Genomic DNA, 112,666 nt, shown 5'->3' with positions numbered 1-112,666 from the left:
TCGAACACGCCCATCAGGTCGGTCTTGAGGGTCTCCAGGGGTTTGCCGGCCGCCGGCACGAAGCCGAAGAACGGCAGCGAGAGCGCGCCGCCCTGCTCGATGGCGTATTCGCCCGACAGATCCACCCGCTGGTAGAAGGTCTGGATCACCGCGGCCGCGCCCGCGGCCTGTCCCTTGTCGCCGGGCGCCGGATTGGGGATCTCCATGGTCTCGTAAAAGGTAATCTTGAGCCGGTCCCCGGAGCGGAGGACAGGCCCGCCCTCGGCCCGTGCCGCCGTAGCGGACAAGAGGGTCAGGACCGCGAAGGCGACGGTTCGGCATCTCGACATGGCTTCGGCTCCTTGGAATCTCGGGTCGGACAGGATTGCGGGGCGCGCCTGGTTTCGGGGCTGGCTTCGACCGCGGGGGTCGGCCCGGCGTGCGGGGCGCCGGCGTGCGGGGCGCCGGTCACTGCATCCTCCGGGCATCGGGCTCCGCCTTCGCCTGATGGACCTGTGCCTGCTGCACCTGTGATTGCGGGGCGTGTGCCTGCGGGACGTGTGCCTGCGCCCCGATGGGCGGCCGGGCGCTCCGGCGCAGGGCGTCCAGACCCAGGCGCTGCGCCACCGCGTCGCCGAGGCGCTGGGCCAGCCGCAGCTGGACCGGGATCAGGTCCGTGGGGAGACGATCGCGGCGGAGGAGGTCGCCCAGGGCCGCCAGGGCCTTCGCATCGCCGGAGACGAGACTCACGAGCGCGACCCACTCGGCCCGGGCCGGAGCGTTCAGGGTCTCCGGCTCGACCGCCTCGAGGGCGCGGCGGGCGAGCACCGGATTGCCCTCGTGCAGCGCCAGCCGCGCGGCGAAGAGCGGCTGGCGCCGCAGGGCCGCCCAGGACAGGCGCGGCCGCAGCGGCGCGATCGCGTCGAGGCCGTAGCGCAGGGCGAGGGCCTCCACGATCGCGATCTGTGCCTCGTGCCAGCCGGGCTCGGCGAGGAGCGACGCGGCCTTGCGCCAGAGGGCCGCGAGGTCGCCGACCGCGTAGGCGGCCGCGACGTAGCCGGCGACCTCGTCGGAGGAGGGTTCCGGCCCGCCCCGGGCCCAATCCTCCAGGAGCGTCGTCGCGATGCGCCGGTTGCCGTCCTCGGCCACCACCCGCGCCAGGTAGAAGCGCGTTCCCGGGCTGAGGGCGGTCACCTGCGCGCCGAGGGCGACGGCGGCGGCCGGATCGCCCCGGGCGGCCATCCGGCGCACCACGTGGACGCCGAGCCAGGGCTTGTCGCGCCAATCCGCGATCCAGCGCCCGGCCCGCTCGAAGGCTTCGTCCCGCAGGCCCTCGGCGAGCAGGAGGTCGAACAGCACGATCCGGCCGGTCTCCTGCACGGCCGGGATCAGCGCATCGGCCCGGCGCAGGGCGGCGAGGGCCGCAGGCCGCTCGCCGGCCCAGGACAGGAGGATGCCGAGGCGCTCGACGTCCACCGGCCGCAGCATCGCCTCGTCGGCGATTCCCTTCAGGACTGCGCGCTCCTCGTCGAGACGGTCCTGTGCCCGGTAGAGATCGAGCAGTGCCCAGAGGCGCGGGCGGGTCGGGGCCAAGGCCACCAGGGTCGCCAGGGTACGGGTGGCGGCGGGCCGGTCGTCGGAGGCCTGGTAGAGGCCGGCGAGCCAGTCGAGGGCCTGGACGTCCCCCGGCCGCTCCACGAGGTAGCGCTCCAGGAGATCCTCGGCCAGCACCCGGTCGCCGGTGGATTCGAGGGCCCGGGCCGCGGCGGCGAGGAAGGCCGGGTCCCGACGCCCGAGGGCGAGGAGGCGGGCCAGCTCGCTCGCCGCCTCGCTGCTGCGCCCGTCCCGCGCCAGCATCGCGAGCTGTTCCTCGGAGCCGGGCGAGAGGGCGTAGGCGGTCGCCGCGGCCGCGAAGACCCAGACGCCGAGAAAGCGCCAGTCGATCCTCATGGCCGCCCCGCCGCCCCCGCGGATCGGGGCTCCCGACGAAGACGGACCGACAAACGGCCGTACCAGATCACCATGAGTCGTCGCCCCGGCTCGAATCTCGCCCCCATCATGAAAACAAGTAAAAATTTGGAAAACAAGTATTGAATTCGGCCAAATTGCAGCACAGGATCGTCGTCTAGAGGTAGATACCCTGAGATATACCGCAAAGGCATTAGGGAAATGCTTCCTTTTTGTTCAATTTATATTCGCGCGAATGACGCCCATCTCGCGCAACCAGGAAGAACGCGGCGGGTCCGAGCCGATGCCGAAGGCTCCGCCTCCACGAGGGACGCTCTGCCGGCCGGGACCGGACAGGAGGGAGGAAGTTCGACATGGTGATCGACGGCAATCTCAACGACTGGACCGAGGCCGACCGCCTGGACACGGTGCAGACGGGCAATCCGGCCTGGCAGGTCTTCGGCAAGGTCGATAACGGGCAGTTCCTGTTCGCCCTGCGCTCGCTGAACGGCGTCGCGATCGGTGCCGGAACCACGTTCTGGCTCAACACCGACCGCAACGCCGCGACGGGCTACCAGATCTTCGGCGCGACCGGCGGGGCCGAGTACAACGTGAACGTCTTCACCGACGGCAAGCCGTATCTCTACACGGGAGCGGACGGACAGACCTTCGTCTCGGGTCCGGTGAGCCACGCCTACGGCGCCGGCAACCAGACCCTCGAGATCTCCGTGCCCATCGCGGCGGTCGGCGCCACGGCCAATGCCACCGACGTCCTCATCGATGTGAACAACACCGTGTTCCTGCCCGGCAACTACGCCGCGGGCGGCTACACCGTCTCGGCGCCGGCCACCTCCCAGCCGAGCCCGACCGTCGGCCCGCTCACCCTCGACGGCAAGCTGTCCGACTGGACGAGCGCGGACCGGATCGACCTCCCGGGCGCCCGCCAGGCCGGCTACGAACTCTACGGCCGCTACGTCGGCGACACCTACGTGGTCGCGATCTCGTCCGCCGTGGCCATCGGCGCCGGGACCACGGTCTGGCTGAACACCGACCGCAACGCGGCGACGGGCTATCAGGTCTTCGGCAATCAGGTCGGGGCGGAATACAACATCAATTTAGGCAACAACCTGGCGCCCGCCCTCTATACGGGCGCTGCCGGCCAGAGCCTCGTCGGCCAGGTCGGCTACGGGACCTCGAGCGACCACAAGATCGTCGAGATCGCGATCCCGAAATCGGCGCTGGCGAACGCACCGCGGGCGATCGACCTGCAGCTCGACATCAACGACCAGCTCTTCCTGCCGAACGACTTCGGGTCCTACCGCTACACGATCAAGGACCCCGGCTCGCTGCCGCCCGTCGCGAATCACGGGATCAAGGTCGGCATCGTCTACTCGGCGTCGAGCGCCAAGACCTATTTCAGCGAGACGGCCTACGCGCAGCTGTTCATGGCGGCCCAGAACCAGGCCGCGATGGCCGGCGTGCCGTTCGATCTCCTGACCGAGAACGACCTGACCGACATCGCCAAGATCGCGCAATACAAGTCTCTGATCTTCCCCTCCATGAGCAGCGTCGCCCTCGACAAGCTCCCGGCGATCCAGGACACGCTCACCGATGCCGTCTACCGTTACGGCGTCGGGCTGGTCACCGCCGGCAACTTCATGACCAACGACGCGGCCGGCAACCTGCTGCCGGGCGACCCCTACGCCACCATGAAGAGCCTGCTGGGGCTGACCCGCGAGGGCGGCGCCGCCCTCGGTGCCGTCAGCGTGACGGCCGCGTCGACGACCAATCCGGTGATGGCGGGCTATACGGCCGGCGAGACGATCCGCGACTATGCCGGCCTGGCGACCTCCTGGTTCCGGGCCGTCGACGGCACCGCCACGGTCCTGGCGAACCAGACCGCCGGCGGGGCGAGCCACGGCGCGGTCCTGGCGACCCAGACGGGGGGCCGGAACGTCCACTTCGCCAACGAGAACCTGCTCGCCGACAACAACATGCTCGGCCACGCCCTCGACTGGTCGGCCGGCCTGTCGAACGGTCCCTCCGTCAGCCTGCAGATGAGCCGGCAATCGGCCCTGGTCGCATCGCGCACGGACATGGACCAGTCGCAGCAATTCTACGACGTCAGCCCCGAGGGCGGGGGCCAGGGGATCTACGACAAGCTCCTGCCCATCCTGACCCAGTGGAAGGCGGCCTACGACTTCGTCGGGTCCTACTACGTCAACATCGGCAACGCCGCGCCCGATCAGACCACGGACTGGGCCAAGTCCCTGCCGTATTACCGCCAGATCCTGGCGCTGGGGAACGAGATCGGAACGCATTCCTACACGCATCCCGAGAACACGAACCTCCTCACGCCGGCGCAGATCCAGTTCGAGTTCGAGCAGTCGAAACTCGTCCTGCAGGACAAGCTCGGCATCCCGATCACCGGTGCCGCGGTTCCGGGCGCGGCCGAGACCCTCGCGACCGCGCGGCTGATCAATCCCTACTTCTCCTACATCAGCGGAGGCGCCTCCCTGGTCGGCGCGGGCTATCCGGGCGCGATCGGCTACCTGTCGCCGGGCGACAAGAACGCGGTCTACATCGCGCCCGACACCTCCTTCGACTTCACCCTGGTGGGCTTCCAGGGCAAGACGGCGGCCGAGGCGTCGGCGGCCTGGGCCGCGGAATGGGCGGCCCTGAAATCCCATGCCGACCTGCCCGTGGTGGTCTGGCCCTGGCACGATTACGGGCCGACCGTCTGGCAGACCGACCCGCCGGCCGTGCCCGGCTACACGGCCCAGATGTTCACGACCTTCATCCAGACCGCCTATCAGGCCGGTTCGGAATTCGTGACCCTGAACGACCTCGCGCAGCGGGTGGCGGCCTTCGACGCGTCGACGCTGGACTTCGCGTTCAACGCGGCGAGCAACGTCATCACGGCGACCGTGGGGTCGGCCGCCGCCGGCAAGTTCGCCCTGGACCTCGACGGCGCCGCGGGCATCCGCAGCGTCGCCAACTGGTACGCCTACGACGCGGACAGCGTCTTCGTCGCCCGGACGGGCGGGACCTTCACCATCAACCTGGGGGCGGTGCCCGACGACGTCACCCACATCACCGCGCTGCCGTCCCGGTCCGACCTGATCTCCGTCACCGGGGACGGCACGAACCTCAAGTTCTCGGTGGTCGGGGAGGGGAAGGTCGTCATCGACCTCGTGGATCCCGCCGGGCGCACGCCACAGGTCACCGGCGCGACCGTCGTCGGCCTCGTCGGCGACAAGCTCGAACTCGCCCTCGTCGGAACCGGCACGCACGACGTCACGGTCGGCCTCGCCGGCACGGTGGCGGGCCTCGTCCTCACGGGCGGGCCCGGCGACGACGTTCTGACCGGGGGCGCGGGTCCCGATACCCTGAACGGCGGCGCGGGCAACGACACCCTCGACGGCGGCCTCGGCGCCGACAGCATGACCGGCGGCTCCGGCAACGACACGTTCCTCGTCGACGACGCGGGCGACCGGGTCATCGAGGCCGCCGGCGGCGGGACCGACCTCGTGAAGACGACCCTGGCCACGTATGTCCTGCCCGCGAACATCGAGAACCTGACCTTCACGGGACCCGGCGATGCCTCCGGAACCGGCAACGCCCTGGCCAACGCCATCACGGGGGGCGTCGGCAACGACCTCCTCGACGGCGGCCTCGGCGCCGACACCCTGACGGGCGGCGGCGGCAACGACGTCTACGTCGTCGACAATGTCGCGGACCGCGTGATCGAGGCGGCGGGCGGCGGCATCGACCTGGTGCGCAGCTCGGTCAGCTACGTGCTCCCGGCGGAGGTCGAGGCTCTGATCCTCACCGGCACCGCCAACCTGAACGGGACCGGCAACGCCCTCGACAACACGCTCACCGGCAATGCCGGGGCCAACATCCTCAACGGCGGGGCCGGAGCGGATACGATGAGCGGCGGAGCCGGCGGCGACACCTACGTCGTCGATCATCCGGGGGACATCGTCGTCGAGGCGGCCGGAGCCGGTGCCGACACGGTGCAGACGACCCTGGCGAGCTACACCCTCACGGACAACGTGGAGACCCTGACCTTCCTGGGAACGGGGTCCTTCACCGGCACCGGCAACGCCCTGGCGAACAACATCCTGGGCGGAAGCGGCAACGACCTCCTCGACGGCGGCATCGACGCTCTGGCCGACCGGCTCGTCGGAGGCCTCGGCGACGATACCTACATCGTCCGGATCGGCGATTCCGTCGTGGAGGCGGCGGGCGGCGGCACCGATACCGTGAGGACCGACCTCGCCGGCTACACCCTGCAGATCAACGTGGAGAACCTGATCTACACGGGCAGCAGTGCCTTCACCGCCGCCGGCAACGCCCTGAACAACGTCATCGTCGGCGGAGGCGGCGACGACCGCATCTCCGGCCTCGACGGCGCCGACCGCCTGGAGGGCGGCGGCGGACGCGACACCCTCACGGGCGGACTCGGCGCCGACATCTTCCTCTTCGACGCGCCGAACCGCACGAGCACCGATCGCGTGATGGATTTCTCCGCCGCGCAGGGCGACAAGCTCGCGGTCCGCGGCTCCGATTACGGGCTGAGCGCCGGTCCGCTCCCGGTGGACTGGCTCGAGACCGTCTCCACGACGGCCGGCCAGGCCACGAAGGCGCATGCGGAGTTCCTGTTCAACAGCGCGTCCCAGACGCTGTTCTGGGACCCCGACGGCGCGGGCGCGGGCGCCGCGATCTCGGTGGCGACCTTCGCCACGCGGGTGGCGCTGAACCAGACCGATTTCATGATCGTGTAGGACGCGGTCGACCGGGCCCTGCCGCGCCGATCCGGCGGGCAGGGCTTGGGCCGTGGGTCTCGGGCCGTGGGACTCGGGCCGTGGGACTCGGGCCGTGGGACTCGGGGGAATCGGGCAGAGGCCCTGGCTGCGCCCTGACAAGGTTTCGATCCGACCATCGAAGTCGGATTCCGACCCGAGACAGACGATCAATTCGAAGATTCAGGACTCCTCCAATCCAGAAAGCATACGACTTTTATCAAAAGTGAATATCCTGCTATCTATTAAGTAATCGCTTGTAATTCATTATTGCTCACGGTAATTGATCAAATTGTCGCGCTACGTGTCTTCGAGCTCCGGGGCGGCGAGCGAGTCGGGCGCACCACGATGATCGCAAGGGGAGGCTACGCAATGTCACTCGTCGCAATCGAATCCGGCATTTCAGTTGCGAGGGATGACGAATCGACCATCGTCATCATCGACCCTCGAATCCTGTTCCGGGAGAGCCTGATCTCCCAGATCCAGAAGAATGCCGGCACCGCCCAGGTTCTGGGTTTCTGCACCGTCGGCCACTGGCAGAAGGCGGCCAAGGAGCGGCCGTCGGCCTCGGCCATCGTCATCGCGGCGACCCACCGGAGCATCGCGCAGATGGAGAGCGAGCTGGACACCCTCGCCAGCGTCAGCCCGGGGGTTCCGGTCGTCCTCCTGTCGGAGATCGAGGATTACCACCAGGTCACGGAGGCCATGCGGCGCGGCCTCAGCGGCTTCATCCCGATGACGAGTTCCGTCAAGGTCGCCCAGAGCGCGATCGCGCTGGTGCTGGCGGGCGGCTGCTTCGTCCCGTCCGGGATCGTCTGCACGCCCCCCGCGCGTCCGGCCGCGGAGGCGCGGGGACGCGGGTCGGTCCGGCTGACGGAGCGGGAGGCGGCCGTGCTCGGCGTCCTGCAGATCGGCAAGCCGAACAAGGTGATCGCCTACGAGCTCAACATGTGCACCAACACGGTGAAGGTGCATGTGCGCAACATCATGAAGAAGCTGCAGGCCAAGAACCGCACCGAACTCGCCTATCTCGTCAACACCAAGGGCGTGGTGTCCTGGGCGCCCCATCTCGGCGGGGCCTGGTTCCATGCCCGGCCCTCCGCCGATCACGCGGCGGCCGCGCAGTCCCTGTCCGCCGGGCACAACGCCTGACGCACGACCTCGCGTCCCGAGAGATCCCTGACCGAAGCCGCGCCCGAAACGCCGGGCGCGGCTTCGTCCGTTCGGGCGAAGACATCTTCGGACACCAGTAATACGGAAGCATGACCGCCCGGATCTGCCGGTAATCCGAGATCGCTAGTCTCGGGGATATTCCGCGCAGACCGAATTCCTGCTCTGCTCGCGTTGTTTTACAGAGTTCGCGGCAGGCCGGCGATCCGCCTCGATGCCCCGCCGCGACGGCTTCGGGGGAGCATGCCGTGACGGCTGCAGCGGCGGATGAGAGCGGCACTTCGGACCGGGACCGGTCCGGCCCGCTGCTGGGATGGCGGCGCTACGGTCCGGAGGCGATCGGGCTTGTCCTCCTCCTGGTCCTGGCCGACCATCTCTTCTTCGACGGCAGCCGCTACGACTGGATGACGCCGCGGCCGTTCTGGATTCCCGTGGTCCTGATCTCGGCGCAGTACGGTCTCGCGGGCGGCGTCTTCGCCACGCTGGCGGCGACCCTGGCCCTCTACAGCGCCGCGCTGCCCTCGCAGCTCGCGACGCAGGATTACTACGCCTATTCGCGCCAGATCGTCGCCGAACCGACGGCGTGGCTGGCCTGCGCCCTGGTCCTCGGCGGATTGCGCAGCCTCCACATCTTCCACGCGGCCGAGTTGCGCCAGCAGCGCGACGACGCCCTCCTCGAAGCCGATGGTCTCGGCCGCGGCCTGTCCGCCGCGATGGCGGAGATCGGTCGCCTGGAGCTCCGGTTCGCCGCCGAGACCCGCACCCTCGGCGCCGTGGGCAGGGCCTTCGCCTGCCTGGACGCCCGCGACGGCGTACACCTCGTCACCAGTCTCGCGGAGGTCGGCCGCCGGATCGTGGGCGCTTCCCGGCTCACGGTCTATGCCTGCACGCCGCAGGGCCTGTCCCCCCTGGCCACGGTCGGGGAGGGCGGACCGCGCGACCGGAAGACGGCACCGGTGGTGGACGCGACCATGGCCGAGGCCGTCGCGCAGGCGCCGGACCGGATCTGGCGCCGGGACCGCGCGATCGACGCCCGCCGGCTGCCGTCCGGCGCGGTGCTCGCCGTCTCCATTCCCGGCCAGGCCGCCCCCGGCCCGCGCGGCCTCCTCCTGGTGGAGGGGCTGCTGACCAACCAGACCATCGCCGAGGCCGCACCGCGGGCTCAGGAGATGGCGGTGGCCATGGGCGGCCTGATGGCGGGGACGGACCGATGATGATCGACATCCCCGATCCCCTCGTCGCCACGGTCGCCGCGCGACCCCGGACCGGTTGGGAGGGCGGCCTGCGCCTGCGCCCGTCCCCCGCCGCGGTCACCCTCGCGGCGGCGCTCGGCGAGGTCGCCCTGGCCGGCGCACTCGTCCGGGATCTGGCCGGCCCGGCCGTCGTCCTCCTCGGCCACGTCGCCCTCTGCCTGCTCGTCGGGCTGCGCGCCGTCCAGGCCGACCAGCCGCCCGGCGAGGCGGCGCGGCTCGCCCATCTCACCCTCTGGGTCTTCGTCGCCGGCCCCTTCGGCACCCTCCTGGCGATCGGCCTGGCGCTCCCCGACCTCGCGGCGGTGCGCCTGCGACCGGTGCAGGCCTTCGGGACCTGGGTCGAGGCGGAGGGCCGGCTCGACGTTCGGACCGCCTGCAGCCGCCTCGCCGGCGACCTGCGCGACAGGCGCCTGCGGATCGGCGATGCGAGCGCGGTCGTCGCCCTGGCAGACGTCATGGCCACCGGCGGAAAGGAGGCCAAGTTCGAGGCGCTGGCGATCGTCGGCCGGCGCTTCGACCCCCGCCTCAGCCACGTGATCCGCGCCGCCCTCCAGGATTCGGATGCCTCGGTGCGCGTCCTGGCCTCGACGGTCCTCGCCAAGCTCCAGACCCGGTTCACCCGGGACCTCATCGCCCTGGAGGCCGCCGCCACCGGGGCTCCGGGAACGGCCGCCCCCTGGATCGCCCTCGCGCAGGCCAGGCTGGCCTATGCCGGATCTGGCCTGACCGAGCCGCTCCAGGCCCTCACCGAGATCGCCGCCGCCCGCGTCGCCGCGGGCCAAGCCCTGGCGGCCGAGCCGGCGAACGGCGCGGTACGGGCGCTCCTGGCCGCGATCGAGGCCGCCGGCGGCGTCCCGGGCGAGACGGCGAGCGGGGAGGGCGCGGCGTGAGCGCGCCGTCGCCCCCGGCCGCCCCGCCCCCGGCCCCGTCGGACGTCTGCCTGCTCGTGGAGGGGGGGTACCCGTATCTCCTCGGCGGCGTCTCGTCCTGGACCGACAGCTACATCCGGAGCTTGCCCGACAAGCGCTTCAGCCTCGTGGCCTTCACGATCTCAAGCCAGGACCGCACCCCGAAATTCGACCTGCCCCCGAACGTCGAGCGCATCGTCGACGTCTCGATCGATGCCTGCCCGCCGGGACGCCTGCCGCTCCTGCGCGGGCGGGACCGGATCGCGCCGATGATCCGGGACCTGCGCGCCGTTCTCACCGATGGCGGGGGGCAGGCCTGGGCCCGCTGCGTGCGGGATCTCGACCGCTGCGCGTTCGGGCAGCGCGCCCTGCTCGATTCGCGTATCGCCTGGACCGCCCTCGAGCGGATCTACGAGGCGATGCTGCCGGGGGCGCCCTTCGTCGACTTCTTCTGGACCTGGCGCTTCCTGGCCCGCAGCCTCATCGCGGTCGCCACGGCGCCGATCCCGCCGGCCCGGGTCTATCATGCCCTCTCGACGGGCTATCCGGGCCTGTTCGGGGCCCGGGCCAAGACGCTGACGGGCCGGCCCTTCGTGGTGACCGAGCACGGCATCTACACGAACGAGCGCCGGATCGAGCTCTCCATCGCCGATTGGATCCACGAGTCGGGCGCCGGGGGATTCGACGCGACCGGTGCCGCCCCCGAGTTGCGCCGGGTCTGGCTCGACGCCTTCAACGCCATGGCGCGCATCACCTACGAGTCCGCCGACCGGATCACGACGCAGTTCCGCACCAACCAGCTCTACCAGATCGAGGACGGGGCACCGGAGGCGAAGCTGTGCGCGATCCCCAACGGCATCCGCCTCGACCAGTTCGCCGACATCCCGCCCGGCCCGCAGCCGCGCCGCCCGACCGTGCTGCTCGTCGGGCGCCTCGTGCCGATCAAGGACATCCGCACCTTCATCCAGGCCGCCGGCCTGCTGCGCCGCCAGGTGCCCGACGTCGATGCGCTCATCATCGGGCCCGACGACGAGGACCCGGCCTACGCGGCCGAGTGCCGGGACCTGGTGCGCCAGCTCGGCCTGCAGGACACCGTCCGCTTCCTCGGGCGCGTCCGCGACGTGAAGGCCTTCTACGGACAGGCGGACGTCGTCGCCCTCACCAGCATCAGCGAGGCGCAGCCCCTGGCGATCCTCGAGGCCGGGGCCGCCGGCGTGCCCGCCGTGGCCACGGATGTGGGCTCCTGCCGCGAGATCCTGGAGGGGCCGGACGGCCCCGGCTCCGACACGGTGGGCGGGTTCGTGGTGCGCGCCTGCGATCCGCAGGCGACGGCCGATGCCCTGGCGCGCATCCTGCGCGACCCCGTGTTGCGGGCGCGCATGGGCCGCAGCCTCCGGGCGCGCATCCGAGCCGTGTTCGACCAGGACCGCGTGATCGGCCTCTACGACGCGCTCTACGCCTCCCTCGACCCGCCGCCCGCACCCGACCGCGTTCCGGAGACCGGGAGGATGCCATGGCCGGCCTAGGCTTCGCCCTCGAGCGCATGACGCAGGGCCGCTCCCTGACCAGCACCGCCGGCGCCTACGTCTACGCGGCCCTGCTGGTGGCCGGCCCCTGGATCTTCACCGTGCTGGCGATCGGCGGCATCGACCTCGCCGCCTGCCCCTCCGGCGACTGCCCCGGCCTGTCGCTCTTCCGCTCGGTCATCATCTACAACGCCCTGATCTCGGCGATCCTGACCGGGCCCATCGCCTTCGTCTGCACGCGCTTCGTCTCGGACCGGATCTGGCTGAAGCGCGACGAGAGCGTGACCTACGCGTTCGTGGCCGCCCAGGGGCTGTTCGCCGGCCTCGCCCTCGTCGTCGCCGGGCCGCTCTACCTGCTTGCGGCGGACCTGCCCGGCCCCGATACCCTGGCCGGCCTGCAGAACCTGATGCTGATGGGGGCGGCCTGGCTCCTGATTCCCTTCATGGGAGCGATCCGGAGCTACGTCGTCGTCGCCGTGGCCTTCGGTGCGGGCGCGGCCATCATGGTCGCCCTCATCGCGATCGACCCGAGCAGCGAGCCGCTGCGCCTCCTCACGGCCTTCAACATCGGCCTGACGGTCATCGACCTCGTCCTCGCCCGCCGCCTGCTGCAGGAATACGGGCTGGGACTGGTCCCCGACGCCGCCCTGGCGCGGACCCTGCGCACGCACTGGGACCTGCCGCTGATCGGGCTCACCTGCGCCCTCGGACTCTGGGTCGACAAGCTGATCATGTGGTTCGCCGCCCCGGTCGGCGTGACCACGGCCGGGGGCGCCTTCCGGACCATGCCGAACTACGACACGCCGATGTTCTGGGCGCAGCTCGCCTCGATCCCCATCCTGGCGGTGTTCTTCGTCCACGTGGAGACCAACTTCTTCCGCCTGAGCCGCGCCTTCTACGGCAGCCTCGCCCACGGGGTGAGCCGACGCGACCTCGCGGAGATGCAGGCGCGCCTGTCGCGCTTCGTCATGGCCAAGCTGTTCGGCCTGTTCGTCGCCCTGGCGGCCGTCGCCCTCATCGCCATCCTGGTCTCCTACGTGGCGATCGAACCGCTCGGCCTGCGCGCGAGCCAGATGGGCATCCTCCGGGCGGCCCTGGTGGGGATGGTGTTCCAGACCAGCTCCTCGTTCTGCTTCATCTTCCTCCTGTACTTCGACCTGCGCCGGCACGCCCTCGCGGTCTCGGCGACGTATTGCGTCCTGAACGGGACGCTGACCGCGGCGCTCCTGCCCCTGGGCTTCCCCTTCTTCGGCTACGGCAACCTGCTCGCCTCGGCCCTCACCTTCCTGCTCGCGGTGCTGATCCTCGCCCACGAGCTGCCCTGGCTGCACTTCCACGCCTTCATCACCAACAACACCTCCCTCGACGCCTCCCGGCGACCGGCCGAGTGCCCGGATCGCCCGGATCGCCCAGGTCGCCGGGGCTTCCGGCTCAGGAGCAGGTCGCGCGATGGCTGACATGTCCGGACGACGCCTCCTGCGCCGCAGCGTCCTGCGCCTGCTCGCCGGCCTCGGGGCCGCCGGGCTCGTCCTCGACCGGCCGGCCCGTGCGCGCGACCGGCTTCGACACCCCCACCTCGCCTGGACGCTGTTCTACGGGGAGGACCTCGACGCGGCCGAATTCGAGGGCTTCGACCTCGTCGTGCTCGATCCCGGGTTCAAGGGCCCGCTCGCGCCGATGCGAGCCCTCGGCACCGAGGTGCTGGGCTATCTCAGCCTCGGGGAGATCAAGCGGACGAGCCCGCTCTTCGCGCGGATCGACGATCCGGATCTCCTCCTCGGCGAGAACCCGAACTGGCCCGACACCCTGCTGTGCGACGTGCGCCGGCCGGCCTGGCGCTCCCTCATCCTCGACGTCGCGGTGCCGGCCCTCCTGGAGCGGGGGTTCTCCGGGCTGTTCTTCGACACCCTCGACACCCCGCCCCATCTCGAGCAGACGGACCCCGGGCGCTATGCCGGCATGCGGCTCGCCGCCATCGACCTCGTCCGCACGATCCGCCGGCGCCATCCCGACCGGATGCTGCTGATGAACCGCGGCTACGCCCTGCTGCCCGAGCTGGTCGGGGAGGTCGACGGCGTCGTCGCCGAGAGCCTGCTGACGACCTACGACGCGCCGGCGAGCGGCTACCGCTGGACGGAGCCGGGCGAGCTCGACCCGCACCTGCAGGCCCTGCGTCCCCTGGCCGAGGCGGAGCCGCCGGTGCCGATCCTCAGCCTCGACTACTGGGACGCCGAGGACAGCGCGACGATCGCCGGGATCTACGCCCGGGAGCGTGCCCTCGGCCACCGTCCCTACGTGGCGCAGGTCCTGCTCGACCGGGTGCTGCGCGAACCGCTGGCCAGCGCGCAGCGCTGATCGCCGTCCGCACCCAAGAACCGCCCGGGCCCCAAATCTTTCTAATACCTTTGTGTCGATTGCATCGACCATGACTATGCGCTGAACTACTCGAAACTGTGCTTCGAAAGAACCAGCGGGGAGCATGACATGGGTGAGCATGACATGAACGGCACATCGTGGCGGGCAAAGCGGGTCGCGGTGACCGGCGCCGGCGGATTCATCGGCAGTCACCTCGTGGACGCCCTCGTCCGGTCCGGCGCGGAGGTCACCGCGATCGTGCGCTACAATTCCGGTGCCCGGATCGGCAACCTCGAGTTCCTCGACCCCGAGGTGCGGGCGGCGATGACGGTGGCGTTCGGCAACATCGAGGACAGCGACTTCATCTACCAGACCCTCGAGGGCATGGACGTCGTCCTGCACCTCGGCGCCCTGATCGCGATCCCGTATTCCTACGAGGCGCCGCGCAGCTACGTCCGCGCCAATATCGAGGGCACCCTGAACGTGCTCCAGGCCGGTCGCCGCAGCGCCGTCGGGCGGATCGTCCACACCAGCACCTCGGAGGTCTACGGCACGGCCCTGCGCGCGCCCATCGACGAGACCCATCCGCTCCAGGGCCAGTCGCCCTATTCCGCCTCCAAGATCGCCGCCGACCAGCTCGCCGAGAGCTACGGCCGCTCCTTCGAGCTGCCGGTGGTGACCCTGCGGCCCTTCAACACCTACGGACCGCGCCAGAGCGCGCGCGCCTTCATCCCGACCATCATCTCGCAGGCCTTCGCCCGGGACGAGATCCGCCTCGGCTCGCTCACCCCGGAGCGCGACATGACCTACGTCTCCGACACGGTGGCGGGCTTCCTCGCGGCCGGCTCGCAGCCGGGGATCGAGGGCATGACGATCAATCTCGGCACCGGCGAGACCTACTCGGTCGGCTGGTTCGCCCACCGCATCCTCGAGCTGATGGGCGTCGACAAGCCGATCGTCACGGAAGCGCAGCGGATGCGGCCGGAGCAGAGCGAGGTGCTCAAGCTGATCTCCGACAACGGCCTCGCGCGCCGCGCCATGGGCTGGAGGCCCCGGATGTCCATCGACGACGGCCTCTGCCGGATGATCGATTTCGTGCGCTCGAACCCCGGCTTCTACGCCACCGACCGCTACGTCACCTGATCCGGGCGCCGGCCGCGGCGGTCGTGTCGCGTAGTGCACGCTCCGCGGCGAGGAAGGCCTCGACCGCCTCGGGCATCGGCGGCGCCTCGGCCTCGACACCGATCGCCGCGAGCATGGTCCGCACCGGCACGTAGCTGCGCCGCCGGCGGTCGTAGAGACCCGCCTGGACCAGACCGATGGCCGCCACGGCACCGGTCTCCCGGATGACCAGGCGGTGCTCGATGACGAAGCGGGCCTCGTCCCAATGGGCCAGCCGGGTCTCCAGGTCGAAGGCCTGGAACGGCCGGAGTTCGCGGCGGAAGCGGATCTGGCCGGCACTGACCACCGGGGTCCAGCGCTGGCGCAGCACGGAGCGCCACAGGCCCGAGCCGAGCATGAGGTCGGTGCGGCCGAGATCCATCAGGGTCCAGTAGCGGCCGTTGTTCATGTGCAGCGACGTGTCGAGGTCGTGGGGCCAGACCCGGAAGCCGAGGCGCGAGACGCCGAAGGGCAGGGCGAGCGGCCGCCGCCGCCACGCGGTCGCCAGGAGCCAGAGAAGGCGCAGCCAGAGATTCATGGGGATCCTGCTCGGGGCCCTGGACCGGGCGATCGGCGCCGCCCGGATTGGCAGAACCCCGGCGCCCGCGCCAGCCTCCGGCGCGACCGGATGGACGCCGCCCCCGTCGGGCCCTCCCGAGACGGGCGCTGCTATGACGCAACCGGGACGCGGCGGACGCTCTCCCCGGCCCCTCCGCCGGCCCCTATGCTCGGCCGGGGGTCGACATCGTTCCGCAGCAACGCGTTCCGGGGCATCCATGCGTCCACGCCGGTCTCGTCACATCCTCTCGCGTCACAGCCTCGCGGCGCTCGCCCTCGTCGCCGAGACGGGCGCCGCCCTCGCCATCAACGGCGGTGCCCCGGCCGGGCGCAACCGGATCAGCCGGGCCGCCGTCGGCATCGGCACCCTGGTCGGCGGCGAGGACGCGATCGGCCTGAACCGCTGCTCCGGCGTGCTCATCGCCCCGGACCTCGTCCTCACCGCGGGCCATTGCGTGCGGGGCAACCCGGTCGCCTCGGCGGTCGTCCTCTACGAGGGCGCCCGCCCGGGCACGCGGACCTACCGGGTCGCGGCCCTCGCCCGCTACGACAGCGTTCCGGACGACCTGCCCTCCGAGTATTCCGGCCTGCTGGCCCTGTCCCTCGACACCGCCGTCCTGCGCCTCGCCAACCCGGTGCGCGGGCGCGAGCCGCTCCGGCTCGGCCGGGCCACCGCCCCCCAGGCGCTGACCCTCACCGGGGCGGGGCTGTCGCGCCAGGGGGTCGGCTTTCTCAGGACGACCCGCCTCGACCCGGTGCTGCGCACCACGACGGGCCTCCTCATCGCGGTCGCCCGCGGCGGGGCGGAGGTCTGCACGGGGGATTCCGGCGGCCCCGTGGTCGCCGACGGCCCCGGCGGCCCGGTGGTCTGGGGCGTCGCCAGCGCCGTCCTGACCTCCCGGCCCCCGTGGGGCGGGTAGTCGTGGTCGCGCCGGCGATCCCGAACCTGTAGCCGTCGCCGACCCGGCGCCGAAAGCCGGCGCCGGGCTGGTCCGCTGCGTTCTCCGGCGCTGTAGTCTCGCCGGAGCCCCGGGCGCGACGCGCGCCGGTCGGGGCCGGTGAGAGGGATGGACATGCTGGCCCCGACGCTCCTGCGGCGCCTCGATCCGACGACGCTGCGCCTGTTCGTGGCGATGTGCGAGGACGGCACCCTGACCCAGGCCGCCCGGCGGGCGGCGATCGCGCCGTCCGCCGTCAGCAAGCGCCTGGTCGAGCTGGAGCAGAGCCTCGGCGTCCAGCTGATGACGCGCCAGGCCCGGGGCATGGTGATGACCCCGGCCGGGGAGACCCTGCTCCATCACGCCCGGCGCATGCTGCACGACGTCGAGCAGATCGTGGTGGAGCTCGCCGAGCACGCCAAGGGCGTGCGAGGCATCGTGCGGATGTTCGCCAACCTGTCGGCCATCGTGCAGTTCCTGCCCGAGGACCTGCGCGCCTTCCTGGCGCGGCAGGAGGCCATCAAGATCAGCCTGGAGGAGCGCCCGAGCGGCGGCGTGGTCTCCGGCGTCGAGGCGGGCCTGGCCGAGCTCGGCATCTGTTCCGGGAGCATCCCGGCCCGGGACCTGCACAGCGTGCTCTACCGCCGGGACAGCCTCGTCGTGGTGATGCGGCACGATCACCCCCTGGCGGACCGGAGCACGCTCGCCTTCCGGGAGACCCTCGACCACGACTTCGTCGGGCTCCACGCCGAGAGCTCGATCTATGCCAGCGTCCGCGGCGAGGCCCAGAGCATCGGCCGCCCCTTGCGCCTGCGCGTCCACGTGCCGGGCTTCGACGCCGTCCTGCGCATGGCCCAGGCTGATATGGGGCTCGGCGTGGTGCCCCTCGGGGTCTTCGCCCTCCTGGGGAGCGCCATGGACCTGGCGGCGATCCCCCTCACCGACCCGTGGGCGCAGCGCGAACTGCGCATCGTCACCCGCCCCGGCGAACTCTCCCCGGCGGCGAATCTCCTCGTCGCCAGCCTCACCGCCGACGCGGCCTGAACGCCGCGCAGCGTTCTCCGAACGCGAACGGTCATGGCCGAAAGACGGTTGGCCTCCCCCCGTCCCGGGCGGGTATCGAGGGGACAAGAAGACGATCCAAGAAGACCATCGCCGATCGAACACCGGAGGAATCGTTCATGGCCGGACCGCTCGCCGGAATCCGCGTTCTCGAACTCGGACAGCTGATCGCCGCCCCCTTCGCCGCCCGCCTGATGGCGGAGTTCGGCGCCGAGGTGATCAAGGTCGAGGCACCGGGGGAGGGCGATCCCCTGCGCAAGTGGCGCAAGCTGCACGAGGGCACCTCCCTCTGGTGGTATCTCCAGTCCCGCAACAAGAAGTCCATCGCCGTCGACCTGAAGTCGCCGGAAGGCGCCGCGGTCGTGCGCGCCCTGGCCACCAGCGCCGACGTGGTCATCGAGAACTTCCGGCCCGGCGGCCTGGAGAAGCTCGGGCTCGGCTGGGAGGACCTCTCCGCCCTCAACCCCAACCTCGTCATGGTCCGCATCTCCGGCTACGGCCAGACCGGGCCCTACCGGGACCGGCCGGGCTTCGGCGCCATCGGCGAGGCGATGGGCGGCCTGCGCTTCACCACCGGCCACCCGGACAGCCCGCCGGCCCGCGTCGGCGTCAGCATCGGCGACACCCTGGCCTCCCTGCACGGCGTCATCGGGGCGCTGATGTCGCTGCTCCACGTCAAGACCGCCGGCGGCAAGGGCCAGGTCATCGACGTCTCCCTGGTGGAGAGCGTCTTCAACGTGATGGAAAGCCTCGTCCCCGAATACGACCTCCTCGGCGAGGTCCGGACCCGGACGGGCGGCGCCCTGCCGGGTATCACGCCCTCGAACACCTACCCGACCCAGGATGGCGGCTACGTCGTCATCGCGGGCAACAGCGACCCGATCTTCCGGCGCCTGATGCAGGCGATCGGCCGGCCCGACCTCGCCGACGACCCGGCCCTGCGCAGCAACGACGGCCGCTCGGCCCAGGCCGCGATGCTCGACGCGGCCATCGCGGACTGGTCGGGCGCGCGCAGCATCGCCGAGGCCCTGGCGACCCTCGAGGCGGCGCAGGTCCCCGCCGGGCGGATCTACTCGGTGGCCGACATCGTCGCCGACCCGCATTACCAGGCCCGCGACATGATCCTGCCGACCGAGCTGCCCGGCGGCACGGGGGTGAAGATGCCCGGCATCGTGCCCAAGCTCTCGGGCACGCCCGGGGAGGTGCGCTGGTCCGGCCCGGCGCTCGGCGCCCATACCGACGCCGTACTGGCGGATCTCGGCTACGACGCCGCGGCGATCGCGGCCCTGCGGACCACGGGAGCGGTGGCATGAGCAGTGACTTGAGCGGCAGCGGGACCGGAACCCTGGGCGAGGAAGCGCCCCTGATCGTCCAGGAGGTCGCGCCCCGCGACGGCCTGCAGATCGAGCCCGCCTTCGTCGAGACCGCCGACAAGGTCGCGCTGATCGACGCGCTCTCGGCGGCGGGCTTCAGCCGGATCGAGGCGACCTCGTTCGTCTCGCCCAAGGCCGTCCCGGCCCTGCGCGACGCCGCCGAGGTGCTGGCCCGGATCACCCGGCGCCCGGGCACACTCTACGTCGCCCTGGTGCCGAACCTGAAGGGCGCCGAGCGGGCGCTGGCGGCCCGCGCCGACGAGCTCAACCTCGTCATGTCGGCGAGCGAGACCCACAACCGCGCCAATATGGGCCTGACCCGCGAGGCCTCCCTCGACGCCTTCGCCCGCATCGTCGCGGCGGCCGGCGGCACCGGGGTGCGCCTCAACGCGACGGTGGCCACCGCCTTCGGCTGCCCCTTCGAGGGCGGCCAGCCACCGGAGCGGGTGCTGGGGATCGTCGAGCGCTACCGCGCCCTCGGGATCGACGGCATCACGCTGGCCGACACCACCGGCATGGCCAATCCGCGCCAGGTCGGCGACCTCGTGGCCCGCGCCCTCCGGCTCGTGCCGGCGGAGGCGCTGACGCTCCATTTCCACAACACCCGCGGCCTCGGCCTCGCCAACGTCCTGGCGGCGCGGGTGGCCGGCGCCCGGCGCTTCGACGCGGCCCTCGGCGGCCTCGGCGGCTGCCCCTTCGCCCCGGGCGCCACCGGCAACATCTGCACCGAGGACCTCGTGAGCATGGCCCACGAGATGGGCATCCCCACCGGCCTCGACCTCGACGGGCTGATCGCCCTGTCGCGCCGCCTGCCCGCCCTCGTCGGCCATCCGATCCCGGGGCAGGTGGCCCAGGCCGGGCGCCCCGGCGACCTCCACCCGCCGCCGCCCGGGATCGCGGCCTGACGCACGGCATCGGCGCGGAGTCGCGTGCGCACGCAACTCCGCCTCAAACACCCGGACAGACCGAAACGCCGACACCAACCGAACGTGCGAGACCGCCCGGGCACAAGGGCGGCGCGCTCATCGAGACGCCTCCAGGGAGAGACACCATGACCCTCGCCGCCCCGGCCGCCCTCGGCGCGCCCGCAGACACCCGCGAAGCCGCCACCTACCGGAAGATCGCCTGGCGGCTGATGCCGCTGATCATGGTCTGCTACCTGTTCGCCTTCTTCGACCGCATCAACATCAGCTTCGCCAAGTTCCAGCTCCAGAGCGACCTCGGCTTCAGCAACACCGCCTACGGCCTCGGCGCGAGCCTGTTCGTGGTCGGCTACGTCATCTTCGAGGTGCCCTCGAACCTGATCCTGTACCGGGTCGGCGCCCGGCGCTGGATCGCCCGGATCATGATCTCCTGGGGGCTCGCCACCGCCGCCATGGTGTTCATCACCCAGGAATGGCACTTCTACGCCCTGCGCTTCCTCATCGGCGCCATGGAGGCGGGCTTCGCCCCCGGCATCCTCTACTACCTGACCCTGTGGTTCCCGGCCTCGCGCCGCGGGCGCATCACCTCGATGCTGTTCGTGGCCTCGGCCTTCTCGGGCATCGTCGGCGCCCCGGTCTCGGGGCTGATCCTGAGCGGCCTCAACGGCGTGGCGGGGCTGGCCGGCTGGCAATGGCTGTTCCTTGCCGGCGGCCTGCCCTGCCTGCTCCTCGGCGCCCTGGTGATGCGCCGCTTCGACGACCGCGTCACCGATGCCCGCTGGCTCACCGATTTGGAAAAGGCCCTGGTGGCGAGCCAGATCGCCGAGGCCAATCGCGGGATCGGCGACCATTCGCTCCTCGGCGCCATCCGCAGCCCCGGATTCCTCAAGGTCGGGCTGATCTACTTCCTGCTCCAGATCGGCTCCTACGGCCTCAACTTCTGGGGGCCCGACCTGATCCGGACCGCGAGCGGCGCCAGCACCGGCATGGTCGGGCTGCTGGCGGCTTTGCCCTACATCTGCGGGGCGATCAGCATGGTGGTGATCGGACGCCTCTCGGACGCCTCCGGCAACCGGCCGAAATTCGTCGCCGGCCTCGCCATCGCGGCGGCCCTGGGCTTCTTCGCCGCCGGCCTGTTCGACCGGCAGATCGTGCCGCTGATGCTGGCCCTCTGCCTCGTCGGCACCGGGATCGTCGCCTCGATCCCGACCTTCTGGACCCTGCCGCCCAAGCTCGTCACCGGGGTCGGCGCCGCCGGCGGCATCGCCCTCATCAACACCCTCGGGCAGTTCGGCGGCATCGTCAGCCCGGTGATGGTGGGCTGGGTCAAGGACCTGACCGGATCGACCACCCCGGCCATCTGGGTGATCGCCGCCCTGTGCCTGACGGCCGCCGCCATCAGCCTGTTCGCCCTGCCGGCCCAGCTGCGCCGCAGCGACCGGGTCGCCTGACCGCCGCGGCGTCCCCGCGCCGGGGGCGCCGACTCCGGCCTCAGGCGTGGGGGACGGGCAGGGGCGCCTCGTCCGTGGCGCCGACGAAGCGGCCGAAGACCCGTCCGAGGACGGCGCCGAGGCTGTCCATCAGCAGGAACACCGCCGGCACGAAGACCAGCGAGAGCAGGGTCGAGACGATCAGGCCCGCGATCACCGCCACCGCCATGGGCGCGCGGAACTCGCCGCCGACGCCGAGCGCCATGGCCGACGGCACCATGCCGGCCGCCATGGCGATGGTGGTCATCACGATGGGGCGCGCCCGCTTGCGGCCCGCATCCACGATGGCGGTGACCCGGTCGACGCCGCGGGCCATCTCCTCGACGGCGAAGTCCACCAGCATGATGGCGTTCTTGGTCACCAGTCCCATCAGCATCAGGATGCCGATCACCACCGGCATCGAGATCGGCATGTTCAGGATCAGCAGCCCGAGGATCGCCCCGCCGATGGAGAGGGGCAGCGAGAACAGGATGGTCAGCGGCTGCAGGAACGAGCCGAACAGCAGCACCAGCACGGCGTAGACCATCATGATCCCGGCCCCCATCGCCATGAGGAAGCCGGAGAACACCTCGGCCATGATCTCGGCGTCGCCGGTCTGCCGGATGGTGACGCCCGGCGGCAGGCTCTTGGCGGTCGGGGTCTCCAGCGCCTGGGCGATGAGGGATCCGAGGGCGTCGGAGCCCTCCATGTTGGCCTCCACGGCCACGCGCACCACCCGGTCGTAGCGCTCGATCGCGCCGGGGCCCTGGTCGAGCTCGATGTCGGCGACGGCCGCCAGCGGCACGGCGGCGCCGTTCTTGGCCGGCACCTTGAGGGTCTCGAGGCGCGAGACCGCGCCCCGCGCGCTCTCGGGCAGCTGCACCCGGATCGGCACCTGCCGGTCCGGCGCGTTGAACTTCGCGAGATTCAGGCCGATGTCGCCGATGGTCCCGACCCGCACGGTCTCGGCGATGGCGTCGGTGGAGACGCCGAGATCGGCCGCCGCCCCCGCCTTCGGGCGGATGCGGACCTCGGTGCGGTTGAGGGGGGCCGTCGACATCACCGAGACGAGGTGGGGGATCGCCGCCATGTCGCGCTGGAGCCGGGCGGCGACCTCCGTGACGACGTCGACGTCGGGGCCGCCGACCACGAGGGCGAGGTCGCGCTGGCCGCCGTCGCGCAGGGTCCAGGAGCGGATGTCGGGTTCCTGGGCGAGCAGGCCGGCGATCTCGGTCTCGATGGCGGCCTGCTTGCGGGCACGCTGGTTCTTCGGGGTCAGGTTGACGATGAGGGTGGCGAGGCGCGTCTCCTTCTTGCCGCCGGCCTGGCGGCCGCCGTCGACGAAGACCGAGACCACCTCGGGCAGGGCGCGGATGCGGGCCACCACCCGGTCGGAGACCGCCACGGTGTCGGGCAGGCGGGCGCCGGGGGCGAGCTCGACCATGAACAGGGTGCGGGCATTGTCCTGCTTTGGGATGAAGCCCGAGGGCAGCAGGCCGGTGGAGGCGAGGGAGCCGGCGAACAGCGCGAGGCCGACGATCAGCGTGACGACGCGGTGACGTACCGACCAGCCGACGAGGCGGCCATAGGCCCGCATCACCGGACCCTCGTGCGCCTCGGCATGGCCGTGGTCGCGCAGGAAATAGGCCGCCAGCATCGGGGTGATCAGGCGGGCCACCAGGAGCGACATGAACACCGAGACCGCGATGGTGAGGCCGAACTGCATGAAGTAGCGCCCGGCGATGCCGCCCATGAAGGAGACCGGCGCGAACACCGCGATCAGGGTCGCCGTGATGGCGATGACGGCGAGCCCGATCTCGTCGGCGCCCTCGATGGCGGCGCGGTAGGGCGACTTGCCGAGCCGCATGTGCCGGACGATGTTCTCGATCTCCACGATGGCGTCGTCGACGAGGATGCCGGTGACCAGGGTGATGGCGAGCAGGCTGATCCCGTTGAGGGTGAAGCCCATGGCGTCCATGGCCCAGAAGGTCGGGAAGACCGAGAGCGGCAGGGCGATGGCGGCGATTAGCGTCGCGCGCCAGTCCCGCAGGAACAGGAAGACCACGAGCACCGCCAGCGCCGCCCCCTCGATCAGGGTGTGCATCGCCGAATCGTAGGAGCCGATGGTGGCCGCCACCGAGGAATCGATGGTCTCGAACTGGATGTCGGGATGGGCGGTCTTGAACTCGGCGATGCGCTTCTCGACGCCGGCCGCGACCTCGGCGTCGCTGGCCCCCGAGCCCCGGGAGACCGCGAAGGCCACCACCGGCTTGCCGTTGAAGCGCGCGAAGGTGCGGGGCTCCTCGATGGAATCCTCCAGGGTCGCCAGCTCGTCGAGGCGGACCTTGCGGCCCCCGGGAAGCACGATGGAGGTGGCCTTGAGGTCGCGCAGGGAGCGCGAGGCGGCGAGCGTCCGGATCGACTGCTCGCGCCCGCCGACCTCGCCGCGCCCGCCCGCCATGTCGGCGGAGGTCAGGCGCAGCTGGCGGTTCACGTCGGCCGCCGTGATGCCGAGGGACAGCAGGCGGTCGGGAAGCAGGGTGACGCGCATCTCGCGGGCGACGCCGCCGACGCGCTCGACGCCGCCGACGCCCTTCACGCCCTGGAGGGAGCGGGCGACCTTGTCCTCCACGAACCAGGACAATTCGGCCGGCGTCATGCCGGGCGAGCGCACGCCGTAGATCAGGATCGGCAGGCCGGTGATCTCGACGCGCTGGATCACCGGCTCGTCGATGGTGCGGGGCAGGTTGATGCGGATCTTCGAGACCGCGTCCTTGACGTCGTTGACGGCCCGGTCGGTGTTCACCTCCAGGCGGAACTCCACCGTGGTGACGGAGGAGCCTTCCGTGATCGCCGAGGTGATGTGCTTGACGCCGCGCACGCCGGCGATCGAATCCTCGACCCACTTCGTCACCTGGGTCTGCAGCTCGGAGGGTGCGGCACCCGACTGCGTGATCGTCACCGAGACGATCGGCACGTCGACGTTGGGCATCCGCGTCACCGCGAGGCTGCGGAAGCTGACGAGGCCGAGCACGATCAGCACCAGGAACAGCACGAGCGGCGCGATCGGGTGGCGGATCGCCCAGGCGGAGATGTTCAGGCGCATGGGGTGGCTCGGAGGCGGTTGGGTTCAGGGTTCACGGGCGGGTCGATCGGCGCGCATCCTTCCTCCCCACAAGGGGGAGGGAAGGCGTGCGGCCCCCGCTAGGGCGTGCCCGCCTCGGCGGTCTCGCGCGGGGAGGGGGCGGCGGCCGAGGCCGGCTCCGGCACGGCCAGCGCCACCGGGCGGACCCGGTCGCCGTCGCGCAGGAAGCTGCCGGCGCGGGCCACCACGCGCTCGCCGTCGGCGAGGCCGGCGCGGATCTCGATGTCGTCGTCGTCGGACAGGCCGGTGCGGACCTCGCGGGCCTCGACCACGTCGTCGGCGACCACGAGGACAGAGCTGCGCTTAGCCCCGCCGTAGAGCACGGAGGCCTGCGGCACGGTCACGCCCCGGGTGCGGGCGAGCTCGACGGCGCCCCGCGCGAAGGTGCCGATGCGCAGGCGCGGGTCCGGCTGCAGGCGGATGCGGACCTTGCCGAGGCGGGTCGCGCGGTCGACCTCCGGGTAGACGGTCCGTACGCTGCCGGCGAGGCGGACCCCGTCGCCGAGATCGATCCAGGCCGGGGCGTTCTCGCGCAGCTGCGGCAGCTTGGTCTCGATGACCTCGCCCTCGAGTTCGATCTCGCCGCGGGCGATCAGGCGGAACAGCGGCTCGGCCGAGGCGGAGGCGGCCAGGCCCACGCGGGCGGTGCGGCGGCTGACGATGCCGGCCTCCGGCGCCCGGATCTCGGTGCGGGCCAGGCGCAGGTTCAGCTCCTCCAGGACGGCCCGGGCCTGGGCGAGGTCGGCGCGGGCGATGCGCAGGCCGTTGCGGGAAAAGGCGAGCTTGCCCTCGGCCTGGCGCAGGGCGGCGGTGCGGCCCTCCATCACGGCCGCGGTGGCGTTGCCCGTCCTGAGGAGCTGCTGGGCCCGCTCGTAGGCGAGGCGGGCCTCGGTCTCGGCGGCCTCCGCCTGCTCGATGCTGCTCTGGGCCTGGGGCACGGCGGCCTCGGCCTTCTCCACCAGGGCCGCCTGTTGGGCGAGCTGGCGGTCGATGAGGTCGCGCGAGAGGCGCGCGAGCACCTGGCCGCGGGCCACCCGGGCGCCTTCCTCGACCAGCACGTCGGTGACCCGGTAGCCCTCGATCTCGGGCGTGACCAGGATCTCGTCGCGCGGGACCAGCGTGCCGGTGACGACCACCGACTCGACGATCTCCCGCCGCTTGGCATCGACCACGCTGATGGTCGGCACGAGGGCGGGCTTCGCCGGCTGGGTAGAACCCGCCGGCGGCTGGGCCGTGCCGGCCGGCGGCTGGGCCGGCCCCGCGAGGGCGGCGGAAGCCGGCAGCGCCAGGGCGAGCAGGGCGAGGCCGAGGCGGGCGGCTTTCATGGGCGGGGTTCCGGGGCGGGGAGGGGCGCGCGACCGGCGAGCCCGGCCTCGATCAGGGCCTGGAGCTGCGCCACGGCGAGCCCGGTATCGAATTCGGGCAGGATGGCCCGGCTCAGGAGGATGCCCTTCAGCTGGGGCGCCAGCAGGGCGTAGAGGGCGACCGGATCGCAGTCCGGCGCGGTGGCGAGGTCGGCGAAGGTCTCCTCGAACCAGGCCCGGGCTTCCGCCTCGGTCTCCGCCGTCAGGGCCGCGATGGCCGGGTTGCGGGTGCCCTCGGACCAGATCTCCAGGCGCAGCACCGCCGCCTCCCGGGTCAGGGCGCCGAAATACTGCCCGAGCACGCCGAACAGGGCGCTGCGCCGGTCGCCCTCCTGCTGGAGGCGCGTCACCAGCTGGGCGCCGCTGATCCGCTCGCGCGCCACGAGGCCCAGCACCAGGGCCTCCTTGGAGCGGAAGTAGTGGTAGAAATTGCCCGCCGTCATGCCGGCCTCGCGGGCGAGGTCCTGCATCGTGGTGCGGTGGAAGCCGTTGCGCACGAAACAGGCGCAGGCGGCGTCGAGGATCTGTTCCCGGCGCGCGGCCTGGCTCGCGCGGGCGTCGATGAGGGTGCCGACCGGCGAGGCCATGGTCAGGAGACCTTGCCGTCCGCCGCCGGCGCGACCACCCGGCAGGCGGCGACCGAAGCGTCCGCATCGGCGCAGAGGCGGGCCTGCCAGCCGACCGCGCCGTTGCCGGTCCAGGCGATCAGGGCGGCCCAGCCGAGGACCAGAACGGCCCCGAGCAGCAGGTGCTCCGGCGCCAGGAGCGCCCGCCCCTTCCGCACCAGCGCCTGAAACGGGAAATCCTCGTGCGTCCGCTGCATGGCAACCTCCAACCGACCCCATCGTCGTATTGAATGTTCATTCATGGGTCAATGAGCGTTCATTCTGGGCGTGTGGAAGGGCACCGCGATGCGGCTTCCGGGCCACGGACGTGCCGGGGCCGCCGCCCGCCGTGTCAACATGAAGCAAGCCGCGCCCGGAACGGCGGAGCGTCGCGCGGGTTCGAGCAGACCCCGTGGAGGATCCCGGTCGGCCCGTTCGGACACGTGCGACGCGCATGCACAGCTCGTAGCGCCACGCCCGGCCCCGGCCGGTGTCGTCCCGTCACCATCCGAGGTCGTCCGCACCGTGCTGAAGCCTTTTCCCCGCGAGGGCGGTGCCGTCGCCCGCATCGACGGATACCTGCCGATCGAGGGCTACGCGGCCATCGGCGAGGGCCGCTCGGTGGCGCTCTCGGGCGCGGACGGCTCCATCGACTGGTGGTGCTGCCCCAACCTCGACTCGCCGCCGCTGTTCGACCGCCTGCTCAGCCCGGAGGAGGGCGGCTACTTCGCGATCACGCCCGAGGACCCGTTCACGTCCGAGATCGGCTACCGCGACGGCAGCAACGTCCACGAGACCGTCTTCACCACGAAGACCGGGCGGGCGCGCCTCACCGAGAGCCTGAACAGCGGCCCCGCCGGGCGCCTGCCCTGGGCGGAACTCGCCCGTCGGATCGAGGGCCTGGAGGGGCGGGTGCGCTTCCGGGTCTCGCTGGTGTTCGGCACGCGGGGCGACACGGCCGCCCCCTACCTCTCGGGCAACAGCAACGGCACCGCCTTCCACGTCGCCGGCATGATGGGCCTGTTCCGCACCAGCGAGGGCATCCGGATCGAGACGGAGAACGACCACGCCATCTCGGGCTTCGTCGAGGTGCGGGCGGGCCAGCGCGAGGTCGTCGCCATCGTGGCGGCGGAGGACCAGCCCCTGGTGGTGGCGCCGATCGGCGAGATCGACGGGCGCATCGACGTGTCCTGCCAGGAATGGCGGGACTGGACCGAGCGCCTCGCCTATCGGGGCCGCTATGCCGAGCAGGTCGAGCGCAGCGCCCTGGCGCTGAAGCTGCTGCTCTACTCGCCCACCGGCGCCATCGCGGCGGCGGCCACGAGCTCCCTGCCCGAGGGCATCGGCGGTTCCAAGAACTACGATTACCGCTACGCCTGGATCCGGGACGCCGGCTACGTCATCAAGGCCTTCCTGCGCCTGGGCGCGCAGGCCGAGGCCAACGCGGCCCTGTCCTGGCTGATGCGCCACATCGGCGAGCACGGCGCGCAGGTGCTCTACACCCTCGACGGCGGGTGCGTGCCCGGGGAGCGCGACATCGACCTGCCGGGCTATCGCGGCTCGCGCCCCGTGCGCACCGGCAACGCCGCCACGGGCCAGCACCAGCACGGCATCTACGGCGACATCTTCGAGACCGCCGAGCGCTTCGTGGCCGACGGCAACATGCTCGACCTGCGCACCGGCGCGCTGCTCGCACGGCTCGCCGACCAATGCGCCGAATCCTGGAAGCTCAAGGACGCGGGCATCTGGGAGCTGCCCGATGCCGAGCACTACACCGGCTCCAAGATCAGCTGCTGGCAGGCGCTGGCCCGGGCGGTGGAACTCGCCGATGGCGGCCACCTGCCCGGCAGCTGCCGCGAGCGCTGGGCCCGCGCCCGCGACCGGGTCGCGAGCTGGATCGACCGGAACTGCTGGTCGGAGGCGAAGCAATCCTATGTCATGCATCCCGGCACCGAGAAGCTCGACGCCTCCCTCGCGCTGGCCGTGCGCTTCCGGTTCGGCAACCCCGAGCGCCTCGCGGCCACCTGCCGGGCCATCGACCGGGAGCTCGGGCGCGGCCCCTACCATTACCGCTACACCGGCGCCGAGGTGGAGGAGGGCTGCTTCCTCGCCTGCACCTTCTGGCTCGTGGAGGCCAGGGCCCTGCTCGGGGAAAGGACGGAGGCGCAAGCGGCCTTCGAGGCCGTGGTGGCCGCCCTCGACCGGAATTCCGGCACCTATTCGGAGATGGCCGACCCGGTCAGCGGTGCCTATCTGGGCAACCTGCCGCAGGGCCTGACCCATCTCGCCCTGATCCAGGCCGCCGCGACCCTGTCGGGCCTCGATCTCTGACGGGCCGCCGCACCCGGCGGGAGCTTTGGTCGCAGATCCGCCCCCCGTCCTGCCGCGTTGCCGGGGACCACGACAGGAGACGGCAGCATGGCCAAGACCGCGGACAAGACCAGCACGGACGTGACCACCTACATTCTCAAGCAGGCCCTGGCCGCCCGCGTCGACGATCACGTGGAGATCGCGGTCGAGGCCGAGGACGGCACCCGGTTCAAGATCCGGGCGACCGCCGATCAGCTCGATGCCCTCACGGGCGACCTCGAGACCATTCTCGAAGCCGACGACGCGGCCGCCTGACCCTCTCCGGGGCCCGCCGCCCGGCGGGCCCCTCCCTCGGAAGACAGCCACCGAAAGCGCCCCGCCGATGACCATCGATCCCCGCGACGCCGGCCCGCGGCCGCCCTTTCCCGGCGACCAGCAGCAGGAGCGGCCGGGCCTGACCTCGCGGATGCGCCCGGCCCCCGACCACGGCGAGACGAGCTACGTCGGCAAGGGGCTGCTCGCCGGCCGCGTCGCCCTGGTCACCGGCGGCGATTCCGGCATCGGCCGGGCGGTGGCCATCGCGTATGCCCGCGAGGGGGCGGACGTGGCGATCTCGTACCTGCCGGTGGAGCAGTCCGACGCCGAGAACACCGCCGAATGGGTGCGCAAGGCGGGCCGGCGCGTCCTGCTCCTGCCCGGCGACCTGCGCGACCCGGCCCATTGCCGCGACCTCGTCGCGCGCACCGTGGCCGAACTCGGCGGCCTCGACATCCTCGTCAACAACGCCGCAGCCCAGGTGGTGAACGAGGATCTCGACGACGTCACGCCGGAGGATCTCGAGGGTTCGTTCCGCGCCAACGTCTTCGCGATGCTCTACCTGGCCCAGGCGGCCGTGCCGCACATGAAGCCGGGCGCGGCGATCGTGAACTCCACCAGCCAGCAGGCCAAGGTCGCCGACAAGACCATGCTGGTCTACGCCTCCACCAAGGGCGCCATCGCGAGCCTGACCATCGGCCTGTCCAACCTGCTGGCGCCGAAGGGGATCCGGGTGAACTGCGTCGCCCCGGGCCCGGTCTGGACCCCGATCCAGCCCATCGTGAAGAGCCCCGAGCAGATCGAATCCCTCGGCTCCGACACGCCCCTCGGCCGCGCCGGCCAGCCGGCCGAACTCGCCCCCGCCTACGTGCTCCTCGCCTCGCGGGAGGGCAGCTACATGACCGGGGCCCTGGTGCCGGTCACGGGCGGCACGCCGATGTATTGAGTGGTTCGGCACGACTTGTAGGAGTATCGCGGGCCAGCGGGGCGCGCGGCCATGATCGTCCCATGTCCGGCAGGCCGTCTCCAGCCTGTCGGCCTTCAGGCGTCTATGACGCTCGCGAGAGCGGACTCGATGAGTGCCGAGCGGGTGAGGCCGCGTGCTTCCGCCGTCTCATCGGCCTGCCGCAGCATCGCTTTGCTGATGGTGATGTTCACGCGGACACGATCGGTCGGCAGGTGGCGCGGAAAGATCAGTTGCGGAAGCCCGGCGGCGTCCTCGGGTGTTCGGCTCTCGAGAAACTGGATCATGCTGCGCCCTTCGGGCACCGGCTCGCGATCCGCGCGCAGGGCGGCCAAGTGGCCGGACAGGGCTTCGCGCGCCGCGGCCACCGCGTCCTCGAAGGTGTCGCCGCCGGTGACGCATCCGGGCACATCGGGAAAGGTGACCCCCCATTCCGAACCACCTTCCGGTGGATGGATCAGCGCGACATAGCCGTGGTTGCTGATGGCGTTCATGAGGTTCGCTCCTGCGGTGAAACGGACTTCCGGGTTCTGGACCGGGATGCACCTGCGCTAGAGTCCCGCCGCCTCCCGGATGCTCTTCACCGTTTTCGGATGCATGTCCTTCTTTGGATGGGGAATGGTGATCTTCCCCGGCCGCGTCGGATGCTTGAAGTGGCGATGACTGCCGGTCGTCGAGTGCCAGACCCAGCCAGCGGCCTCGACCGCCTTGATGAGGTCCCTGGAGTCCATCGCCGCCCCCGAGACCGACCATGATGTGTATAGCATACACACGACGGAGGGGCCCACAACCGGGTTGGATCATCCAGACCCGGCGTGGTGACCGCGCCGTTTCCTGGGCCCCGTCTAGGTTCGGATGATCACCGCCCCGCCTTCAGGAACGCCTCGGCGCTGCGCAGGCTCAGCGCCATGATCGTCAGGGCCGGGTTGGCGGCGAGCGAACTCGGGAAGGTCGAGCCGTCGCAGATCCAGAGGTTAGGAACCTCGAAGCTGCGGCCGACGGGGTCGACCACCGCGGTGTCGCCGTCGCGGCCCATGCGGCAGGTGCCGATGGTGTGGGCGACGCGCTCCAGGGTCCAGAGGTCCGTGGCCCCGGCCGCCTCCCAGACCCGGTTCAGGAACCGGGTCGCGTGGGCGTTGAGGCGCTCCTCGTTCCGGCTGTAGCCGAAGCTGATCGCAGCCTTGCGCATGCCCAGCGCATCGACCTCGTCGGAGAGCGTCAGCACGTTGGCGTCGCAGGGCAGGGTCTCGCCGTTGATGCCGATGCCGGCCATGTGGTTGTAGCGGGCGAGCTGGTCGGCCAGGGCCCGGCCCCAGAGCTTGCGGCCCCGCGCCAGGGAGTTGGCGAAGGTGAGCGGCACCACGCCGAGGCTCTGGACGAGGTAGCCGCCGGCGAAGTCCGCGTCGGCCGGGCGGATCATGTCCTCGGTGATGAGCGAGGAGGGATAGCCCTTGTTCATCCGCATCTCGGGCTCGAAGGTGCCCCAGACCTGGGTGGCGACGTGGCCCATGTAGTTGCGCCCGACCTGGCCGCTGCCGTTGGCGAGGTCGAGATGCAGGAGGAGGCGCGCGGATTCCACCGAGCCGGCGCAGAGGAAGACGTTGCGGCAGGGCTGGCGATGGTCGATCCCGCCCTGGCGGTAGATCACCGCCGTCACCCGGCCGTCCTTCGCGCGCTCGATGCCGTGGACCCGGGCCTCGGCCCGGATCTCGGCGCCGTGATGGACCGCGAGCGGCAGGTAGGTCACGTCCATGCTGGTCTTGGCGCCGGTGCGGCAGCCCTGGTGGCAGTAGCCGCAATTGATGCAGCCGGGCCGGGTCGGGCCGTGCTCCTGCGCGAAGGCGCGCGAGACCACCGCCGCCGGCGCATCGGCGTAGCGCACGCCGAGGGCCGCGCAGGCGCTCGCCATGGCCTGGGCCGGGGCGTTGCGGGCGACGGGGCCAAGGGGGTAGGCGCGGGTCTCGTCCCACGGATAGGCCGCCGGGCCGGAAACGCCGATGAAGGCCTCGACGCGCTCGTAGAACGGCACCAGTTCGGCATGGTCCAGGGGCCAGTCGACGCCCTCGCCGGTCTCGCTGTGGAGGCGCAGGTCGCGGGCATCGGCCCGGGGCGTGAAGGCGCCCCAGTGCAGGGTCGAGCCGCCGACGCCGGTGCCGCTGTTGTTGCCGCCGAAGGCCTCGGGCGTCGCGCCGCCGCTGATACGCTCCTCGGTCCAGTAGATCTCGTCGGCCAGGGTCTCGTCGAAGGCGAATCCCTTCGGGTCGAAGTTCGGCCCGGCTTCCAGGGCGACGCAGGAGAGGCCGGCCTGGGCGAGGCGCGCCAGCAGGGGCGCGCCGCCGGCGCCGGTACCGATCACCACCGCGTCGACGGTCTCGGAGGTGGCGTGGCGACGCATCGCATCGAGGTTCATCGGGCGGTCTCCAGGGGGGCGTTCGGCTCCCACGCCTCGCGCTGGCCGATGCCGACTTCATGGAAGCCGGGCAGGGGGTCGGTGTCGCCGCCGGCGCCGATGCCGCTGAAGTTCATGCGGGCCAGGGCGACGGGGTGGGCGAGATAGGTGCGGGCCACGTCCGCGCGGAGGTCCTCGAACCAGAAGCCCATCTGCTCCGCGTCGAGGTCGCCGGAGATCGCGCCATCCTCCAGGCTCCCGAGCATCGCATCCTGCGCCTCGGCATCCAGGGCGACGAAGGGCCTGTCGTGCGCGGCGCGGGCGGCAGCGTCCAGGGTGCGCAGGGCGCGCCGGTAGGCCTCCGGGTCGGGGGGGAGCCGGGCGAAGCGCCAGCCGTCCCCCGCCCCGCTCGCCAGCCGGGCGTCGATGCGGGCGGCGAAGTCGATGGTCCCCGCGCCGTCCTGCGGCAGCACCCGGGCGCAGGCCGCCCGCAGGATGGCGAGGCCGACGGGGTCGAGGGCCCGCGGCTGGTAGGCCGGATCGTCGGGCTCGGCGCGTTGCAGCAGGGCCTCGCGCAGGCGGGCGTTCACGCGGTCGGACCGGATCAGGGCCGCGTAGGCGTCCGGAATCGCCGGCGCCTCGGCTCCGGTCGAGACCGCTCCGGCCGCGAGGCTGCGCACCGCCTCGGCCACCGCCTCGGGGCGCTCCAGGGGTATGAGGTGTCCGGTCTCCGCCAGGGACACGAGGCGGTGATGGGCGAGGTGCGGCGCGGTCAGCGCAGCCTGGGCCGCGGGGCCGAGATCGGCGTCCTCCGCGCCCGCGAGGATGATCGCCGGGCTGCGCAGCACGCCGATGCGGGCGCTCCAGTCCTCGCGGCTGCCGGCGCTGAGCCAGTGCGTCCAGGCGGCGGGGCTGGCGCGCAGGACATCCGCCACCGTCCGGGCCATCCGGTCCGGATCGAGGGGCGCGGCGACGTTCGCCTCGACGAAGGCCTCGGCCTCCCGCTGCCGGGTCTCAGGGTCGGCGTCGATCCAGGCGATCATGGCGGCGCGCCTGTCCTCCGCCATGGGCTCGGGGGAGGGCGGCGAGCCCGCCATGAGCACGAGGCCCGCGAGGCCTTCGAGGCCGGGCGCCCCGTCCTCCGCCTGCCGCGCGACCGCGAGCGCGACCTTGGCGCCCATGCTGTTGCCGGCCAGCATCCAGCGGCCCGGCGCGTCGGCCCGGATCCGGGCCGCCACGCCCACGGCCATCGCGGCGACGTCCAGGCCGGGACCGGCGCCGTCCGCGCCGAAGCCCGGCAGGTCGAGGGCGACGCAGGATACTGCGCCCGCGAGGTGTTGCGCGACCGTCTCGAAGGTCCCGGCACTGCCGCCGAGGTAATGAAGGCAATATAAGACCAGATGGTCGGAGGGTTTGATTGGCATAGGCCCGAAAGAGCGCGCGCCGTCGTCCGTTCAAGTCATCGGGGACGCGGCGTTCGGCAGCAGCCCGGGCGTGGAACGAAAGCCCGCGTCGGCGGAGGGCCCTTCAGCGGGGCGCGGAGGCCTGCAGGGCCGCGAAGACGCGCAGGCTCGCCTCGAGGTCGGCGGTGCCGACCTCCCTGAAGACCTCGGCCCGCAATCGGGCGAGGTCGGCCTCCATCCGGGCGACCACGGCCGTGCCGGCGGCGGTCAGGCTGAGCACCTTGGCCCGGCGGTCGGTGGGGTCCTCGCGGCGGATCGCGAGGCCGGCCTCGCAGAGCTGGTCGAGGAGGCGCACCAGCGACGGGCCCTCGATGCCGACGGCCTCGGCCAGGGCGTTCTGACGCGGGGCGCCGTCGAGGCGGGCAATCATGATCAGCGGGACCGCGGTGGCGTCCGAGAGGCCGTGCGCCTCCATCACGGCATTGGCGGCGCGGCGCCAGTGCCGGCCCGTCAGCAGCAGCGTGTGGGTATAGGCGAGGCGGAGCTGGTCCAGGCTGCGGGCGGGCGGCCCATCGACCGGCGCCGGACCTGCAGGCGGTTTTCGGGGCGACACGCACGAGGCTCCTGTGGGCACCGACCGGCGGACGCTCCGGTTCTCTTTTCGTTTGCGTATTATTAGGATGCAAGCCGTTTGATCGCAAGCGGACATCGTCGTATCAGGGCCCCAGCCCACGTCTCGTCGCCCGGATGCGCCCGGCGGCCCGCGCCGTGGCTGGCGCCGCACCGGCCCTTGATTGATCCGACGAGACGTAAGTAAGGACTGACGATGAGCGCCCCCGACGACCTCTCCTTCACCACGCAGCCGCATGCCTCGCCCGTCTCGCCGGAGCGCCGGGCCGAGCTCCTCGTCGATCCCGGCTTCGGTCGGGTGTTCACCGACCACATGGTGACGATCCGCTACGTCGAGGGGCGCGGCTGGCACGATGCCCGCGTCGAGGCGCGTGCGCCGATCTCCCTCGATCCGGCTTCCGCCGTGCTGCACTACGCCCAGGAGATCTTCGAGGGGCTGAAGGCCTACCGCACCGCCGACGGCGGCGCCGCTCTGTTCCGGCCGGAGGCCAACGCCCTGCGCTTCCGGCGCTCGGCCGAGCGCCTGGCGATGCCGCCGCTACCCGACGCCGTCTTCGTCGAGTCGGTCAAGCAGCTCGTCAGCACCGACCGCGACTGGATTCCGTCGAGCGAGGGCGGCAGCCTGTATCTCCGCCCCTTCATGATCGCCAGCGAGGTGTTCCTCGGGGTCAAGCCGTCCTCGGAATACCTCTACCTCGTCATCGCGTCGGCGGTGGGCGCCTACTTCAAGGGCGGTTCCGAGACCGTGACGGTGTGGGTCTCGCAGGACCAGACCCGCGCGGCCCCCGGCGGCACCGGGGCGGCCAAGTGCGGCGGCAACTACGCCGCGAGCCTGCGCGCCCAGGCAGCGGCCGTGGAGCACGGCTGCGCCCAGGTGGTGTTCCTCGACGCGATCGAGCGCCGCTGGGTCGAGGAACTCGGCGGCATGAACATCTTCTTCGTCTTCGACGACGGCTCGATGGTCACCCCGGCGCTCAGCGACACCATCCTGTCGGGCATCACCCGCGACTCGATCCTGACCCTGGCGAGGGCGGACGGCATCGCGGTCGCCGAGCGGCCCTATTCCATCGACGACTGGAAGGCGGACGCCGCCAGCGGACGCCTGCGCGAGGTCTTCGCCTGCGGCACCGCCGCGGTGATCACCCCGGTCGGGACCGTGCGCAGCCCGGACGGGGAATTCTCGGTCTCGGACAACGTCGCCGGCCCGGTGACGAAGCGCCTGCGCTCGGCCCTCGTGGACATCCAGCGCGGCAACGCCCCCGATCCCCACGGCTGGGTCACGCGGGTCTACTGAGCCGCCGGCGCTGGTTCGGGCACAGCGGCACGCACGGAAATCGTCGGATCGACAATCCGTGGTTCAGGCGGGGGTCCCCTATCCTTCCAGGCAGGGTGATCGCATATCGCCCCACCACGTCATTCCGGAGCGCCGCAGGCGAGCCCGGAATCCAGATTCGCCGACAGCGTCAAACCTTGCTCGACCTGCGTGTCTGGATCCTGGGTTCCGCTGCGCGGCCCCAGGATGACGGGGTGCCGACACGAGCCATGACGAGCAGCAAACCGCCGTCCGCGTTCGCCCGACCTTCCTAGTCCGGGAGCAAGGGGGCATCTCAGGCACTTGCGTCGCGATGACGAGCCAGGCTCAGGCGAGCCAGGGCCGGGCCGCGAGGTGCCGGGCCTGGAACGCCCGGATCGCGTCCGCGTGGTCGAGGGTGGCGCCGATGGCGTCGAGGCCGCGGACGAGGTGGTCCTTGCGCCGGGCCGGGATGTCGAAGCGCTGCACCGCGCCATCGGCGGTGGTGATGGTCTGGGCCGGCAGGTCGATCGACATGTGGTTGGCCGACGGGTCGGCGGCCTGGACCGCGAGCTCGGCGACGGGGCCGGGCGCCAATTCGATCAGCAGCAGGCCGTTATTGGCGGCGTTGTCGGCGAAGATGCCGGCGAAGCTGGTGCCGACGACCGCCCGGAGGCCGCACTGGAGCAGGCCCCAGACCGCGTGCTCGCGCGACGAGCCGCAGCCGAAATTCGGACCGACCACGAGGATGCGCGCGCCTTGCCATTCGGGCCGGTTCAGCACGAAATCCGGGCGCGGCTGGCCGGGGCCGGCGAAGCGCAGGTCGTGGAAGGTGGCCGCGCCCAGGCCCGCGCGGTCGATCCCCTTCAGGAACTGCTTGGGCATGATGACGTCGGTGTCGATGTTGGCGCCGGGCAGGCCGGCCGCCGGGCCCGCGACGACGGTGAAGGGCTGCATGCTCAGGTCTCCGGAGCGAGGCGGTTTTCTTGCGCGAGGCGGCGGCTGTCGGTGAGGTGGCCCGCGATGGCCGCGGCCGCCACCATGGCGGGGCTCATCAGGTGCGTGCGCCCGCCCGCGCCCTGGCGGCCCTCGAAGTTGCGGTTCGTGCTGGAGGCGCAGCGCTCGCCCGGTGCCAGCACGTCGTCGTTCATGGCCAGGCACATCGAGCAGCCCGACTGGCGCCACTCGAAGCCGGCATCGCGAAAAATCCGGTCGAGGCCCTCGGCCTCGGCCGCCCGGCGCACGCTGGAGGAGCCGGGCACCACCATGGCCTGGACCCCGTGCGCGACCCGCCGGCCGTGCACGAGGGCGGCGGCCTCGCGCAGGTCGGAGAGCCGGGCATTGGTGCAGGAGCCGATGAAGGCGCGCTGGATCGGAATGGCCTCGAGGGGCGTGCCCGGCGCGAGATCCATGTAGGCGAGCGCCCGCACCATGTCCCGGCGCCGGGCCGGATCGGGCTCGGCCGCCGGATCGGGCACGCGGCCGTTGACCGGGCCCGCCTGGTCGGGGCTGGTGCCCCAGGTCACCATCGGCTCGATCGCGGCCGCGTCGAGGGCGACCTCGCGGTCGAACAAAGCCGCGTCGTCGCTGCGCAGGGTCAGCCAATGGGCACTGGCCGCCTCCCAGAGAGCGCCCTTCGGCGCGCGGGGCTTGTCGGCGAGGTAGTCGAGCACGGTCCGGTCGGGGGCCATGACGACGCCGCGGGCGCCGCACTCGACGGCCATGTTGCAGATCGTCATGCGGCCCTCGACGGACAGGGCCTCGACGGCGGGGCCGGCGAACTCGACGGCGTAGCCCGTCGCCCCGTCGGCGCCGATCCGGCGGATCAGGGCCATGACCACGTCCTTGGCGGTGACGCCCGGCGCCAGGATTCCCGAGACCGTGACCCGCAGGGTCTTCATCCGGCGGTACACCAGGGTCTGGGTGGCGAGGTAGTGCTCGATGTCCGAGGTGCCGATGCCGAAGCCGAGCGCGCCCAGCGCCCCGTAGGTGGTGGTGTGGCTGTCGCCCGCCGCCACGATCATGCCGGGCTGGACGAAGCCCTGCTCGGGGGCGACCACGTGCTCGATGCCCTGGAGCGGGTGCAGCACGTCGAGGAGCTCGATCCCGAATTCCCGGCAGTTCGCGTCGAAATACGCCACCTGCCGCGCCCCGCCGGGATCGGGCATGGCGGCGACGCGCTCCGCCGCCGTGGGATTCACGTGGTCGACCACCGCCAGGGCGGCCTCGGGCCGCCAGACCCGGCGCCCGGCGGCGCGCAGGCCGCTGAAGGCCTGCGGGCTGGTGTACTCGTTGAGCACCGTGCGGTCGATGTAGAGGAGGACGCTGGCCCCGGGGCCTTCGGCGTCGTCGAGGCGGCGCACGGTATGGGCGTCCACCAGCTTGTCGTAGAGGGTGCGGGCCTGCATCGTTCGGCTTTCGGTCTCCGGCGGAACTTGCACTGAGGCGGGACTGAACCCGATCCGGACCCGCGAGGCCAATGCCGATGCGGCATCGGCCGATGCCGGGTGCTCCGTCAGCCGGCCGAACGCCTCCGGACCGGTGCGGTGGGCGGGTCCGGCGGCCCAGGAGGTGGGATCAGGGCAGGGCGGCGCGCTTGCGCAGGATCAGGTCGCCCCGGAACAGGAACTTCTGGGCGCGCTTGCCGGTGTCGACCTCGGTGGTGAAGACGTTGCCGCGGCTGTCCACCGCGAGGTTGTGGACCCAGTGGAAGTCCCCCGCCATGCGGCCGTTGCGGCCGAAGGCACCGAGCACCTCCCCGGTCTCGCGGCTGAGCGTGCGGACCTCGTTGTTGGCCCCGTCCGCGTTGAGGAGGTAGCTCTGCTCGGCGTCGGGCCAGAGTGCGAGCTCCCAGACCGAGCCGTTGGCGCGGGTGTTCTTCTCGACGAAGAATTCCTTCACGAAGCTGCCGTCGCGGCGGAAGACCTGGACCCGGTCGTTGGTGCGGTCGCAGACGTAGACCAGGCCGTCGCGGGCGATCTGCACGCAGTGGACGGGATTGCGGAACTGCTGGGCCGGGGCCGCCGCCGGGTCGTAGGCCGGCAGGGTCTCGTCCGTGGGCGGGCGGCCATAGGCGCCCCACATCCGCTTGAACGCGCCGGTCTCGGCATCGAACACGATGACCCGGTGGTTGAAGTAGCCGTCGGCGACGTAGAGTTCGTTGGTCTCGGGGTCGACCTGCATCGCGGCCGGCTTGCCGAGCCGCGTGGTGTCGAGGCTGTTGGTCTGCGGACCCTGTTTGCCGATCTGCAGGACGAAGCGGCCCTCGGCGGTGAACTTCAGGATCTGTCCGTCGGTGTCGCCGTTGCCGGCGAGCCAGACGAAGCCCTTGTGGTCGATGTGGATGCCGTGCTCGTTCTGGGGCCACTGGTAGCCCTCGCCGGGGCCGCCCCAGCTGCGGATCAGGGTGCCGGCCTGGTCGAACACCAGCACCGGGGGCGCGGGCCGGCAGCACTTGGTGCGCGGCGGGTCGAGGCTGGCGGCCTTCTCGTCGTCGGTGAGGGTGCGCGGGCGCTGCACCACCCAGACGTTGTCCTGCGCGTCGACGGCGACGCCCGAGGCCTGCCCCATGATCCACTGGTTGGGCAGCGGTTTCGGCCAGGCCGGATCGACCTGGAACGTCAGTGGGTCCGCGGATGCCACACCCGCCCACGCGACCGCGAGCGCGGCCAGACCAAGCCGAAGCCTCATGCTTTCCTCCCGATGTCGTCCGGTCTTGTTGACCGCGTCTTGCACACAGTATTCGCGCCCGGAGGGAGGGCGTCCAGCCGCGGGGGGACGGAGGCGTGTCGCCGACCCGGATCTGTCACCCGGCCGGGCTTCAGGCGCCCACGCGGGGCGGGCCCTGCAGGACGCCCTCCCACAGGATCGCCGCCCGCTGCCAGGTCAGGGCCCGGCGCTGCAGGAGCGCGCCGGCGCTGAGCTCCGACCAGAGGTCGTCCCGGGTGGCGAGGTCGACGACGGCCTCGGCGAAGGCCGCATCCGTCCCGGCGATCCAGCCGTTCACGCCGTGCTGCACCCGCTCGGCGAGGGCGCCGATCCCGGCGGTCACCACGGGCAGCCCCATGGCCTGGGCCTCTGCCGCCGCGAGGCAGAAGGTCTCGTCGGGCGAGCCGGGACAGACCATGGCCCGCGCATCGCCGTAGAACGCCGCCAGGGCGGCCGCACCCCGCCGGGGGTGGAACACCACCGGACCGCGATCGTCGGGCGAGTCCGGCCGTTCCGAGCCGAAGACATGGAGCTTGGCGCCCGAGGCGATCAGTGGCGCCGAGCCGTGCCAGAGCCGCAGCATCCGGTCGAGGCCGCGCTGGGGCTGCGAGGCATAGACGAAGTCCCGGCTGCGGCCCCGCGTCGGCTCGGGTGTGCGGAAGACGGGCGAGACCCCGTGCGGAATGACGTGGCGGCGCTGGAACGGATAGAGCGGCGACATCAGCCGCGCCGCGAGGCTGCCGACGAAGACGGCCTCCGGCCGCAGGGTCAGGAAGGGCAGGAGGTAGCCCTTCCGCACGGCCTTCTCGACGTTCAGCGGATTGTGGACCCAGACGATGCCGCGCCGGCCCGGATGGGCGCGGAGCGGGCGCGGGTCGTTGCTGGTCACCACCGCATCGGCCGCGCAGGACGTCGCATCGGCCAGGGGGATGTTGCGGACGCCGTCGCGCTCCACCGTCCCGCTGCGGCGCGTGGCCAGGGTCACCGCCCAGCCGCGCTCGGCCAGCGCGCGGGCCAGGGCGATGTTGGTGCTCTCGATGCCGCCGAGGCCGATCTCGGGCGGCGTGTCGAGACCGAAGGCCACCGGCGTCGCGCAGATGAACAGGACCCGGCGCATCGACATCTCCAGGGATCGCGTATCCGGCCGCTCAGAGGCCGAGGCTCCGGGCCTGCTGACCGAGCCAGGAGTTGGCCGGCGGCGGGGCGTCGAGACCAATCGACCAGAGCTTGCCGCGCCAGGCATGCACCGAGACCGTCTCGGGTCCGATGAGCGCCCGCGCCGTCCGGTCGTCCGCCTCGGCGAGGCGGTGGGCATCGTCGTCGCCCAGAGGATAGAACACCGCCCGCGCCCGGGCATGGCCCTCCAGCCGGAGCTTGCGCACGAAGTAGGTGAGGGCGCGGGGGCCGATCGCCAGGCGCTCCGGGTGGAACGGGATGCGCTTGCCGACCAGCAGTTCCAGGCGGCGCTTCACCCGGATGTGGCCGGTCGCCCAGGGCGCGCGGATCGGCACGGTCGAGATCGCGTCCCAGTAGCGGGCGACGAGTTCGGAATCCGGCGGCGCCGACAGGATCGCGTTGTTGAGGCGGCTCGCGTTCAGCCAGCCGAACAGGTACTCCCCCGCCCCGCCCGGCGTCTCGAGGGGGCGCTGGAAGACGCAGTCGAGGTCCGACCAGATGCCCTTGCCGTCGCGGATCAGGCTAAGGCGCAGGTAGTCGGCGTAGAAGGCGAGAACGCCGCGGCTGCGATAGAGGTCCGCCATGAGGTTCGGTCCGATTCCCTCGCGGGCATCGATCACCGTTCCCGGCAGCCCCTGCGCGCGCAGGGCCGCCGCGTCGTGCGAGTAGATGTGCAGCGGATGGCCGGCCGCGACGATCGAGGCGGCGCTGAGCCGCTCGAGCCAGGTCACCGGCCCTTCCCAGTAGCTGACGATGGTCCTCAGCGGAGTCCGCTCGGGTGCGACGGGCATGGCCGCGGATCGACTCATTCCCTCTCAAGCCCCTCCCTCTCGCCGCCGCGCGGCCTCGGTTTCCCCGGGGCTGCTCTATCGCGGCGCCTCCGGCGCGACCACCGCTAAATCCGTGCGGATCAGGGCCGCGGCTCGGGAGCGGCCAGGATCCGCTCCCGCAGCGGGGCGTCGGCGTAGCCGTCCGGGGGCAGGCCGTTGGCGGCCTGATAGGCGCGGACCGCGGCCCGCGTCCTTGGGCCGATCTTGCCGTCGGCGCTCCCGGCCGCGAACCCGCGCTCGGCGAGCCGCTGCTGGAGCGACCGGACCTCGGCGGTGGTCGGCATCGCGTCGCCGCGCGGCCAGTCCCGGGTGAAGCCCGGCTCGCCGCGCAAGCGGTCCGACAGGTGCGCCACGGAGAGCGCGTAGGCGAGGGCGGTGTTGTAGCGCAGGATGATCCGGAAGTTCGGCTGCAGCAGGAAGGCCGGTCCGCGCGCGCCGGCCGGCAGGATCAGCGTCGCCGTGCCGTCCTCCGGCAAGGCCTGGACCGGGCTCACCCCGAGGGCCTTCCAGGCCGCGATGGTGCGCTCCGTGCTCTCGTCGGCCAGGGCGAGGTCGAACCCGTCCAGCAGCCGCGCCTCGCTGCCCCAGCGCGCACCGGGATGCCAGCCCATCGCCACGAGGTAGTTGGCCGTGGAGGCGAGGGCGTCCGGCACCGAGGTCCAGATGTCGCGCCGGCCGTCCCCGTCGAAATCCACGGCGTAGGCCTGGTAGACCGTCGGCATGAACTGGGTGTGGCCCATGGCCCCCGCCCAGGACCCGGTGAGCGGGCCGGGGGGCGCCTTGTCCTGGGCCTGGATCTCCAGGGCGGCGATCAGCTCGGCCCGCCAGTAGGGCGCCCGCGCCGTCTCGGTGCAGGCCAGCGTCGCCAGGGAGCGCAGGACCGGGCGGACGATCCCGGCATCGTCGAGCACGCTGCCGTAGGTCGATTCGACACCCCAGAACGCCGCCAGGACGAAGCGGTCGACGCCGTACCGGGCCTCGATCGCGTCGAAGGTCGCCGACCATTCCGCCAGCTTGCGCCGGCCCTCGGCGATCCGCGCCTCGGTCAGGTTGGCGTCGAGGTAGGACCAGATCGGCTTGACGAACTCCGCCTGGCCCTGGGGCGCCGCCGCCACCTCGACATCGGGGGAGAGGGCGCGCAGGCCGTCGGCCACCCCGGCGGGGACGCCGCGCGCCTCCGCCTCGGCGGCGATGGCCCCAGTGCAGCGCGCGAAGGCGGACAATGGTGCGTCGGGGGCGGGGGTCGACTCCGCGGAAGTCGTCTCGGCCAAGGTCGTCTCGGCCAAGGTCGTCTCGGCGAACGCGGCCTGGGGCGCGACCGGAACCGGGATCAGGGCGACGAGGACCGGAATCGCGGCGGCACGCCGCACGGGAGGGCCGAAACGTCGCTGGCGCCACCACATGCCGGTCTCCTCACTCCGTCGTCCCGCCGGGACCCTAGCGGCGCGGGCCGGCGTGCGGAAGCGGCCGGGGCCGGCTCGGGTCTCGCGAGAATCCCTGAGGAGGAGAAGCATCCCTGCCGTGAACACCGATCCCTGCGGAACACGCATTCTTGCCGAGAAAAAGCATTGCCGGGGCAAACCGCGCCGGGAATAAGCCGTGGCGCGGCGGCTGCATCGACCCCCGCGGGACCGGCGCGGCGCGAGCCGCGGCCGGGCCAGGAAGGACGACCATGCGGTGCCGCACCCTGCCCGACTGCGCGAGACGGTGCCGATGCTCGTCGCGCTGATCCTGTTCCTGAGCGGGATCGCCCTCGGCCTGACCGTCCGGGTCCTCGTCGCCCTCGGAACGTCCGTCCTCGTCTTCGCCCTCTCGGTGATGGTCTGGACCGCCCGGGGCGACGTCTCCCTCCTCGGGCTGCTCGTGCTCCTCGCCCATCTGGCCGCCCTGCAGGCGGGCTATCTCCTCGGCGCCATCCTGCGCGTGCGCGGCGGCGACGCCTGAGGACTTCCGCTCACCAGAACCAGACTGTCGTCGGGCTGAGCCGGAAGATCGGCCACCACAAGAGCAGGGCCGTGGCGCAGACAACGACGACCAGCACCAGGGGCGGGCGCCGGCTCGCGGTCGGACGGCGTGTCTTGAAGCGGAACATGAGCGGTGCGGCCCGGGACGGTTCGACGTTCGTCTTGGGCTGAACTGCAGGGACCGGGCCGCAGCGACGGCTGATCGGCGCAGAGACCGGAGCGTGCGTCCGGACATCTCTGCGTAACCAAACGCGCGGAAGTGATGGCTGCGGGCCGAATCGCAGGCAAAAATGCCGCAATGAGGCTCGACTCACAGCCGCGTTTGCCGCCTTGCTCCGCGCAAGGGGTTGTCATCGATCCGTGCGGCTCCCAGGACGGGGCTGCGCGGCCAGGGAGTTTTGACATGATCGGACGTGGGTATCGGGCGCCGTGGATCGCGGCGGCCTTCGCGGCGCTCGTCTGCACGACGGGCGGGGCGAGCGCTGCGCAATGCGGGAACAGCGCGGCCGGGTTCGAGGCATGGAAGCGGGAGTTCGCCGAGGAGGCCCGGGGCCGGGCCAGCGCCGCCAGCCTCGCCGCGCTGATGGGCACGTCCTACTCGACGGCGACGATCTCGGCCGATCGCGGCCAGAAGAGCTTCAAGCTCTCCCTCGACCAGTTCCTGGCCAAGCGCGGCGGCAACACGATCGTGTCGCGCGGCCGCGCCCTCAAGGCGCAGAACGCCGCCCTGTTCGACTCGATCGAGCAGCGCTACGGCGTGCCGCCCGGCCCCCTCCTGGCGATCTGGGGCATGGAGACGGGCTTCGGCGCGGTGAAGGGCAACGTCAACACGCTCTCGGCAGTCGCGACGCTGGCCTATGATTGCCGTCGCTCGGCCTACTTCACCGATCAGCTCTACGCCGCCCTCACCCTGGTGGATCGCGGCGTACTGACCCCGAGCACCCGGGGCGCGGCCCATGGCGAGGTCGGCCACACCCAGTTCCTGCCCAAGAACGTCCTGACCTACGGGGTCGGCGGCAGCCTCGACAGCTCGGCCAACGCCCTCAACTCCACGGCGAACTTCCTCAAGGGCCATGGCTGGCGCGCCGGTGCCGGCTACCAGCCGGGCGAGCCGAACTTCGCCGCGATCCAGGGCTGGAACGCCGCCTCGGTCTACCAGCGCGCCATCGCGCTTCTGGGCGAGCGCATCGACCGGAACTGAGCGGCGCCCCGGCCCATCCCATAGAGTTGGGTCGAGCTGAAGGGCTCGCGACCTGGTGATCCTAGCCTCATCTCGCGGACATAGGGGTTTAGCGCGCGTTCTGCTTGGTTTGCTCCGGCGTGATATCGCCGGGGCCGAGTGGATGCGCTGCTGATTGTCCTAGCCGTCATATAAGCGAACAGATCACGGCGGGCCTCGTCGCGAGTCGCCCATTATCGCGGGTGGACCACCTCCATTTTGAGGGTGTGGATACGCTGACGCTGTCCCGGACTCGACGACGGGACAGCGTTCGGTCGCTTTCAGGGCGTGACCGCCAGCCTTCATAGCCGCTGGGGGCGATGTCGTGACCTGACCGGTCTTTTGGCCCGAGCCCATTGGAAGGCTACTGCCTGGTAGCGGCCATGGGTAGCCGGAAGGCCAGATCCGGGAAGGTGACAGGCGCAGGTGGCCGGTAGCTCAAGGACGAATGCGGCCGAACGCAATTGTAGGTATTCTGCCAAATCCCGATCATGGTCTGTGCCTCCTTGAGCGAGCAGAAAATCTCTTGGCATAGGCACTCGTCCTTCAGCTTGCCCTTGAAGCTCTCACGATAGCCATTCTCCCACGGCGATCCTGATGCGATATACTGGATATGCGGACCGGTTTGGGCGACCCATTTCCGCAAAGCCTTCGCGATCATCTCGCTGCGCGGTCCTTCGGTTCCGGGCCGTTGTCGCAGCGGATGTTCTCCGGGATGCCATGCAGGCACATCGCATCGGCCAGCGCCTCGATCACACCCAGACTGTTGATGCGCCGCGCGACCTTCAGCGCCAGGCAGGCGCGACTGTGCTCGTCGATCAGCGTCAGGATACGCAGGCTTCGCCCGTCGTGGGTCTGGCCTTGCACGAAGTCGAAGCTCCAGACGTGATTGCGATGGAGCGGCCGCAGCCGCACGCAGGAGCCGTCGTTCAGCCAAAGACGGCTGCGCGGCCGATGCTTTTGCGGAACCTTGAGCCCCTCACGACGCCAGATCCGCTGAACCCGGTCTTTCCCCACCTGCCAACCCGCTGCCTGCAGCAGCGCGGTGACGCGGCGGTAGCCATAGCGTCCGTACTCGGACGCCAAGGCGACGATGGCGCGGGTCAGCGCATCCTCGTCAGCGGTACCGTGGGCACGTAGCGTTGCGTGCCCCGGTGCTGGCCGACGATCCGGCAGGCGTGGCGCTCCGAGAGGCCGTACTTCTCCTGGATCGCGTCGACTGCCTGCCGGCGTCGCTCCGGGGTTATCAGTTTCCCGCAGCGACGTCCGCCAGCACCTGACCTGTCTGGATGTGAGACCTCCTTGGCGTCTGGACCACGCTTGCGCCATCTGCGGATGGTCTCGGTGGAGACGCCGTAGCGCTTGGCCAGCGCACCGGCGCTCTCGGGCGATCTCGGCCCGAACGCCCGGACAGCTGGGGTAATCCGAGCCTGGGGATGAATGGCGAGCATCAGCGGGCCCTCCTGGCGGTACGGCGGCGCACATCCTCAGGGCGCCGGCGCCACGCATGGGCTTTGAGCGACCAACCCGCCACGCCCCGACGACGTTCCGCAACCACACACCGACCGGCGCAGCCTCGCCGTGCGATGGGAGAACGCTTAATGCAGCGTGATCTTGGAGGCTGCCACGATCAGCGTTTACGCACAGGGCTTGGCCCGCTCGAAAGCGGGCCGCGCCTCAGAGCCGAACGGAAGCCGCTCAGTTGTTGACGGTCAGCGTAGCCTTCGTCACCGGCATCTCGGGCGGCGTCGCGTCCGCGATCTGGCCCGTCGCCGGATGCGGGGTCCGGGCGTTCATCCAATCGGTGCCGATCTGAACGGACAGCATCAGCAGGAGCGCCGCCATCAGAGCGTTCGCAGCCCGCTGGAACGGACGAACGGAGAGCCGAACCGCCGCCTCGAGTCGATCCGCGTCCGTCGCCGCGGAGTTCATCCGGTCCGAGATCGGGAGAAGCCACGGCTCGCTGGGGAGTGCCTGAAGCCCTCCCATTTCGTGAGCGCCCGGCAGGTTCTGGAACAGTCCGCTGGACATATCCGTACTCCTGGTTGGTGAGTGGCAGCCGAGTGTGGGAGGCTGATCGTTCATATTCAGTTAATCTGACTTTTTGTTCATTTCAAGTTCAGGGTCGGAATGCGCGTCTCGTAGATCGTCCGATTTGTGTCCGATGGCACTCTCGAGGCCTGCTCGCGCGACGGTTCCTCCTGTCTCGCTCTGACCAACATCAAGCGGGAAGGCGACGACCGGAGGCGGTCCGATCTCCGTCCAGGCCTGCCGACGGGTTCGGTCGGCGATCAGCTGCGAAGCCCCGGCGCTTCCTGGCCCGTGCGCGCGACGTATTCGGTGTAGCCGCCGCCATACTGGTGGATGCCATCCGGGGTGAGTTCGAGGACGCGGTTCGACAGGGCGGCGAGGAAGTGCCTGTCGTGGCTCACGAACAGCATCGTCCCCTCGTAGTTGGCCAGGGCCGCGATGAGCATCTCCTTGGTGCCCATGTCGAGGTGGTTGGTGGGCTCGTCGAGGACAAGGAAATTCGGCGGGTCGTAGAGCATCCGCGCCATGACGAGGCGGGCCTTCTCGCCGCCCGACAGCACGCGACAGCGCTTCTCCACGTCATCGCCGGAAAAACCGAAGCAGCCCGCCAGCGCCCTGAGCGAGCCCTGGCCGGCCTGCGGGAAGGAATCCTCCAGAAAGCCGAAGACCGTGCGGTCGCCGTCCAGCACATCCATGGCGTGCTGCGCGAAGTAGCCGAGCCTCACACTGCCCCCCACCGCCACGCTGCCGTCGTCGGGTTCCGCGGTTCCGGTGACGAGCTTCAGCAGGGTCGACTTGCCGGCACCGTTGATGCCCATCACGCACCAGCGCTCGCGCCGGCGGATCGAGAAGTCGAGGCCCTGGTAGATCGTGCGGCTGCCGTAGCGCTTGTGTACGTTCTTGAGCATCACGACGTCGTCGCCGGAGCGCGGGGCGGGCAGGAACTCGAAGGCGACGCTCTGGCGGCGCTTGGGTGGCTCCACCCGCTCGATCTTGTCGAGCTTCTTCACCCGGCTCTGCACCTGGGCGGCATGGGAAGCCCGTGCCTTGAAGCGCTCGATGAACTTGATCTCCTTGGCGAGCATCGCCTGCTGGCGCTCGAATTGGGCCTGCTGCTGCGTCTCGTTCAGCGCGCGCTGCTGCTCGTAGAACGCGTAGTCGCCCGAGTAGGTGGTCAGCTGCCCGCCGTCGATCTCGACGATCTTCGTGACGATGCGGTTCATGAACTCGCGGTCGTGCGAAGTCATCAAGAGCGCGCCTTCGTAGCCCTTCAGGAAGGCTTCGAGCCAGATCAGGCTCTCCAGGTCGAGGTGGTTGCTCGGCTCGTCGAGGAGCATGACATCGGGGTTCATCAGGAGGATGCGGGCGAGCGCCACGCGCATCTTCCAGCCGCCCGAGAGCTTGCCGACGTCGCCGTCCATCATCTCCTGCGAAAAGCTGAGACCGGCCAGCACCTCGTAGGCACGGCCTTCGAGGGCATACCCGTCGAGTTCCTCGAAGCGGGCCTGGACCTCGCCGTAGCGCTCGATCAGCGCTTCCATCTCATCGGCCCGGTCGGGATCGGCCAAGGCCTGCTCGACCTCCTTGAGTTCCGCCCCGATCTCGCTGACCGGGCCGGCACCGTTCATGACCTCGGACACGACGGTCCGGCCGGACATCTCGCCGACATCCTGACTGAAATACCCGATGGTGATGCCGCGATCGGCGGCGACCTGGCCTTCATCCGGCTGCTCCTCGCCGGTGATCATCCGGAACAGGGTGGTCTTGCCGGCGCCGTTCGGGCCGACGAGACCGACCTTCTCGCCCCGTTGCAGGGCGGCGGAGGCCTCGATGAAGACGATCTGGCGACCGTTCTGCTTGCCGATTTTTTCGAGGCGGATCATGGGGTCACGCGAAATTGGGCGGGTGCAGCGGCCTTACGGCATGCAGGCGCCCAGCGGTAGTGCAGCGCCGCACCGGACGGGAGCCATCGGGCTCTGGCCGCCGATGGCTCTCGGCGGAGGGACCGGCTAGGGTCGCGTCTTCCTTTCCAGAACGGTCCCCCGCACCCGACGATGGTCCACACCGGCTACAATCCAGCGCTCGTCGCCCTGTCCGTCTCCATCGCGGTGTTCGCGTCCTACACAGCCCTGGACCTCGGGGGCCGCGTCGGCGGTACGGGGTCGAGGCGGCGCTGGGGCTGGATCGCGGGCGCGGCGGTCGCGATGGGCGGGGGCATCTGGTCGATGCACTTCGTGGGTATGCTGGCCTTCGAAATGGGGATGCCGGCTGCCTACGACCTGCCCACCACCCTGCTGTCTCTGGCCCTCGCGGTCATCTTCACGGGCGCGGCCTTCGCCTGGATCCGCCGCCGAAGCGCGACGAAGCGCGACCTTCTGGTGGCCGGCCCCGTGATGGGCCTCGGTGTCGCGGCGATGCACTATACCGGGATGGCGGCGATGCGGGTGCCGGGCAACCTCGCCTATCACTGGCCGGTGGTGGCGCTCTCCGTCCTGATCGCGATCACCGCCGCGACCACCGCGCTCTGGCTTACCTTCCGGCAGAACAGCGTCTGGCAAAAGCTCATCGCGGCCGTCGTCATGGGCATCGCGGTGGCGGGCATGCACTACACCGGCATGGCGGCCGCGACCTTCACCGCCGAAGAGGCGGGGGCCCACGTGGCCCATGCGGCGGTTCTCAGCCACGCTCAGCAGAATCTCGCGCTCGCAGTCTCGGGTGCGACCTTCCTGATCCTCTTCCTGGCGATGCTGGCGTCTTCCTTCGACCAGCAGCGGGTACAGACCGACCTGCGCGCCAGCGAGGCGCGCTTCCGCGCCGCGATCCAGGCCGTGCGTGGGGTGCTCTGGACGAACGATGCCGAGGGGCGAATGGTCGGCGAGCAGCCTGGCTGGTCCGCGATCACGGGCCAGACCCGCGCCGCCTACGAGGGCTACGGCTGGGCCGACGCCGTACACCCGGATGACAAGCAGGCGAGCATCGAGGCCTGGAACGAGACGGTGCGGGAGCGCCGGACATTCGTCCACGAACACCGGGTGCGCTCGGCCGACGGAAGCTGGCGCCACTATGCGATCCGGGCGGTGCCGGTGATGGATGCCCTTGGCGTGATCCAGGAATGGGTGGGCGTGCACACCGACATCACCGAGCAGCGCCTCGCGGAGGCCGAGCTGCGCGAATCCAACGAGGAGATCCAGCGCTACGCCTATATCGTCAGCCACGACCTGCGCGCGCCGCTGGTCAACGTCATGGGCTTCACCAGCGAGTTGGAGGCGACCCGCGAGGACGTCCGCGCGGCTCTCGGTCAGCATCCGCAGGCCGAACGGATCGACGCCGATCTCGGCGAGGCTCTCGGCTTCATCAAGGCGGCCGTGACCCGGATGGAGACCCTGATCGCCGCCATCCTGAAGCTGTCGCGGGAGGGGCGGCGCACCTTCTCGCCAGAGCCGATCGATATGACGGCGCTCCTCAACCGGATCGCCGACGCCCAGCGCCACCAGACCGAGCAGGCGGGCGCCCAGGTGCTCGTCGCGCCCGGCCTTCCGACGATCAAGGCGGATCGGCTCGCCCTCGAGCAGATCTTCGGGAACCTGATCGACAACGCGGTGAAATACCTCGACCCCGCCCGCCCCGGCCGGATCGATATCCGCGCCGACGCCGTCGGCGGGCGCCGGGTCCGCTTCAGCGTCGTCGACAACGGGCGCGGCATCGCCCCACGCGACCATGCCAGGGTCTTCGAACTCTTCCGCCGTTCGGGCGCCCAGGACAAACCGGGCGAGGGAATCGGGCTCGCCCACGTCAAGGCGCTGGTGCGCTCCCTCGGTGGCCGGATCGACGTCGCATCGGAACTGGGGGTCGGGACAACCTTCGGCGTGACGCTGCCGCGCGAGACCGCTACAGGTCTTGGGTCGTCCAGTCTTGGACAGGACGGGCCGCCGGTGCGGCTCGCCGCAGAATAAGGTTCCGGCCAGCGTGAACGCCGTCGAAATCGTCATGATCGAGGACGATGAGGGCCATGCCCGCCTGATCGAGCGCAACATCCGCCGCGCGGGCGTGAACAACGTCATCCTGCCCTTCCGGGACGGGACGTCGGCCCTCGAATACCTCCTCGGCGCCGATGGAACCGGCGAGGCCAGCGCCAAGCGGCATCTGCTCATCCTCCTCGACCTCAACCTGCCGGACATGACCGGCATCGACATTCTCGAGAAGGTGAAGGCGAACCCCCACACCAAGCGCTCGCCGGTCGTGGTCCTCACCACCACGGACGACCAGCGCGAGATCCAGCGCTGCTACGATCTCGGCGCGAACGTCTACATCACCAAGCCCGTGAATTATGAGGGGTTCGCCAACGCGATCCGCCAGCTCGGGCTGTTCTTCTCGGTCATGCAGGTGCCGGAAAACCCATGAAGCCCGCACGCTCATGACCGGACCCGAGCCTGCAGGCCGCGGTCGCGTCCTCTACATCGACGACGACCCCGGCCTGGGGCGGCTCGTGCAGCGCGCCCTCGCGGCGCGGGGCTATGTCGTGGAACTCGCCCTCGACGGCGATGCCGGACTCGTGCGCCTGGGGCAGGGCGGGATCGACGTCGTGGCCCTCGATCATCACATGCCGGGTCAGACCGGCCTCGACATCCTGCCCGCCATCCGCGCGCTGTCGGAGGCGCCCCCGGTGGTCTACGTCACCGGCTCGGAGGACAGCCGCGTGGCGGTGGCGGCGCTCAAGGCGGGGGCCGTGGACTACGTCTGGAAGGACCTCCAGGGCCAGTTCCGCGAGCTCCTCGGCGAGGCCGTCGATACCGCCCTGCGGCAGGAGGCGCTGCGGCGGGACAAGGAGCGGGCCGAGCAGGCGGTGCGGGAGGCGCGCGACCGGGCGGAGATCATGCTGCGGGAGGTGAATCACCGCGTCGCCAATTCGCTGGCGCTGGTGGCGGCGCTGGCGCACATGCAGACCAACGCGGTCGCGGACCCGGCCGCGAAGGCCGCGCTCCGGGAGATGCAGGCCCGGATCTCGGCGATCGCGGGCATCCACCGCCGGCTCTACACCTCCGACGACGTCGAGGCGGTCGACCTCGACGCCTACCTGGCGAGCCTCGTGGAGGAGCTCCAGGCGGCCATGAAGGCGGCCGGGCGCGACCACGCCATCCGCCTCGACGCGGCGCCGGTCCGGCTCGCCACCGACAAGGCGGTCTCGGTCGGCGTGGTCGTCACCGAGCTCGTGACCAATGCCTACAAATACGCCTATCCCCCTGAAGTACCTGGGGAAATCCGGGTCTCCGTCGCCCGCCGCGGCGCCGATGGCCTGACCCTGACGGTGGAGGATGACGGCATCGGCTGGACCGGCGAGGGCGAGCCGCGGGGCACCGGCCTCGGCTCGCGCATCATCCGGGCGATGGCGGCGAACCTGCGCTCGGCCCTGATCTACGGCGGCGGTCCGGTCGGGACCCGGGCGACGCTCTCCTTCCAGGACTGAGCATTCCTCAGACCAGGGCGCCGGCATTCATGATGCCGTCGGGGTCGAGGCTGCGCTTGACGGCCTCGATCAGGCACAGGCGGGCCGGATCGGCGTAGCGTTCGAGCAGGTCGCGCTTGAAGCGGCCGATGCCGTATTCCGCGCTGTATCCGCCCCCGTATTCCAGCGCGATCGCGTAGAGGTCGTGCGCGAAACCCGCCTCGATCTCGCGCGTGAACGCGAGCCGGTCGCGCCCCGGCGGGACGACGAGATTGTAGTGCAGGTTGCCGTCGCCGACATGGCCGTAGACCGAGAGGCGGACGTCCGGCAGGCGCTCGGCCAGCAGGGCGGCGCCGCGGTCGAGGAAATCGGTGAGCCGGGAGATCGGCACCGCGATATCGTGCTTGACCGATCCGCCGGCATGCTTCTCGCCCTCGGGAATCGTTTCGCGCACCGCCCAGAAGGCGCGGCGCTGGGTCTCGGACTGGGCGAGCACCGCGTCGACGACCCAGCCCCGTTCCATCAGGGCTTCGAGGCAGCCCAGCAGGACGTCGTCGAGGGGGATGCGGTCGGAGGAGGCGGTGAGCTCGAGGAGCACCGCACCGCCGGGGCCGGCCTTCAGCCCGGTCTCGGCGCCGCGCATGGCGGTGACGAGGCCGAGGGAGGAGGCCGAGATCAGCTCGAAGGTCGAGGCGAGGTCGGAGGTCTCCCGGCGCACCAGCGCGGCCATCTCGGGGATCGGCGCCCCTTCGGCGAGTTCGAGCCAGGCGGTCGCCCGCTGGCCCTGGGCCGGCCAGAGCTTCAGGACCACCCCGGTGATGATGCCGAGCGTGCCCTCGGCGCCGATGAAGAGCTGCTTCAGGTCGTAGCCGATGTTGTTCTTGCGCAGGGTCCGCATGTCGGAGAACAGCGACCCGTCCGGCAGCACCACCTCCAGGCCGAGGACGAGGTCGCGGGCCATGCCGTAGCGCAGCACCTGGAGGCCGCCCGCATTGGTGCCGAGGTTGCCGCCGAGGCGGCAGCTGCCTTCGGAGCCGAGGCTGAGCGGCAGGAACAGCCCGTCCGCCTCGGCCGCCGCCTGGGCGTCCGCCAGGATGGTCCCGGCATCGCAGGAGAGGGTGAAGTTCAGGGGGTCGACGGCGCGGATGCGGGTCATCCGCTCCAGGCTGACCACGCACTGGCGCCGGCCGGGCTCCGGCGTCGCCCCGCCGACATAGCCCGTATTGCCGCCCTGGGGCACGAGGCCGAAGCCGTGGGTCCGGGCGAGCCCGACGATGCCCTGGACCTCCGCGACGCTGCGCGGGCGCAGCACGGCGGGGGTCTCGCCCTGCATCAGGTCGCGCTGGTCCCGGGTGTAGCGCCCCGTCAGGGCGGGGTCGGCGAGGACCCCGCCGGGGCCGAGCAGGGCCTCGAACGGGGCGAGGGCGTCGCGGTCCGACAGGGATTCCGGCATGGGGGCTCTTCCGGCAGGGCGCTTCGTGGCTGGCCGCGCGCAGAGGTTCGGCCTTCGGGGTCGAACCATGTCGCGCGACCGCGCGGAAGGAAAGCGCTCGCTTTTCAATCGGAGGAGACGTGTCAGCCCCCGGACCGGCCCGGCAACTCAGCCGTTGCGGAAGGTATAGCTGTAGCCGTTGAGCGCCGGGGCGCCGCCGAGATGGGCGTAGAGCACCTTCGAGCCCTTGGGGAAGAAGCCCTTCTGCACGAGGTCGATCATGCCCTGCATCGACTTCCCCTCGTAGACGGGATCGGTGATCATGCCCTCCAGGCGGGCCGAGAGGCGGATGGCCTCGACGGTCTCCTTCGAGGGCACGCCGTAGACCGGGTAGGCGTAGTCCGCGTTGAGCACGATGTCGTCGGCGGTGATGGCCGGGGCACCGATGAGCGCGGCGGTGTTGCGGGCGATCTCGAGCACCTGCGCCTTGGTCTGCGCCGGGGTGCAGGAGGCGTCGATGCCGATGACGTTGCGGGCGCGCCCGTCGGCGGCGAAGCCCACCACCATGCCCGCATGGGTCGAGCCGGTGACGGTGCAGACCACGATGTAGTCGAAGTGCAGGCCCATCTCGGCCTCCTGGGCGCGGACCTCCTCGGCGAAGCCGACGAAGCCGAGGCCGCCGAACTTGTGCACCGAGGCGCCGGCCGGGATCGCGTAGGGCTTGCCGCCCCGGGCCTTCACGTCCGCGATGGCCTTGGTCCAGCTCTCGCGGATGCCGATGTCGAAGCCGTCGTCCACGAGCTGGGTCTCGGCGCCCATGATGCGGGAGAGCATGATGTTGCCGACGCGGTCGTAGACGGCGTCCTCGTGCGGCACCCAGGCCTCCTGGATCAGCCGGCACTTCATGCCGATCTTGGCCGCCACCGCCGCCACCATGCGGGTGTGGTTGGACTGGACGCCGCCGATGGTCACCAGGGTGTCGGCCCCGCTCGCGATGGCGTCGGGCACGATGTATTCGAGCTTGCGCAGCTTGTTGCCGCCATAGGCCAGGCCGGAATTGCAGTCCTCGCGCTTGGCGTAGATCAGCACGTCGCCGCCGAGATGGGCGGTCAGGCGGGGCAGGTGCTCGATCGGGGTCGGGCCGAAGGTGAGGGGATAGCGCTCGAATTTCGACAGCATGGGCGGGGTCCTTCGTGGTCGTCCCGAAAAAGCTAGCAAAGAGCCGGCGAAAGGTGCTCTCGAAATCGAGGCTCGAATTTTGCGATGTCGGCCATGAACCGGCCTTGGACGCATCGCCGTTGCGCTGCTGGCGCCTCGAACGAAAGGATCTTTCATGGACGCTGCGCTGGACCGCATGGATCTCAAGATCCTGCGCCTGCTCCAGGCGGACGGGCGGATGGGCAATGCCGAGATCGCCAAGCGGGTGAACACCAGCGCGGCCACCTGCCACCGGCGCATCCAGCGCCTGTTCGACGAGGGCTACGTCCGGGGCGTGCGGGCGCAGATCGCGCCCGAGAAGGTCGGGCGCGGCTCGCTGGTCATGGTCGGGGTGGTGCTCGACCGCTCGACGCCGGAGAGCTTCGCCGCCTTCGAGGCCGCGGCCCGGGCCATGCCGATGGTGCTCGACTGCCACCTCGTGGCCGGCGATTTCGACTACTTCCTCAAGATCCGCGTCTCCGACATGGCGGATTTCAACCGCCTCCACAGCGCGACGCTGATCGCCCTGCCGGGGGTCCGCCAGACCCGGACCTTCTTCGTGATGAAGGAGGTGGTCGACAACGCGCCGCTGGACATCTGAGAGGGTCGCTGGAGGTTGGGTCGATCCGGCGTTCCCGTGCCCCGGGGGAACGGACCCTGGCGTCCGACCCGGGCGCCGCGTCGGAAACCCGGGCGCAGCACCGCGTCGTCCCGGGGCCGCGCAGCGGAAGCCGGGATCCGGACGCGCAGGGGGGTGCCGAACCCGACGCCGTCGGCGGCTCCGGATGGCACGCCGCCGGCGCCCCCCTTCGGGCCCGGGCCCGCCTGCGCCCCCCGGAATGAGGGAGCGGTGCCATCCGCAATCGCCCTGCCTGCCACGAGGGGGGAACCGTATCCGGACCGATCGACGAACGCCTCGCGCGGCGCGCGGCGCGCGGGGCGCCGGCGGGGCAGCCTTGACCAATCGTTAAACCCGACCGCCCATCATCCCGTCGTTTCCAGCCTCCTGGAGCGCCTGAAACGATGCATTCTCAACGCGAAATGCTTATATTGCGTGGGCAAGCAAGAAACGCAGGCGGCGGGGGCCCGGCCTGGGCCGGCAAGCCCGGCCTGAATGCCCGCCTGCCCGAGGAAGTTCATGTCCGACAGTTCCCATAATCCCGCCGCCGATGCCTACGGCGCGGAATCCATCCGGGTCCTCAAGGGCCTCGACGCGGTGCGCAAGCGTCCCGGCATGTATATCGGCGACACCGACGACGGCTCCGGCCTGCACCACATGGTCTACGAGGTGGTCGACAACGCCATCGACGAGGCGCTCGCGGGCCACGCGGACCTCGTCACCGTCACGCTGAACGCCGACGGCTCCGTCACGGTCTCCGACAACGGCCGCGGCATCCCCACCGACATCCACAAGGAGGAGGGGGTCTCGGCGGCCGAGGTCATCATGACCCAGCTCCATGCCGGCGGTAAGTTCGACCAGAATTCCTACAAGGTCTCCGGCGGCCTGCACGGCGTCGGCGTCTCCGTGGTCAACGCGCTCTCGCAGTGGCTCCGCCTGCGCATCTGGCGCAACGGCCGCGAGCACGCGATGGAGTTCCGCCACGGCGACGCGGTCTCGCCGCTGGTCATCGTGGGCGACGGCAACGGCCGGCGCGGCACCGAGGTGTCGTTCCTGCCCTCCACCGACACCTTCACGATGATCGAGTTCGACTACGCGACGCTGGAGAAGCGCCTGCGCGAGCTCGCCTTCCTCAATTCCGGCGTGCGCATCGTGCTCACCGACGCGCGCCATGCCGAGCACAAGCGCGAGGAGCTGTTCTACGAGGGCGGCATCGAGGCCTTCGTGCGCTACCTCGACCGCTCGCGCAAACCCATCGAGGGCATGCAGAAGCCCGTGATGGTGCGGGCCGAGCGCGACAACATCCGCGTCGAGGTCGCCCTGTGGTGGAACGACTCGTTCAACGAGACCGTGCTGCCCTTCACCAACAACATCCCGCAGCGCGACGGCGGCACCCACATGGCGGGCTTCCGCGCCGCGCTGACGCGGCAGATCACCGGCTATTCCGAGTCGTCGGGCATCGCCAAGCGCGAGAAGATCTCGCTGACCGGCGAGGATTGCCGCGAGGGCCTCACGGCCGTGATCTCCGTGCAGGTGCCGGACCCGAAATTCTCCTCGCAGACCAAGGACAAGCTCGTCTCCTCTGAGGTGCGCCCGGCCGTGGAGAACGTGCTCAACGAGGGGCTCTCGAACTGGCTCGAGGAGAACCCGGCGCTGGCCCGCTCGGTGATGGCCAAGGTCATCATGGCGGCCTCCGCCCGCGAGGCGGCGCGCAAGGCCCGCGAGACCGTGACCCGCAAGGGCGTGCTCGACATCGCCTCGCTGCCCGGCAAGCTCGCCGACTGCCAGGAGCGCGATCCCTCGAAATGCGAGATCCTGCTGGTGGAGGGCGATTCCGCCGGCGGCTCGGCCAAGCAGGGCCGCGACCGGACCTTCCAGGCGGTGCTGCCCTTGCGCGGCAAGATCCTCAACGTCGAGCGGGTGCGCGCCGACCGGATGCTGTCCTCGGCCGAGATCGGCACGCTGATCACGGCGCTCGGCGCCGGCATCGGCCGCTCGTCCACCGACCGCGAGGGCTTCAACCCGGACAAGCTGCGCTACCACCGCATCATCATCATGACCGACGCGGACGTGGACGGCTCGCACATCCGCACCCTGCTGCTGACCTTCTTCTTCCGGCAGATGCCGGAGGTGATCGAGCGCGGACACCTCTACATCGCCCAGCCGCCTCTCTACAAAGCCGCCAAGGGCAAGTCGGCGCTCTACCTCAAGGACGAGCGGGCGCTGGAGGACTACCTCATCGATGCCGGCGTCGACGGCGCCGTGCTGCGGCTGGCCTCCGGCACCGAGTTCGGCGGCCCGCAGCTGAAATCCCTGGTCGAGGAGGCCCGCCAGTTCCGCGGGCTGATGCAGGCGCTCCACACCCGCTACGACCGCGCCGTGGTCGAGCAGGCGCTGATCGCCGGCGCCTTCCGGGTCCATGTCGACGAGAATGCGGCCGAGGCCGAGGTGCTGGCCGAGGAGACCGCCCGGCGCATGGACCGGATCGCCGACGACATCGAGCGCGGCTGGGAGGGCTCGGTCTCGGAGGGCGGCTACGTCCTCAGCCGGACCCTGCGCGGCGTGCGCCAGGTGGCGACCCTGGACGCCGCCCTGCTGGCCTCGCAGGAGGCCCGCCGCCTCGCCGACCGGGCGGAGGCCCTGCGCGAGATCTACGACGAGCCCGTCACCTACGCGCGCAAGGGCGACGAGACCACCCTGCACGGCCCCGTCGGCCTGTTCGAGGCGGTGATGGCCTTCGGCCGCAAGGGGCTGCAGCTCCAGCGCTACAAGGGCCTGGGCGAGATGACCGCCCAGCAGCTCTGGGAGACCACCCTCGACCGCGACGTGCGCTCGCTCCTGCAGGTGAAGGTCAAGGACACCCAGGACGCCGACGACCTGTTCGTGAAGCTGATGGGCGACGTGGTCGAGCCCCGCCGCGAGTTCATCCAGGACAACGCGCTCAGCGTCGCCAACCTGGACGTCTGACCGGACGGTTGTGATTTTCCAGAAGAGCCCGACCCTGGGATCGAGGGGTTTGATCTGATTCACTCGGGACCTTGTCGCTCCGGTCATCGACCTGCGAGGGAGAGGGTCAGTCGATTTGCGTAAAAGATCCTCCGTTGCGCTATGGCGCGGAGGATCTTCGGATCGCAACGATGTTCCTGCGTGGTCCGAGCCTGTGGGAATGTCCGTCGAACGCGCGCTTTTGTTCTCTCTATTCATTTGAGCCTCATCGCCTGTGCAGGCGATCTCCTGAAGCCGACACCCGCCGAGTGCTCCGATTCCTTCGAGCCGGCCGCGTCGCTGCATCCGAACCAGCCCTCACGCTGACGGCCGGCGCCGCTCTTGAAGCGTTTGCGCGTCGACCGCGCTCGGCAGAGTCAGGGAAGGCGTTGGGATCTCCCGGCATCCGGGCCATGCGCCCGGATCGATGCCCGACGATGGCGGGCGGCCGATCCCGCGACCTTGCGCGGGATCGAGGCGGTGAAAAAACGCGTCCCGACGGGTGATGCCGGATCGGCGCGGCGACGCCGCGGTCACCGGTTGATGCAGCGCAAGGCTCTTCGGTCGATACGAGCGCATCCCAGAGGCCCTCGACAGCCGAAAGCGCCCTTAGGATGACGACGGCAGCCATGGACCCGAGGGCGGCGGCAAAGCCGGCGGTCGTCGGCGGATTGCCCGCCTTGCGCGTGTGGCTGGCGGTCCTGCCGCTGGTCGGCCTCTGCGCCGGGCTGCTCGCCCAGGCGCTCGCTCGCCCGGAGATCGCGGCCTGGGCTTGGGCGCTTCCCACGCTGGTGATCCTCGCCGTCCTCGCGGCCCAGGTCGTGACCAGCCTGATGCGCGGCGATGTCGGGCTCGACCTGGTCGCCCTGCTTTCGATGGGCGGCGCGCTCGCCCTGTCCCAGCCCCTGGCCGGCGTCGTCATCGCCCTGATGTACGCCGGTGGCCAATCCTTGGAAGCCTACGCCTCCGGACGGGCCGGCCGGGCGATGACGGCGCTGCTCGCCCGCCAACCGCGCACCGCGTTGCGCGAGGACTCGAGCGGCGTGAAGGAGGTCCCCATCGCGGTCCTGGCGCCGGGCGACCGCATCCTCGTGCGCGTCGGCGACGTCCTCCCGGTCGACGGCCGCGTCGCCGCGGGCCGCGCCATTCTCGATCAGGCGACGCTCACCGGCGAGGCCTTGCCGGTCACGTTCGAGGCGAACGCGGCCGTGCTGAGCGGCACCGTCAATGTCGGTGCGCCGTTCACGCTCCGGGTCGAGCGCCGGGCCGCCGAGAGCACCTATGCGGGCATCGTCCGGCTGGTCGAGGCGGCCCGAACCCGGAAGGCCCCGATGGCCCGCCTTGCCGACCGCTACGGCCTGGCTTTCTTGGGCCTGACGCTGCTGCTGGCCGGGGGCGCCTGGGCCGCCACGGGCGATCCCCTGCGGGCCCTCGCGGTGCTGGTCGTGGCCACCCCCTGTCCGCTCATCCTCGCGGTGCCGGTCGCCCTGATCTCCGGCCTCTCGCGCGCGGCCGGCATCGGCGTCATCGTCAAGGGCGGCGGGGCCCTGGAGAAGCTGGCACGGGTGCGCGTGCTGGTGGTCGACAAGACCGGTACGCTGACCCACGGGACGGCGCGGCTGACCGGCGTGGAAATCCTCGGCCCGGTCGAAGATTAGGACGCCCTCGGGCTGGCGGCCTCCCTCGACCAGGCCTCCGGCCACCCGACCGCCCGTGCGCTGGTCGATGCGGCCCTCGCCCGCGGCCTTGCGCTGACGCGGCCGACGCAGGTGGCCGAAGTCCCTGGCGAGGGCGTCTCGGGCCTCGTCGAGGGGCGGCTCGTCCGGGTCGGCGGGCCCCGCCTGATGCGGGCGCAGGGCATCCCCTTCCCGGATACGGACGCCGTCCGGAACGCGGATGCTGTCGCGGCGACGGTCCTGGTGGCCGTGGACGGCAAGCCCGCCGCGATCCTGCGCTTCGCCGACCCGCTGCGGCGGGATGGCGGGCGGACGCTCGCGGACCTGCGCCGCTGCGGCATCGAGCGCATCGTGCTCGCGACCGGTGACCGGCGTGGCGTGGCCGACGCGCTGGTCGAGGGCCTGCCCATCGATACCCTGGAGGCGGATCTCGATCCCGCGGGCAAGACGCGGGTCGTGGCGAAGGTACGGGGGCGTGGGCTGGTGATGATGGTGGGGGACGGCGTCAACGACGCGCCCGCCCTCGCCGCCGCCGACCTCGGGGTCGCCCTCGGCGCCAGGGGCGCGGCCGCGGCGGCCGAGGCGGCGGACGTCGTCCTGCTGGTCGACAGCCTCGCGCCGCTTCCGGAAGCGATCCGTATCGCCCGGCGGGCCCGGGCCATCGCCCTCCAGAGCGTGCTGGTCGGCCTTGGCCTGTCGCTCGCCGGCATGGTTGCGGCGGCCCTGGGCATCCTGGCTCCGGTGCAGGGCGCCCTGGTGCAGGAGGCCATCGACGTCGCCGTCATCCTCAACGCCATGCGGGCGCTCGGCGGTCCGAAGACCGACACGGCCGCGTCGGCTCGCGAATCCCCGGCGCCGCCGCGATGGCCGCGGGCAATTCCTTGAGATGGATCAAGGCCGGCGGGATCGGACGGACCCAGGATCCCCTCTCGCCGGAGCCGGCGGCCTGGGGAGACGCTCGTGGGTTACGCCAACATCCTGGTATCCGTGGATCTGGATCACGGGTCCGCCGATCGCGTCCGGCTCGCCGCCGGCCTGGCGCGGCGCTTCGAGGCGGACCTGACCGGCGCGGCGGCCCGATCGATCCTCGAACCCTCTGCCTTCGCGAACCCGCAGGAGGACGCCATCCTGCGCGCTGCCGAGGAACGCCGATCCCGTGACGAGGCGGCCCGGGTCCGAGACGTGTTCACGCGCCATGCCGGCGAGGCCCCCCGCACCGCCTGGCATTCGACGGAGGGCGACCCGACGGCCAACCTCGTCCGGGAGGCGCGCGCGGCGGATCTCGTGGAAGTCGGGCGCCGTGGCCCGGCCGATGCCGTGCCGGGTGCGATGACGGTGCTGCCCGGCCCGTTGCTGATGGAGGCGGGACGTCCCGTCCTGGTCGTCCCACCCGATGCCGAGCACCTCAGCGCCGACCGCATCGCCGTCGCCTGGAAGGACACCCTCGAGGCACGACGGGCCATCCCGGCGGCACTGCCCTTCCTCCGGCAGGCGGACCACGTCTTCCTCGTCTCGGTGGGCGACGGGGCGGCGGCGCAGGGGATCGAGGCCGTGGCGGGCCACCTGACGCGACACGGCGCCAACGTCACCCTGCATGTCCTGGCCCCCGCGCTTCGCGGCGAGGCCGAGGAGGTCGTCCGGTTCGTGCGGCGCGAGTACGCCGACCTCATCGTCATGGGGGCCTACGGCCGGTCACGCCTGCGGGAATGGATCTTCGGCGGCATGACTCACGACATCCTCCGGACGACACCCGTCTGCTGCCTGATGAGCCATTGACGCCCCGCGCGCGCGTATCGCTTGCGCTGTTCGGGGGTCGCCGCGTCGGCTCGACGAGGTCATGCGCAGCATCCCGGGTGGCATCCCGAGCCCCGGGCCGTTCCGCCTGCCCGGGCTATTCGACGAAGCCCCAGGCGGCCTCCAGTGCCCGGCGGTCGTCATCGTCCAGGGGCTTCATCCAGTCGTCCTTCGCCCGGTCGTCCTTCTCCGCGGGACGCTCAGGCTGCCCGGGTCGGTCCGACGCCCGCGCCCCGTCGCGCTGCGAACCGGGTCGGGGCGGATTATCCACCCTCGCGATCCGTCCCGCGGGATGGCGAAGGGAACGTCGTCTCGGAGTCATCACGGTCTCCTCCATCCTCAATGGGCCAGGAAGAGCGGGGCCGGGCTGCCTCGAAGGAGCGAGCGTGTCACGCCCCCGAAGAAGAACTCCCGCACGGGGGAATGTCGGTAGCCCCCCAGCACGATCAGGTCCGCCCGCAGCATCCGTGCCTGATTGCGCAGCGTCTCCGCGATGCCGTCCGACCTGGGAATGTCCACGACGGTGACGTTCACGCCGTGGCGCACGAGGTGAGGCGCGAACTCGGCACCGGGGACGGACGCGTGGAGGTCCTCGGGATCGGCGACGCACACGATCTCGACCAGGTCGGCCGAGCGCAGGAACGGCATCGCCTCGTTGGCCGCCCGCGCCGCCTGCGCGCTGCCGTCCCAGGCCAGGACGATCCGCCGGGAGGCGAAGGCATCCGCGCCCGGCGGCACGGCGATGACGGGGCGGCCGCTGGCGAACAAGGCCTTCTCGATCATCTCGCGGTCGAGATCATAGGTCCGTGGCCCGGCATCCAGGACGGTCAGGTCGTAGAGGCGTGCCTGCCCGGCCAACCGGCTCACGATATCCGGGTAGGGAAGGCTCGGCGTTTCCGTGGTGCAGACCACGCCGGCCTGGGCCGCGTCCCCGGCGGAGCGCTCCGCGATGGATCGCGCCAGGGCATCGAGGCGACGGTCGATGGCCGCGACGCCCGCGTAGTCGAAGTCGCCCAGCCAGGCGTCGTCGCCCGAGAGGCGCCAGGACGCCGACTGTACGGTCAGGTGCGCGCCTGCGGCCTTGGCGAGCGTCAGCCCGTAGCCGATGGCGGCGGATGCGTCCTCGCGCTCGCCCGCCACGGCGGTGCCGACGAAGACGTCTCGGATCGCCGAGAGTGGGGAGGATGGGTTCTTCGACATGGCGGGTCTCCGGTCCTTGCCGGTCCCAGTGTTCGTCCCGTCGAACCCGAAGAGCCTTGATCCAGCGCAAACGGTCGCCGTCGCCGCAACGCCCTCCGGACGGAAGGGCGGGCGGCATCCGCCGACTATCCCCGGCGAAGCAAACCGAATAGCTTGCCGTTCCAGGAACCGTGAGGCGCGGTCGCGTGCGAAGAGGCGCGCGGCCGGGCGGAGCTCCGGTCCGATGCCGGCCTCATTGCGTAACGCCGACGACGACACCCTCCTCGGTTCGACCCGAGGTCTCTTCCGGAGGCGTCGACGATGACGGATCCGATCGCCCCGATGGCGCCCGATGAGGACGGCGACGGCCCGCCGACCATCGAGGAACTCCGGCAGACCCTGGACGACGTGGGCATCTGCATCTGGTCCCTGGACATCCCGCGCGGCCGCGTCTCGGTCTCGCCGACCTGCGCCCGGCTCTTCGGCGTTCCGCCGGAGCGGCTCACCACCTTCGCGGCCTCCCAGGCCCTGGTCCATCCCGACGACCGCCAAGCGCGGGCGGATGCCATCCAGCGGGTGTTGCGCGAGGGCGGGAGCTACGAGGTCGACTACCGGGTCCTGCGGCCGGACGGCCACCTCCGCTGGCTGCGCTCGCGCGGACGGGTGAGCCTCGACGCGGATGGCCGGCCGGCGCGGCATCGCGGCGTGATCCTCAGCATCCACGAGCAGAAGCAGGCCGAGGCGGACCTGCGCGCCCGCAAGGCGCATCTGCGCTCGATCCTCGACACCGTGCCCGAGGCCATGGTCGTCATCGACGAAGCGGGGATCATCACCTCCTTCAGCACGGCCGCCGAGCGCCTCTTCGGCTACGCGGCCGCCGAAGCCGTCGGGCAAAACGTCCGCATCCTGATGCCCGAGCCGATGCGCGGCGCGCATGACGGCTACCTCGACCACTACCGGCGAACCGGGGAGCGCCGCATCATCGGCACCAACCGCGTCGTGACGGGCCGGCGGGCGGACGGCACGCCCTTCCCGATGGAGCTCGCCATCGGCGAGATGCGCTCGGGCGACCAGGTCTTCTTCACCGGCTTCATCAACGACCTGACCGAGCATCACAGGACCCAGGCCCGCCTGCAGGAACTGCAAGCCGACCTCGTCCACGTCTCGCGGCTGAGCGCGATGGGCGAGATGGCCTCCACCCTGGCCCATGAGCTGAACCAGCCCCTCGGCGCCATCGCCAACTACACCAAGGGCTGCCGCCGCCTGCTGGCGAAGCCCGACCCCGAGGCCATCGCCAAGACCATCGAGGTCCTCGACAAGACCGCCGAGCAGGCCCTGCGGGCCGGGCAGATCATCCGCCGCCTGCGGGAGTTCGTGACACGCGGCGAGACCGAGCGCCGGCTCGAGCCGGTCGCGCGGCTGATCGAGGAGGCGGGCGCCCTGGCCCTGGTCGGCGCCCGCGAGCAGGGCGTGGCCACCCGCATCCGCATCGCCCCCGGCGTGACGACGGTGCTGGCCGACCGCGTCCAGGTCCAGCAGGTCCTGGTCAACCTGATGCGCAACGCGCGCGAGGCCATGCAGCAGAGCGATCGGCGCGAGATCGCCGTCGACGCCCGTGCGCTCTGCGCGGACCTGGTCGAGATCACGGTGTCGGACACCGGCCCCGGCATCGCGGACGCGGTCGCGGACCGGCTGTTCCAGCCCTTCGTCACCACCAAGGCCAGCGGGATGGGGGTCGGGCTCTCGATCTGCCGCACCATCATCGAGGCGCATGGCGGGCGCCTCACGGTCGAGCGCAACGCGGCCGGCGGGGCCACTTTCCGCCTGACGCTGGTGACCGCCCCCGAGGGAGACCCGATCCATGGCCGCTAGCCTCGTGCACGTCGTGGACGACGACCCGGCCATGCGGGATTCGGTCGGCTTCCTGCTCGACACCGCCGGATTCGAGATCGCGCTCTACGAGGCCGGGACGGACCTCCTCGACACGCTGGTCAAGCCGGCGCGCGGCTGCGTCCTGACCGATATCCGCATGCCCGGCATCGACGGGCTGGAGCTGCTGCGCCGCCTGCGGGCGGCCGGCCACACGCTCCCCGTGGTGATGATGACGGGACACGGGGACGTGCCGCTCGCGGTGGAGGCGATGAAGCTCGGGGCCTGCGACTTCGTCGAGAAGCCGTTCGGCGACGAGGCCTTGCTGCAGGCGCTGCGCTCGGCCCTGAACCGGGAGGGACCGGCCAGGGGCGCCGACCCCACCCTCGACGAGTTCGTCCGCCGGGTGGGTACCCTGAGCGAGCGCGAGCGCCAGGTGATGGACCGCCTCGTCGCGGGCGGCTCCAGCAAGGACATCGGCCGGGCGCTCGACATCAGCCCGCGGACCGTCGAGATCTACAGGGCCAAGCTCATGGCCAAGACCCAGGCGGCCAGCCTGCAGGAGCTGGTGCGATGGTCCGTTCTGGCGGGCCTGTCCTGAGGCGGCCTCGCGCCAGATCGAGTCTGGGCCAACTCGAGTCTGGGCCAAGTCGAGTTCGAGCCAAGTCGAGTTTGAGACGGGTCGGGTTTGAGCCAGGTCAAGGCGAAGGACGGAGCCTCTTCCCATCCTGTCGCCCTGCACCCGCTCCAACACCGTGCCCGCAGGCGAGCCCGATGGCGTCGAACCGCAAGTCCTTCATCTTCGTCGTCGACGACGACCCCGCGATCCTGCATTCGACCCGCTTCCTGCTCGAGGGCGAGGGCTTCTCGGTCCAGGCCTTCAGGAGCGGCCTGGATCTCCTGGAGGCCTTTCCCGGCCCCGAACCCCGCTGTGTCCTCCTCGATCAGGTCATGCCGGGCCTTCCGGGCCTGGAGGTGGTGGGCCGGCTGCGGGATCTCGACGCCCAGATCCCCGTGATCCTGATCACCGGGCATCCCGATCCGGCCATCCGGACGCGAGCCCGTGCCGTGGGGATCCCCCTCATGGAGAAGCCCTTCGTCTTCGAGACCCTCCTGGACATGATCCCGCCCGACGATCGCCGTGGGGACCGCCAAGCCCGCGCCTGAGGCAGACGGACAGCGCGTGGATGCGCACGGGTCCGTTCGCCGTGGGGGACGACGTCGCCGGTCGCGTCACGAACCAACCCACGCTCCCCTTCGCGCGACCCATCCGCGGCCAGGATGACCGGCCCGGCGGGCCACGGTCCTCACCAGCATCGATCCTCACCAGCATCGATATCGCTCGGCTCGCCGGGAACCTGTCCGCGAGCGGCCTGCCACCGGATGCCCTGCCACCGGATGCGACGTTGACCGTGGCGGACCGAAACGGAGCCATCCTTACTCGGGCGGATCTGGTCCGGCTCTCCAATGATCAACTGCGGGGATCGCACAGCTCCCGTCCCGATCTTTTTTGAATTCAGTCCTTATTCAATAAGGTTTCCTTTGGGCGCCGTTGGAACAAGGACCGATCCGGAGGCTATTTCTGGTCCTCTTCCTAGACGAGCGGTCACATGATGCGCGATTGGGCCGCTCAGCAGGCCGCGACGTTGACCGCCAGGCCGCCCAGCGAGGTTTCCTTGTACTTGGCCTGCATGTCGTGGCCGGTCTGGCGCATGGTCTCGATGACCTCGTCGAGGCTGACCCGGTGGATGCCGTCGCCGCGCAGGGCCAGGGAGGCGGCCACCACCGCCTTGTTGGCCCCGAAGGCGTTGCGCTCGATGCAGGGGATCTGGACCAGGCCGCCGATGGGATCGCAGGTCATGCCCAGATGGTGCTCCATCGCAATCTCGGCGGCGTTCTCCACCTGGGCCGGGCTGCCACCCAGGAAGGCCGCCAGCCCCGCCGCCGCCATCGCGGCCGCCGAGCCGACCTCGCCCTGGCAGCCGACCTCGGCGCCGGAGATCGACGCCCGGGTCTTGATCAGGCCGCCCACCGCCGCGGCGGTCAGCAGGAACTCCCGCGCGCGGGCCTCCGACCAGTCGGGGCAGAAATCGCGGGCGTAGCGCAGCACGGCCGGCACGATCCCGGCCGCGCCGTTGGTGGGCGCCGTCACCACGCGCCCGCCCGAAGCGTTCTCCTCGTTCACCGCCAGCGCGTAGAGGCTGATCCAGTCCACGATCTCGTGGGCGGCGCGGGCGTTGCGCAGGCGCCCGGCGGTGAGGTCGTCGTGCAGGCGCTTGGCCCGGCGGCGCACCTTGAGGCCGCCGGGCAATTCGCCGTCCTGGCGCAGGCCCCGGTCGATGCAGGCGAACATCGCGTCGCGAATGGCGTCGAGACCGGCCTCCACCGCCTCGGGCGCGCGCGAACCGCACTCGTTGGCGAACTGCACCTGTGCGATCGTGCGGTCCTCGCGCAGGCACAGGGCGAGCAGGCCGGCCGCGGAGGCATAGGGCAGGGGGCAATCCGCCTCGCCCCCCGGCGCGGCCTCAGCCTCGGTCACCACGAAGCCGCCGCCGATCGAGTAGTAGGTCTCGGTAGCAAGGGTCGCGCCGGCGCCGTCGAGGGCGCGGAAGCGCAGGGCGTTGGTGTGCAGCGGCAGCACGTCGGCGAAGTTGAAGGCGAGGTCGGTGCCCGGGTCGAAGGCGGGCCCGCCGGGGCCGAGCCGCTTGGCCGCCCCCAGGTCCGCGACGAGGCCGGCGACCGCATCCGGGTCGACGGAGCGCGGGTCGTGGCCGAGGAGCCCGAGGAAGATCGCCGTGTCGGTGCCGTGCCCGCGCCCGGTCCAGGCAAGGGAGCCGAAGATCTCGGCCTGGATGCGGGCGAGCCCGGGCAGGCCCTCGGCCCGGGTGCGGAACCGCAGCGCCGCCACCATCGGGCCGACGGTATGCGAACTCGACGGGCCGATCCCGATCTTGAAGAGGTCGAAGGCGCTGATCATCGGCTCTCGCGTTCCGGCACGCCCCGCGCAGGAACCGCGCCACCGGTCTTCCGGGATATCGGTCCTGCAAGATGGAGGTCCTGCAAGATGGAGGTCCTGCAAGATGGAGGTCCTGCAAGATGGAGGTCCTGTAACACACAGGTCTTGCAGGACCCGAATCTTGCCGGACGCGGGTCCCGCACAAGACGCGGGCCTCGCAGGATTGGGGCGGGCGCCGTTCGGGACGACGGTTGCCCGTTTCCTACCCCGACGGATCGTGGCCGCGCATCCCTCATCCGTGCCGCGGCCGATCGGGGGCGAGGCACGGCCCCGGTCCGGAAGGGAGAGCGGGATCGAGTCAGGCGGCCGCGCGGCCGTAATCGGGTCCGACGGCGCTCGAGGCCAGCAGATCGGCGACGAGGGCCACGAGCTGGTGCCCGTGATAGGGCGTGCGCAGGCGCAGGGCGCCCGGCTCGAGGGCCTCGGCGTCGAGCCGGCGCGGGGAGCGGGCGGTGTAGACCACGCCCACCGTGGGATCGAGGCAGCGGGCGACGCCGGCGAGGGAGAGGCCGTCCACCGTGTCGCGCACGTCGGCATCGGTCACCAGCACGTCGACCCGGCGCCGGCCCGTCTGGGCCAGGAGCAGGCTCTCCACCTCGCCGGCCGTGCGGGCGCCGAGGACGTCGTAGCCCGACATCTCGAGGCAGCTCGTGGTGATGGAGCGGGTCAACTCGTCTCCGGCGAGGAGAACCACGAGCGGTGGGCGGGACGCGGCCATCATGGACGGAATTCCTGGGTGAACCGATATCGGACGCTTCGGCTTTCAAATGGACGGTGGTTCGACCGTAGAAGCGACCAGTTAACGCGTCCTTAAACGACCAGTTTCATGAGGCAACAGCAATTCAGGCGACAAGCTTAAGAGATCAGCAATTTCGCATGCATGCCCATGTTATCAGCATCGACCTGCACGAAAAGACAGCGAAACTATCAATCCAATCCCATTGATTGGATTTAACCGCCGCCGCCCGCCCACAATAAGGGCATCCTTCGGCGGGGACGACCCCGCGACCGCCGCCGACGCGCCGGATCGGCGCTCGCGGCCTCCGGGCCGCCGCCCGCGGGGCAAACCTTCGGCCGCGCCGGCGAATGGGGGAAGGAGCTTTCCCATCCGGGTCGAAAAAAGCCGTTTGCTTCCTTTGACGTCGGCACATCTCCCAGCAATTCTAGACGCGGTTCCAGACATGGAACGACAAAGCAGAGCATGTCCCCGGACTAATCCAGTCTTCACGACGCCGTGATGGCTTCGACTTTTGTATTCATTCGACGGAATTCGAACACCGGAGCGCGCATGTCCGCGTTCCGCGGGAACGCATGGGTGTGATCATGGGCTTTCAACCTGAGTTTCGCGACGGCAACGAGCCGATCCGCTTCGCCTACTGGGTCCCCAACGTCTCGGGCGGCCTCGTCATCAGCAAAATTCCCCAGCGCACGGGCTGGGACGCGCCCTACAACCGGCGCCTGGCCCAGATCGCGGAGGCGGCGGGGTTCGACTACGCGCTGACGCAGATCCGCTTCACCGCCGGCTACGGCGCCGAGTACCAGCACGAATCCGTGGCCTTCAGCCATGCGCTTCTGGCCGCGACCTCGAAGCTGAAGGTCATCGCCGCCCTGCTGCCCGGGCCCTGGAACCCGACGCTCGCCGCCAAGCAGATCGCCACGATCAGCCAGCTCACCGAGGGGCGCATCGCCATCAACGTGGTCTCGGGCTGGTTCTCGGGCGAGTTCCGCGCCATCGGCGAGCCGTGGCTCGACCATGACGAGCGCTACCGCCGCTCGGAGGAGTTCATCCGCGCCCTGCGGGGGATCTGGACCCAGGACAACTTCACCTTCCGGGGCGATTTCTACCGCTACAGCGACTACACCCTGAAGCCCAAGCCCGCCGATCCGCAGCCTGAGATCTTCCAGGGCGGGTCGTCCCGCGCGGCGCGCGACATGGCGGCCCGGGTCTCGGACTGGTACTTCACCAACGGCAACACGCCCGAGGGCATCCGGGCCCAGGTCGACGACATCCAGGCCAAGGCGCGCGCCAACGGCCACGCGGTGAAGGTCGGCGTCAACGCCTTCGTCATCGCCCGCGACACGGAAGGCGAGGCCCGCGCCGTCCTCCAGGAGATCATCGACCAGGCCGATCCGGACGCCGTGAAGGCCTTCGGGCACGAGGTGAAGAACGCCGGCAAGGCCTCGCCGGAGGGCGAGGGCAACTGGGCGAAGTCGAGCTTCGAGGACCTCGTCCAGTACAACGACGGCTTCAAGACCAACCTGATCGGCACGCCGGACCAGATCGCCGAGCGCATCGTGGCCCTGAAGGAGGCCGGCGTCGACCTGGCGCTCCTCGCCTTCCTGCACTTCCAGGAGGAGGTCGCGTATTTCGGCGAACACGTCATCCCGCGGGTCCGCGCCCTGGAGGCGGCCCGCGCCGAGCGGGCGCGGGCGGCCTGAGCCGAACCGGCCCCCCGACCTCGCCACCCGATCCGGAGACACCGCATGAACATCGCCGTCAGCCCCGACATCGCCGTCGGCCCGCCCCCGCGCGACACCGAGCGCTGGCCCGCCGGCGCACCCGGCCCGGCGCGCCCGGCCGCGCCGGCCCACGTCATCCGCGACGCGGCCGAGGCCCTGCGCGTCGCCCACGCCCTGGCGGAGACGTTCCGGGCGGGGGCCTCCGAGCGCGACCGCACCGGGCGCCGCCCCCTGGCCGAGCTCGACGCGTTCTCGCAGAGCGGCCTGTGGTCAATCAACGTGCCGCGGGCCCATGGCGGGCCGGGGCTGTCCTACGAGACCCTGGCGCGGGTCATCGCCATCGTCTCGGCGGCCGATCCGTCCATCGGGCAGATCGCCCAGAACCACCTCGGCATCGTGGCTTCGATCGACACGGTCTCGGACGAGGCCCAGAAGGCCCTGCTGTTCGGCCTCGTCCTGGCCGGCACCCGGTTCGGCAACGCCTTCTCGGAGATCGGCACACCCCGCGCCGCCGACTTCCAGACCCGCTTCGTGGAGGACGGCGACCACGTGCTGGTGCACGGTACCAAGTTCTACGCCACCGGCGCGCTGCTCGCCCACCTCGTGCCCATCGTGGCCCTCGATGACGAGGGCCGGGCCTGGTACGCCATCGCCGAGCGCAACGCGCCCGGGCTGACGGTGATCGACGACTGGTCGAGCTTCGGCCAGCGCACCACCGCCAGCGGCACCGTGCGGATCGACGGCGTGCGGGTGCCGAAATCCCACCTGGTGCCGGCCTGGAAGGGCTATGCGCAGCCCAGCGCCGACGGGGCGATCTTCCAGATCATCCAGGCCGCCGTCGACGCGGGCATCGCCCGGGCGGCGCTGGCCGAGACCATCGACTTCGTGCGCACCAAGTCCCGCCCCTGGATCGACAGCGGGCTCGAGCGCGCCTCCGACGATCCCCACACCATCCGCATCGTCGGCGACCTCACGATCCGCCTGCATGCGGCCGAGGCGCTGCTCGACCGGGCCGGCCTCGCCCTCGACGCCGCCGTGGCGGCTCCCGATGCCGAGACCGTGGCGGCCGCGCAGCTGGCGGTGGCGGAGGCCAAGGTGCTCACCACCGAGGTGGCGCTCGCCACCACCAACACCCTGTTCGAGCTCGCCGGCACCCGCTCGACGCTGGCCGAGCACAATCTCGACCGGCACTGGCGCAACGCCCGCACCCACACGCTCCACGATCCCGTGCGCTGGAAATACGCGATCGTCGGCAACCACGCCCTCAACGGCGTGAACCCGCCCTTCCACGCCTGGAGCTAGGCCGCGGGACCCCGGACCCGCCGCGAGACCCGACCGACGAGACCCGACCGACGCGACCAAGGACCAGGCAGGAGAGCTGGTAACGACCTAGCAAAAATCAGCACTCTGCTCGTCTTCATACCACAATACCTTAGAATTGCTTCAGATTTGAAGTGCTCTAAGTGTGCTGTTTAGACAACATCTTCATCTTGCCTGGTGTTTTCTGACGGGTCATGACTCGGTTACTGCGCCGCTTCGGGCGCGTAACAGCGTGCGTCATGCCCAACCGCTCCTCAGGCCTCGCCCTGCTCCTCGCCACGACCGCCCTCGCCGGAACCGCGGCGGCCCAGGAACGAAGCGTGCAGCTCGACCAGCTCTCGGTCGAGGGCACGGCCGCGGGGCCCGCCTCCGGCAGCGGGGCCAATCTCAGCGGCGGGGACGGCGGGACGGCCGCGACCAGCGGCGGGGGCGGCGGCCCCTCCGGGGTCACCGGCTACACGGCCCGGATCAGTCCCACGGCGACCAAGACCAACACGCCGCTGCTGGAGACCCCGCAATCGGTCACGGTGCTCACCCGGGAAGCGCTGAACGACCGCAACGTCCAGACCCTCAACGAGGCCATCGGCTACGTGGCCGGCGTCTCCTCGAACGTCTTCGGCTTCGATCCGCGCTTCGATTCGTTCTACGTCCGGGGCTTCAGCCTGACCTATGACGGAATCTTCCGGGACGGTCTGCGCCAGGTCGCGTCCGGCCTGACGGTGCCGCGGATCGAGCCCTACGGCATCGAGGCCGCCACGATCCTGCGCGGGCCGGCCTCCGGGCTCTACGGCCTCGGCTCGCCCGGCGGCATCCTCGACGTCACCACGAAGCGGCCGGTCTTCACGCCCTTCGGCGAGGTGCAGCTGCAGGTCGGCAACTTCGACCGCTACCAGGGCAATTTCGACATCGGCGGCCCGGTCGAGGGCACGGGCGGCACGCTCGCGTACCGCGTCACCGGCATCCGGCGCCAGTCGGACACCTTCATCCCCGGGGGCTCGGACGACCGGAGCTACATCGCGCCGTCCTTCACCTGGAAACCGTCGGCCGATACCACCTTCACCTTCCTGAGCGAGTACCAGGAAACCAAGCTTCCGGGCAGCACGACGTTCTTCAACCAGAACCTGCGCCCGACGCGCCTCTATTCGGGCGACCCGGCCTTCAACGACTTCCGCCAGCAGCAGGGCCGCGTCGGCTACGCGTTCGAGCACCGCTTCGACGCGGATCTGATCTTCCGGCAGAACTTCCGCTTCTACGACATCGGCAACGACTATCGCTACGCGTCGATCGCCGCCCTCAGCCCGGACGGCACGAGCGCCAGCCGTTCGACCGGATATTCGCGCCAGTTCCTCAGCCAGATCACCCTCGACAACCAGATCGAGGCGCACGTCGCCACCGGGCCGGTCGCGCACACGCTGGTGGCGGGACTCGACTACGCGCATTCCGACTTCAACTACCGCTTCGGCTTCGGGACGGCCCCCGATCTCAACCTCGTCACGCGCAATGACGGCCAGCAGCCGATCCTCGCGCCGCTGCTGGGCCTGCGCACCGCGCAGAGCCAGGATCAGGTCGGCCTGTACCTGCAGGAGCAGGCCCGGTTCGACCGCTTCGTACTCACCCTGACCGGGCGCTACGACTGGGTGTCCCAGACCACGACCGCGGCCCCCGCGGCCGCGACCCGGCAGAACGACCAGGCCTTCACGGGTCGGGTCGGCCTCAACTATCTCCTGGCCCCCGGGCTGGTGCCCTATGCCAGCTACGCGACCACCTTCGCGCCGCAACCGGGCGCCGACGCCGCCGGGCGCGCCTTCCGGCCGGCGACAGGGGACCAGATCGAGGCGGGCGTCAAATACCTGATCCCGGGCACGAACATCCAGGCGGGGTTCGCCGGCTTCGACATCGTCCAGAGCAGCGTCCTGCGCACGGACCCCAACAACGTCGCCTTCCAGGTGGCGACGGGCGCCGTCGAGTCGCGCGGCTTCGAGATGGAGGCCATCGCGAACTTCGCGCCCGGCACCAACCTGACCCTCGCCTACACCCATCTCGACCTGCGCTATCTCACCCAGACCTCGGCCGCGGGCCAGGCCCTGGACGGCAGGTTCCTGTCCGGCATTCCGGGGGATACCGTCACGGGCTTCCTCAGCTACCTGTTCCCGCCGGGTTCCGCGCTGCGCGGGCTGACGCTCGGCGGCGGCATCCGCTTCAACGCCAACAGCTTCGCCAACGACGAGAACACGGTCCGCAACCCGACCGTGACGCTGTTCGACGCGCTGCTCGCGTACGATTTCGCGGCCCTCGATCCGAAGTACCAAGGCTTCCGGGCCCAGGTGAACGCGAACAACATCTTCGACCGCGACTACTTCACCTGTCAGGCCGGGTTCTGCTATCGCGGCGCCCCCGCGACCGTGATCGGCAGCCTGATCTACCGGTGGTAGCTGATGCGTCGGTCCTTCTCGCGGCGCGGCGTCGCGCGCCTCCTGGCGGCCGCCTGGCCGATGCGGAGCGCCCGGACCCTGGCGAGCCCGGCACCCGGCCCCGACGAGCCGGCGCGTCTGCCCGGCGCCGTCAGCTTCGATCTCGGGGGCGAGGGCGGGCGGGCCCCGTGGCGGATCACGCTCTACGTTCCGCCCGGCGAGGCGCCCGCCGCCGGCTGGCCGGTCCTCTACCTGCTCGACGGCAACGCGGTGACGGCCACGGCCATCGAGATCGAGCGGGCGCAGGCGCCGTACCCGGATGCCACCGGGATCGCCTCCCGGTTCGCCGTCGTGGGCATCGGATATCCCGGGGCGGAGGCCTATGACGGCCTGCGCCGGTCCTGGGACTACACTCCGCCGCCCGGCCGATCCTATCCGCCGCACACGGCCGGCGGCCCGGTGATCCGGACCGGCGGCGCCGACGCCTTCCTGGATTTCGTCGTGACGGTCCTGCGGCCCGCGATTGCGCGGCGCTGCCGGGTCGACCCCGCGCGGCAGGCCCTCTTCGGACATTCCTTCGGCGGCCTGTTCGTCCTCTACGCCCTCGCCCGCAGGCCCGACGCCTTCTCGCACTGGATCGCCGCGAGCCCGTCGATCTACTGGGAGGACCGGATCGTGCTCCGGAGCCTCGAGCGCCTCGAGCGAGGACCGCCCGTCCCGGCGCGCGTCCTCCTGCTGGCGGGGGCCTACGAGGCGGAACTGGCGCCGTTCCAGGAGGGGGCCCCCGACCGCGCGGCGCGCCAGGACCGCCTGGACACCGCCCGGACCGTCGAGCTGGCCCGGGCGATGGCGGAGCGGCTCGGCCGGATTCCCGGCTGCGACAGCCGGTTCCGGCTCATTCCCGGCCGCACGCATATGAGCGTCCTGCCCGACGCCGTGAACGATGCCGTCCTCCACGTCATGCAGCGCCCGACCTGAACCCGCGGGACGGCCCTGTCCCGCGCGGATTCCGGCAGGCCGCGGCCCGATCCGGAAGGCCCCCGCGCGGCGCCGACCGGATCGCCGACAGGGTCGCGGACCGGCGGGCGTGTGCGGCCGCACCGCCCGCGACCGGACGCGCGCATGGCAGCGTTACCTCAGCCCGGACTGCTCAGGCGCGGCGCCGGAGCGTAGTTTAACCGGGTCGTCATGGTTTTCGTCGCGACGTGCGACGAGCCGGATGTGTATTCGAGGACCCTGACCGTGGATATCGAGACCGCCAAGATGCTGGTCGGAGCCGCCCTCGTGGTGGCCATCGGCGTCTTTTCCGTGCTGACCGTGAGCGGAATGGTGCGGGACATGCTCGCCGACCTGCGCGCAGGGCGCCTCGACCGGCGCGGCGGGCGGGCGTCCGAGCCCCGGTGACGCCGGCCGCGGCAGGAATCGGATCGACCGCCGACGCGCTTTGACGCGGGGATAAGCCGGGTTTGGTACGCAACCCGCCCTGGTGGTCGCGCAGCCGTGATCCATGTTGCGGAGATGAATGCCCTTCCACAGGATTGCATCGATCTCGGCCCGGCTCGAATCGCGGCCGCCGCGCGGGCCGTCGCCCGCCTCGCGGCCGAACGCGCCGACGACCTCGACCGGAACGGCGGGTTTCCCGCCGAGGACGTCGCCCACGCCCATGCGGTCGGCCTGCTCGTGGCGCCGCTGCCGGTGGCGCTCGGCGGCGCCGGCCTCGATGCGCCCCAGCGGGCGCCGGTCCTGGCCGATCTCCTGACCCAGATCGGGCGCGGCAGCCTCGCCCTCGGCCGCCTCTACGAGGGGCACGTCAATGCCCTCTCCCTGGTGCTGCGCTATGCCGAGCCGGCCGTGGCCGAGCGCCTGGCGGCCGATGCCCGCGGGGGCCACCTGTTCGGCGTCTGGAACACCCAGCCCCAGGCCGGCGGCCTCAGCCTCGAGAAAGCCGGCGGCCCCGGCCTCGAGCAAGCCGGCGGCCTCAGCCTCGAAAAAACCGGTGGCATCGCCTCGGAGAACACCGGCGGCGCGGCGGGCGATTCCTGGGTTCTGGCGGGGGTGAAGTCCTTCGCCTCCGGGGCCGGGGCGGTGACCCGCCCCCTCGTCACCGCACGCCGGCCGGACGGGCGCCAGCAGATGCTCGTGGTGGACCTGGAGCCCGGCACCCGTGCCGATCTGTCGGGCTGGCGGGCGCAGGGCATGCGCGCCTCGACCTCGGGCATCCTCGACTTCAGCGGCCTGCCGGCCGGTCCCGACAGCTTCGTCGGCGGCCCCGACGACTACTTTTCCGAGCCGCACTTCTCCGGCGGAGCCTGGCGCTTCGCCGCCGTGCAGCTCGGCGGCATCGAGGCGGTGTTCGACGCCCTGCGGACGCATCTCCGGACCACGGGGCGCGGCGGCGACCCGCACCAGGCCGCCCGCCTCGGCGAGGCCGCGATCGCGGTGGAGAGCGCCCGGCTCTTCGTCGGTCACGCCGCGCGGCTCGCCGCCGACCCGGAGGCGGAGCCCGACCGGGTGATCGCCTACGTCAACCTCACCCGCCTCGCGGTGGAGCGGGCCGGGCTCGACGTCCTGGAGCGGGCCCACCGCTCGGTGGGGCTCGCGGGCTTTCTCAGCCCGCATCCCCTCGAACGCCTGGCGCGCGACCTCGCCACCTACCTGCGCCAGCCCGGCCCGGACCGGGCCCTGACCAGCGCGGCGGCCCACGTCCTGGCCGCCCCGCAGCCGGCCGACCTCCTCTGGCGCGATCCGGCGGGCGGACCTATCTCTGACGAGGTTGCGGCCGAACTCTAGGCGTCGAGGTCCATGACACGCTCCCCGCACACGCTGCCGCCGGACTACTTCACCGAACTCTACGCCACGAACCCCGATCCGTGGGCGTTCACCACCAGCCCCTACGAGCACGCCAAGTACGACGCCACCCTGGCGGCCCTCGGCCGCGAGACCTACGCGGAGGCCCTGGAGGTCGGCTGCTCCATCGGCGTGCTGACCCGCCGGCTGGCCGAGCGCTGCGAGGCCCTGCTCTCCCTCGACGTGGCCGAGACCGCCCTCGACGCCGCCCGCGCCCGCTGCGCGGAATGCCCGCAGGTGCGCTTCCTGCGCGCCGCGGTGCCGGCGGAATGGCCGCCGGGCCGGTTCGACCTCGTGGTGCTCTCGGAGGTGCTGTACTTCTTCGCGCCCGGGGACCTCGTCCGCATCGCCGAACGGCTCGTGGCGGCGCTGAAACCGGGGGGCGAGGTCGTCCTCGTCCACTGGCTCGGCGAGACGAACTTCCCCCTGAGCGCCGACGCGGCGGTGGAGACGCTGATCGATCTCACCCGGGGGGGCCTCGACGCCGACCGGAGGGGCCGCACCGAGCGCTATCGCCTCGACGTGCTGCGGGCGCCCGCGTGAGCCGGCCGCCGCCGGCGGAGGAGCCGGGCCCGTCCCTGGTGCACCGCCACGCCGCCTGGGTGCGCCTGACCCACTGGCTCAACGCCGTCGCGTTCCTGGCCCTGGTGGTCAGCGGCATCGCCATCCTGCTCGCCCTCCCGCGCCTGTTCTGGGGCGAGACCGGGGCCAACGGGGCGCCGGCGGCCCTCGAACTGCCGCTGCCGGTGAACCTCGAGCAGACGGGCTGGGGCCGCAACCTGCACTTCCTCGCCGCCTGGGTGCTCGTCCTCAACGGGATCGTCTACCTCATCGTCGCCTTCGTGGGCGGACACTTCGCCCGCGACCTCGTGCCGGACCGCGACCAGCTGGCCCCGGCCCACCTCGCCCGCGAGATTGCGGACCACGCCCGCCTCAAGCCGGCGCGCGGGCGCGAGGCCCTGCGCTACAACGCCCTGCAGAAATGCGCCTACCTCGTCGTCCTGTTCGTGCTGTTTCCCCTGATGGTGCTCACCGGCCTCACCATGTCGCCGGGGGTCACGGCGGCCTATCCGGAGCTCTTCGCCCTGTTCGGCGGCCGGCAATCGGCGCGCACCCTGCACTTCGCCGTCGCCTGCCTGCTGGTGCTCTTCCTGGTCGTCCACGTGGCCCAGGTCTTCGTCGGCGGCGCCGGCAACCTGATGCGCGCGATGATCACCGGGCGCTTCCGCGTTCCCCCCGAGCGCGCCCGGACCTCCCTGGCCGCCCGAGACCGCCTCACGGAGTCCCCCGATGCGTGACCTCTCGCGCCGCCGCCTCCTCGCCGGCTCGGGCAGCCTGATCGGCGCCGGCCTGCTCGGCGGCTGCGACGCCCCCGCCCTGTCACGGCTCGCCTCGCCCTACGACTGGAGCAACGGCCTGACCTTCGCGGTCCAGCGCTGGCTCCAGCGCCACCAGCCCCTGGTGCGCGAGTTCGGACCCGACGCCATCTCGGCGGTCTTCCCGACCATCAACACCACCGATCCCGACAATGCCGATTACCGGCGCTCGAAGGCGCTGGGCTTTTCCGACTGGAAGCTCCCGGTCACCGGCCTCGTGGCGCGCCCGGGCGCCTTCTCGCTGGCCGACCTGAAGGCCATGCCGGCCCGCACCCAGATCACGCTGCATTCCTGCGAGCAGGGCTGGTCGGCCATCGGCGGCTGGACCGGCGTGCCCCTGGCCCACCTGCTGGCCGAGGTCGGACTGAAGCCGGAGGCGCGCTTCGTCGTGGTGCGCAGCGTCGACGGCTGGTGGGACAGCTACGATCTGTTCGACGCCCTCCACCCGCAGACCATCCTGGCCTACGGCATGAACGGCGGCGCCCTGCCGGTGGCGCACGGGGCGCCGGTGCGCCTGCGGGTCGAGCGCCAGCTCGGCTACAAGAGCCTGAAATACATCGGCGCCATCGAGGCGGTGGAGCGGGTCGACGGCCTCGGCCAGGGCCGCGGCAGCATGGTCGCCGAACTCGGGTTCCCCTGGTACGCGGGCATCTGATGCCCTTCGCCCGGTGCAAGGACCGTATAGCGGCAGCCGTCCATCGGTGAAGGTGCCACCGAATACGTAATCGCCCGTTCGGCGCGAACTGTCCGAAAGATGACAAATCAGTCATCGCGCGGCCCTGCGCCGTTCCGATAACGCCATCTTAAGCATGAAGCTGTTGTCTACCGCCGGAATGCAAATCCGGACGGTCCCACAACGATGCGTGTGTCCCTGAAATCCATCCTGATCGGCTCGATAACCCTGCTCGGCATTGCCGCGGCGGGGCAGGGCGCGGTCAGTATCGTGAAGCTCAGGGCGATCGAGCGCGAGGTGACCGAGGTCGCGACCAACTGGCTCCCCTCGGTCAACGTCGTGAACACGATCAGCACGGCGACGCGCGACGTGCGGGTGAAGCTGTACCGCTTCGTCGTCGCCTCCGAGACGCCGCAGGCGCTGGCGGAGAACGAGGCGGGCCTGAAGAAGGCCCTCGATGCCCTCGACGGGCTGCGCCGGACCTACGAGCCGCTGATCAGCTCCGCCGAGGAGAAGGCGATCTACGACAGCTTCACGCCCCTGTGGGCGCGCTACGCCGAAGGCCAGCAGACGGTCATCGGCCTGATGAAGGCGGGCCGGAAGGCCGACGCCCTGGCGCTCACCACCAGCGCCGAGATGGCCGACCTGAACAACGGCGCCATCCGGGCCCTGCAGCGGACCGTCGACTTCAACCGCGCGGGCGCCGAGCGCAGCACCGCGCTGAGCATGGCCAGCGCCGGCTCGGCCGCGCTCATGGCCTGGATCGCGATGACGATCTCGGTGGTGGCCGCCATCGGCGCGATGCTCTTCAGCCTGTTCGGCGTCGCGCGTCCGATCGAGCGCATGACCCGCACCATGGGCCGGCTGGCGGGCGGCGACACCGCCGTGGACATCCCGTCCCGGACCCGCCGCGACGAGATCGGCGACATGGCCGCCGCCGTCGGCGTGTTCCGGGACAACATGCTCCAGACCCGCCGGCTCGAGGAGGAGACGGTCCTGGCGCGGGCGGGGGCGGAGGCGCAGCGCCAGGCGGGGATGCGGGCGATGGCGGACCGCTTCGAGGGGGCGGTGGGCGGCATCATCAGCATGGTGACGAGTTCGGCCACCGAGCTGCAGGCCACCGCCCAGAGCATGGCCGGCACCGCCACCCAGACCGCCAACCAGTCCACCAGCGTGGCCGCGGCCGCCGGGGAAGCCGCCTCGAACGTCAACACCGTGGCGGCGGCGGCCGAGGAGCTCGGCTCGTCGGTCCAGGAGATCGGGCGCCAGGTCAGCGCCTCGGCGGCCATGGCCCAGACGGCCGTGACGGAGGCGGCCCAGACGGCGGCCTTCGTGCAGACCCTCAACACGGCGGTGGCGCGCATCGGCGACGTGGTGACGATGATCACCTCGATCGCCGGCCAGACCAACCTGCTGGCGCTCAACGCCACCATCGAGGCGGCCCGCGCCGGCGAGGCGGGCCGGGGCTTCGCCGTGGTGGCGGCCGAGGTCAAGGAGCTGGCCAACCAGACGGCCCGGGCCACCGAGGAGATCGGCGGGCACATCGCCCAGATCCAGGGCTCGACGGGCCAGGCGGTGGAGGCGATCGGCGGGATCGCGGCGCGCATCCACGAGATCAGCGGCGTGGCCACCTCGATCTCGGCGGCGGTGGAGGAGCAGGGGGCGGCCACCCAGGAGATCGTGCGCAACGTGGCCCAGGCGGCCATGGGCACGGGGGCGGTGACCACCAACATCGCCGGGGTGGCGGGGGCGGCCGAGGAGACGGGGGCGGCGGCCGCCCAGGTCCTGGGCGCGGCCTCCGAGCTCTCGCGCCAGTCCGAGCATCTCAGCGCCGAGGTCCAGCGCTTCCTCGCCACCGTGCGCGCCGCCTGAGCGGCGACGAGGACGATCGGATAAAAAAGGGCCCGGAGCGATCCGGGCCCTTCGGCGTCTCAGCGGCCGGTGGGCGCGCCGGCTAGTTCAGGCCCCCGGCCTCGACCACGAAGCGCGCGATGGCATCCGCCCCGTGGCCGTCGCGGAGCGACGAGAACACGTATGGCCGGGCGCCGCGCATGCGCTTGGTGTCGGATTCCATGATGCCGAGATCGGCGCCCACCAGGGGCGCGAGGTCGGTCTTGTTGACGATGAGGAGGTCCGAGCGGGTGATGCCCGGCCCGCCCTTGCGGGGGATCTTCTCGCCGCCCGCCACGTCGATGACGTAGAGGGTGAGGTCGGCGAGTTCCGGCGAGAAGGTCGCCGCGAGGTTGTCGCCGCCGGACTCGATCAGGATGAGGTCGAGCCTGGGGAAGCGCCGGCGCATCTCCGCCACCGCCGCGAGGTTGATCGAGGCGTCCTCGCGGATCGCCGTGTGCGGGCACCCGCCCGTCTCGACGCCCATGATCCGCTCCTCCGGCAGGGCGCCGGCCACGGTGAGCAGGCGGGCATCCTCCTTGGTGTAGATGTCGTTGGTGATCGCGCAGATCTCGTAGGTATCGCGAAAACGCTTGCAGAGCTGCTCCATCAGGGCGGTCTTGCCGGAGCCGACGGGGCCGCCGATGCCGACGCGGAGCGGGCCGTTGGGAGAGGTGCCGTTGGCGGAGGTCATGACGGGGTCCTCAAGACAGATCCTCAGGAGCGGAAGATGCGCGAATACTGGGTCTCGTGCCGGAACGAGCCGAGGTCGAGATTCAGGGTGGCGCTGCCGAGATCGTCGAGCCCGAGGGCCGGGATCGCGGCGGCGAGCGCCGTCACCCGCGGCGTCAGGGCGGCGACGATCCGTGTCCCCGCGCTCTGGCCGATGGGGGCGCAGCGCAGGGCCGCCGAGACGAGGTTCTGCAGGAAGGCGAGGCCGAAGCCGGCCAGCACCGGGGGGAGCGCCATGCGGTGGGCACCAGCCGCGAGGCCGACCGCCACCGGATAGGCCACCGCACCGTCGAGGGCGGCGGCGAGGCGGTCGAGCCCGGGCGTGCCCCAGGCCGCCACGGTGGCGTCGAGGAAGCTGCGGCCCTGCTGGCTCGTCTCCAGGTGCAGTTCTCGCGATGGGGCGAGGGCGAGGGCGAGGTCGTTGAGCTCGGACAGGCCCCGCGCATCCCCGGCGAGCGCCGCCGCGTGGGCCTGGGCGAGGAAGATCAGGTCGTTGCGGCCCGAGCCGTGCTCGATCACGTCGGCGAGCCAGTCCGTGAGCGAGGCCTCGTCGCCGACCTCGCCGCTCTCCACCGCCGCCTCGAGCCCGTGCGAGTAGGCGTAGGCGCCGACGGGATAGCCCGGCGAGAGCCAGGCCATCAGGCGCAGGGCCTCAATCATGGGCGTGCGGAGAGCCGTCGTGGGCGTGCGGGCGGTCGTGGTGGGCATGCGCGTGGTGGTGATGGCCGTGGTGGTGATGGCCCGCGGCCTCGCCCGCATAGGCGCCGCCCTCCGGCCGGAACGGACGCTCCACCGCCTCGGCGCTGCCGCCCAACCCCCGCACCATCTCGGCCAGAACGTGGTCGAAGCCGATATAGACCGCATCGGCCCCGATCTCGGCCGGGATGTGCCGGTTGCCGATGTGCCAGATCAGGCGCTTGAGGGCGTGGTCGTCGGGCGCGCGGATCTCCAGCAGCGGCTCCGGCGCGGCCTCGACCCAAATGAGCCGGCCATCCTCCAGCACCAGGGCGTCGCCGTCGTCGAGCACGATGGGCTCGGGCAGGTCGAGCAGGAACGCCAGGCCGCCCGCGGTGCGCATCGCCATGCGCCGGCGGTGCCGGTCGCCGTGGTCGAGCACGATGCGGTCGACGATTTCACCGGCGAGGGCGTCGCGGCGCAGGACTTTGGTGGCGCGGATCATGGGGCGTGGGACGATGCGGTGCGGGCGGTCACGGGATCGGCGGGGTTCATCAGGTGAAGCGGGGATCGAGGGGCCCGGGATAGAAGCCGTCGTCCAGGATCTGCGCCAGGGTGTAGGGGCATGACGACGGAAAGGTCTGTTCCGCCGCCCCGGTCTCGCTCGCCGCGCGGACGCGCCCGAGTTGATAGGCCTTGGTCAGGACCGTCTCCGGCCAGGCCCGGAGACTCGGGCTGACCTCGAGGAGCCCGTCGATCTGAAGGCGCTGTTCGACGATCGAGGCGCGCCAGCCGTATTTTCGGTGTTCCGGTTGAAACTCCCACTTCAGCAGGTGCTGCAGCAGCACGACGAGCCGGTTCCGGATCTCGGATTTCTGCGATCCGCCCAAGCTCTCGATCTCCTCGGCGATGTGGTGCCAGTCGACGTCCTGCCGCCGCCCCGCGCGCAGCAGGGCGGCCTGATCCTGCGTCCACAGGTAGAGGTCGGTCTCGTAGAGTTCGTGCCCCTGGGATGGGCTGAGGGCAGCCTTGGACATGGGGGCCTCCGCGGGTGTCGGCCGCATCCTACCGCAAAACGGAACGCATCGCCTCAAAACAGGAAGTACCGCTGCGCCATCGGCAGGACGTCGGCGGGCTCGCAGACCAGGAGTTCGCCGTCGGCGCGGACGTCGTAGGTCTCGGGGTCGACCTCGATGTCGGGCGTGGCGTCGTTGAGGATCATGCTCTTCTTCGAGATGCCGCCGCGCACGTTCTCGACGGCGACGAGGCGCTTCTGCAGCCCGAGGCGCTCGCCGAGCCCGTCCTCGATCGCGGCCTTCGAGACGAAGGTCAGGGCGGTGGCGAAGGGCACCCGGCCGAAGGCCCCGAACATCGGGCGGTAATGCACCGGCTGGGGCGTCGGGATCGAGGCGTTGGGGTCGCCCATCGGCGCCGTGGCGATGGCGCCGCCCTTGATCACGAGGTCGGGCTTCACCCCGAAGAAGGCGGGCGTCCACAGCACGAGGTCGGCGAGCTTGCCCGGCTCCACCGAGCCGATATGGGCCGAGACCCCGTGCGCGATGGCCGGGTTGATAGTGTACTTGGCCACGTAGCGGCGGGCGCGCAGGTTGTCGTTGCCGGACGCGTCGCCGGGCAGGGCGCCGCGCTGGCGCTTCATCTTGTCCGCCGTCTGCCAGGTGCGGATGACGACCTCGCCGACCCGGCCCATGGCCTGGCTGTCCGAGGACATCATCGAGAGGGCGCCGATGTCGTGCAGGATGTCCTCGGCCGCGATGGTCTCGCGGCGGATGCGGCTCTCGGCGAAGGCGAGATCCTCGGGGATGGCCGGGTCGAGGTGGTGGCACACCATCAGCATGTCCAGATGCTCGTCGATGGTGTTCTTCGTGTAGGGCCGCGTCGGGTTCGTCGACGAGGGCAGCACGTTGGAAAGGCCCGCCACCTTGATGATGTCCGGCGCGTGGCCGCCGCCCGCCCCCTCGGTGTGGAAGGCGTGGATGGTGCGCCCCGCGAAGGCCTTGATCGTGTCCTCGACGAAGCCGGATTCGTTGAGGGTGTCGGAGTGGATCATCACCTGCACGTCGTGCAGGTCTGCCACCGTCAGGCAGGTGTCGATGGCGGCGGGCGTGGTGCCCCAATCCTCGTGCAGCTTGAGCGCGCAGGCTCCGGCCCGGATCATCTCGACGAGGCTCTCGGGCCGCGCGGCGTTGCCCTTGCCCGCGAAGGCGAGGTTCATCGGGAACGATTCCGCCGCCTCGATCATCCGGGCGAGGTGCCACGGGCCCGGGGTGCAGGTGGTGGCGAAGGTGCCGTGCGCCGGGCCGGTGCCGCCGCCGAGCATGGTGGTGACGCCCGAGCACAGCGCCTCGTCGATCTGCTGCGGGCAGATGTAGTGGATGTGGCTGTCGAAGCCGCCGGCCGTGAGGATCTTGCCTTCCCCGGCGATGACCTCGGTGCCGGGTCCGACCACGATGTCGACGCCGGGCTGGATGTCCGGGTTGCCGGCCTTGCCGAGCCTGGCGATGCGGCCCTTCACGATGCCGACGTCGCACTTCACCACGCCCCAGTGGTCGAGCACCACCGCGTTGGTGATGACGGTGTCGACCGCGCCGTCCTGGTTGGTGACCTGGGACTGTCCCATGCCGTCGCGGATGACCTTGCCGCCGCCGAACTTCACCTCCTCGCCGTAGGTGGTGTGGTCGCGCTCCACCTCGATCACCAGCGACGTGTCGGCGAGCCGGATGCGGTCGCCGGTGGTGGGGCCGAACATGTCGGCATAGGCGGCGCGGGGGAGGGCGGCGCGGGGGGGCATGTTGGCCATGGTCTCAGAGCGCTCCCATCACGTCGCCGCGGAACCCGTAGACGGTGCGGCCTCCGCCCAGCGGCACCAGCACGACCTCGCGGGTCACGCCCGGCTCGAAGCGCACCGCCGTGCCGGGGGCGATGTCGAGGCGCTGGCCGCGGGCCTTCTCGCGCTCGAAGGTCAGGCCGGGATTGACCTCGTAGAAGTGGTAGTGCGAGCCGACCTGGATCGGCCGGTCGCCGACGTTGGACACGCTCAGCAGGGTGCGGGGCGCGCCTTCGTTGAAGACGATCTCGCCCGGCGGGGTGGTGACCGCGCCCGGAACCTCGGCGGAGGCCGCGCCCCGGATCGGGTGGTGCACGGTGACGAGCTTGGTCCCGTCCGGGAAGGTCGCCTCGACCTGGATGTCGTGGATCATCTCGGGGATGCCGTCCATGCACTGCTCGGCCGTGAGCACGTGCCCGCCGGCCTGCATCAGCTCCGAGACCGAGCGCCCGTCGCGGGCGCCCTCGACCACGAAGTCGCTGATCAGCGCCACCGCCTCGGGGTAGTTCAGCTTCACCCCGCGGCCGAGCCGGTTGCGGGCCACCTGCGCGGCCATGGCGAGGAGGAGCTTGTCCTTTTCGCGTGGGGTCAGGAGCACGGGGAAACCTCGGGGCTTGGGCGCGGGGACGTCTCGGACACGGACGTCCCGGGCCCGGGAAGGCAAGGACCGTGCGCGGCGGGGCCGCGCCTCGGCGACGCGGCCGGCATGGATGCATCCCTGGGGAGCGAGCGCAAGCGCCCCGTGGCCTCCGCGCCCGGTTGACAGGACACGGTTCCCCGGCCGAACAGCGGGGCCGACCCTCCCCGAAAACCAAGGGCCGGCCGTTGACCTATCCCCGCGACCTCGTCGGCTACGGCCGCAACCCGCCGCATCCGCGCTGGCCGGGCGACGCGCGCATCGCGGTGCAGATCGTGCTGAACTACGAGGAGGGGGGTGAGAACTGCATCCTGCACGGGGATGCGGCCTCCGAGGCCTTCCTGTCGGAGATCGTCGGGGCGCAGCCCTGGCCGGGCCAGCGCCACATGAGCCTGGAATCCCTGTTCGAGTACGGCTCGCGCGCCGGGTTCTGGCGCCTGTGGCGGCTGTTCCGATCGCGCAAGGTTCCCGTCACCGCCTTCGCGGTCGCCACCGCGCTCGCCCGCCACCCGGACGTGGCCGCGGCGATGCGGGAGGCCGACTGGGAGATCGCCTGCCACGGCCTCAAGTGGATCGACTACCGCGACTTCACCCGGGCCCAGGAGAAGGCGCACATGGAGGAGGCGATCCGCATCCACACGGAGATCACGGGCGCGCGGCCGCGCGGCTGGTACACCGGGCGCTCCTCGCCCCACACCCTCGACCTCGGGATCGAGGCCGGAATGACGTATCTGGCCGATTCCTACGCCGACGACCTGCCCTACTGGATCGACGAGCCGAGCGGCCGCGGCCTCGTGGTGCCCTACACGCTGGACGCCAACGACATGAAATGCGCCGCGATCCAGGGCTTCAACACCGGCGAGCACCTGTTCACCTACCTGCGCGACACCTTCGACGCGCTCTACGCGGAGGGCGCGGAGGCGCCCAAGATGATGTCGGTGGGCCTGCATTGTCGCCTGGTCGGCCGGCCGGGGCGGATCGGCGCCCTGGTCCGCTTCCTCGACCACGTCGCCGCCCACGACCGCGTCTGGATGGCCCGCCGCATCGACATCGCCGAGCACTGGATCCGGCACCACCCGCCGGCCTGAGGCTCCGCCATGACAGAGATCCGCCCGGACGCCGCCCCGGCGCCCGCCCGCCGCCGCCGCAAGGACGGCGCCGCGCGGCGGGAAGCCATCCTCGATGCCGGGCTCGCGCTCTTCTCGAATCTCGGCCTGCACGGGGCCAGCGTCGAGGGCATCGCCGAGCGGGCCGGCCTCTCGAAGACCAACCTGCTCTACTACTTCCCCTCGAAGGAGGCGCTCTACCTCGCGGTGCTGCGCCGGGTGCTGGCGGTCTGGCTCGATCCGCTCCAGTCCCTCGACGCCGGGAGCGAGCCGGCCGCCGCCTTCCGGAGCTACGTGCGCGCCAAGCTCACCCTGTCGCGGGACGCGCCCCAGGCCTCGCGGCTGTTCTGCCTGGAGATCGTCCAGGGCGCGCCCCTGCTGCGCCCCGAGCTCGAGGGCCCCCTGCGTGACCTCGTCGAGGCCAAGGCCGCGATCATCCGCGACTGGAGCGCGGCCGGGCGGATCGGCCCGCACGACCCCCATCACCTGATCTTCTCGATCTGGGCGATCACCCAGCACTATGCCGACTTCGCCGTGCAGGTGGAGGCCGTCACCGGGCGCAACCTCGACGACCCGGACTTCTTCGAGCGCACGGTCGCCAGCACGCAGGCCCTGATCCTGGCCGGCCTCGGCCTGCGCTGAACCCCGGATTTCCGCCCCTCGCCTGGGCAGGGAGCGCCCAAACGGCCGGCAGAACGGGGAGAGTTTATGCAAGCACCCGAAAACCTGCCCGAGAGAGTTTGACCATCCGGTCCGAATGGGATTGGATCATCGTCACCGGAGACGATGTGCAGTCTTCGCAGCCATCCCGACGCTCCCTGGACCGCCTTCGTCCAGGCCTCGTCTATATTGGATTCCTGCCTTTCACCGGGCTCTGCCCGTGCGAACGAGGTTGCCATGAATGTCGGCGTCTTCATCCCGATCGGAAACAACGGCTGGCTCCTGTCGGAGAACGCTCCGCAGTACAAGCCGAGCTTCGAACTAAACAAGCAGGTGGTCCTCAAGGCCGAGGGCTACGGGCTCGACTTCGCGCTGTCGATGATCAAGCTGCGGGGCTTCGGCGGCAAGACCGAGTTCTGGGACCACAACCTCGAATCCTTCACGCTGATGGCCGGTCTCGCCGCCGTCACCAGCCGGATCAAGCTGTTCGCCACGGCCGCGACCCTGTGCATGCCCCCCGCCATCACGGCCCGGATGGCCGCCACCATCGACTCGATCTCGAACGGGCGCTTCGGCCTCAACCTCGTCACCGGCTGGCAGCGGCCGGAATATTCGCAGATGGGCCTGTGGCCCGGGGACGAATACTTTTCCCGCCGGTACGAGTACCTCTCGGAATACGCGCAGGTGCTGCGCGACCTGTGGGAGACGGGGACTTGCGACCTTAAGGGCGAATTCTTCCAGATGGACGATTGCCGCCTGAGCCCGCGCCCGCAGGCCGAGATGAAGATCATCTGCGCCGGCCAGTCCGCGGCGGGCATGGCGTTCACGGCCCGGTACGCCGACTACAATTTCTGCTTCGGCAAGGGCGTGAACACGCCCACCGCCTTCGCCCCCACGGTGGAGCGGCTGGAGGCGGCGAAGGCCGCGACCGGCCGCGACGTCTCCTCCTACGTGCTGTTCATGGTCATCGCCGACGAGACCGACGAGGCCGCCCGGGCCACCTGGGAGCACTACAAGGCCGGCGCCGACCAGGAGGCCATCGCCTGGCTCGGGGTCCAGGGCGCCGCCGACACCCGGTCGGGCGCCGACACCAACGTGCGCCAGATGGCCGACCCGACCTCGGCCGTGAACATCAACATGGGCACGCTGGTGGGCTCCTATGCCGAGGTGGCGCGGATGCTCGACGAGGTGGCCACGGTGCCGGGCACCGAGGGCGTGCTCCTGGTGTTCGACGACTTCCTCAAGGGCCTCGACGCCTACGGCACCCGCATCCAGCCCCTGATGAAGAGCCGCGCGCACATCGCGGCGGGCCTCGAACCGATGGCGAAGGTGGCGTGATGGAGAGCGTCACGAAACCCGCCGGCTACACCGACGCGGCGGGCCGCCAGGGCGGCATCACCCTGGCGGCCCGGCCCGAGCCCATCGCCTTCGACGCCGGCGCCACCGCGCTCATCGTCGTCGACATGCAGAACGCCTACACCACGCCGGGGGGCTACCTCGATCTCGCCGGCTTCGACGTCTCCGGCACGGGGCCGGTGGTGGCGCAGATCGCCCGCGCGGTCCAGGCGGCCCGGGCGGCCGGGATCCGGATCGTCTGGTTCCAGAACGGCTGGGACCCCGACTACGTCGAGGCCGGGGGCCCGGGCTCGCCGAACTGGCACAAGTCCAACGCCTTGAAGACCATGCGCGCCCGGCCCGGCATGAACGCGCGCCTGCTCGCCCGGGGCACCTGGGACTACGCCCTGGTGGACGCCCTCAAGCCCGAGCCCGGCGACATCGTGCTGGGCAAGCCGCGCTACAGCGGTTTCTACAACACCCAGCTCGACAGCCTGCTGCGCGCGGCCGGCATCCGCACCCTGGTCTTCACCGGCATCGCCACCAACGTCTGCGTGGAATCGACCCTGCGCGACGGCTTCTTCCTCGAATATTTCGGCATCGTGCTGGCCGACGCCACCCACCAGGCCGGTCCGCCGGCCCTGCAGGCGGGGGCGCTGTCCAACATCGAGACCTTCTTCGGCTGGGTCTCGGACGTCGCCGCCTTCGAGACGGCCCTCGGGGCGGACCTTCGACGAACGGAGGCGGCGGAGTAGGGCGGTCGATCCGTCCTCGCGCGGGCGCGTCCGCTCCCGAGGGGTGGATGCGGCCCGCGGGTTTCCCTCTCCCCTCCGCGGGAGAGGGTGGCCCGCGAAGCGGGTCGGGTGAGGGGAGCGCCATATCCGGAAAGGTCGTCCCCTCTCCCGCCTGCTCCGCAGGCACCCGCCCCCGCAAAGGGGGGAGGGACCCGCCCTTGGGCGAGTTTCGTCCGGACGGCGGAGAGAAACGTGTGAAGCAGCTGGCCAACAAGGGCATGGGTTGCCCCGTCGCGCATTCCGCCACCTCCAGACTCGGCCAATGTCCAGGCCGATCAAATCGACACCGCCCTCAGGAGCACCGAAAAGAATGCCCAAGACCGCGATCATCCCGCCCGGCACCGGCAAGCCGCTGGCCCCCTACGTCCCCGGCACCCTCGCGGACGGCGTGCTCTACGTCTCGGGGACGCTGCCCCTCGATGCGGAGGCCAACGTCGTCCATGTGGGCGACGCCGCCGCTCAGACCCGGCACGTGCTGGAGACGATCAAGGGCGTGGTCACCGCCGCGGGCGGCACCATGGACGACGTCACCTTCAACCACGTCTTCCTGAAGGACTGGGCCGACTACGCCGCCATCAACGGGGTCTATGCCGCGTACTTTCCCGGCGAGAAGCCGGCGCGCTACTGCATCCAGTGCGGCCTGGTGAAGCCCGACGCCCTGGTGGAGATCGCCTCGGTCGCCCATGTGGGCAAGGCCTGAGGCCCGGGCGATGGCGAGCCCGATCCACCATGTTGTGCAGGGCTCCGGCGAGCGCACGGTGCTGCTGTCGCCGGGCCTCGGGGGCTCGGCCGCGTATTTCGCGCCGCAGATGGCGGCGCTGACCGAGCGCTTCCGCGTCATCACCTACGACCACCGCGGCACCGGCCGCTCCGGCGGGACCCTGGAGCCCGGCCACGACATCGCCGCCATGGCCCGCGACGCCCTCGCGGTGATGGAGGCCTGCGGGGTCGCGCGCTGCGACGTGGTCGGGCACGCCCTCGGCGGGCTGATCGGCCTCGAACTCGCCCGCACCCATCCGGAGCGTGTCGGCCGCCTCGCCGTGGTCAACGGCTGGGCGAGGGCGGATTCGGCGACGAAGCGCTGCTTTGCCGCCCGCAAGGTGCTGCTGGCCGAGAGCCCCGAGGCCTATGTGCGCGCCCAGGCGATCTTCCTGTACCCGGCGCCGTGGCTCTCGCAGAACGCGGCCCGCGTGGCCGAGGACGAGGCGCACGCCCTGGCGCATTTCCCAGGCCGCGAGACCGTCCTCGCCCGGATCGCCGCCCTGGAGGCCTTCGACCTGACGGCGGATCTCGGGGGGATCGCGCACGAGACCCTGGTGATGGCGGCGGACGACGACGTGCTGGTGCCCTATCTGTGCTCGGAGGATCTTGCGCGCGGCCTGCCGAACGCGCACCTCGACCGGGTCCCCAGCGGCGGTCACGCGCACAGCGTCACCCGCGCCGACGCCTTCAACCGGACGCTCGTGGCGTTCCTCGACCGACAGGAGTGATCACCGTGAGCCAGACGAGGCCGAGCGAGGCGCCCGCATCCGTCGAGGCCGAAGACTTGGCCACCGATGCCAAATCCTTGGCCGCCGATACCAAATCCCTGGCCGTCGAGGCGGACGCCTTTCGCGGCGCCATGGCGCGCGTGGCCAGTGCGGTCCACCTCGTCACCACCGACGGTGCGGGCGGCCGGGCCGGCTTCACCGCCTCGGCGGTGTGCAGCGTGAGCGACGGGCCGCCGACGCTGCTGGTCTGCATCAACCGGTCGTCCTCCGCCTACGCGGCGGTCAGCGCCAATGCGGTGCTCTGCGTCAACACCCTGGCGCATGACCAGGCCGGGGTCGCCGCCGCCTTCGGCGGGCGCACGCCGATGGCGGTGCGCTTCGAGGCCGGGCGCTGGACCACCCTGGCCACCGGCGCACCGGCCCTGCTCGGCGCGCTCACGGCCTTCGATTGCCGCATCGTCGCCCGCCACCCGGTGGGCACCCACGACGTGCTCTACTGTGAGGTCGTGGGCCTCGCCGAGCCGGGCGACGGGCACGGGCTCGTCTACGCCGACCGGGGCTACCACACGGTGCCGCTGGGCGCGGCGTCGGCCCGCGAGGCCGCCGCCTGATACGGTTTCCGGCTGTATCGTTCGGGTTCTGGCGCGGGTTCCCTCTCCTGGAAGGAGAGGGAGCGCGTCGCGCACAGGCTGACCGAAGCCATCATCCGGAAACCGTAGGAGGCTTCCGTCGCCGCGATCCGCCGCGACGGGCCGGCCCGAAACGAAGAAGGCCGGCGCGTCCCCTTCGGGTGCGCCGGCCTTCGTCACGACGGGACCTGCGGGATCGGCGCGCTTACCAGCGGTCGCCGCGGCGGGCGCGGACCGAACCGGTGCTGATCTCGTCCTGATAGCTCTGGGGAACGACGACGCGGGCCCGGCTGTCATGCAGCTCGTGGAGATTGCGCGCGGCCGCCTGGCCCTCGAGCCCGCCGGGGGCCACGGCCGGGGGAATGCCCGCGGGAGCGTTGTAGCTCTGGGCGAGGGCGCCTGAGGCGGACAGGCCGAGGGCGATGGCGAGGGCGGCGGTGAGGGAGCGATGGGTCATGGCGGACATCCTGGATCCGGACGGGGTGCCGTGGAGACGCGAAGAGCCCCGTCGAAGTTCCTAGATTTTGTGCATGTCTGACGCGGGAAACAACAGGAAATGCTTATCTCCTGTGCAATGAAGCACAGTTGAGCCGGTCTCGCCGATGCCATTGAGGGGACTACAAGTCAGATACCCCTGAATTTCTGCTTCTTGGTCAGAGACTTGTCCGGATGCCGCTCATTCGTGCAGCGGGCGTCGCGCACTGGCACGATCCTTTACCGCCAGGTGCGGCACGGCACACGCGGCCGCCGGCATTGCGGCCTTCGACGCTCCGTAGGGGGCGCATGAGCCCGCCTCGCGGCGGCGCGCCTCGACCGCTGCGGGCACGGTGCGTCCCCCCAATGCGCGCGGCCCGGGTCCTCGCAGGCGATGCCGGTTCGCCGGGAGACGCGACGGCACCCGCCGGCCGGACAGGGGAGCCGACCTTGCGCCGCCCGCGGGATGGCCGACGGTGCCGGCCCTCGTGCCGGCATTCGCCGCGGGACTCGTCGGGTGTCGCGCGACGCCCGGCGGAGCCGCGCCTCCGCCCCTATGGGAAAAGCGGGCCTCCGGCATCCGACGAGACGGGTCCGACGCGACCTTTCGCGACCCGGCCGTCCCCGCCCGCGGGGGCGGGCGCCCCGGCCTCAGCCGGTGCGGCCGATGGTGGCCTCGATCTGGCCGTGGGGCTCGTCGGTGGGCAGGAAGACCTGTCCGCCATGGGCGATGCCGAAGGGCGCGAGGTTCATCGGGATGTAGTGCTTGTTGGGCATCGCGAACTGGATCTCGGCGATGTCCGGGCGGGCGGCCAGCACCGCCTCGCCCATCCGGTACATGCTGTCCTGGACGCCGGCGCTGTAGGTGGTGGCGAACACCGTGATCATCGTGTCGAGGACGGCCGCGTTGGCCGCCACGGGGTCGTCCGGCGGCGCCGTCCAGGTCCAGGTCGCGTCCATGCTGGTGGCGCAGATGCGGTCGTCGGTGTCCGGCAGGGTGCGGAAGGCGTCGTCGACGAAGTCGGACCAGCCGGATTCGGTGGTCTTCATCAGGGTGTAGCCGCGCAGGCCCGATTGCAGCACCGACCCGTCCCGGTCCGCCACCAGCCGGACGAAGGGCTGGCCGTTGCCGTCGAGGGTGAAGGTGTGGGGGTGCGGCGCGCCGTCGACGACCCGGCGCAGCCAGCGCGTCTCCAGGGCCTCGATGGTGACGGCGGCGACCTGCGGGTAGCGCTCCAGGAACAGGGCGGCGACGTGGCCGACGAAGGCCTCGGTCTCGGCCTCGACGTATTGGGCGGCCGTGATGTTGACGATGTTCTTGATGCTGTCGGTGGCGACGACCTGCCGGTTGTCCGCCGCCGTCCAGGCCGCGCCGAAATCGCCCTCCAGCAGCACCGTGAGGCTGAGTTCGCGCACCGCGTGGCGGGCGCTCGCCCGGGCGAGCCGGAGCACCCGCACGCGGCCCTTGCCGTAGCGTGCCTTCGTCAGGGCCATGATGGATGTCCTCCGGTGATGGGACGCCGAGGGTCTCACGCCTCGGCGGCGTGGGCGAGGCGGGTCGCCTCGGCCCGGGCGTCGGCCGGGCTGCCGAGCCCGTTGAAGAACAGGTTCAGGATCACCGCCGACAGGGCGGCCAGCAGGATGCCGGATTCCAGCAGCGGATGCAGCACGTCGGGCATCTGCTTGAAGAAGGCGGGCGCCACCAGGGGGATCAGCCCGAACCCCACCGAGACCGCGACGACGAACAGGTTGTTGCGGTTGCCGGCGAAATCCACCGCGCCGAGGATGCGCGTGCCGGTGGCCGCCACCATGCCGAACATGACGAGCCCGGCCCCGCCGAGGACGCAGGGCGGCACCGCCTCCACCAGGGCGGCGAGCTTCGGGATCAGGCCGAGGACCAGCATCGCCACGCCGCCGATCACCGTGACCCAGCGCGAGCGCACGCCGGTGACGCCGACGAGGCCGATGTTCTGCGAGAACGAGGTGTACGGGAAGGTGTTGAAGACGCCGCCCAGCACGGTGCCGAGGCCGTCGGCCCGCAGGCCCCGGATCAGGCGCTTCTCGTCCACGGTCTCGCCGGTGATCTCGGCGAGCGCCAGGAACATGCCGGTCGATTCGATCATCACCACCACCATGACGAGGCAGAGGGTGAGGCTGGCTACGAGGTCGAATTTCGGCAGCCCGAAGGCGAAGGGGCGCACCACGTCGAACCACGGCGCCGCGGCCACCCGCGACAGGTCGACGAGGCCGAAGGCCCCCGCCGCCGCCATGCCGACCACGATGCCGATGAGGACCGAGGCCGAGGCGACGAAGCCGCGGGCGTACCGGGTCAGGGCCAGGATGACGAGGAGGACGAACAGCGCGAGGCCGAGATAGAGCAGGGCCCCGTATCGCGGGTTGCCGACCCCGCCCGCCGCCCAGTTCACCCCGACCCGCATCAGCGAGATGCCGATGACCAGGATGACGGTGCCGGTCACCACCGGCGGGAACAGGGGCAGCAGGCGCCCCACCAGGGGGGCGGCCAGGAGGGCGAACAGCCCGGCGACGATGACCGCGCCGTAGATGCCCGCGAGCCCGAGGGCGGGGTTGGTGCCCATGGCGATCATCGGCGTCACCGCCGCGAAGGTCACGCCCATCATCACCGGCATGCGGATGCCGATGCCGGGCAGGCCCCAGCTCTGGATCAGGGTGGCGAGGCCGCAGGCGAACAGGTCCGCGCTCACCAGCAGCGCCACCTGCTCGGGCGGAAGCTTCAGCGCGCGCCCGACGATCAGCGGCACCGCCACGGCGCCGGCATACATCACCAGGACGTGCTGCAGCCCGAGCAGGCCCAGGGCCAGCGGCGGAACCGTGGCGACCGGCGCCGCCGGAACGGTCTGAGCCGGGCCAGTCTGAACAGAGCCGTGATCCACGCGTCGGTCCCCCGTCCCGCGAGCCCCGCGGGGCCGCCGGTTCCGAGAACCGCAAGCCACGTGCCATCCCGCCCCCCCCGGTCCCGGGCGCTTGGTCCTGGAAGGCCGGCGCCCTCGACCGCGCGGCGCTCCCGTGTAAGATCCGGCGCAACAGCGCGGCTTGACGCTGGTCGGGCGAGGACAGGGACATGGTCAGGATCACCGCTCTCGTGGGGGCGCTCCTCTGCGCGGGCCTCGGCCAGCCGGCCCTGGCCCGGGTCACCGCCCTCGAGATCCGGACCGTCGAGCCCTTCGCCGACGGCCAGAGTTTCGGCGAGGCCGGGGCCTACGAGCGGGTGATCGGGCGCGCGCACGGGGAACTCGACCCGGCCGACCCGCGCAACGCCGGTATCGTCGACATCATACGGGCGCCCCGGAACGCGCGCGGACTCGTGGAATACAGCACCGATCTCTTCATGCTCCGGCCGAAGGATCCGGCCCGCGCCAGCGGCACGCTGGTCTACGAGGTGCTCAACCGCGGCCGGAAGTTCCTCTTCAACTGGGTCCTCGACGCGCCGCCCCAGGCGGCCCAGGCGGTGAACGACCCGCGCACCGCCCAGGATGCGGGCACCGCCCTGGTCCTGCGCCGGGGCGACACCGTGGTCTGGTCGGGCTGGGAGGCGGAGGCCCTGCGCCAGCAGGGCGGCATGGCGATCGACGTCCCGGTGGCGACGCAGGGCGGGTCGCCCATCGTCGAGACCGTGCGCGACGAGCTCGTGAGCGCCACCCGGGGACCGCCCGAGGCGCCGTTCTTCCTCACCTTCAAGGCGGCGAACACCGACAAGGCGGGCGCCCGCCTCACCGTGCGGCGCCGGGAGGCGGACACGCCCCGCCCGGTCCCGGACAGCGCCTGGACCTTCGCCGGTCCCGGCGAGCTGCGGCTCCTGCCCGCCACCGTCAAGCCGGAGCCGGGCACGCTCTACACCCTGACCTATCCGGCCGCGAACCCGAAGGTGCTCGGCATCGGGTTCGCCGCCACCCGCGACGTCGTCGCCCATCTCCGGGGACCGGCCTCGCCCGGAAACCCGGCCGGCGGCGCGATCACCCACGCGGTCGCCCTCGGCATCTCGCAGAGCGGGCGCTTCCTGCGGGACTACGTGTCCCAGGGCTTCAACCAGGACGAGGACGGCCGGCGCGTCTTCGACGGCATGCTCCTGCACATCTCCGGCATCGGCGGCGTCTACCTGAACGCCCGCTTCGGCCAGCCCTCGCGCACCAACACCCAGCACGAGGACCATCTCTATCCGGAGAACGCCTTCCCGTTCTCGGCCGCCGCCCAGCACGATCCGGTGACGGGCCGGACCGGCGCGCTCCTGCGCGGAGACGGGTTCGACCCGCTGCTGATGGAGGTGAACACCAGCACCGAGTACTGGCAGAAGGGCGCCTCGCTCCTCACCACAGACCCCCTGGGCCGCGCCGACGTCGCCCTGCCGGAGACCGCCCGGGCCTACCTGATCTCCAGCGGGTTCCACTACGGACGCGCCGGCCTGAGCGCGGCCCGGGGGCCGTGCCTGCATCCGCGCAGCACCCTGAGCCCCGCCCCGGCCCTGCGCGCGCTCCTGGTGGCCCTGGAGGACTGGGTCGCCCGCGGGGTCGCACCGCCGCCGAGCCGGGTGCCGCGCCTCGCCGACGGGACCCTCGTGCCGGCCGCGGAGATCGGGTTTCCCTACATCCCGGGCCTGCGCCTGCCGGATGCGCCGAACGCGATCGCCCGCTTCGCGAGCGCCGTCGACCCCCATCCGGAGAGCGGTCCGCAGTACCGGCCCCTGGTGCCGAAGGTCGATGCGGACGGGCACGAGATCGCCGGCATCCGCCTGCCCGACGTCGCCGCCCCGCTCGCGACGCAGACCGGCTGGAACCTCTATGCCGAGCCCTTCCCGGCGGGCGAGCTCTGCGACCGGGAGGGCAGCCGGCTGCCCCTGGCCGAGACCCAGGCCGAGCGCGCGGCAAAGGGCGACCCGCGCCGTTCGCTGGCCGAGCGCTATCCGGCCCCGGGCGACCGGACGGCGGCGGTCGCCCGGGCGGCGGACGGCCTCGTGGCCGAGCGGCTCCTCCTGCAGGAGGACGCGGAGCGCCTCGTCGCGGCCGCCCGCGCGGCGGAGGCTCAGCCCTGATCCGAAGCCCAGGGCGCCCCTTTGCGCAGCTCGTCGTAGAGGCGCTGGACCTCCTGGATCGTCGCGTAGCCCCGGCTCCAGTTCGTCTCGCGGACGTTGGTCTCGGTGAAAGCGCTGTGCGAGGTGCCGCCGAACCCGTTGAAGACCGTCTCGACCCCATCGACCCGATAGTCGATGCGATAGGACGGGCTGAGACCCGCTCCCTTGCCCGCTCCCCGGCTCTTGCCCGTGACCCCGATCCGCACCAGAGCGTCGCCGTGCCGCTTCTGACAGAAACGCATGTTCCCGAGGAGCCGGCGCAGGTACTCCTCGGGTTCGGCGAGATCGCCCGCAACCTGGATCAGGGTCGCGTCGGGCGGAAGATGCGTCTTGCGGATCATGGCTGGCCTCGCTGCCCGTCGGGCATCCCTCGGTCGGGCGGGATCGGATCGCCGGCCAGACCACATTTTCGCGCGCCTGGCGATCCTTTGGGCAGCGAAGCACCGGCGCCGGATGGCCCGTTGCCTGCTACGCCGGGTCAGGCGGCACGCCCGGCGCAGGATGGACCATGATGCTGACCCTCGACGACCTGAACCAGGCCGCGCGAAGCGATTTCGTCGCCGCCCTCGGCGCGGTGTTCGAGCACGCGCCCTGGGTCGCCGAGGCCGTCGCGGCGCGCAGACCGTTCCCCACCGTCGAGGCCCTGCTCGCCGCCATGCGGGGGACGGTCGAGGCCGCCCCCGACGCGGCGCGCCACGCACTCCTCGCCAACCATCCCGAACTCGCCGGGCGCGCGGCCCGAAGCGGCGCGATCGCGCCCGATTCCATCGCCGAACAGGCCGCCGCCGGCCTCGACCGGCTCTCGGAGCCGGAATACGAGCGGTTCGCCGCACTGAACGCGGCCTATGTCCGGGCCTTCGGGTTTCCCTTCATCCTGTGCGTCAAGCGCCATGGCCGCGCCGCGCTGCTGCGGACGTTCGAGGCGCGCCTGGCCTCCGACCCGGAAACGGAGCGCCGGACCGCCCTGTCCGAGGTGTTCCGCATTGCAGCCCTCCGTCTCGGCACCCTGGTGAGCGGCCCGGGCGCGCCGCGCATCATGGGCCGGATCTCCACCCACGTCCTCGATACGGTCGCGGGGCGGCCGGCGCCGGGCGTGCCGGTGGAACTCCACGAATGGGTGTCCGACACCGAGACCGACCTGGTGGCCCGCGCCGTGACCAACGCCGACGGGCGCACCGACGCGCCGTTGATCGGCGGCCGCCCGGTGCCGGTCGCCGCCTACGACCTGCGCTTCCGCATCGGCGACCACTTCCGTGCCACCTGTCCGGGCCTGCCCGAGCCGCCCTTCCTCGACGTGGTGACGCTGCGCTTCGGCGTCGCCGACCCGGAGGGGCATTACCACGTGCCCCTGGTGGCGAGCCCATGGAGCTACCAGACCTATCGCGGCAGCTGAGGGCCGTCGCCCCCGAGGCTGCCTGCGTCGTCCCGTTCTCGCAAAGCCTCATGATTCCAAGCCATTCCGGCATATCCTTTGCGTACAACTTGACCGATGTCCGGGCCGGCGAGCCCCAGGGAGGACGGGATTTGACGCATCGGTTTTCAGTCCGGAGCTTGATGGCACGCGGTCTCGCCGCGGCGCTCCTCATGGCGGGTTTTCTGGCGCTGGCGCCCGCAGCCCGGGCGCAGGGGACGCTGATCGCGCCCGGCGGCCAGACCCGGGTCACCGCCCCCGGCGGCCTGCGCGGCCGGACCGGCCTTCGCCACCGGCACAAGGCGCGCCACCGGATCATGCATCACCGCCGCCACCGCTGAATCGTCCCCGCACCGCCCGCTTCCAGGAGACCAGACCGTATGATCCGTGTTCTCAGCCTGCTCACCCTGTCCCTTGCCCTGCCCGTCGGCTCCGCAGGCCCGGTCCTCGCCCAGAGCGTCGGCGCACCCGCCGGCATCGACGGCGCCACCGCGCCGGGCGGCACCGAGGGCCGCGCCGGCCCCCGCAACGAGGCGGAAGCGATCCGCAGCGGCGAGGCGATCCCGGTCCCGCCCCGGGCCGGGGGCGTCCCCGCCGTGGAGATGCCCGCGCGCGGCACCGAGGTCCCCCCGCCGCCGCCCGCTCGTCCCTGACGCTCAGCCGGCGAAAGCGGCGATGAGTTCGGCCGCCACCAGGGCGGCGATGACCGCGGGGCGCTTGTCGCGCACCCGCGTGCCCCCGATCGGGCAGACGAGGCGGGCCAGCGCCGCCTCGTCGAGGCCCAGCGCCCGGAAGGCGGAGAGGAAGGTCGCCCGCTTCGTGGCGGACCCGATCAGGCCGAGATAGGCGAAGGTGTTCGCCTCCAGCAGGCTGGCGCAGATCAGGCTGTCGAGGGCGTGGCTGTGGGTGAGCACCACGTGGCCGGCACCCGGCGGCGCCGCTTCCGCGGCGGCACTCACCGAGCCGACGATGCGCGCGACGCGCGTCCCCGAGACCCGCGCGATCTCCTCGGGGCGGTCGTCGACGATCCGCGTGCGGAACGGCAGCGGGTCGAGGGCGAGGGCCAGGGCCCGCCCGACATGGCCGGCGCCGTAGATCATCACCAGCGGCGCCTGCGCGGCGCTCTCGGCTTCCCGGGCCCGCAGGGCAGCGAGCGTCCCGGCGTCGGACCGACGGATCGTCAGGGTCACGTGCCCGCCGCAGCATTGGCCGGTCTCGGGCCCCAGCGGCATGCGCAGGAACGCCTCGGCCTCGCCCGCCGCCAGGAGCTCTCGGGCGCGGGCGATGCCCGCCCATTCGTAGGTGCCGCCCCCGATGGTGCCGGCGACCCGGTCCGGCATCACCAGCATGGCGGTGCCGGCCTCCCGGGGCGTCGAGCCCAGCGCCTCCGAGAGGGAGACGAGGACCGCCGGCTCGCCCATCGCGAGGGCGGTCGCCAGAACCTCCGACAAGGTCTCCGAGGGGCCGGAACTCACGGCTGTGCGGATGGGGCGTGTTCGGCCAGCGCCCGCATCCGGTCGACGGCGTCGAGCACGCGCTCCGGGGTGGCCGGGGCGTCGAGGCGGGGGCAGTGACGATGGCCGGCGACGCTCGCCACCGCGTCCGACAGGGCGTGCAGGCCGGCGATGCCGAGCATCAGGGGCGGCTCGCCCACCGCCTTCGAGCGGTAGATCGTCTCCTCGCGGTTCTCGTTCTCGTAGAGCGCCACGTTGAAGATGCGCGGGCGGTCGCCGCAGGCCGGGATCTTGTAGGTGGAGGGCGCATGGGTGCGCAGGCGCCCCGTGCCGTCCCACCAGAGCTCCTCGGTGGTGAGCCAGCCGAGCCCCTGGATGAAGCCGCCCTCGATCTGGCCCTTGTCCACGGCCGGGTTCAGGGAGCGGCCGCAATCATGGAGGATGTCGGCCCGCTCGATCCGGTACTCGCCGGTCAGCGTGTCCACCGCCGCCTGCACGCAGGCCGCGCCATAGGCGAAATAGTAGAACGGGTGGCCCCGGCCCGCGTCCCGGTCCCAGTGGATGGTGGGCGTCCTGTAGAAGCCCGTGGCGGAGAGCTGGATGCGGGCGAGGTAGGCCTTGTGGATCAGCTCGCCCCAGGCGATCTCCTGATTTCCGACGCGGACCCGGTTGGGCAGGAACAGCACCGTCTCGGGCTCCACGCTCCAGGCCTCCGCCGCGAAGGCGACGAGGCGGCCCTTCAGGGTCTGGGCGGCGGCGCGGGCCGCCATGCCGTTGAGGTCGGCCCCCGAGGAGGCGGCGGTGGCCGAGGTGTTGGGCACCTTGCCGGTGGTGGTCGCGGTGATGCGGATGCGGGCGGCGTCGATCTGGAACTCCTCCGCCACCACCTGCGCCACCTTGACGTAGAGCCCCTGGCCCATCTCGGTGCCGCCGTGGTTCAGGCCGACCGAGCCGTCATTGTAGATGTGCACCAGGGCGCCGGCCTGATTGTAGGCGGTGGAGGTGAAGGAGATGCCGAACTTCACCGGCGTCAGGGCGATGCCGCGCCTGATCACCGGACTCGCTTCATTCGCCGCATGCAGGGCCGCGCGGCGCCCGGCGTAATCACAATCCACTTCCAGTTTCGCGACCAAATCCCGGATGCAATTGTCGGAAATGGTCTGGTGGTAGGGCGTGACGTTGTCGGTCTCCGTCCCGTAAAAATTGCGCTTGCGCACCTCCAGCGGGTCGAGGCCGCAGGCGTAGGCCACCTCCTCGATCACCCGCTCGGCCGCCACCATGCCCTGGGGGCCGCCGAAGCCCCGGAAGGCGGTGTTGGACTGGGTGTGGGTTCGGTAGGGCCGCGAGGTCAGGTGCACCGCCGGGTAGTGGTAGCAGTTGTCGGCATGGAACAGGGCCCGGTCGGTGACCGGGCCCGACAGGTCGGCGGCCCAGCCGCAGCGGGCGGCGAGTTGCATGTCGACCGCGAGGATCTTTCCGTCCGCGTCGTGGCCCACGAGGTAGTCCACCTCGAAGTCGTGGCGCTTGCCGGTGATGATCATGTCGTCGTCGCGGTCGGGCCGGATCTTGGCGGCGCGGCCGGTCTTCTTCGCCACGAGGGCGGCGACGCAGGCGAACAGGTTCGACTGGCTCTCCTTGCCCCCGAAGCCGCCGCCCATCCGGCGGACCTCGGCCGTCACGGCGGAGTTCACGGTGCCCAGCACCCTGGCGACCAGGGCCTGGGCCTCGGAGGGGTGCTGCGTCGAGGTGTGGACCGTGACCTCGTCGTCCTCGCCCGGGATCGCGAGGGCGATCTGGCCCTCGAGGTAGAAGTGCTCCTGGCCGCCGATCGCCATGCGGCCGCGGACGATGCCCGGAGCCTCGGCGAGCACGGCGTCGGCATCGCCGCGCTTCAGGGTCATGGGCGGCCAGACGAGTTTTCCGTCCGCGCGCGCCTGCCGGTAGGTGAGGACGGGGGCGAGATCCTCGTAGGCGATGACGGCGAGGCGGGCGGCGCGCCGCGCCGCATCGCGGGTCAGAGCCGCCACGGCGAAGATCGGCTGGCCGAGATAGGACACCGTGTCCTCGGCCAGCATCGGCTCGTCGTCCCGGTGCGAGGAGGAAATCTCGTTGACGCCCGGCACATCGGCGGCGGTGAACACCGCCACCACCCCCTCGGCCGCGCGCACGGGGGCGAGGTCCACGGAGACCAGGCGGGCATGAGCCCGCTCGCTGAGACCCAGGCAGACGTGGAGAAGCCCGGCCGGCTCGGCCGCGTCGTCAATGTAGACCGCAGACCCGCTGACATGGCGCGCCGCGCTGTCGTGGATGCGCGGCGTGTGAGCCCCGCCCGCGATCCGGTCGTCCGCTCTGGGGGCAGGGGGCGTATGGTCAAGCATGCGCGCGTTCCCCCGGAGCCGCGAGCCGGGTCTCGGGCGCCTGCGGCGCGGCCTCGTGGATCAGACGCTCGATGAGATTGCCGGCGACCTTGAGACGGTAGGCCGCCGAGGCCCGCATGTCGGTGAGCGGGGTGAAATCTTGGGCGAGGGCCGCCTTGAAGGCCGGGACCACGGCGGCACCGAGGGGCTGGCCCACCAGCGCGGCCTCGGCCTGCGTCGCGCGCTTCGGAGTCCCGGCCATGCCGCCGTAGGCGATGCGCGCCTCTCGGATGAGGCCGCCGTCGAGGGTCAGGCGGAAGGCACCGAGCACCGCGGAGATGTCCTCGTCGAAGCGCTTCGAGATCTTGTAGGCGCGAAACAGCGCGTCGGGGCCGAGCTTCGGCACCCGGACACCGCCGACGAACTCGCCCGGCCGGAGGTCCTGCCGCCCGTAGGCGATGAAGAAATCCTCCAGGGGAATCTCGCGCTCGGTACCCCGGCCGATCAGGTGGAGGCGCGCGCCGAGCGCGATCAGCGCCGGCGCCGCGTCGCCGATCGGCGAACCGTTGGCGATGTTTCCTCCGAGCGTGCCGGCATTGCGGGTCTGGGCGGCACCGTGGCGGCGGAACAGCTCGCCCAGATCCGGATGCAGGCCCGAGAGGTGCAGCCCGGCCTCGGCGAGGCTCACGCCCGCCCCGAGGTGAAGGTGGTCGGCGGCCTCGCCGACCACGCGCAGCATGCGCACCCGCCCGAGCCAGATCACGGGGTCGAGGACGCGTAACCCTTTCGTAACCCAAAGGGCCACGTCGGTGGCCCCGGCGACGACGGTCGCATCCGGGTGCTCGGCCATGAGGTCGACAAGCCCCTGAATGGTGGCAGGCGCGAAGAAGCGGCCCTTCGGCCCGGAGACCGCCACGGTCTCGTCGTCGCGCAGGGCGAGCAGCCGAGCGAGGGTATCGTCGTGGGCGGCGTCGAAGGCATCCGCCTCGGGGGCGGCCAGCGCCCGCTCGGCGGCGCGCACGATGGGAGCGTAGCCGGTGCAGCGGCAGAGATTGCCCGCGAGCGCATCATCGATGGGGCTCGGCGAGGCCCAGACCTCCCCGGCCGCGGCGGGCGGATCCTTGGTCAGGGCGAACAGGGACATCACGAAGCCCGGCGTGCAGAAGCCGCATTGCGAGCCGTGCTCCTCCACCATCAGTCGCTGGACCGGATGCAGGGTCCCGTCGGCGCTGCGCAGGTGCTCCACGGTGAGGAGCTGGCAACCGTCGAGCTGCCCCAGGAAGGTGATGCAGGCATCCACCGTGCGATAGCGCAGGCGCTCGGCGCCGGGCGGCCCCTCGGGGCGCACCACGACCACCGTGCAGGCGCCGCAATCGCCCTCGTTGCAGCCCTCCTTGGTGCCGATCAGCCGCTCGGACCCGCGCAGCCAGTCGAGCACCGTCAGGGTCGGGTCACAGGCCTCGATCGTGCGCGCCTCGTGGCCGAGGAGGAAGCGGATGGCGTGTCTCATACGACCTTCAGTTCCTTGGAACGGGACTCGCGCATCCCCTCTCCGCGCAAGCGGGGCGCGGGGATGCGCACCAGACGGTTCCACAACACCCGCGAGGGTTCGCCACCCCCCTATTGCGGCAGCTTGTCGTCGATGCCCTTCACGTACCAGTTCATGCCGAGGATCATCGGGTCGGGGGCGTTCTCGCCCGCCTTCACCACCTCGGTGCCGTCCTGCTTGATCACCGGGCCATGGAAGGGGTGCAGCGTACCGTCCGCGATCGCCTTCTTGCTGGCCTCGGCCTTGGCCTTCACGTCGTCGGGCATGTTGGCGAAAGGTGCCAGCACGACCATGCCGTCCTTGATGCCGCCCCAGGTGTCGTGGCTCTTCCAGGTACCGTCGAGGACGGCCTTGGCCTCGGCGATGACGTAGCCGTCCCAGTCGTCGACGATCGAGGTGAGCTGGGCCTTGGGGGCGAAGCGCATCTGGTCGGAGGATTGTCCGAAGGCGAGCTTGCCCTGCTTCTCCGCCTCCTGCAACGGCGCGGCGGAATCCGTGTGCTGCGACAGGATGTCGGCGCCCTGGGCGAGCAGGGCCTTGGCGGCCTCCGCTTCCTTGCCCGGATCGAACCAGGTGTTCACCCAGACGATCTTGAGCTTGATGTTGGGATTTACGGACTGCGCGCCGAGCATGAAGGCGTTGATGCCGCTCACCACCTCGGGGATCGGGAACGAGGCGATGTAGCCCAGCGTGCCGGTCTTCGAGAGGCGACCGGCGATCTCGCCGCAGATGTAGCGGCCTTCGTAGAACCGGGCCGAGTAGGTCGAGACGTTCGCCGCGCGCTTGTAGCCGGTGGCGTGCTCGAACTTCAGCTTGGGGAACTTCTTGGCGACCTTGAGGGTCGGCTCCATGAAGCCGAACGAGGTCGTGAAGATCAGGCCGTGGCCGGAGCGGGCCAGACTCTCGATGGAGCGCTCGCTGTCGGCCTCGGGCACGTTCTCGAGGAAGCTGGTCTCGACCTTGTCGCCGAGCGCGGCGGCCAGGGCCTTGCGGCTCTGGTCGTGCTGGAACGAGTAGCCGTAATCGGCGACCGGGCCGACATAGACGAACCCGACCTTCAGCTTCTCACCGGGTTTCTTCTCCTGGGCCTGCGCACCGCCGATCCCGAGCGCCAGAACGGCCAACAGGGCACCCTGCACAATCCGCATCGTTTCGATGTCCTTAAAACTGACGCACGCCTAGCGGTGCGGGGTGAAGACCCGGCCGAGTGCCGCCGGGGCAAGGGAGCCGCCCTGCCGCCTGCCGAGAGAGAGCAAGACCAGGGCCAGGATGGTGGCGAGGTAGGGCAGGGCGGAGAGCGCCTGGCCCGGCAGGCCGATGCCGGCGGCCTGGGCATGGAGCTGGAGCACGGTGGCGCCGCCGAAGAGCATCGCACCGGCGAGCACCCGCAGCGGATGCCAGGAGGCGAAGACCACGAGCGCCAGGGCGATCCAGCCGCGCCCGGCCGTCATGGCGGGCGCCCAGAACGGGGTATAGGCCAGGGACAGGTAGGCCCCGGCGAGCCCCGCGCAGGCGCCGCCGAACAGCACCGCGAGGAAGCGCACCTTGCGGACCCTGAGCCCGAGGGCATGCGTGGCGGTATGATCGTCGCCGATGGCCCGCAGGATCAGGCCGGCGCGGGTGCGCCACAGGAACCACCACACGCCCGCCACCAGCGCGAAGGCGAGGTAGACGAAGCCGTCCTGCCCGAACAGTAGGCGACCGATGCCGGGCAGGTCGGTGAGGCCGGGCAGCCCCAGATGCGGCGCAGGCTCGCGTTTCAGGCCCACGTAGGAGGCGCCGACGAGGCCCGAGAGGCCGAGGCCCAGGATCGTCATGGCGAGGCCGGAGGCGACCTGGTTGGCGCTGAGCACCACGGTGAGGATGCCGAACAGGGCCGAGAGGGCGAGGCCCGCCCCGGCGCCGGCCACGGCGCCCAGCAGCGTCGAACCGGTCTCCACCGCCACCGCGAAGCCGGCGGCCGCGCCCAGCACCATCATGCCCTCGACGCCGAGGTTGAGCACGCCCGCACGCTCGGCCACGAGTTCGCCGAGGGCCGCGATCATCAGCGGGGTCGCGGCGGCGATGATGGTGACGAGCACCATCTGGAGAATGTCGAGGCTCACGCGGCGGCTCCCGGCACGAGGCGGACCCGGTAGCGCGACAGGGCATCGGCCCCGAGCACCAGGGCCAGCAGCAGGCCCTGGAAGGCCCGGGTGAGGTCGAGGGGCAGTTTCAGGTCGATCTGCGCGCCCTCGCCGCCGATGGTGGTCAGCGCGATGACGAGGGCCGCCACCAGGATCCCCGGCGGCGAGAGCCGGCCGAGGAAGGCCACGATGATGGCGGTGAAGCCGTAGCCCGGCGAGATCGAGGGTTGGAGCTGGCCGATCTTGCCCGCCACCTCGGCGATGCCGGCGAGGCCCGCGGCGCCCCCGGAAACCGCGAAGACCGCGAGCGTCAGGCGGCCGTCGCTGAAGCCGGCGAAGCGCGCGGCGCGGGGACTGGCCCCCACCACCCGCACGGTGAAGCCGAACAGGGTGCGGGCGAGCACCAGGGTGGCGACCACGACGGCGCCCAGGGCGATCGCCACGCCGGCATGCAGGGTGTCGCCCTCCATCAGGTAGGGCAGGCGGGCGGCCTCGTCGAAGGTGACACTCTGGGGGAAATTGAAGCCGGCCGGATCGCGCAAAGGCCCCCGCGCCATGTAGTCGAGCAGCAGTTCGGCCACGTAGACCAGCATGAGGCTGGTGAGGATCTCCGAGACCCCGAGGCGGACCTTCAGGAGCGCCGGGATCAGCGCGTAGAGCATGCCGGCCGCGGTGCCGACGATCAGCATCAGGGGCAGCACCCAGAGGGTGTTGCCGGTGGCTCCGTGGGTGGCGACGCCGATCCAGCCCCCGAACAGGCCGCCGACCACGAACTGGCCCTCGGCGCCGATATTCCAGATGTTGGCGCGAAAGCAGAAGGCGAGGCCGGTGGCGATGAGGGCCAGCGGCGCGGCCTTCAGGGCCACTTCCTGCAGGGACCAGAGCTCGCTCAAGGGCGCCACGAAGTAGGTGACGAAGGCCGCGGCCGGCGAGCGGCCGAGGGCGGCCACCACCAGGCCCCCGACCGCCAGGGCGGCGAGGAAGGCCAGGACCGGCGAGAGCGCATCCATCAGGGCCGAGCGGTTGACGCGCGGCGTCAGGTCAATGCGCATGGCTCGGCTCCCGGGCGAGGTCCGGGGTGATCGCCACCGGCGGGGCGGCGGGCGCCGGCTCGGCCCCACCCATGAGCAGGCCCAGGGTCTCGCGGGTGGTCTCGGCCGCCGGCACCGCCGGCGACAGGGTGCCGTCGTGCAGCACCGCGATCCGCCCGGCGATCTCGAACAACTCGTCGAGGTCCTGGCTGATCACCAGGACGGCGGCACCGCGCCCGGCGAGGTCGAGGAGCGCCTGCCGGATATGGGCGGCGGCCAGGGCGTCGACGCCCCAGGTCGGCTGGTTGACCACGAGGATGCCGGGCTCGGCCAGAATCTCGCGGCCCATCAGGTACTTCTGCAGGTTGCCGCCCGACAGGGTACCGGCGGCGGGGTCGGGGCCGGCCTTGCGCACGTCGAAGGCGCCGATCACGGCCTGGGCGAGGGACTTCGCGGCGGCGCGGCGCAGAACGCCGAAGCGGCTCAAGGCCGCCGTGGCGTGGCGCGACAGGATGGCGTTGTCGGAGAGGCTCAGGGTCGGGGCCGCGCCGTGGCCGTTGCGCTCCTCCGGCACGAAGCCGGCCCCGTTGCGGCGGCGCGCGGTGATGCCGAGGCGACCCGAATCGATCCCGTCGAACCGCACCATGCCGGGCTCGGGCGCCAGGACCTCGCCCGAGAGGGCATCGAACAGTTCCGCCTGGCCGTTGCCGGCAATGCCCGCGATGCCGACGATCTCGCCGCCCCGCAGGCTCAGCGAGACGCCGTCGAGGGCGGTGCCGTGCAGGCCGGAGGCGGGGAGGGTGAGCCCGGACAGGACCAGGCGCTCGGGCCCCGCCGGCACCCCGGAGGGCGGCTTCACCTCGCCCACCTGCACGCCCACCATCAGGGCGGCCAGCGAGCGGGCGGTCTCCGCGCGCGGGTCGCAGGCCCCCACCACCCGGCCGCCCCGCAGGATGGTGGCGCGCGAGCAGAGCCGGCGCACCTCGTCGAGCCGGTGCGAGATGTAGAGCAGCGCACGGCCCTCCTCGCGAAGGCGCTCCAGCACGGTGAACAGCAGTTCCGCCTCGCCGGGCGTCAGCACGGAGGTCGGCTCGTCGAGGATCACGAGCTTGGGGTCCTGCAGGAGGCAGCGGATGATCTCGATGCGCTGACGCTCGCCGGCCGACAGCGACCAGACCGGCCGGTCGGGATCGAGGTGCAGGCCGTAGCTGTCGCCGACCGCGCCGATGCGCGCCTTGAGGGTTCGCCCGCTCAAGGACCGGGGCATCACCAGGGCGATGTTCTCGGCGACCGTCAGGTTCTCGCACAGGGAGAAGTGCTGGAACACCATGCCGATGCCGAGGGCCCGGGCGGCCTCCGGATTGGCGAGGCGCACCACGTCGCCGCGATGGGTGACCACCCCCTCGGTGGGCTCCAGGAGCCCGTAGAGGATCTTCATCAGGGTCGATTTACCGGCCCCGTTCTCCCCCAGCAGGGCGTGGATCTCGCCCGCACGGATCTCGAGATCGACCCCGTCATTGGCCGTGAAGTCGCCGAAGCGCTTGACGATGCCGTAGGCGCCGAACAGCGGCGTCGGCCCCTCCGTCCGCGTCGGGTGCGCCGCGGGCACCACCCTAGAGCGTTCCGAACAGGGTGCGGGCGAGATGGGAGTGGGCCTCGCGCAGCTGCCCGGTCTCGATGCCCAGCGGCTGGCCGTCGATCACGCGCCAGGCGCCCGCCACCATCACCCGGTCGGCCCGGTGGGCACCGCAGAGCACGAGGGCGGCGAGCGGGTCGTGCGCGCCGGAGAAGCGCAGTTCGTCGAGGGTGAACAGCGCCAGGTCCGCCTCCCGGCCCTCCGCGATCCGTCCGATATCGCTTCGCCCGAGACAAGCGGCGGAGCCTTCCGTCGCCCAGCGCAGGGCGTCGAGATGAGTCACGGCCTCGGCCCCGTAGGTCAGGCGGTTGATCATCAGGGCGTGGCGCACCCCCTCCATCAGGTTCGAACTGTCGTTGGAGGCCGAACCGTCGACGCCGAGGCCGACCGGGCTTCCCGCGGCCTCCAGCTCGCAGGTCCGGCACTGGCCCGAGGCCAGGGTCATGTTCGAGGTCGGGCAGTGGCACACGCCCACGCCGGCCGCGCCGAGCCGCTTCACCTCGGCATCGTTGAAGTGGATGCCGTGGGCGAGCCAGGTGCGTGGGCTCATCCAGCCCACCTCCTCGAGATAGTCCACCGGGCGCTGGCCGAACATCTCGACGCAGTAGCGGTCCTCATCCAGCGTCTCGCCGAGATGGGTGTGTAGACGGCAGTCGTGGCGCTCGGCGAGCGCCGCGCTCTCGCGCATCAGCCGCTTCGTGACGTTGAAGGGCGAACAGGGGGCGAGCCCGATCTGCACCATCGCGCCGGGCTTCGGGTCGTGGAACAGGCGCAGCACCCGCTCGCTGTCGGCCAGGATGGTGTCGTCGTCCTGGGTGAGGCTTTCGGGAGGCAGGCCGCCGTCGCGCTCGGACAGGCTCATCGAACCGCGGGTGACGAAGGCGCGGATGCCGAGGGGCCCGGCCTCCTCGACCTGGATGTCGACGGAGGATTCCAGCCCCTTGGGGAAGAGATAGTGGTGGTCGCCCGCCGTGGTGCAGCCGGAGAGCAGCAATTCCGTGTAGGCGAGGCGGGTGGCCAGCCGGAACGCATCCGGGGTGATCTTGTCCCAGACGGTGTAGAGCGCCTTCAGCCAGGGAAAGAGCGGCTTGTTGATCGCCACCGGATGGGCGCGGGTCAGGGTCTGGAAGAAGTGGTGGTGGGTGTTGACGAGGCCCGGTATGACCACGTGGCGACTGGCGTCGAAGGTCTCGTCCACCGGTGCGGCGGGCGTGGCGCCGGTCCGCACCCGCTCGACGATGCGGGTGCCCTCGACGACGATCCCGCCGGCGGAATCCTCGGCCAGGATCGACAGCGGGTTGCGGATCCAGAGACGCTTCGATGGGCTGGCCTCGACCATTCTGTCCGTCATCTCCGTTGGGTCCGCGCCCGGCTGCTGTCCGGGGCGGACGTTCTGCATGGCGATCGAGGCTCGATCGAAGGGATGCCCGCGCCCCCCGGGAATCTGCCCCTAGAACACGTGGAACGCGACGCCGGCCAGGAAGCTCTTCTCCTCGGTGCCCTTGAAGTCGGCCCGCTCGATATTGCCGAACTTGTTGTGCCAGTACTGGAACCCGATGAACACATCGACCCGGTTGGGCTGGTCGTAGATCAGCTTGCCGACATCCAGGACCAGGTTGGTGCGCGAGAGGAATTCCAGGCCCGTCTTCGGATTGAAGGCGAACGCCCCCGGATCGTTCACGCCCCGCCCCTTGGGCAGCACGATGTTGTTGAAGCCCGCGATGCTCAAGGGCAAGCCCGTGAAGCTCAGCGGAAAGTTGTAGACGATCTCGAACTCCGGCACCGTGTCGAAGCTGACGTCGCGGTTGGGCGCCACGTTGAAGCCGTTGCGGTTCCACTCCTTGTAGGCGTGCACCGAGGCGTTCAGGAAGCCCACCGGCACGTCGAAGGCGAAGTTCAGCCCTCCGACCACGTCGCGCTTCTTGGAGCCGAAGGCGTCGTTCTGCGCGTTGGCGTCGAAGCCGAAGGCGAGCGACACGTCTTTGATGATGCCGGGCACCACGAAGGCCTTGGTGCCGGTGAGCGCGTTCAGGCTCAGCGTGCCGCGATAGAGGCCGTAGGCTTCGGTGTTCCCGTAATCGTAGAAGGTCGGCACCCCGAAGCCGTCGGTCCTGCCAGCCGGGAACTGAGCGCCCGACTTCAGGATATCGAGGGAGAAGAAGTTCGTCCCGTATTCCCAGGCATCGGCGTGCGAGATGTTGAGGATGTGCTTGGGCGCGTCCTGGTTGCGGAAGCTGCCGTCGGCCCGCCGCACCTGGCTGCCCGGATTGGCCGCCGGGAACTGGTAGCGGTAGCTCACCTGCGTATCCGAGAACAGGAAGAAGGACGACGGAACTTCCGCGGGCGCCACCGGCGCCTTCTCTGTCTTCAGGTCGGCGGCGAGGGCCGGCGCGAATACGGAGAGGCACAGGGCCGCTGCCGCCATGGGCCGAGCGAAGTTCATGATCGTCATATCGTCCCCCAGAGGCTTGGTTGCCCGTTGGGTCTCAGGGACAGCAACCGATATGCCAGGGCAGGGGACGGCCCCGGCATCGCCGGCGAGCGGGACAAATCTGCAACAATCCGACCGCCCACGCCCGGGCAGGCATATGTCGGCCTCCGAACACCAGGCCCGGCGGCGGTGCCTCTCGGGCCGGCCTCGCCGGTGCTCGGGCCTTCGTTCTGAACACGATGCCGTCAGCTTGTGCGATCGGCGGAGGCCCGCCACCGCCCGGGACGGAATCCACGCCCTGGTGCTTCGTGAAACCCAGACTAGGATGCGGCCACGACCTCCGGCTCGCCGCCCGGCCATGAGGCGAGTTCATCGAGAGCCCGTGCCCGCGTCCCAAACCCGTGCCGAACGCCTGGCGGACGAGATCGCCAACGACATCCTCGCGGGTGTCCTCGCGCCCGGCCTTCACCTCGACGAACAGGTCCTCGCCAGGCGCTTCGGCGTCTCGCGCACGCCAGTGCGCGACGCCCTGCGCCTGCTCAGCGGGACGGGGCTGATCGACCTGCGCCCGCGCACCGGGGCCACGGTGCGGACGATCACGCCCGACGAACTCGACATGCTCTTCATCGCCATGGGGGAGATCGAGGCGACCTGCGCGCGCCTCGCCACCCTCAGCATGAGCCCCTCCGAGCGGGCCGCCCTCCAGAACCTGCACGAGGCGATGGGCCGGCTCGCCGAGGCCGACGACCGCGAGGGCTACGCCGACGCGAATCAAGCGTTCCACGAAGCGCTCTACGTGGGGGCCCACAACAGCGTGGTGGAGGAGATCGCCATCTCCCTGCGGCGGCGCCTCACGCCCTACCGGCGGGCGCAGTTCCAGGCGCCCGGGCGCCTGCACCGCTCGCACGGCGAGCACGGCGCCGTCGTCCGTGCCGTGCTGTCGCGGGATGCGTCCGCGGCGAACGCCGCCATGCTGATCCACATGAGCATCGTCGAGGACGCCTTCGAGACCGTGGACGCCACCAAGGCTGAGGATCGCGCGACGGCACGCGATGCCAGGGGACGGCGGGAACGGCGGGCGTCCGAACCGTCCGGCCCCCGTCCGGAGCGGCCGCGTCGCTGACCGCGGCGTCGAATGTCGCAGGCTGCCGGACAAGAAGGCAGGATCGAGCATAATTTGAGCGTGTCCGGTGGCGCCCGTGCATACATGATCGAGGAAGATTCGCGGC

The 112,666-nt window shown here is 71.2% G+C and carries 95 protein-coding genes and 5 pseudogenes (1 of these 100 running past the window's edge); 51 read left to right on the top strand and 49 right to left on the bottom strand.

Annotation, left to right across the window (positions count from 1 at the left end; genetic code table 11):
* Both ACXJY8_RS08935 and ACXJY8_RS08930 read right to left on the bottom strand, forming a co-directional pair.
* Positions 1 to 329, bottom strand: the beginning of a protein-coding gene (locus ACXJY8_RS08935) for a polysaccharide biosynthesis/export family protein (protein WP_463778927.1). Its footprint begins 976 nt before the window's first position; 329 of the gene's 1,305 nt are visible here — the first part of the coding sequence; its start codon is at positions 327 to 329; the stop codon falls past the left edge of the window.
* Positions 330 to 447: 118 nt separating this feature from the next.
* Complete coding sequence (locus tag ACXJY8_RS08930; protein ID WP_463778925.1) at positions 448 to 1,929, bottom strand: hypothetical protein; 1,482 nt, start codon at positions 1,927 to 1,929, stop codon at positions 448 to 450.
* Positions 1,930 to 2,300: 371 nt separating this feature from the next.
* Here ACXJY8_RS08930 and ACXJY8_RS08925 point away from each other — a divergent pair, with 371 nt between their 5' ends.
* The 8 genes from ACXJY8_RS08925 (at position 2,301) to ACXJY8_RS08890 (ending at position 15,089) form a co-directional block, all read left to right on the top strand.
* Positions 2,301 to 6,716, top strand: a complete 4,416-nt coding sequence (locus tag ACXJY8_RS08925; RefSeq protein ID WP_463778923.1) for a polysaccharide deacetylase family protein — start codon at positions 2,301 to 2,303, stop codon at positions 6,714 to 6,716.
* Between the two features lie 390 nt (positions 6,717 to 7,106).
* Positions 7,107 to 7,886 (top strand): response regulator transcription factor, encoded by a 780-nt coding sequence (locus ACXJY8_RS08920; protein ID WP_463778921.1) that lies wholly within the window; start codon positions 7,107 to 7,109, stop codon positions 7,884 to 7,886.
* Positions 7,887 to 8,152: 266 nt separating this feature from the next.
* Positions 8,153 to 9,118 carry a hypothetical protein gene (locus ACXJY8_RS08915; RefSeq protein ID WP_463778919.1) on the top strand — a complete coding sequence of 322 codons (966 nt, stop codon included), beginning with the start codon at positions 8,153 to 8,155 and terminating at the stop codon, positions 9,116 to 9,118.
* Positions 9,115 to 10,047, top strand: coding sequence for a hypothetical protein (locus tag ACXJY8_RS08910; RefSeq protein ID WP_463778917.1), 933 nt, complete (start codon positions 9,115 to 9,117; stop codon positions 10,045 to 10,047). Before ACXJY8_RS08915 ends, ACXJY8_RS08910 begins: the two co-directional genes overlap by 4 nt.
* On the top strand, positions 10,044 to 11,591 hold the full coding sequence (pelF, locus tag ACXJY8_RS08905) for a GT4 family glycosyltransferase PelF (protein WP_463778914.1): 1,548 nt from the start codon (positions 10,044 to 10,046) through the stop codon (positions 11,589 to 11,591). Before ACXJY8_RS08910 ends, pelF begins: the two co-directional genes overlap by 4 nt.
* On the top strand, positions 11,579 to 13,048 hold the full coding sequence (pelG, locus tag ACXJY8_RS08900) for an exopolysaccharide Pel transporter PelG (protein ID WP_463778912.1): 1,470 nt from the start codon (positions 11,579 to 11,581) through the stop codon (positions 13,046 to 13,048). The genes pelF and pelG overlap by 13 nt, the downstream gene beginning before the upstream one ends.
* 1 nt (position 13,049) lies before the next feature.
* Positions 13,050 to 13,946 carry a glycoside hydrolase family 191 protein gene (locus ACXJY8_RS08895; RefSeq protein WP_463778909.1) on the top strand — a complete coding sequence of 299 codons (897 nt, stop codon included), beginning with the start codon at positions 13,050 to 13,052 and terminating at the stop codon, positions 13,944 to 13,946.
* 129 nt (positions 13,947 to 14,075) lie between these two features.
* Complete coding sequence (locus ACXJY8_RS08890) at positions 14,076 to 15,089, top strand: GDP-mannose 4,6-dehydratase (RefSeq protein WP_463778906.1); 1,014 nt, start codon at positions 14,076 to 14,078, stop codon at positions 15,087 to 15,089.
* Here ACXJY8_RS08890 and ACXJY8_RS08885 read toward each other — a convergent pair.
* Positions 15,082 to 15,645, bottom strand: coding sequence for a thioesterase family protein (locus ACXJY8_RS08885; protein ID WP_463778902.1), 564 nt, complete (start codon positions 15,643 to 15,645; stop codon positions 15,082 to 15,084). The two genes, ACXJY8_RS08890 and ACXJY8_RS08885, sit on opposite strands and share 8 nt — an antisense overlap.
* A gap of 238 nt (positions 15,646 to 15,883) precedes the next feature.
* On the opposite strand from ACXJY8_RS08885, the gene ACXJY8_RS08880 reads away from it, so the two are divergent.
* From ACXJY8_RS08880 to ACXJY8_RS08860, 5 genes are all read left to right on the top strand, one after another.
* A complete protein-coding gene (locus tag ACXJY8_RS08880; protein ID WP_463778900.1) occupies positions 15,884 to 16,585 on the top strand; it encodes a trypsin-like serine protease in 702 nt (233 codons plus the stop codon).
* 153 nt (positions 16,586 to 16,738) lie between these two features.
* Complete coding sequence (locus tag ACXJY8_RS08875) at positions 16,739 to 17,647, top strand: LysR substrate-binding domain-containing protein (RefSeq protein ID WP_463778897.1); 909 nt, start codon at positions 16,739 to 16,741, stop codon at positions 17,645 to 17,647.
* Positions 17,648 to 17,784: 137 nt separating this feature from the next.
* Entirely contained in the window at positions 17,785 to 18,978 is a 1,194-nt protein-coding gene (locus tag ACXJY8_RS08870) for a CaiB/BaiF CoA transferase family protein (protein WP_463778894.1), read from the top strand.
* Positions 18,975 to 19,943 (top strand): hydroxymethylglutaryl-CoA lyase, encoded by a 969-nt coding sequence (locus tag ACXJY8_RS08865; protein WP_463778891.1) that lies wholly within the window; start codon positions 18,975 to 18,977, stop codon positions 19,941 to 19,943. The genes ACXJY8_RS08870 and ACXJY8_RS08865 overlap by 4 nt, the downstream gene beginning before the upstream one ends.
* 146 nt (positions 19,944 to 20,089) lie before the next feature.
* Positions 20,090 to 21,412 (top strand): MFS transporter, encoded by a 1,323-nt coding sequence (locus ACXJY8_RS08860; RefSeq protein ID WP_463778889.1) that lies wholly within the window; start codon positions 20,090 to 20,092, stop codon positions 21,410 to 21,412.
* 40 nt (positions 21,413 to 21,452) lie between these two features.
* On the opposite strand, the gene ACXJY8_RS08855 is transcribed toward ACXJY8_RS08860, so the two are convergent.
* The 4 genes from ACXJY8_RS08855 to ACXJY8_RS08840 form a co-directional block, all read right to left on the bottom strand.
* Positions 21,453 to 24,536: an efflux RND transporter permease subunit gene (locus ACXJY8_RS08855; RefSeq protein ID WP_463778885.1), complete on the bottom strand. Its 3,084-nt coding sequence runs from the start codon at positions 24,534 to 24,536 to the stop codon at positions 21,453 to 21,455.
* A gap of 98 nt (positions 24,537 to 24,634) precedes the next feature.
* The gene (locus ACXJY8_RS08850) at positions 24,635 to 25,900 is read right to left on the bottom strand and encodes an efflux RND transporter periplasmic adaptor subunit (protein ID WP_463778880.1); all 1,266 of its coding nucleotides are present in this window, start codon (positions 25,898 to 25,900) and stop codon (positions 24,635 to 24,637) included.
* Positions 25,897 to 26,526: a TetR/AcrR family transcriptional regulator gene (locus ACXJY8_RS08845; RefSeq protein ID WP_463778876.1), complete on the bottom strand. Its 630-nt coding sequence runs from the start codon at positions 26,524 to 26,526 to the stop codon at positions 25,897 to 25,899. The genes ACXJY8_RS08850 and ACXJY8_RS08845 overlap by 4 nt, the downstream gene beginning before the upstream one ends.
* Before the next feature lie 2 nt (positions 26,527 to 26,528).
* Positions 26,529 to 26,762: a hypothetical protein gene (locus ACXJY8_RS08840; protein ID WP_463778873.1), complete on the bottom strand. Its 234-nt coding sequence runs from the start codon at positions 26,760 to 26,762 to the stop codon at positions 26,529 to 26,531.
* Between the two features lie 307 nt (positions 26,763 to 27,069).
* On the opposite strand from ACXJY8_RS08840, the gene ACXJY8_RS08835 reads away from it, so the two are divergent.
* The 3 genes from ACXJY8_RS08835 (at position 27,070) to ACXJY8_RS08825 (ending at position 30,115) form a co-directional block, all read left to right on the top strand.
* Positions 27,070 to 28,875 (top strand): glycoside hydrolase family 15 protein, encoded by a 1,806-nt coding sequence (locus ACXJY8_RS08835; protein WP_463778871.1) that lies wholly within the window; start codon positions 27,070 to 27,072, stop codon positions 28,873 to 28,875.
* An 87-nt stretch (positions 28,876 to 28,962) separates the two neighbouring features.
* Positions 28,963 to 29,169, top strand: a complete 207-nt coding sequence (locus ACXJY8_RS08830) for a hypothetical protein (RefSeq protein ID WP_463778868.1) — start codon at positions 28,963 to 28,965, stop codon at positions 29,167 to 29,169.
* A 67-nt stretch (positions 29,170 to 29,236) separates the two neighbouring features.
* A complete protein-coding gene (locus ACXJY8_RS08825) occupies positions 29,237 to 30,115 on the top strand; it encodes an SDR family oxidoreductase (protein WP_463778864.1) in 879 nt (292 codons plus the stop codon).
* A gap of 95 nt (positions 30,116 to 30,210) precedes the next feature.
* Here the strand turns inward: ACXJY8_RS08825 and ACXJY8_RS08820 are convergent, their stop codons facing one another.
* The 5 genes from ACXJY8_RS08820 to ACXJY8_RS08800 all read right to left on the bottom strand — a co-directional run bounded on the left by ACXJY8_RS08820 (position 30,211) and on the right by ACXJY8_RS08800 (position 34,478).
* Positions 30,211 to 30,627: a type II toxin-antitoxin system HicB family antitoxin gene (locus ACXJY8_RS08820; protein WP_463778859.1), complete on the bottom strand. Its 417-nt coding sequence runs from the start codon at positions 30,625 to 30,627 to the stop codon at positions 30,211 to 30,213.
* Positions 30,628 to 30,684: 57 nt separating this feature from the next.
* The gene (locus tag ACXJY8_RS08815) at positions 30,685 to 30,864 is read right to left on the bottom strand and encodes a type II toxin-antitoxin system HicA family toxin (protein WP_463778856.1); all 180 of its coding nucleotides are present in this window, start codon (positions 30,862 to 30,864) and stop codon (positions 30,685 to 30,687) included.
* 128 nt (positions 30,865 to 30,992) lie between these two features.
* Positions 30,993 to 32,543, bottom strand: a complete 1,551-nt coding sequence (locus ACXJY8_RS08810) for a GMC family oxidoreductase (RefSeq protein ID WP_463778854.1) — start codon at positions 32,541 to 32,543, stop codon at positions 30,993 to 30,995.
* On the bottom strand, positions 32,540 to 33,946 hold the full coding sequence (locus ACXJY8_RS08805; protein WP_463778852.1) for an alpha/beta hydrolase: 1,407 nt from the start codon (positions 33,944 to 33,946) through the stop codon (positions 32,540 to 32,542). Before ACXJY8_RS08805 ends, ACXJY8_RS08810 begins: the two co-directional genes overlap by 4 nt.
* 103 nt (positions 33,947 to 34,049) lie before the next feature.
* The gene (locus tag ACXJY8_RS08800; protein ID WP_463780486.1) at positions 34,050 to 34,478 is read right to left on the bottom strand and encodes a MarR family winged helix-turn-helix transcriptional regulator; all 429 of its coding nucleotides are present in this window, start codon (positions 34,476 to 34,478) and stop codon (positions 34,050 to 34,052) included.
* A 273-nt stretch (positions 34,479 to 34,751) separates the two neighbouring features.
* On the opposite strand from ACXJY8_RS08800, the gene ACXJY8_RS08795 reads away from it, so the two are divergent.
* On the top strand, positions 34,752 to 35,849 hold the full coding sequence (locus ACXJY8_RS08795; RefSeq protein ID WP_463778847.1) for a branched-chain amino acid aminotransferase: 1,098 nt from the start codon (positions 34,752 to 34,754) through the stop codon (positions 35,847 to 35,849).
* 345 nt (positions 35,850 to 36,194) lie between these two features.
* Here ACXJY8_RS08795 and leuD read toward each other — a convergent pair whose 3' ends face one another.
* From leuD to ACXJY8_RS08765, 6 genes are all read right to left on the bottom strand, one after another.
* Positions 36,195 to 36,803, bottom strand: coding sequence for a 3-isopropylmalate dehydratase small subunit (leuD, locus tag ACXJY8_RS08790; RefSeq protein WP_463778842.1), 609 nt, complete (start codon positions 36,801 to 36,803; stop codon positions 36,195 to 36,197).
* A 2-nt stretch (positions 36,804 to 36,805) separates the two neighbouring features.
* Complete coding sequence (gene leuC / locus ACXJY8_RS08785; RefSeq protein WP_463778838.1) at positions 36,806 to 38,254, bottom strand: 3-isopropylmalate dehydratase large subunit; 1,449 nt, start codon at positions 38,252 to 38,254, stop codon at positions 36,806 to 36,808.
* A 169-nt stretch (positions 38,255 to 38,423) separates the two neighbouring features.
* Positions 38,424 to 39,536, bottom strand: coding sequence for an NHL repeat-containing protein (locus tag ACXJY8_RS08780; protein ID WP_463778834.1), 1,113 nt, complete (start codon positions 39,534 to 39,536; stop codon positions 38,424 to 38,426).
* A 130-nt stretch (positions 39,537 to 39,666) separates the two neighbouring features.
* A complete protein-coding gene (locus tag ACXJY8_RS08775) occupies positions 39,667 to 40,671 on the bottom strand; it encodes a glycosyltransferase family 4 protein (RefSeq protein WP_463778832.1) in 1,005 nt (334 codons plus the stop codon).
* Positions 40,672 to 40,702: 31 nt separating this feature from the next.
* Complete coding sequence (locus ACXJY8_RS08770) at positions 40,703 to 41,521, bottom strand: glycosyltransferase family 32 protein (protein ID WP_463778829.1); 819 nt, start codon at positions 41,519 to 41,521, stop codon at positions 40,703 to 40,705.
* 119 nt (positions 41,522 to 41,640) lie between these two features.
* On the bottom strand, positions 41,641 to 42,963 hold the full coding sequence (locus ACXJY8_RS08765) for a lytic murein transglycosylase (RefSeq protein ID WP_463778827.1): 1,323 nt from the start codon (positions 42,961 to 42,963) through the stop codon (positions 41,641 to 41,643).
* A gap of 274 nt (positions 42,964 to 43,237) precedes the next feature.
* Between ACXJY8_RS08765 and ACXJY8_RS08760 the strand changes: the two genes are divergently transcribed.
* The gene (locus ACXJY8_RS08760; protein ID WP_463778824.1) at positions 43,238 to 43,504 is read left to right on the top strand and encodes a hypothetical protein; all 267 of its coding nucleotides are present in this window, start codon (positions 43,238 to 43,240) and stop codon (positions 43,502 to 43,504) included.
* 10 nt (positions 43,505 to 43,514) lie between these two features.
* Here ACXJY8_RS08760 and ACXJY8_RS08755 read toward each other — a convergent pair whose 3' ends face one another.
* The gene (locus ACXJY8_RS08755; protein ID WP_463778822.1) at positions 43,515 to 43,652 is read right to left on the bottom strand and encodes a hypothetical protein; all 138 of its coding nucleotides are present in this window, start codon (positions 43,650 to 43,652) and stop codon (positions 43,515 to 43,517) included.
* A 275-nt stretch (positions 43,653 to 43,927) separates the two neighbouring features.
* Here ACXJY8_RS08755 and ACXJY8_RS08750 point away from each other — a divergent pair, with 275 nt between their 5' ends.
* The gene (locus ACXJY8_RS08750; protein ID WP_463778818.1) at positions 43,928 to 44,725 is read left to right on the top strand and encodes a lytic murein transglycosylase; all 798 of its coding nucleotides are present in this window, start codon (positions 43,928 to 43,930) and stop codon (positions 44,723 to 44,725) included.
* A gap of 88 nt (positions 44,726 to 44,813) precedes the next feature.
* Here the strand turns inward: ACXJY8_RS08750 and ACXJY8_RS08745 are convergent.
* The 5 genes and pseudogenes from ACXJY8_RS08745 to ACXJY8_RS08725 all read right to left on the bottom strand — a co-directional run.
* A pseudogene (locus tag ACXJY8_RS08745) lies at positions 44,814 to 44,973 on the bottom strand (IS3 family transposase); the annotation flags it as partial.
* A gap of 134 nt (positions 44,974 to 45,107) precedes the next feature.
* A pseudogene (locus tag ACXJY8_RS08740) lies at positions 45,108 to 46,022 on the bottom strand (IS3 family transposase); the annotation flags it as partial.
* Between the two features lie 31 nt (positions 46,023 to 46,053).
* Positions 46,054 to 46,194, bottom strand: a pseudogene (locus tag ACXJY8_RS08735) (IS481 family transposase); the annotation flags it as partial.
* A 247-nt stretch (positions 46,195 to 46,441) separates the two neighbouring features.
* Complete coding sequence (locus ACXJY8_RS08730) at positions 46,442 to 46,774, bottom strand: hypothetical protein (protein WP_463778816.1); 333 nt, start codon at positions 46,772 to 46,774, stop codon at positions 46,442 to 46,444.
* Positions 46,775 to 47,034: 260 nt separating this feature from the next.
* Complete coding sequence (locus ACXJY8_RS08725) at positions 47,035 to 48,657, bottom strand: ABC-F family ATP-binding cassette domain-containing protein (protein WP_463778814.1); 1,623 nt, start codon at positions 48,655 to 48,657, stop codon at positions 47,035 to 47,037.
* 171 nt (positions 48,658 to 48,828) lie between these two features.
* Between ACXJY8_RS08725 and ACXJY8_RS08720 the strand changes: the two genes are divergently transcribed.
* The 3 genes from ACXJY8_RS08720 to ACXJY8_RS08710 are packed head-to-tail and all read left to right on the top strand — an operon-like array spanning position 48,829 to position 52,238.
* The gene (locus tag ACXJY8_RS08720; RefSeq protein WP_463778812.1) at positions 48,829 to 50,727 is read left to right on the top strand and encodes an MHYT domain-containing protein; all 1,899 of its coding nucleotides are present in this window, start codon (positions 48,829 to 48,831) and stop codon (positions 50,725 to 50,727) included.
* Between the two features lie 34 nt (positions 50,728 to 50,761).
* Entirely contained in the window at positions 50,762 to 51,175 is a 414-nt protein-coding gene (locus tag ACXJY8_RS08715; RefSeq protein ID WP_463780484.1) for a response regulator, read from the top strand.
* A 13-nt stretch (positions 51,176 to 51,188) separates the two neighbouring features.
* Positions 51,189 to 52,238: a sensor histidine kinase gene (locus tag ACXJY8_RS08710; RefSeq protein WP_463778809.1), complete on the top strand. Its 1,050-nt coding sequence runs from the start codon at positions 51,189 to 51,191 to the stop codon at positions 52,236 to 52,238.
* Between the two features lie 7 nt (positions 52,239 to 52,245).
* Here the strand turns inward: ACXJY8_RS08710 and ACXJY8_RS08705 are convergent, their stop codons facing one another.
* Both ACXJY8_RS08705 and ACXJY8_RS08700 read right to left on the bottom strand, forming a co-directional pair.
* Complete coding sequence (locus tag ACXJY8_RS08705) at positions 52,246 to 53,670, bottom strand: FAD-binding oxidoreductase (protein ID WP_463778807.1); 1,425 nt, start codon at positions 53,668 to 53,670, stop codon at positions 52,246 to 52,248.
* A 147-nt stretch (positions 53,671 to 53,817) separates the two neighbouring features.
* Complete coding sequence (locus ACXJY8_RS08700; RefSeq protein ID WP_463778804.1) at positions 53,818 to 54,828, bottom strand: 1-aminocyclopropane-1-carboxylate deaminase; 1,011 nt, start codon at positions 54,826 to 54,828, stop codon at positions 53,818 to 53,820.
* Positions 54,829 to 54,982: 154 nt separating this feature from the next.
* Here ACXJY8_RS08700 and ACXJY8_RS08695 point away from each other — a divergent pair, with 154 nt between their 5' ends.
* The 4 genes and pseudogenes from ACXJY8_RS08695 to ACXJY8_RS08680 all read left to right on the top strand — a co-directional run bounded on the left by ACXJY8_RS08695 (position 54,983) and on the right by ACXJY8_RS08680 (position 61,902).
* Positions 54,983 to 55,447: an Lrp/AsnC family transcriptional regulator gene (locus tag ACXJY8_RS08695; RefSeq protein WP_463778801.1), complete on the top strand. Its 465-nt coding sequence runs from the start codon at positions 54,983 to 54,985 to the stop codon at positions 55,445 to 55,447.
* Between the two features lie 537 nt (positions 55,448 to 55,984).
* A complete protein-coding gene (gene gyrB / locus ACXJY8_RS08690; protein ID WP_463778799.1) occupies positions 55,985 to 58,432 on the top strand; it encodes a DNA topoisomerase (ATP-hydrolyzing) subunit B in 2,448 nt (815 codons plus the stop codon).
* Positions 58,433 to 59,064: 632 nt separating this feature from the next.
* Positions 59,065 to 61,011 (top strand): annotated as a pseudogene (locus ACXJY8_RS08685) (heavy metal translocating P-type ATPase).
* Between the two features lie 75 nt (positions 61,012 to 61,086).
* Positions 61,087 to 61,902 carry a universal stress protein gene (locus ACXJY8_RS08680; protein WP_463778797.1) on the top strand — a complete coding sequence of 272 codons (816 nt, stop codon included), beginning with the start codon at positions 61,087 to 61,089 and terminating at the stop codon, positions 61,900 to 61,902.
* A 115-nt stretch (positions 61,903 to 62,017) separates the two neighbouring features.
* Here ACXJY8_RS08680 and ACXJY8_RS08675 read toward each other — a convergent pair whose 3' ends face one another.
* A complete protein-coding gene (locus ACXJY8_RS08675; RefSeq protein WP_463778795.1) occupies positions 62,018 to 62,191 on the bottom strand; it encodes a hypothetical protein in 174 nt (57 codons plus the stop codon).
* Between the two features lie 68 nt (positions 62,192 to 62,259).
* A complete protein-coding gene (locus ACXJY8_RS08670) occupies positions 62,260 to 63,120 on the bottom strand; it encodes a universal stress protein (protein WP_463778792.1) in 861 nt (286 codons plus the stop codon).
* A 300-nt stretch (positions 63,121 to 63,420) separates the two neighbouring features.
* Between ACXJY8_RS08670 and ACXJY8_RS08665 the strand changes: the two genes are divergently transcribed.
* The 3 genes from ACXJY8_RS08665 to ACXJY8_RS08655 all read left to right on the top strand — a co-directional run bounded on the left by ACXJY8_RS08665 (position 63,421) and on the right by ACXJY8_RS08655 (position 66,135).
* On the top strand, positions 63,421 to 64,971 hold the full coding sequence (locus ACXJY8_RS08665) for a sensor histidine kinase (RefSeq protein WP_463778788.1): 1,551 nt from the start codon (positions 63,421 to 63,423) through the stop codon (positions 64,969 to 64,971).
* Entirely contained in the window at positions 64,961 to 65,569 is a 609-nt protein-coding gene (gene fixJ / locus ACXJY8_RS08660; RefSeq protein ID WP_463778785.1) for a response regulator FixJ, read from the top strand. Before ACXJY8_RS08665 ends, fixJ begins: the two co-directional genes overlap by 11 nt.
* 173 nt (positions 65,570 to 65,742) lie before the next feature.
* Positions 65,743 to 66,135, top strand: a complete 393-nt coding sequence (locus ACXJY8_RS08655) for a response regulator transcription factor (RefSeq protein WP_463778782.1) — start codon at positions 65,743 to 65,745, stop codon at positions 66,133 to 66,135.
* A 463-nt stretch (positions 66,136 to 66,598) separates the two neighbouring features.
* Here the strand turns inward: ACXJY8_RS08655 and ACXJY8_RS08650 are convergent, their stop codons facing one another.
* Both ACXJY8_RS08650 and ACXJY8_RS08645 read right to left on the bottom strand, forming a co-directional pair.
* Positions 66,599 to 67,945, bottom strand: a complete 1,347-nt coding sequence (locus ACXJY8_RS08650; protein ID WP_463778780.1) for an L-serine ammonia-lyase — start codon at positions 67,943 to 67,945, stop codon at positions 66,599 to 66,601.
* Positions 67,946 to 68,282: 337 nt separating this feature from the next.
* A complete protein-coding gene (locus tag ACXJY8_RS08645) occupies positions 68,283 to 68,705 on the bottom strand; it encodes a response regulator (protein WP_463778778.1) in 423 nt (140 codons plus the stop codon).
* 590 nt (positions 68,706 to 69,295) lie between these two features.
* Here ACXJY8_RS08645 and sfnG point away from each other — a divergent pair.
* From sfnG to ACXJY8_RS08595, 10 genes are all read left to right on the top strand, one after another.
* Positions 69,296 to 70,423, top strand: a complete 1,128-nt coding sequence (gene sfnG / locus ACXJY8_RS08640; RefSeq protein WP_463778774.1) for a dimethylsulfone monooxygenase SfnG — start codon at positions 69,296 to 69,298, stop codon at positions 70,421 to 70,423.
* Between the two features lie 45 nt (positions 70,424 to 70,468).
* Positions 70,469 to 71,746 carry an SfnB family sulfur acquisition oxidoreductase gene (locus ACXJY8_RS08635; RefSeq protein ID WP_463778771.1) on the top strand — a complete coding sequence of 426 codons (1,278 nt, stop codon included), beginning with the start codon at positions 70,469 to 70,471 and terminating at the stop codon, positions 71,744 to 71,746.
* Positions 71,747 to 72,003: 257 nt separating this feature from the next.
* Complete coding sequence (locus tag ACXJY8_RS08630) at positions 72,004 to 74,196, top strand: TonB-dependent siderophore receptor (RefSeq protein WP_463778769.1); 2,193 nt, start codon at positions 72,004 to 72,006, stop codon at positions 74,194 to 74,196.
* A gap of 60 nt (positions 74,197 to 74,256) precedes the next feature.
* Positions 74,257 to 75,153, top strand: coding sequence for an alpha/beta hydrolase (locus ACXJY8_RS08625; protein ID WP_463780482.1), 897 nt, complete (start codon positions 74,257 to 74,259; stop codon positions 75,151 to 75,153).
* A gap of 264 nt (positions 75,154 to 75,417) precedes the next feature.
* A complete protein-coding gene (locus ACXJY8_RS08620) occupies positions 75,418 to 75,579 on the top strand; it encodes a hypothetical protein (protein ID WP_463778767.1) in 162 nt (53 codons plus the stop codon).
* A 114-nt stretch (positions 75,580 to 75,693) separates the two neighbouring features.
* On the top strand, positions 75,694 to 76,965 hold the full coding sequence (locus ACXJY8_RS08615) for an acyl-CoA dehydrogenase family protein (protein ID WP_463778763.1): 1,272 nt from the start codon (positions 75,694 to 75,696) through the stop codon (positions 76,963 to 76,965).
* A gap of 12 nt (positions 76,966 to 76,977) precedes the next feature.
* Positions 76,978 to 77,565: a class I SAM-dependent DNA methyltransferase gene (locus ACXJY8_RS08610; RefSeq protein WP_463778760.1), complete on the top strand. Its 588-nt coding sequence runs from the start codon at positions 76,978 to 76,980 to the stop codon at positions 77,563 to 77,565.
* Positions 77,562 to 78,320, top strand: a complete 759-nt coding sequence (locus ACXJY8_RS08605) for a cytochrome b/b6 domain-containing protein (protein WP_463778758.1) — start codon at positions 77,562 to 77,564, stop codon at positions 78,318 to 78,320. Before ACXJY8_RS08610 ends, ACXJY8_RS08605 begins: the two co-directional genes overlap by 4 nt.
* On the top strand, positions 78,313 to 79,053 hold the full coding sequence (locus ACXJY8_RS08600; protein WP_463778755.1) for a molybdopterin-dependent oxidoreductase: 741 nt from the start codon (positions 78,313 to 78,315) through the stop codon (positions 79,051 to 79,053). Before ACXJY8_RS08605 ends, ACXJY8_RS08600 begins: the two co-directional genes overlap by 8 nt.
* Positions 79,054 to 79,257: 204 nt before the next feature.
* The gene (locus ACXJY8_RS08595) at positions 79,258 to 80,943 is read left to right on the top strand and encodes a methyl-accepting chemotaxis protein (RefSeq protein ID WP_463778751.1); all 1,686 of its coding nucleotides are present in this window, start codon (positions 79,258 to 79,260) and stop codon (positions 80,941 to 80,943) included.
* Positions 80,944 to 81,025: 82 nt separating this feature from the next.
* Here the strand turns inward: ACXJY8_RS08595 and ureG are convergent, their stop codons facing one another.
* The 6 genes from ureG to ACXJY8_RS08565 are packed head-to-tail and all read right to left on the bottom strand — an operon-like array spanning position 81,026 to position 85,811.
* Positions 81,026 to 81,655: an urease accessory protein UreG gene (ureG, locus tag ACXJY8_RS08590; protein ID WP_463778749.1), complete on the bottom strand. Its 630-nt coding sequence runs from the start codon at positions 81,653 to 81,655 to the stop codon at positions 81,026 to 81,028.
* Positions 81,656 to 81,678: 23 nt separating this feature from the next.
* Positions 81,679 to 82,401 carry an urease accessory protein UreF gene (locus ACXJY8_RS08585; protein ID WP_463780480.1) on the bottom strand — a complete coding sequence of 241 codons (723 nt, stop codon included), beginning with the start codon at positions 82,399 to 82,401 and terminating at the stop codon, positions 81,679 to 81,681.
* Positions 82,346 to 82,873, bottom strand: coding sequence for an urease accessory protein UreE (locus ACXJY8_RS08580; RefSeq protein ID WP_463778747.1), 528 nt, complete (start codon positions 82,871 to 82,873; stop codon positions 82,346 to 82,348). Before ACXJY8_RS08580 ends, ACXJY8_RS08585 begins: the two co-directional genes overlap by 56 nt.
* A gap of 49 nt (positions 82,874 to 82,922) precedes the next feature.
* Positions 82,923 to 83,405, bottom strand: coding sequence for a DUF29 domain-containing protein (locus ACXJY8_RS08575; RefSeq protein WP_463778743.1), 483 nt, complete (start codon positions 83,403 to 83,405; stop codon positions 82,923 to 82,925).
* Positions 83,406 to 83,458: 53 nt separating this feature from the next.
* Positions 83,459 to 85,186, bottom strand: coding sequence for an urease subunit alpha (gene ureC, locus ACXJY8_RS08570; RefSeq protein WP_463778739.1), 1,728 nt, complete (start codon positions 85,184 to 85,186; stop codon positions 83,459 to 83,461).
* 4 nt (positions 85,187 to 85,190) lie between these two features.
* Entirely contained in the window at positions 85,191 to 85,811 is a 621-nt protein-coding gene (locus tag ACXJY8_RS08565) for an urease subunit gamma (RefSeq protein WP_463778737.1), read from the bottom strand.
* A 227-nt stretch (positions 85,812 to 86,038) separates the two neighbouring features.
* Between ACXJY8_RS08565 and puuE the strand changes: the two are divergent.
* The 7 genes and pseudogenes from puuE to ACXJY8_RS08530 form a co-directional block, all read left to right on the top strand.
* Positions 86,039 to 86,929 (top strand): annotated as a pseudogene (gene puuE / locus ACXJY8_RS08560) (allantoinase PuuE); the annotation flags it as partial.
* Positions 86,930 to 86,947: 18 nt separating this feature from the next.
* Positions 86,948 to 87,598 (top strand): HTH-type transcriptional regulator RutR, encoded by a 651-nt coding sequence (rutR, locus tag ACXJY8_RS08555; RefSeq protein ID WP_463778734.1) that lies wholly within the window; start codon positions 86,948 to 86,950, stop codon positions 87,596 to 87,598.
* Between the two features lie 255 nt (positions 87,599 to 87,853).
* Positions 87,854 to 88,954, top strand: a complete 1,101-nt coding sequence (rutA, locus tag ACXJY8_RS08550; protein WP_463778732.1) for a pyrimidine utilization protein A — start codon at positions 87,854 to 87,856, stop codon at positions 88,952 to 88,954.
* Complete coding sequence (rutB, locus tag ACXJY8_RS08545; RefSeq protein WP_463778727.1) at positions 88,954 to 89,706, top strand: pyrimidine utilization protein B; 753 nt, start codon at positions 88,954 to 88,956, stop codon at positions 89,704 to 89,706. Before rutA ends, rutB begins: the two co-directional genes overlap by 1 nt.
* A 349-nt stretch (positions 89,707 to 90,055) precedes the next feature.
* Positions 90,056 to 90,445, top strand: coding sequence for a pyrimidine utilization protein C (gene rutC / locus ACXJY8_RS08540; protein ID WP_463778725.1), 390 nt, complete (start codon positions 90,056 to 90,058; stop codon positions 90,443 to 90,445).
* A 10-nt stretch (positions 90,446 to 90,455) separates the two neighbouring features.
* Positions 90,456 to 91,235, top strand: coding sequence for a pyrimidine utilization protein D (gene rutD, locus ACXJY8_RS08535; protein ID WP_463778721.1), 780 nt, complete (start codon positions 90,456 to 90,458; stop codon positions 91,233 to 91,235).
* A gap of 131 nt (positions 91,236 to 91,366) precedes the next feature.
* A complete protein-coding gene (locus ACXJY8_RS08530; RefSeq protein WP_463780477.1) occupies positions 91,367 to 91,846 on the top strand; it encodes a flavin reductase in 480 nt (159 codons plus the stop codon).
* Between the two features lie 223 nt (positions 91,847 to 92,069).
* Here ACXJY8_RS08530 and ACXJY8_RS08525 read toward each other — a convergent pair whose 3' ends face one another.
* The 3 genes from ACXJY8_RS08525 to ACXJY8_RS08515 all read right to left on the bottom strand — a co-directional run bounded on the left by ACXJY8_RS08525 (position 92,070) and on the right by ACXJY8_RS08515 (position 95,250).
* A complete protein-coding gene (locus tag ACXJY8_RS08525) occupies positions 92,070 to 92,321 on the bottom strand; it encodes a hypothetical protein (protein WP_463778718.1) in 252 nt (83 codons plus the stop codon).
* Between the two features lie 668 nt (positions 92,322 to 92,989).
* Positions 92,990 to 93,832 carry a factor-independent urate hydroxylase gene (gene pucL / locus ACXJY8_RS08520; RefSeq protein WP_463778716.1) on the bottom strand — a complete coding sequence of 281 codons (843 nt, stop codon included), beginning with the start codon at positions 93,830 to 93,832 and terminating at the stop codon, positions 92,990 to 92,992.
* A 35-nt stretch (positions 93,833 to 93,867) separates the two neighbouring features.
* On the bottom strand, positions 93,868 to 95,250 hold the full coding sequence (locus ACXJY8_RS08515) for a nucleobase:cation symporter-2 family protein (RefSeq protein WP_463778712.1): 1,383 nt from the start codon (positions 95,248 to 95,250) through the stop codon (positions 93,868 to 93,870).
* 188 nt (positions 95,251 to 95,438) lie between these two features.
* Between ACXJY8_RS08515 and ACXJY8_RS08510 the strand changes: the two genes are divergently transcribed.
* On the top strand, positions 95,439 to 97,403 hold the full coding sequence (locus tag ACXJY8_RS08510; RefSeq protein WP_463778710.1) for an alpha/beta hydrolase domain-containing protein: 1,965 nt from the start codon (positions 95,439 to 95,441) through the stop codon (positions 97,401 to 97,403).
* Here the strand turns inward: ACXJY8_RS08510 and ACXJY8_RS08505 are convergent.
* A complete protein-coding gene (locus tag ACXJY8_RS08505; RefSeq protein WP_463778707.1) occupies positions 97,394 to 97,783 on the bottom strand; it encodes a hypothetical protein in 390 nt (129 codons plus the stop codon). The genes ACXJY8_RS08510 and ACXJY8_RS08505 overlap by 10 nt on opposite strands.
* Positions 97,784 to 97,950: 167 nt before the next feature.
* Between ACXJY8_RS08505 and uraD the strand changes: the two genes are divergently transcribed.
* The 3 genes from uraD to ACXJY8_RS08490 all read left to right on the top strand — a co-directional run bounded on the left by uraD (position 97,951) and on the right by ACXJY8_RS08490 (position 99,506).
* On the top strand, positions 97,951 to 98,835 hold the full coding sequence (gene uraD, locus ACXJY8_RS08500) for a 2-oxo-4-hydroxy-4-carboxy-5-ureidoimidazoline decarboxylase (RefSeq protein WP_463778705.1): 885 nt from the start codon (positions 97,951 to 97,953) through the stop codon (positions 98,833 to 98,835).
* A 161-nt stretch (positions 98,836 to 98,996) separates the two neighbouring features.
* Positions 98,997 to 99,194 carry a hypothetical protein gene (locus ACXJY8_RS08495; protein ID WP_463778703.1) on the top strand — a complete coding sequence of 66 codons (198 nt, stop codon included), beginning with the start codon at positions 98,997 to 98,999 and terminating at the stop codon, positions 99,192 to 99,194.
* 39 nt (positions 99,195 to 99,233) lie between these two features.
* Positions 99,234 to 99,506: a hypothetical protein gene (locus ACXJY8_RS08490; protein ID WP_463778701.1), complete on the top strand. Its 273-nt coding sequence runs from the start codon at positions 99,234 to 99,236 to the stop codon at positions 99,504 to 99,506.
* 3 nt (positions 99,507 to 99,509) lie between these two features.
* Here ACXJY8_RS08490 and xdhC read toward each other — a convergent pair whose 3' ends face one another.
* The 9 genes from xdhC to ACXJY8_RS08445 form a co-directional block, all read right to left on the bottom strand.
* Entirely contained in the window at positions 99,510 to 100,304 is a 795-nt protein-coding gene (xdhC, locus tag ACXJY8_RS08485) for a xanthine dehydrogenase accessory protein XdhC (protein ID WP_463778699.1), read from the bottom strand.
* A 20-nt stretch (positions 100,305 to 100,324) separates the two neighbouring features.
* Complete coding sequence (gene xdhB / locus ACXJY8_RS08480; protein WP_463778697.1) at positions 100,325 to 102,685, bottom strand: xanthine dehydrogenase molybdopterin binding subunit; 2,361 nt, start codon at positions 102,683 to 102,685, stop codon at positions 100,325 to 100,327.
* Positions 102,678 to 104,174, bottom strand: coding sequence for a xanthine dehydrogenase small subunit (xdhA, locus tag ACXJY8_RS08475; RefSeq protein WP_463778695.1), 1,497 nt, complete (start codon positions 104,172 to 104,174; stop codon positions 102,678 to 102,680). Before xdhA ends, xdhB begins: the two co-directional genes overlap by 8 nt.
* 110 nt (positions 104,175 to 104,284) lie before the next feature.
* A complete protein-coding gene (locus ACXJY8_RS08470; RefSeq protein WP_463778693.1) occupies positions 104,285 to 105,361 on the bottom strand; it encodes a BMP family ABC transporter substrate-binding protein in 1,077 nt (358 codons plus the stop codon).
* Between the two features lie 30 nt (positions 105,362 to 105,391).
* A complete protein-coding gene (locus tag ACXJY8_RS08465; protein WP_463778690.1) occupies positions 105,392 to 106,318 on the bottom strand; it encodes an ABC transporter permease in 927 nt (308 codons plus the stop codon).
* On the bottom strand, positions 106,315 to 107,391 hold the full coding sequence (locus tag ACXJY8_RS08460; RefSeq protein ID WP_463778686.1) for an ABC transporter permease: 1,077 nt from the start codon (positions 107,389 to 107,391) through the stop codon (positions 106,315 to 106,317). Before ACXJY8_RS08460 ends, ACXJY8_RS08465 begins: the two co-directional genes overlap by 4 nt.
* Entirely contained in the window at positions 107,381 to 108,982 is a 1,602-nt protein-coding gene (locus ACXJY8_RS08455; RefSeq protein ID WP_463778684.1) for an ABC transporter ATP-binding protein, read from the bottom strand. Before ACXJY8_RS08455 ends, ACXJY8_RS08460 begins: the two co-directional genes overlap by 11 nt.
* 1 nt (position 108,983) lies before the next feature.
* A complete protein-coding gene (locus tag ACXJY8_RS08450; RefSeq protein WP_463778682.1) occupies positions 108,984 to 110,357 on the bottom strand; it encodes an 8-oxoguanine deaminase in 1,374 nt (457 codons plus the stop codon).
* A 99-nt stretch (positions 110,358 to 110,456) separates the two neighbouring features.
* The gene (locus tag ACXJY8_RS08445) at positions 110,457 to 111,449 is read right to left on the bottom strand and encodes a hypothetical protein (RefSeq protein WP_463778680.1); all 993 of its coding nucleotides are present in this window, start codon (positions 111,447 to 111,449) and stop codon (positions 110,457 to 110,459) included.
* A 370-nt stretch (positions 111,450 to 111,819) separates the two neighbouring features.
* Here ACXJY8_RS08445 and ACXJY8_RS08440 point away from each other — a divergent pair, with 370 nt between their 5' ends.
* Positions 111,820 to 112,560, top strand: coding sequence for a GntR family transcriptional regulator (locus ACXJY8_RS08440; protein WP_463778677.1), 741 nt, complete (start codon positions 111,820 to 111,822; stop codon positions 112,558 to 112,560).
* Positions 112,561 to 112,666: the final 106 nt, after the last annotated feature.

Source organism: Methylobacterium sp. TK31 (genome assembly GCF_055361545.1).
The sequence above is the reverse complement of the archived record's forward strand: the minus strand, read 5'-3'. Positions and strand labels throughout refer to the sequence as shown.

What these genes read in the sequence shown, in the direction of transcription:
- ACXJY8_RS08930 (WP_463778925.1), bottom strand. Translation starts at nt 1,929, where the DNA reads ATGAGGATCGACTGGCGCTTTCTCGGCGTCTGGGTCTTCGCGGCCGCG.
- ACXJY8_RS08925 (WP_463778923.1), top strand. Translation starts at nt 2,301, where the DNA reads ATGGTGATCGACGGCAATCTCAACGACTGGACCGAGGCCGACCGCCTG.
- ACXJY8_RS08920 (WP_463778921.1), top strand. Translation starts at nt 7,107, where the DNA reads ATGTCACTCGTCGCAATCGAATCCGGCATTTCAGTTGCGAGGGATGAC.
- ACXJY8_RS08910 (WP_463778917.1), top strand. Translation starts at nt 9,115, where the DNA reads ATGATGATCGACATCCCCGATCCCCTCGTCGCCACGGTCGCCGCGCGA.
- pelG (WP_463778912.1), top strand. Translation starts at nt 11,579, where the DNA reads ATGGCCGGCCTAGGCTTCGCCCTCGAGCGCATGACGCAGGGCCGCTCC.
- ACXJY8_RS08895 (WP_463778909.1), top strand. Translation starts at nt 13,050, where the DNA reads ATGTCCGGACGACGCCTCCTGCGCCGCAGCGTCCTGCGCCTGCTCGCC.
- ACXJY8_RS08890 (WP_463778906.1), top strand. Translation starts at nt 14,076, where the DNA reads ATGGGTGAGCATGACATGAACGGCACATCGTGGCGGGCAAAGCGGGTC.
- ACXJY8_RS08885 (WP_463778902.1), bottom strand. Translation starts at nt 15,645, where the DNA reads ATGAATCTCTGGCTGCGCCTTCTCTGGCTCCTGGCGACCGCGTGGCGG.
- ACXJY8_RS08880 (WP_463778900.1), top strand. Translation starts at nt 15,884, where the DNA reads ATGCGTCCACGCCGGTCTCGTCACATCCTCTCGCGTCACAGCCTCGCG.
- ACXJY8_RS08875 (WP_463778897.1), top strand. Translation starts at nt 16,739, where the DNA reads ATGCTGGCCCCGACGCTCCTGCGGCGCCTCGATCCGACGACGCTGCGC.
- ACXJY8_RS08870 (WP_463778894.1), top strand. Translation starts at nt 17,785, where the DNA reads ATGGCCGGACCGCTCGCCGGAATCCGCGTTCTCGAACTCGGACAGCTG.
- ACXJY8_RS08865 (WP_463778891.1), top strand. Translation starts at nt 18,975, where the DNA reads ATGAGCAGTGACTTGAGCGGCAGCGGGACCGGAACCCTGGGCGAGGAA.
- ACXJY8_RS08860 (WP_463778889.1), top strand. Translation starts at nt 20,090, where the DNA reads ATGACCCTCGCCGCCCCGGCCGCCCTCGGCGCGCCCGCAGACACCCGC.
- ACXJY8_RS08855 (WP_463778885.1), bottom strand. Translation starts at nt 24,536, where the DNA reads ATGCGCCTGAACATCTCCGCCTGGGCGATCCGCCACCCGATCGCGCCG.
- ACXJY8_RS08850 (WP_463778880.1), bottom strand. Translation starts at nt 25,900, where the DNA reads ATGAAAGCCGCCCGCCTCGGCCTCGCCCTGCTCGCCCTGGCGCTGCCG.
- ACXJY8_RS08845 (WP_463778876.1), bottom strand. Translation starts at nt 26,526, where the DNA reads ATGGCCTCGCCGGTCGGCACCCTCATCGACGCCCGCGCGAGCCAGGCC.
- ACXJY8_RS08840 (WP_463778873.1), bottom strand. Translation starts at nt 26,762, where the DNA reads ATGCAGCGGACGCACGAGGATTTCCCGTTTCAGGCGCTGGTGCGGAAG.
- ACXJY8_RS08830 (WP_463778868.1), top strand. Translation starts at nt 28,963, where the DNA reads ATGGCCAAGACCGCGGACAAGACCAGCACGGACGTGACCACCTACATT.
- ACXJY8_RS08825 (WP_463778864.1), top strand. Translation starts at nt 29,237, where the DNA reads ATGACCATCGATCCCCGCGACGCCGGCCCGCGGCCGCCCTTTCCCGGC.
- ACXJY8_RS08820 (WP_463778859.1), bottom strand. Translation starts at nt 30,627, where the DNA reads ATGAACGCCATCAGCAACCACGGCTATGTCGCGCTGATCCATCCACCG.
- ACXJY8_RS08815 (WP_463778856.1), bottom strand. Translation starts at nt 30,864, where the DNA reads ATGGACTCCAGGGACCTCATCAAGGCGGTCGAGGCCGCTGGCTGGGTC.
- ACXJY8_RS08810 (WP_463778854.1), bottom strand. Translation starts at nt 32,543, where the DNA reads ATGAACCTCGATGCGATGCGTCGCCACGCCACCTCCGAGACCGTCGAC.
- ACXJY8_RS08805 (WP_463778852.1), bottom strand. Translation starts at nt 33,946, where the DNA reads ATGCCAATCAAACCCTCCGACCATCTGGTCTTATATTGCCTTCATTAC.
- ACXJY8_RS08795 (WP_463778847.1), top strand. Translation starts at nt 34,752, where the DNA reads ATGAGCGCCCCCGACGACCTCTCCTTCACCACGCAGCCGCATGCCTCG.
- leuD (WP_463778842.1), bottom strand. Translation starts at nt 36,803, where the DNA reads ATGCAGCCCTTCACCGTCGTCGCGGGCCCGGCGGCCGGCCTGCCCGGC.
- leuC (WP_463778838.1), bottom strand. Translation starts at nt 38,254, where the DNA reads ATGCAGGCCCGCACCCTCTACGACAAGCTGGTGGACGCCCATACCGTG.
- ACXJY8_RS08780 (WP_463778834.1), bottom strand. Translation starts at nt 39,536, where the DNA reads ATGAGGCTTCGGCTTGGTCTGGCCGCGCTCGCGGTCGCGTGGGCGGGT.
- ACXJY8_RS08775 (WP_463778832.1), bottom strand. Translation starts at nt 40,671, where the DNA reads ATGCGCCGGGTCCTGTTCATCTGCGCGACGCCGGTGGCCTTCGGTCTC.
- ACXJY8_RS08770 (WP_463778829.1), bottom strand. Translation starts at nt 41,521, where the DNA reads ATGCCCGTCGCACCCGAGCGGACTCCGCTGAGGACCATCGTCAGCTAC.
- ACXJY8_RS08765 (WP_463778827.1), bottom strand. Translation starts at nt 42,963, where the DNA reads ATGTGGTGGCGCCAGCGACGTTTCGGCCCTCCCGTGCGGCGTGCCGCC.
- ACXJY8_RS08755 (WP_463778822.1), bottom strand. Translation starts at nt 43,652, where the DNA reads ATGTTCCGCTTCAAGACACGCCGTCCGACCGCGAGCCGGCGCCCGCCC.
- ACXJY8_RS08750 (WP_463778818.1), top strand. Translation starts at nt 43,928, where the DNA reads ATGATCGGACGTGGGTATCGGGCGCCGTGGATCGCGGCGGCCTTCGCG.
- ACXJY8_RS08730 (WP_463778816.1), bottom strand. Translation starts at nt 46,774, where the DNA reads ATGTCCAGCGGACTGTTCCAGAACCTGCCGGGCGCTCACGAAATGGGA.
- ACXJY8_RS08725 (WP_463778814.1), bottom strand. Translation starts at nt 48,657, where the DNA reads ATGATCCGCCTCGAAAAAATCGGCAAGCAGAACGGTCGCCAGATCGTC.
- ACXJY8_RS08720 (WP_463778812.1), top strand. Translation starts at nt 48,829, where the DNA reads ATGGTCCACACCGGCTACAATCCAGCGCTCGTCGCCCTGTCCGTCTCC.
- ACXJY8_RS08715 (WP_463780484.1), top strand. Translation starts at nt 50,762, where the DNA reads ATGATCGAGGACGATGAGGGCCATGCCCGCCTGATCGAGCGCAACATC.
- ACXJY8_RS08710 (WP_463778809.1), top strand. Translation starts at nt 51,189, where the DNA reads ATGACCGGACCCGAGCCTGCAGGCCGCGGTCGCGTCCTCTACATCGAC.
- ACXJY8_RS08705 (WP_463778807.1), bottom strand. Translation starts at nt 53,670, where the DNA reads ATGCCGGAATCCCTGTCGGACCGCGACGCCCTCGCCCCGTTCGAGGCC.
- ACXJY8_RS08700 (WP_463778804.1), bottom strand. Translation starts at nt 54,828, where the DNA reads ATGCTGTCGAAATTCGAGCGCTATCCCCTCACCTTCGGCCCGACCCCG.
- ACXJY8_RS08695 (WP_463778801.1), top strand. Translation starts at nt 54,983, where the DNA reads ATGGACGCTGCGCTGGACCGCATGGATCTCAAGATCCTGCGCCTGCTC.
- gyrB (WP_463778799.1), top strand. Translation starts at nt 55,985, where the DNA reads ATGTCCGACAGTTCCCATAATCCCGCCGCCGATGCCTACGGCGCGGAA.
- ACXJY8_RS08670 (WP_463778792.1), bottom strand. Translation starts at nt 63,120, where the DNA reads ATGTCGAAGAACCCATCCTCCCCACTCTCGGCGATCCGAGACGTCTTC.
- ACXJY8_RS08665 (WP_463778788.1), top strand. Translation starts at nt 63,421, where the DNA reads ATGACGGATCCGATCGCCCCGATGGCGCCCGATGAGGACGGCGACGGC.
- fixJ (WP_463778785.1), top strand. Translation starts at nt 64,961, where the DNA reads ATGGCCGCTAGCCTCGTGCACGTCGTGGACGACGACCCGGCCATGCGG.
- ACXJY8_RS08655 (WP_463778782.1), top strand. Translation starts at nt 65,743, where the DNA reads ATGGCGTCGAACCGCAAGTCCTTCATCTTCGTCGTCGACGACGACCCC.
- ACXJY8_RS08650 (WP_463778780.1), bottom strand. Translation starts at nt 67,945, where the DNA reads ATGATCAGCGCCTTCGACCTCTTCAAGATCGGGATCGGCCCGTCGAGT.
- ACXJY8_RS08645 (WP_463778778.1), bottom strand. Translation starts at nt 68,705, where the DNA reads ATGATGGCCGCGTCCCGCCCACCGCTCGTGGTTCTCCTCGCCGGAGAC.
- sfnG (WP_463778774.1), top strand. Translation starts at nt 69,296, where the DNA reads ATGGGTGTGATCATGGGCTTTCAACCTGAGTTTCGCGACGGCAACGAG.
- ACXJY8_RS08635 (WP_463778771.1), top strand. Translation starts at nt 70,469, where the DNA reads ATGAACATCGCCGTCAGCCCCGACATCGCCGTCGGCCCGCCCCCGCGC.
- ACXJY8_RS08630 (WP_463778769.1), top strand. Translation starts at nt 72,004, where the DNA reads ATGCCCAACCGCTCCTCAGGCCTCGCCCTGCTCCTCGCCACGACCGCC.
- ACXJY8_RS08625 (WP_463780482.1), top strand. Translation starts at nt 74,257, where the DNA reads ATGCGGAGCGCCCGGACCCTGGCGAGCCCGGCACCCGGCCCCGACGAG.
- ACXJY8_RS08615 (WP_463778763.1), top strand. Translation starts at nt 75,694, where the DNA reads ATGAATGCCCTTCCACAGGATTGCATCGATCTCGGCCCGGCTCGAATC.
- ACXJY8_RS08610 (WP_463778760.1), top strand. Translation starts at nt 76,978, where the DNA reads ATGACACGCTCCCCGCACACGCTGCCGCCGGACTACTTCACCGAACTC.
- ACXJY8_RS08600 (WP_463778755.1), top strand. Translation starts at nt 78,313, where the DNA reads ATGCGTGACCTCTCGCGCCGCCGCCTCCTCGCCGGCTCGGGCAGCCTG.
- ACXJY8_RS08595 (WP_463778751.1), top strand. Translation starts at nt 79,258, where the DNA reads ATGCGTGTGTCCCTGAAATCCATCCTGATCGGCTCGATAACCCTGCTC.
- ureG (WP_463778749.1), bottom strand. Translation starts at nt 81,655, where the DNA reads ATGACCTCCGCCAACGGCACCTCTCCCAACGGCCCGCTCCGCGTCGGC.
- ACXJY8_RS08585 (WP_463780480.1), bottom strand. Translation starts at nt 82,401, where the DNA reads ATGCCCACCACGACCGCCCGCACGCCCACGACGGCTCTCCGCACGCCC.
- ACXJY8_RS08580 (WP_463778747.1), bottom strand. Translation starts at nt 82,873, where the DNA reads ATGATCCGCGCCACCAAAGTCCTGCGCCGCGACGCCCTCGCCGGTGAA.
- ACXJY8_RS08575 (WP_463778743.1), bottom strand. Translation starts at nt 83,405, where the DNA reads ATGTCCAAGGCTGCCCTCAGCCCATCCCAGGGGCACGAACTCTACGAG.
- ureC (WP_463778739.1), bottom strand. Translation starts at nt 85,186, where the DNA reads ATGGCCAACATGCCCCCCCGCGCCGCCCTCCCCCGCGCCGCCTATGCC.
- rutR (WP_463778734.1), top strand. Translation starts at nt 86,948, where the DNA reads ATGACAGAGATCCGCCCGGACGCCGCCCCGGCGCCCGCCCGCCGCCGC.
- rutA (WP_463778732.1), top strand. Translation starts at nt 87,854, where the DNA reads ATGAATGTCGGCGTCTTCATCCCGATCGGAAACAACGGCTGGCTCCTG.
- rutB (WP_463778727.1), top strand. Translation starts at nt 88,954, where the DNA reads ATGGAGAGCGTCACGAAACCCGCCGGCTACACCGACGCGGCGGGCCGC.
- rutC (WP_463778725.1), top strand. Translation starts at nt 90,056, where the DNA reads ATGCCCAAGACCGCGATCATCCCGCCCGGCACCGGCAAGCCGCTGGCC.
- rutD (WP_463778721.1), top strand. Translation starts at nt 90,456, where the DNA reads ATGGCGAGCCCGATCCACCATGTTGTGCAGGGCTCCGGCGAGCGCACG.
- ACXJY8_RS08530 (WP_463780477.1), top strand. Translation starts at nt 91,367, where the DNA reads ATGGCGCGCGTGGCCAGTGCGGTCCACCTCGTCACCACCGACGGTGCG.
- ACXJY8_RS08525 (WP_463778718.1), bottom strand. Translation starts at nt 92,321, where the DNA reads ATGACCCATCGCTCCCTCACCGCCGCCCTCGCCATCGCCCTCGGCCTG.
- pucL (WP_463778716.1), bottom strand. Translation starts at nt 93,832, where the DNA reads ATGGCCCTGACGAAGGCACGCTACGGCAAGGGCCGCGTGCGGGTGCTC.
- ACXJY8_RS08510 (WP_463778710.1), top strand. Translation starts at nt 95,439, where the DNA reads ATGGTCAGGATCACCGCTCTCGTGGGGGCGCTCCTCTGCGCGGGCCTC.
- ACXJY8_RS08505 (WP_463778707.1), bottom strand. Translation starts at nt 97,783, where the DNA reads ATGATCCGCAAGACGCATCTTCCGCCCGACGCGACCCTGATCCAGGTT.
- uraD (WP_463778705.1), top strand. Translation starts at nt 97,951, where the DNA reads ATGATGCTGACCCTCGACGACCTGAACCAGGCCGCGCGAAGCGATTTC.
- ACXJY8_RS08495 (WP_463778703.1), top strand. Translation starts at nt 98,997, where the DNA reads ATGGCACGCGGTCTCGCCGCGGCGCTCCTCATGGCGGGTTTTCTGGCG.
- ACXJY8_RS08490 (WP_463778701.1), top strand. Translation starts at nt 99,234, where the DNA reads ATGATCCGTGTTCTCAGCCTGCTCACCCTGTCCCTTGCCCTGCCCGTC.
- xdhB (WP_463778697.1), bottom strand. Translation starts at nt 102,685, where the DNA reads ATGCTTGACCATACGCCCCCTGCCCCCAGAGCGGACGACCGGATCGCG.
- xdhA (WP_463778695.1), bottom strand. Translation starts at nt 104,174, where the DNA reads ATGAGACACGCCATCCGCTTCCTCCTCGGCCACGAGGCGCGCACGATC.
- ACXJY8_RS08470 (WP_463778693.1), bottom strand. Translation starts at nt 105,361, where the DNA reads ATGCGGATTGTGCAGGGTGCCCTGTTGGCCGTTCTGGCGCTCGGGATC.
- ACXJY8_RS08460 (WP_463778686.1), bottom strand. Translation starts at nt 107,391, where the DNA reads ATGCGCATTGACCTGACGCCGCGCGTCAACCGCTCGGCCCTGATGGAT.
- ACXJY8_RS08450 (WP_463778682.1), bottom strand. Translation starts at nt 110,357, where the DNA reads ATGACGGACAGAATGGTCGAGGCCAGCCCATCGAAGCGTCTCTGGATC.
- ACXJY8_RS08445 (WP_463778680.1), bottom strand. Translation starts at nt 111,449, where the DNA reads ATGAACTTCGCTCGGCCCATGGCGGCAGCGGCCCTGTGCCTCTCCGTA.